Origin of the sequence: uncultured Leifsonia sp., from assembly GCF_945957465.1 — a bacterium.
Taxonomy (GTDB): Bacteria; Actinomycetota; Actinomycetes; order Actinomycetales; family Microbacteriaceae; genus Leifsonia.
Map to the genome: position 1 here is coordinate 172,219 of NZ_CAMFLC010000001.1, position 102,208 is coordinate 274,426.

96 protein-coding genes and 4 tRNA genes (1 of these 100 cut by a window edge) are annotated in these 102,208 nt (G+C 70.3%); 21 read left to right on the forward strand and 79 right to left on the reverse strand.

Translation table 11 applies throughout. From position 1 onward, the window contains the following. The 5 genes from Q0Q23_RS00760 to Q0Q23_RS00780 all read right to left on the reverse strand — a co-directional run. On the reverse strand, nucleotides 1-1,082 hold the 5' portion of the coding sequence (locus tag Q0Q23_RS00760; RefSeq protein WP_295117788.1) for an NADH-ubiquinone oxidoreductase-F iron-sulfur binding region domain-containing protein. The gene continues 130 nt to the left of window position 1, outside the view; 1,082 of the gene's 1,212 nt are visible here — the first part of the coding sequence; its start codon is at nucleotides 1,080-1,082; the stop codon falls past the left edge of the window. Continuing rightward, the gene (locus tag Q0Q23_RS00765) at nucleotides 1,079-1,213 is read right to left on the reverse strand and encodes a hypothetical protein (protein WP_295117790.1); all 135 of its coding nucleotides are present in this window, start codon (nucleotides 1,211-1,213) and stop codon (nucleotides 1,079-1,081) included. The genes Q0Q23_RS00760 and Q0Q23_RS00765 overlap by 4 nt, the downstream gene beginning before the upstream one ends. Continuing rightward, complete coding sequence (locus Q0Q23_RS00770; protein WP_295117792.1) at nucleotides 1,210-2,175, reverse strand: FAD:protein FMN transferase; 966 nt, start codon at nucleotides 2,173-2,175, stop codon at nucleotides 1,210-1,212. Before Q0Q23_RS00770 ends, Q0Q23_RS00765 begins: the two co-directional genes overlap by 4 nt. Next, nucleotides 2,153-2,458 (reverse strand): hypothetical protein, encoded by a 306-nt coding sequence (locus tag Q0Q23_RS00775; RefSeq protein WP_295117794.1) that lies wholly within the window; start codon nucleotides 2,456-2,458, stop codon nucleotides 2,153-2,155. The genes Q0Q23_RS00770 and Q0Q23_RS00775 overlap by 23 nt, the downstream gene beginning before the upstream one ends. Before the next feature lie 122 nt (nucleotides 2,459-2,580). Further along, nucleotides 2,581-3,081, reverse strand: coding sequence for an FBP domain-containing protein (locus Q0Q23_RS00780; protein ID WP_295117796.1), 501 nt, complete (start codon nucleotides 3,079-3,081; stop codon nucleotides 2,581-2,583). Nucleotides 3,082-3,152: 71 nt separating this feature from the next. Here Q0Q23_RS00780 and Q0Q23_RS00785 point away from each other — a divergent pair, with 71 nt between their 5' ends. Beyond that, nucleotides 3,153-3,494, forward strand: a complete 342-nt coding sequence (locus Q0Q23_RS00785; protein ID WP_295117799.1) for a co-chaperone YbbN — start codon at nucleotides 3,153-3,155, stop codon at nucleotides 3,492-3,494. Here the strand turns inward: Q0Q23_RS00785 and Q0Q23_RS00790 are convergent. After that, complete coding sequence (locus Q0Q23_RS00790; protein ID WP_295117801.1) at nucleotides 3,487-4,311, reverse strand: hydrolase; 825 nt, start codon at nucleotides 4,309-4,311, stop codon at nucleotides 3,487-3,489. The genes Q0Q23_RS00785 and Q0Q23_RS00790 overlap by 8 nt on opposite strands. A gap of 65 nt (nucleotides 4,312-4,376) precedes the next feature. On the opposite strand from Q0Q23_RS00790, the gene Q0Q23_RS00795 reads away from it, so the two are divergent. From Q0Q23_RS00795 to Q0Q23_RS00805, 3 genes are all read left to right on the forward strand, one after another. Further along, entirely contained in the window at nucleotides 4,377-5,177 is an 801-nt protein-coding gene (locus Q0Q23_RS00795) for an alpha/beta hydrolase (RefSeq protein WP_295117804.1), read from the forward strand. 55 nt (nucleotides 5,178-5,232) lie between these two features. After that, nucleotides 5,233-6,255, forward strand: a complete 1,023-nt coding sequence (locus Q0Q23_RS00800) for an LLM class flavin-dependent oxidoreductase (protein WP_295118081.1) — start codon at nucleotides 5,233-5,235, stop codon at nucleotides 6,253-6,255. Between the two features lie 144 nt (nucleotides 6,256-6,399). Then, the gene (locus Q0Q23_RS00805; protein WP_295117808.1) at nucleotides 6,400-7,353 is read left to right on the forward strand and encodes a hypothetical protein; all 954 of its coding nucleotides are present in this window, start codon (nucleotides 6,400-6,402) and stop codon (nucleotides 7,351-7,353) included. Nucleotides 7,354-7,360: 7 nt separating this feature from the next. Here Q0Q23_RS00805 and Q0Q23_RS00810 read toward each other — a convergent pair whose 3' ends face one another. Beyond that, nucleotides 7,361-7,825 carry a VOC family protein gene (locus Q0Q23_RS00810; RefSeq protein WP_295117811.1) on the reverse strand — a complete coding sequence of 155 codons (465 nt, stop codon included), beginning with the start codon at nucleotides 7,823-7,825 and terminating at the stop codon, nucleotides 7,361-7,363. Between the two features lie 121 nt (nucleotides 7,826-7,946). Here Q0Q23_RS00810 and Q0Q23_RS00815 point away from each other — a divergent pair, with 121 nt between their 5' ends. Both Q0Q23_RS00815 and Q0Q23_RS00820 read left to right on the forward strand, forming a co-directional pair. Next, entirely contained in the window at nucleotides 7,947-9,071 is a 1,125-nt protein-coding gene (locus Q0Q23_RS00815; RefSeq protein ID WP_295117814.1) for a hypothetical protein, read from the forward strand. Between the two features lie 81 nt (nucleotides 9,072-9,152). After that, nucleotides 9,153-9,932: an SGNH/GDSL hydrolase family protein gene (locus Q0Q23_RS00820; protein WP_295117818.1), complete on the forward strand. Its 780-nt coding sequence runs from the start codon at nucleotides 9,153-9,155 to the stop codon at nucleotides 9,930-9,932. A gap of 64 nt (nucleotides 9,933-9,996) precedes the next feature. On the opposite strand, the gene Q0Q23_RS00825 is transcribed toward Q0Q23_RS00820, so the two are convergent. Then, entirely contained in the window at nucleotides 9,997-12,441 is a 2,445-nt protein-coding gene (locus Q0Q23_RS00825) for a phosphoketolase (protein WP_295117821.1), read from the reverse strand. 72 nt (nucleotides 12,442-12,513) lie between these two features. On the opposite strand from Q0Q23_RS00825, the gene Q0Q23_RS00830 reads away from it, so the two are divergent. Then, entirely contained in the window at nucleotides 12,514-13,125 is a 612-nt protein-coding gene (locus Q0Q23_RS00830) for a GNAT family N-acetyltransferase (RefSeq protein ID WP_295117823.1), read from the forward strand. Nucleotides 13,126-13,135: 10 nt separating this feature from the next. Beyond that, entirely contained in the window at nucleotides 13,136-14,023 is an 888-nt protein-coding gene (locus tag Q0Q23_RS00835) for a DMT family transporter (protein WP_295117826.1), read from the forward strand. Between the two features lie 75 nt (nucleotides 14,024-14,098). Here Q0Q23_RS00835 and Q0Q23_RS00840 read toward each other — a convergent pair whose 3' ends face one another. From Q0Q23_RS00840 to Q0Q23_RS00920, 17 genes are all read right to left on the reverse strand, one after another. Beyond that, nucleotides 14,099-14,989 carry an ABC transporter permease gene (locus tag Q0Q23_RS00840; RefSeq protein WP_295117829.1) on the reverse strand — a complete coding sequence of 297 codons (891 nt, stop codon included), beginning with the start codon at nucleotides 14,987-14,989 and terminating at the stop codon, nucleotides 14,099-14,101. Further along, nucleotides 14,976-15,911 (reverse strand): ABC transporter ATP-binding protein, encoded by a 936-nt coding sequence (locus Q0Q23_RS00845; RefSeq protein ID WP_295117832.1) that lies wholly within the window; start codon nucleotides 15,909-15,911, stop codon nucleotides 14,976-14,978. The genes Q0Q23_RS00840 and Q0Q23_RS00845 overlap by 14 nt, the downstream gene beginning before the upstream one ends. After that, nucleotides 15,908-16,987: a DUF2092 domain-containing protein gene (locus Q0Q23_RS00850; RefSeq protein ID WP_295117835.1), complete on the reverse strand. Its 1,080-nt coding sequence runs from the start codon at nucleotides 16,985-16,987 to the stop codon at nucleotides 15,908-15,910. Before Q0Q23_RS00850 ends, Q0Q23_RS00845 begins: the two co-directional genes overlap by 4 nt. Before the next feature lie 157 nt (nucleotides 16,988-17,144). Further along, nucleotides 17,145-18,560, reverse strand: a complete 1,416-nt coding sequence (gene pyk, locus Q0Q23_RS00855; protein ID WP_295117838.1) for a pyruvate kinase — start codon at nucleotides 18,558-18,560, stop codon at nucleotides 17,145-17,147. A 61-nt stretch (nucleotides 18,561-18,621) separates the two neighbouring features. Then, entirely contained in the window at nucleotides 18,622-20,079 is a 1,458-nt protein-coding gene (locus tag Q0Q23_RS00860; protein WP_295117843.1) for a glutamate synthase subunit beta, read from the reverse strand. Beyond that, complete coding sequence (gene gltB / locus Q0Q23_RS00865; RefSeq protein ID WP_295117846.1) at nucleotides 20,072-24,667, reverse strand: glutamate synthase large subunit; 4,596 nt, start codon at nucleotides 24,665-24,667, stop codon at nucleotides 20,072-20,074. Before gltB ends, Q0Q23_RS00860 begins: the two co-directional genes overlap by 8 nt. A gap of 210 nt (nucleotides 24,668-24,877) precedes the next feature. Then, nucleotides 24,878-25,867 (reverse strand): prolipoprotein diacylglyceryl transferase, encoded by a 990-nt coding sequence (gene lgt / locus Q0Q23_RS00870; RefSeq protein ID WP_295117849.1) that lies wholly within the window; start codon nucleotides 25,865-25,867, stop codon nucleotides 24,878-24,880. 125 nt (nucleotides 25,868-25,992) lie between these two features. Continuing rightward, nucleotides 25,993-26,790 carry a tryptophan synthase subunit alpha gene (trpA, locus tag Q0Q23_RS00875; RefSeq protein WP_295117852.1) on the reverse strand — a complete coding sequence of 266 codons (798 nt, stop codon included), beginning with the start codon at nucleotides 26,788-26,790 and terminating at the stop codon, nucleotides 25,993-25,995. After that, on the reverse strand, nucleotides 26,787-27,998 hold the full coding sequence (gene trpB, locus Q0Q23_RS00880; RefSeq protein WP_295117855.1) for a tryptophan synthase subunit beta: 1,212 nt from the start codon (nucleotides 27,996-27,998) through the stop codon (nucleotides 26,787-26,789). The genes trpA and trpB overlap by 4 nt, the downstream gene beginning before the upstream one ends. Beyond that, entirely contained in the window at nucleotides 27,998-28,768 is a 771-nt protein-coding gene (gene trpC, locus Q0Q23_RS00885) for an indole-3-glycerol phosphate synthase TrpC (protein ID WP_295117858.1), read from the reverse strand. The genes trpB and trpC overlap by 1 nt, the downstream gene beginning before the upstream one ends. A 3-nt stretch (nucleotides 28,769-28,771) precedes the next feature. Continuing rightward, the gene (locus tag Q0Q23_RS00890; protein ID WP_295117860.1) at nucleotides 28,772-29,002 is read right to left on the reverse strand and encodes a DUF6704 family protein; all 231 of its coding nucleotides are present in this window, start codon (nucleotides 29,000-29,002) and stop codon (nucleotides 28,772-28,774) included. Between the two features lie 99 nt (nucleotides 29,003-29,101). Further along, nucleotides 29,102-29,830, reverse strand: a complete 729-nt coding sequence (locus Q0Q23_RS00895; protein ID WP_295117863.1) for a Trp biosynthesis-associated membrane protein — start codon at nucleotides 29,828-29,830, stop codon at nucleotides 29,102-29,104. Continuing rightward, entirely contained in the window at nucleotides 29,820-31,361 is a 1,542-nt protein-coding gene (locus tag Q0Q23_RS00900) for an anthranilate synthase component I (protein ID WP_295117866.1), read from the reverse strand. The genes Q0Q23_RS00895 and Q0Q23_RS00900 overlap by 11 nt, the downstream gene beginning before the upstream one ends. Continuing rightward, nucleotides 31,358-31,750, reverse strand: coding sequence for a phosphoribosyl-AMP cyclohydrolase (hisI, locus tag Q0Q23_RS00905; protein ID WP_295117868.1), 393 nt, complete (start codon nucleotides 31,748-31,750; stop codon nucleotides 31,358-31,360). Before hisI ends, Q0Q23_RS00900 begins: the two co-directional genes overlap by 4 nt. Beyond that, nucleotides 31,747-32,511 carry an imidazole glycerol phosphate synthase subunit HisF gene (gene hisF, locus Q0Q23_RS00910; protein WP_295117871.1) on the reverse strand — a complete coding sequence of 255 codons (765 nt, stop codon included), beginning with the start codon at nucleotides 32,509-32,511 and terminating at the stop codon, nucleotides 31,747-31,749. The genes hisI and hisF overlap by 4 nt, the downstream gene beginning before the upstream one ends. Then, nucleotides 32,511-33,350 carry an ATP phosphoribosyltransferase gene (gene hisG / locus Q0Q23_RS00915; RefSeq protein WP_295117874.1) on the reverse strand — a complete coding sequence of 280 codons (840 nt, stop codon included), beginning with the start codon at nucleotides 33,348-33,350 and terminating at the stop codon, nucleotides 32,511-32,513. The genes hisF and hisG overlap by 1 nt, the downstream gene beginning before the upstream one ends. A 60-nt stretch (nucleotides 33,351-33,410) precedes the next feature. Continuing rightward, nucleotides 33,411-33,674: a phosphoribosyl-ATP diphosphatase gene (locus Q0Q23_RS00920; RefSeq protein WP_295117876.1), complete on the reverse strand. Its 264-nt coding sequence runs from the start codon at nucleotides 33,672-33,674 to the stop codon at nucleotides 33,411-33,413. Nucleotides 33,675-33,802: 128 nt separating this feature from the next. On the opposite strand from Q0Q23_RS00920, the gene Q0Q23_RS00925 reads away from it, so the two are divergent. Further along, nucleotides 33,803-35,017, forward strand: a complete 1,215-nt coding sequence (locus Q0Q23_RS00925) for an aromatic acid/H+ symport family MFS transporter (protein WP_295117879.1) — start codon at nucleotides 33,803-33,805, stop codon at nucleotides 35,015-35,017. 45 nt (nucleotides 35,018-35,062) lie between these two features. Here the strand turns inward: Q0Q23_RS00925 and rpe are convergent, their stop codons facing one another. The 30 genes from rpe to Q0Q23_RS01075 all read right to left on the reverse strand — a co-directional run bounded on the left by rpe (nucleotide 35,063) and on the right by Q0Q23_RS01075 (nucleotide 67,221). Further along, nucleotides 35,063-35,722, reverse strand: a complete 660-nt coding sequence (gene rpe / locus Q0Q23_RS00930; protein ID WP_295117882.1) for a ribulose-phosphate 3-epimerase — start codon at nucleotides 35,720-35,722, stop codon at nucleotides 35,063-35,065. Nucleotides 35,723-35,780: 58 nt separating this feature from the next. Then, a complete protein-coding gene (locus Q0Q23_RS00935; protein WP_295117884.1) occupies nucleotides 35,781-37,160 on the reverse strand; it encodes an RsmB/NOP family class I SAM-dependent RNA methyltransferase in 1,380 nt (459 codons plus the stop codon). Beyond that, nucleotides 37,157-38,065: a methionyl-tRNA formyltransferase gene (gene fmt, locus Q0Q23_RS00940; protein ID WP_295117886.1), complete on the reverse strand. Its 909-nt coding sequence runs from the start codon at nucleotides 38,063-38,065 to the stop codon at nucleotides 37,157-37,159. The genes Q0Q23_RS00935 and fmt overlap by 4 nt, the downstream gene beginning before the upstream one ends. Nucleotides 38,066-38,145: 80 nt before the next feature. Further along, complete coding sequence (locus Q0Q23_RS00945) at nucleotides 38,146-40,179, reverse strand: primosomal protein N' (protein ID WP_295117889.1); 2,034 nt, start codon at nucleotides 40,177-40,179, stop codon at nucleotides 38,146-38,148. A 1-nt stretch (nucleotide 40,180) separates the two neighbouring features. Next, the gene (gene metK / locus Q0Q23_RS00950) at nucleotides 40,181-41,374 is read right to left on the reverse strand and encodes a methionine adenosyltransferase (RefSeq protein WP_295117892.1); all 1,194 of its coding nucleotides are present in this window, start codon (nucleotides 41,372-41,374) and stop codon (nucleotides 40,181-40,183) included. Between the two features lie 59 nt (nucleotides 41,375-41,433). Continuing rightward, on the reverse strand, nucleotides 41,434-42,717 hold the full coding sequence (locus tag Q0Q23_RS00955) for a phosphopantothenate--cysteine ligase family flavoprotein (RefSeq protein WP_295118084.1): 1,284 nt from the start codon (nucleotides 42,715-42,717) through the stop codon (nucleotides 41,434-41,436). A gap of 140 nt (nucleotides 42,718-42,857) precedes the next feature. Continuing rightward, entirely contained in the window at nucleotides 42,858-43,118 is a 261-nt protein-coding gene (gene rpoZ / locus Q0Q23_RS00960) for a DNA-directed RNA polymerase subunit omega (protein ID WP_295117895.1), read from the reverse strand. A 105-nt stretch (nucleotides 43,119-43,223) separates the two neighbouring features. Beyond that, complete coding sequence (gene gmk / locus Q0Q23_RS00965) at nucleotides 43,224-44,165, reverse strand: guanylate kinase (RefSeq protein ID WP_295117898.1); 942 nt, start codon at nucleotides 44,163-44,165, stop codon at nucleotides 43,224-43,226. Beyond that, complete coding sequence (pyrF, locus tag Q0Q23_RS00970) at nucleotides 44,158-45,036, reverse strand: orotidine-5'-phosphate decarboxylase (RefSeq protein ID WP_295117901.1); 879 nt, start codon at nucleotides 45,034-45,036, stop codon at nucleotides 44,158-44,160. Before pyrF ends, gmk begins: the two co-directional genes overlap by 8 nt. Further along, nucleotides 45,033-48,314, reverse strand: a complete 3,282-nt coding sequence (gene carB / locus Q0Q23_RS00975; RefSeq protein ID WP_295117904.1) for a carbamoyl-phosphate synthase large subunit — start codon at nucleotides 48,312-48,314, stop codon at nucleotides 45,033-45,035. The genes pyrF and carB overlap by 4 nt, the downstream gene beginning before the upstream one ends. Beyond that, the gene (gene carA / locus Q0Q23_RS00980) at nucleotides 48,314-49,483 is read right to left on the reverse strand and encodes a glutamine-hydrolyzing carbamoyl-phosphate synthase small subunit (RefSeq protein WP_295117907.1); all 1,170 of its coding nucleotides are present in this window, start codon (nucleotides 49,481-49,483) and stop codon (nucleotides 48,314-48,316) included. The genes carB and carA overlap by 1 nt, the downstream gene beginning before the upstream one ends. Nucleotide 49,484: 1 nt before the next feature. Continuing rightward, on the reverse strand, nucleotides 49,485-50,012 hold the full coding sequence (locus Q0Q23_RS00985; RefSeq protein ID WP_295117911.1) for a hypothetical protein: 528 nt from the start codon (nucleotides 50,010-50,012) through the stop codon (nucleotides 49,485-49,487). Further along, on the reverse strand, nucleotides 50,005-51,318 hold the full coding sequence (locus tag Q0Q23_RS00990) for a dihydroorotase (RefSeq protein WP_295118087.1): 1,314 nt from the start codon (nucleotides 51,316-51,318) through the stop codon (nucleotides 50,005-50,007). The genes Q0Q23_RS00985 and Q0Q23_RS00990 overlap by 8 nt, the downstream gene beginning before the upstream one ends. Before the next feature lie 29 nt (nucleotides 51,319-51,347). Further along, the gene (locus Q0Q23_RS00995; protein WP_295117914.1) at nucleotides 51,348-52,340 is read right to left on the reverse strand and encodes an aspartate carbamoyltransferase catalytic subunit; all 993 of its coding nucleotides are present in this window, start codon (nucleotides 52,338-52,340) and stop codon (nucleotides 51,348-51,350) included. Further along, on the reverse strand, nucleotides 52,337-52,888 hold the full coding sequence (gene pyrR, locus Q0Q23_RS01000) for a bifunctional pyr operon transcriptional regulator/uracil phosphoribosyltransferase PyrR (RefSeq protein ID WP_295117917.1): 552 nt from the start codon (nucleotides 52,886-52,888) through the stop codon (nucleotides 52,337-52,339). Before pyrR ends, Q0Q23_RS00995 begins: the two co-directional genes overlap by 4 nt. Before the next feature lie 77 nt (nucleotides 52,889-52,965). After that, nucleotides 52,966-53,682 (reverse strand): thioredoxin domain-containing protein, encoded by a 717-nt coding sequence (locus Q0Q23_RS01005; RefSeq protein WP_295117920.1) that lies wholly within the window; start codon nucleotides 53,680-53,682, stop codon nucleotides 52,966-52,968. Further along, a complete protein-coding gene (nusB, locus tag Q0Q23_RS01010; protein WP_208039424.1) occupies nucleotides 53,679-54,101 on the reverse strand; it encodes a transcription antitermination factor NusB in 423 nt (140 codons plus the stop codon). The genes Q0Q23_RS01005 and nusB overlap by 4 nt, the downstream gene beginning before the upstream one ends. Beyond that, complete coding sequence (gene efp / locus Q0Q23_RS01015) at nucleotides 54,101-54,664, reverse strand: elongation factor P (protein ID WP_055915862.1); 564 nt, start codon at nucleotides 54,662-54,664, stop codon at nucleotides 54,101-54,103. The genes nusB and efp overlap by 1 nt, the downstream gene beginning before the upstream one ends. A 99-nt stretch (nucleotides 54,665-54,763) precedes the next feature. Beyond that, nucleotides 54,764-55,201 carry a type II 3-dehydroquinate dehydratase gene (locus Q0Q23_RS01020; protein ID WP_295117927.1) on the reverse strand — a complete coding sequence of 146 codons (438 nt, stop codon included), beginning with the start codon at nucleotides 55,199-55,201 and terminating at the stop codon, nucleotides 54,764-54,766. Between the two features lie 97 nt (nucleotides 55,202-55,298). Continuing rightward, nucleotides 55,299-56,378: a 3-dehydroquinate synthase gene (gene aroB / locus Q0Q23_RS01025; RefSeq protein WP_295117930.1), complete on the reverse strand. Its 1,080-nt coding sequence runs from the start codon at nucleotides 56,376-56,378 to the stop codon at nucleotides 55,299-55,301. After that, entirely contained in the window at nucleotides 56,371-56,880 is a 510-nt protein-coding gene (locus tag Q0Q23_RS01030; protein WP_295117933.1) for a shikimate kinase, read from the reverse strand. Before Q0Q23_RS01030 ends, aroB begins: the two co-directional genes overlap by 8 nt. A 6-nt stretch (nucleotides 56,881-56,886) precedes the next feature. Continuing rightward, nucleotides 56,887-58,095 (reverse strand): chorismate synthase, encoded by a 1,209-nt coding sequence (gene aroC, locus Q0Q23_RS01035; RefSeq protein ID WP_295117936.1) that lies wholly within the window; start codon nucleotides 58,093-58,095, stop codon nucleotides 56,887-56,889. Nucleotides 58,096-58,198: 103 nt separating this feature from the next. Next, the gene (locus Q0Q23_RS01040; protein ID WP_295117940.1) at nucleotides 58,199-59,458 is read right to left on the reverse strand and encodes a shikimate dehydrogenase; all 1,260 of its coding nucleotides are present in this window, start codon (nucleotides 59,456-59,458) and stop codon (nucleotides 58,199-58,201) included. Next, nucleotides 59,451-61,028 (reverse strand): endolytic transglycosylase MltG, encoded by a 1,578-nt coding sequence (gene mltG, locus Q0Q23_RS01045; RefSeq protein WP_295117943.1) that lies wholly within the window; start codon nucleotides 61,026-61,028, stop codon nucleotides 59,451-59,453. The genes Q0Q23_RS01040 and mltG overlap by 8 nt, the downstream gene beginning before the upstream one ends. A gap of 49 nt (nucleotides 61,029-61,077) precedes the next feature. Then, nucleotides 61,078-61,545, reverse strand: coding sequence for a Holliday junction resolvase RuvX (gene ruvX / locus Q0Q23_RS01050; RefSeq protein WP_295117946.1), 468 nt, complete (start codon nucleotides 61,543-61,545; stop codon nucleotides 61,078-61,080). Between the two features lie 3 nt (nucleotides 61,546-61,548). Continuing rightward, on the reverse strand, nucleotides 61,549-64,206 hold the full coding sequence (gene alaS, locus Q0Q23_RS01055) for an alanine--tRNA ligase (RefSeq protein WP_295117949.1): 2,658 nt from the start codon (nucleotides 64,204-64,206) through the stop codon (nucleotides 61,549-61,551). Nucleotides 64,207-64,266: 60 nt separating this feature from the next. Then, nucleotides 64,267-64,458: a hypothetical protein gene (locus tag Q0Q23_RS01060; RefSeq protein WP_055915845.1), complete on the reverse strand. Its 192-nt coding sequence runs from the start codon at nucleotides 64,456-64,458 to the stop codon at nucleotides 64,267-64,269. 49 nt (nucleotides 64,459-64,507) lie between these two features. Beyond that, entirely contained in the window at nucleotides 64,508-64,885 is a 378-nt protein-coding gene (locus Q0Q23_RS01065; RefSeq protein ID WP_295117954.1) for a DUF948 domain-containing protein, read from the reverse strand. Nucleotides 64,886-65,059: 174 nt separating this feature from the next. Then, nucleotides 65,060-65,683: a 30S ribosomal protein S4 gene (gene rpsD, locus Q0Q23_RS01070; protein WP_295117957.1), complete on the reverse strand. Its 624-nt coding sequence runs from the start codon at nucleotides 65,681-65,683 to the stop codon at nucleotides 65,060-65,062. A 197-nt stretch (nucleotides 65,684-65,880) separates the two neighbouring features. Continuing rightward, complete coding sequence (locus Q0Q23_RS01075) at nucleotides 65,881-67,221, reverse strand: replication-associated recombination protein A (RefSeq protein WP_295117960.1); 1,341 nt, start codon at nucleotides 67,219-67,221, stop codon at nucleotides 65,881-65,883. Between the two features lie 144 nt (nucleotides 67,222-67,365). Between Q0Q23_RS01075 and Q0Q23_RS01080 the strand changes: the two genes are divergently transcribed. The 3 genes from Q0Q23_RS01080 to Q0Q23_RS01090 all read left to right on the forward strand — a co-directional run bounded on the left by Q0Q23_RS01080 (nucleotide 67,366) and on the right by Q0Q23_RS01090 (nucleotide 70,162). Next, nucleotides 67,366-68,136, forward strand: a complete 771-nt coding sequence (locus Q0Q23_RS01080) for a peptidylprolyl isomerase (protein ID WP_295117963.1) — start codon at nucleotides 67,366-67,368, stop codon at nucleotides 68,134-68,136. A gap of 55 nt (nucleotides 68,137-68,191) precedes the next feature. Beyond that, complete coding sequence (locus tag Q0Q23_RS01085; protein ID WP_295117966.1) at nucleotides 68,192-69,421, forward strand: DUF349 domain-containing protein; 1,230 nt, start codon at nucleotides 68,192-68,194, stop codon at nucleotides 69,419-69,421. A 144-nt stretch (nucleotides 69,422-69,565) separates the two neighbouring features. Next, entirely contained in the window at nucleotides 69,566-70,162 is a 597-nt protein-coding gene (locus Q0Q23_RS01090; RefSeq protein ID WP_295117969.1) for a type IV toxin-antitoxin system AbiEi family antitoxin, read from the forward strand. Between the two features lie 17 nt (nucleotides 70,163-70,179). Here Q0Q23_RS01090 and Q0Q23_RS01095 read toward each other — a convergent pair whose 3' ends face one another. The 12 genes from Q0Q23_RS01095 to pdxS form a co-directional block, all read right to left on the reverse strand. Further along, nucleotides 70,180-72,429, reverse strand: a complete 2,250-nt coding sequence (locus Q0Q23_RS01095; protein ID WP_295117972.1) for a bifunctional (p)ppGpp synthetase/guanosine-3',5'-bis(diphosphate) 3'-pyrophosphohydrolase — start codon at nucleotides 72,427-72,429, stop codon at nucleotides 70,180-70,182. Nucleotides 72,430-72,450: 21 nt separating this feature from the next. Next, nucleotides 72,451-72,792, reverse strand: coding sequence for a rhodanese-like domain-containing protein (locus Q0Q23_RS01100; protein WP_295117975.1), 342 nt, complete (start codon nucleotides 72,790-72,792; stop codon nucleotides 72,451-72,453). 9 nt (nucleotides 72,793-72,801) lie between these two features. Beyond that, on the reverse strand, nucleotides 72,802-73,818 hold the full coding sequence (gene secF, locus Q0Q23_RS01105; RefSeq protein ID WP_295117977.1) for a protein translocase subunit SecF: 1,017 nt from the start codon (nucleotides 73,816-73,818) through the stop codon (nucleotides 72,802-72,804). Next, nucleotides 73,818-75,557 carry a protein translocase subunit SecD gene (secD, locus tag Q0Q23_RS01110; RefSeq protein WP_295117982.1) on the reverse strand — a complete coding sequence of 580 codons (1,740 nt, stop codon included), beginning with the start codon at nucleotides 75,555-75,557 and terminating at the stop codon, nucleotides 73,818-73,820. The genes secF and secD overlap by 1 nt, the downstream gene beginning before the upstream one ends. A 65-nt stretch (nucleotides 75,558-75,622) precedes the next feature. After that, on the reverse strand, nucleotides 75,623-76,030 hold the full coding sequence (gene yajC, locus Q0Q23_RS01115; RefSeq protein WP_295117986.1) for a preprotein translocase subunit YajC: 408 nt from the start codon (nucleotides 76,028-76,030) through the stop codon (nucleotides 75,623-75,625). 56 nt (nucleotides 76,031-76,086) lie between these two features. Beyond that, on the reverse strand, nucleotides 76,087-77,124 hold the full coding sequence (gene ruvB, locus Q0Q23_RS01120; RefSeq protein ID WP_295117989.1) for a Holliday junction branch migration DNA helicase RuvB: 1,038 nt from the start codon (nucleotides 77,122-77,124) through the stop codon (nucleotides 76,087-76,089). Next, nucleotides 77,121-77,759: a Holliday junction branch migration protein RuvA gene (ruvA, locus tag Q0Q23_RS01125; RefSeq protein WP_295117992.1), complete on the reverse strand. Its 639-nt coding sequence runs from the start codon at nucleotides 77,757-77,759 to the stop codon at nucleotides 77,121-77,123. Before ruvA ends, ruvB begins: the two co-directional genes overlap by 4 nt. Then, on the reverse strand, nucleotides 77,756-78,340 hold the full coding sequence (gene ruvC, locus Q0Q23_RS01130; protein WP_295118090.1) for a crossover junction endodeoxyribonuclease RuvC: 585 nt from the start codon (nucleotides 78,338-78,340) through the stop codon (nucleotides 77,756-77,758). Before ruvC ends, ruvA begins: the two co-directional genes overlap by 4 nt. A 51-nt stretch (nucleotides 78,341-78,391) precedes the next feature. Beyond that, nucleotides 78,392-79,153: a YebC/PmpR family DNA-binding transcriptional regulator gene (locus tag Q0Q23_RS01135; protein ID WP_295117995.1), complete on the reverse strand. Its 762-nt coding sequence runs from the start codon at nucleotides 79,151-79,153 to the stop codon at nucleotides 78,392-78,394. Between the two features lie 125 nt (nucleotides 79,154-79,278). Beyond that, complete coding sequence (locus Q0Q23_RS01140) at nucleotides 79,279-80,940, reverse strand: FAD-dependent oxidoreductase (RefSeq protein WP_295117998.1); 1,662 nt, start codon at nucleotides 80,938-80,940, stop codon at nucleotides 79,279-79,281. A 41-nt stretch (nucleotides 80,941-80,981) separates the two neighbouring features. Then, nucleotides 80,982-81,608 (reverse strand): pyridoxal 5'-phosphate synthase glutaminase subunit PdxT, encoded by a 627-nt coding sequence (gene pdxT / locus Q0Q23_RS01145; RefSeq protein WP_295118001.1) that lies wholly within the window; start codon nucleotides 81,606-81,608, stop codon nucleotides 80,982-80,984. Then, a complete protein-coding gene (pdxS, locus tag Q0Q23_RS01150) occupies nucleotides 81,598-82,500 on the reverse strand; it encodes a pyridoxal 5'-phosphate synthase lyase subunit PdxS (protein WP_295118004.1) in 903 nt (300 codons plus the stop codon). Before pdxS ends, pdxT begins: the two co-directional genes overlap by 11 nt. 95 nt (nucleotides 82,501-82,595) lie before the next feature. Between pdxS and Q0Q23_RS01155 the strand changes: the two genes are divergently transcribed. Beyond that, the gene (locus Q0Q23_RS01155) at nucleotides 82,596-83,933 is read left to right on the forward strand and encodes an aminotransferase class I/II-fold pyridoxal phosphate-dependent enzyme (RefSeq protein WP_295118007.1); all 1,338 of its coding nucleotides are present in this window, start codon (nucleotides 82,596-82,598) and stop codon (nucleotides 83,931-83,933) included. A 12-nt stretch (nucleotides 83,934-83,945) separates the two neighbouring features. Then, nucleotides 83,946-84,797: a pyridoxal kinase PdxY gene (gene pdxY, locus Q0Q23_RS01160; protein ID WP_295118010.1), complete on the forward strand. Its 852-nt coding sequence runs from the start codon at nucleotides 83,946-83,948 to the stop codon at nucleotides 84,795-84,797. 14 nt (nucleotides 84,798-84,811) lie between these two features. Here the strand turns inward: pdxY and Q0Q23_RS01165 are convergent, their stop codons facing one another. The 5 genes from Q0Q23_RS01165 to Q0Q23_RS01185 form a co-directional block, all read right to left on the reverse strand. After that, nucleotides 84,812-85,393, reverse strand: coding sequence for an HIT domain-containing protein (locus tag Q0Q23_RS01165; RefSeq protein WP_295118013.1), 582 nt, complete (start codon nucleotides 85,391-85,393; stop codon nucleotides 84,812-84,814). Continuing rightward, complete coding sequence (thrS, locus tag Q0Q23_RS01170) at nucleotides 85,381-87,345, reverse strand: threonine--tRNA ligase (RefSeq protein ID WP_295118016.1); 1,965 nt, start codon at nucleotides 87,343-87,345, stop codon at nucleotides 85,381-85,383. Before thrS ends, Q0Q23_RS01165 begins: the two co-directional genes overlap by 13 nt. 366 nt (nucleotides 87,346-87,711) lie before the next feature. Beyond that, nucleotides 87,712-87,783: transfer RNA gene (locus Q0Q23_RS01175), tRNA-Val, on the reverse strand. A gap of 22 nt (nucleotides 87,784-87,805) precedes the next feature. Then, nucleotides 87,806-87,876, reverse strand: a tRNA-Cys gene (locus Q0Q23_RS01180). 69 nt (nucleotides 87,877-87,945) lie between these two features. Further along, nucleotides 87,946-88,018: transfer RNA gene (locus tag Q0Q23_RS01185), tRNA-Gly, on the reverse strand. A gap of 186 nt (nucleotides 88,019-88,204) precedes the next feature. On the opposite strand from Q0Q23_RS01185, the gene Q0Q23_RS01190 reads away from it, so the two are divergent. Then, nucleotides 88,205-88,280: transfer RNA gene (locus Q0Q23_RS01190), tRNA-Val, on the forward strand. 92 nt (nucleotides 88,281-88,372) lie between these two features. Continuing rightward, the gene (locus Q0Q23_RS01195) at nucleotides 88,373-89,548 is read left to right on the forward strand and encodes a MalY/PatB family protein (RefSeq protein ID WP_295118019.1); all 1,176 of its coding nucleotides are present in this window, start codon (nucleotides 88,373-88,375) and stop codon (nucleotides 89,546-89,548) included. 101 nt (nucleotides 89,549-89,649) lie between these two features. On the opposite strand, the gene Q0Q23_RS01200 is transcribed toward Q0Q23_RS01195, so the two are convergent. The 5 genes from Q0Q23_RS01200 to zapE form a co-directional block, all read right to left on the reverse strand. Then, complete coding sequence (locus Q0Q23_RS01200) at nucleotides 89,650-90,951, reverse strand: O-acetylhomoserine aminocarboxypropyltransferase/cysteine synthase family protein (protein WP_295118022.1); 1,302 nt, start codon at nucleotides 90,949-90,951, stop codon at nucleotides 89,650-89,652. 117 nt (nucleotides 90,952-91,068) lie between these two features. Then, the gene (locus tag Q0Q23_RS01205; RefSeq protein WP_295118025.1) at nucleotides 91,069-91,629 is read right to left on the reverse strand and encodes a type II toxin-antitoxin system PemK/MazF family toxin; all 561 of its coding nucleotides are present in this window, start codon (nucleotides 91,627-91,629) and stop codon (nucleotides 91,069-91,071) included. Continuing rightward, entirely contained in the window at nucleotides 91,568-92,809 is a 1,242-nt protein-coding gene (locus Q0Q23_RS01210) for an ammonium transporter (RefSeq protein WP_295118028.1), read from the reverse strand. Before Q0Q23_RS01210 ends, Q0Q23_RS01205 begins: the two co-directional genes overlap by 62 nt. A gap of 130 nt (nucleotides 92,810-92,939) precedes the next feature. Next, entirely contained in the window at nucleotides 92,940-94,214 is a 1,275-nt protein-coding gene (locus Q0Q23_RS01215; protein ID WP_295118031.1) for an ammonium transporter, read from the reverse strand. Nucleotides 94,215-94,419: 205 nt separating this feature from the next. Beyond that, nucleotides 94,420-95,475 (reverse strand): cell division protein ZapE, encoded by a 1,056-nt coding sequence (zapE, locus tag Q0Q23_RS01220; protein ID WP_295118034.1) that lies wholly within the window; start codon nucleotides 95,473-95,475, stop codon nucleotides 94,420-94,422. 137 nt (nucleotides 95,476-95,612) lie between these two features. Between zapE and Q0Q23_RS01225 the strand changes: the two genes are divergently transcribed. Both Q0Q23_RS01225 and Q0Q23_RS01230 read left to right on the forward strand, forming a co-directional pair. Then, complete coding sequence (locus Q0Q23_RS01225) at nucleotides 95,613-96,530, forward strand: sulfurtransferase (RefSeq protein WP_295118037.1); 918 nt, start codon at nucleotides 95,613-95,615, stop codon at nucleotides 96,528-96,530. A gap of 34 nt (nucleotides 96,531-96,564) precedes the next feature. Next, nucleotides 96,565-96,999 carry a SufE family protein gene (locus Q0Q23_RS01230; protein WP_295118040.1) on the forward strand — a complete coding sequence of 145 codons (435 nt, stop codon included), beginning with the start codon at nucleotides 96,565-96,567 and terminating at the stop codon, nucleotides 96,997-96,999. Here the strand turns inward: Q0Q23_RS01230 and Q0Q23_RS01235 are convergent. Then, nucleotides 96,996-98,057: a S66 peptidase family protein gene (locus Q0Q23_RS01235; RefSeq protein WP_295118042.1), complete on the reverse strand. Its 1,062-nt coding sequence runs from the start codon at nucleotides 98,055-98,057 to the stop codon at nucleotides 96,996-96,998. The genes Q0Q23_RS01230 and Q0Q23_RS01235 overlap by 4 nt on opposite strands. Then, nucleotides 98,054-99,271 carry a S9 family peptidase gene (locus Q0Q23_RS01240; RefSeq protein ID WP_295118046.1) on the reverse strand — a complete coding sequence of 406 codons (1,218 nt, stop codon included), beginning with the start codon at nucleotides 99,269-99,271 and terminating at the stop codon, nucleotides 98,054-98,056. The genes Q0Q23_RS01235 and Q0Q23_RS01240 overlap by 4 nt, the downstream gene beginning before the upstream one ends. A 101-nt stretch (nucleotides 99,272-99,372) precedes the next feature. Between Q0Q23_RS01240 and Q0Q23_RS01245 the strand changes: the two genes are divergently transcribed. The 3 genes from Q0Q23_RS01245 to Q0Q23_RS01255 all read left to right on the forward strand — a co-directional run. Further along, nucleotides 99,373-99,969, forward strand: a complete 597-nt coding sequence (locus tag Q0Q23_RS01245; protein ID WP_295118049.1) for a DUF3000 domain-containing protein — start codon at nucleotides 99,373-99,375, stop codon at nucleotides 99,967-99,969. Beyond that, the gene (locus Q0Q23_RS01250) at nucleotides 99,962-101,158 is read left to right on the forward strand and encodes an HRDC domain-containing protein (RefSeq protein WP_295118051.1); all 1,197 of its coding nucleotides are present in this window, start codon (nucleotides 99,962-99,964) and stop codon (nucleotides 101,156-101,158) included. Before Q0Q23_RS01245 ends, Q0Q23_RS01250 begins: the two co-directional genes overlap by 8 nt. A gap of 71 nt (nucleotides 101,159-101,229) precedes the next feature. Next, a partial coding sequence (locus Q0Q23_RS01255) for a thiolase family protein (protein ID WP_295118054.1) occupies nucleotides 101,230-102,208 on the forward strand: 979 nt, incomplete at its 3' end.

Here is a 102,208-nt window from a genome sequence, read left to right on the forward strand (position 1 = left end):
TCCGCCAGCCGAGCGGCTTCGGCGGCCGCCGCCGGGGCGAGCCGTCCTGCCGCGAGATCGGCGAAGCGGGAGGCCAGGGCGGGGAGCCCGAACCGACAGGGTCCGCACTGTCCCGCCGACGCCTCAGCGAGAGCGGCGACGATGTCGGCGGTGGCCGCGAGACCGCATCGCTGCGCACCGAGCACGTGGACGACCCCGGCGCCTGCGCGGTCGCCGGGCGCGGCGGTCGTCTCCGCCGCGGTGATCCACTGCCCGTGGTAGCCGCCCAGGAGCACAGCGGAGGCCAGCCGCGCTTCCCCGCCCGCCAGGGCGACCACCGCGGCGACGTCCAGGTCGGTCGCGACCTCGAAGACGCCCTCGGTTGCGACGTCGCCGGTGACGGTCACGAGGCGCGTGCCCGGTCGCGCCGGGTCGCCGACGCTGCGGAACCAGTCGCCGCCGTAGCGGTCGACGAGCGCGAGATGCGCGAGCGTCTCCACGTTGTGCACGAGCGTCGGGCGGCCGTCCACCCCCGACTCCGACAGCCGGCGCACGCGATCCACCGGCGCGGTGACGCCGTTCTGGATCGCGTTGACGACTGCGCTCGCCTCGCCCGCGATGAACCGGTCCTCGGCTGCGATCAGCTCGATGCCTCCGGCGTCGGAGCGCTCGGCGATCGCCGCAGAGACGGGCGCGACCGAGCGGCTGTCGAGGTAGAGGATGGTCCGCCGCGCGCCGAGCGCCGCGGAAGCGGTCAGGAGCCCGTCCAGCACCAGATGCGGCGCGTTGGCGAGGAGGACCGCGTCCTTCCAGCTCCACGGCTCGCCCTCCGAGCCGTTGCCGATGACGACGGGCGCACGACGTCCGGTCGTCGCCGCGAGCTTGAGGTAGGCGGGGAACGACGCACCGCCGCGTCCGGTCAGACCCGAACGCTCGAGCTCGCGCACCAGCTCGTCGACGCGCAGCCCGCGTCGCCCGCCGAAGGCCGCCAGGTGGGCGGCCGCCGACGCGGACCGCCCCGCCGCGAGCAATCGGGCGGACGACGCAGCCGACGCCGGAGCCGGCTGCCCCCCGCTCGCGTATTCGCCGACGATCACGGTCACGACGGCTCCCCGAGCCGCATGCGGGCGCTCGCGAGAAGTCCCGCGGACAGCCGCCGGAACGCCGCCGCCAGGACGATCAGCACACCTGCTCCCGCGAGCAGCGGCAGCCATACCGTCGCGTCGGCGGTCATTGCGGCACCCCCTCCGGATCCACCGGCCACCGGCCGGTCGTGACGATCGAGCCGTCGGTGCCGACCAGTCGGGCGTCCGCGCCCCGCTCACGCAGCCAGGAGGGTGAACGGCGCCCGCGCACGATCGCCGCGGTGCTCAACGTGTTCGCCCGCACGCAGTCGGAGGCGGCGACCGTCACCGTCCGCCAGACCTCCTCGGCCGGCAGTCCGAACCGCGGGTCGAGGATGTGGTGCCTCGCCCGACCATCGCTCCGCCAGCGCCGCTTCTGCGTGCTGGAGGTCGCGACACCCGCACCGTTCGGGACCGCGATCTGTTGTGCGGGGTCGCCGGGGAGATCCTGCACCAGGATCTCCCACAAGCGCCCGGAGCGACCGGCGGTCGCGAGGTCACCGCCGAGCTCGACCAGGACATCGGTTCCGGTCTCCCCGGCGATGCGCGCGGCGATCCTGTCGGCCGCGTGCGCCTTGGCCGTCGCACCGAGGTCGAGGCGGAGGTCGTCGGGAAGGCGGAGCACGCCTCCCGTCAGGGCCACGCGCGACCATCCCGGCCGACGCGTGGCCACGCTCGCCGTCACGCCGCCCGCCGTGCGGCCGTCGAGCGGGAGCGCCGCGAAGTCGCGGTCATAGCCGAGACGGTCGAGATCGCCGCCGAGAGTGGGATCGACGTCGCCGCCGGTGTCTGCCGCTGCGGCGAGCGCCACCGCCACGAACTCGGCGAGCAACGGACTCAGCTCGATCCCGTCGCCGCGGGTCGCCGCGTCGTTGACGCGGGAGAGCTCGCTGTCGGTGAAGCGGGAGCAGGCGGAGGTGATCGCCGCGAGTTCGGCGTCGGCGATCCGTCGGGCCTCCACGAGCGCGTCGGGCCGGTCTACGACGATGCGTGCCGTGACGCCCCACACGGCGAACTCGTCGCTCGCCTCCGCTCGGCGGGACGCGTGTTCACGAGCCGCTGGAGCGCCCACTGAAGCCACCTCCCTGGCTCTGCTGGATGCCGCTTCCGGCGCCGGTTCCGCTGTTGCTGTTGCTGCTCGTGCCGCCGTCGTCGGAGCCGGTCGAGCTGTTCGTGCTGCCGTCGTCGGATCCGCTCGAATTGGTCCCGGTTCCGCTCGAGGTCGCCCCCGCTGTCGTGGAGGTCGTCCCGGTGAACAGGAAGCCGGAGAGGATGCCGGTCACCGCGAGGCTCCCCACTCCGATCGCCGTGGTGATCCCGACCGCTGCGCGGCGTCCCGCCGATCGCGTGTCCATGTCGTGGCCCTCCGTCCGTTTCCTGCTGATTCCAGGGTGCGCGGGGATTCTTTCCGCATCCTTAATCCGGATGGGAAGCGGCTGACGGAAGGTTATGAATCGGCTATGACCGGCTGCGCGGATCAGATGCGAGCACCGACGACGGCCTGCGCGAAGCGGCGGACGCGCTCGCCGAGGCCGGCGATCTGGTCGTCGACGACGCGTTCGGCGTCGAAGCCGACGAACTGCGGCGGCGGCGTCCTGCGAACGTTCTCGGTGCACTCGAACGATCCGCAGACGAGGGCGCCGACCGTGTCGCCCTTGCGTCCTGCATCCCCCGCGCGGCGAGCCGACCAGAAATAGACATCGCGGAGAAGGTGCACGTCCTGGCACCAACCGCACATCGTGGGCAGGTGCGAGCGCATGGAGGCCTCGGACGCGCGCAGGACGATGCCGACGACAGCGTTGCCCGTCGGAATGACCACGTAACCGCGCTGCGGCAGCCGCGGATCGCGCCAGCCGAGGTATTCGCGCCGCGTCCAGTCGACTTCGTGCAGTCCGGGCGGCAGAGGAAGCTCCGCAGCGTCGGCGCGCGAGCAGTTCACGAACGACTCGCGGATCTCCTGAGGAGTCAGGCTCTCCATGTGCACCTCCTCGTCCCATGCTCGCACAGGTGCTTGACCTTGACCCCGGGGGCACGGCTTAGCCTCACGGCATGAGCACTCTCGCCAGCGTCACCGACGCCTCCTTCGCCTCCGACGTCCTCGATGCGGAGGGCACGACGCTCGTCGAGTTCTGGGCGCCCTGGTGCGGCCCGTGCCGAGCGGTCACGCCCGTCCTGGAGCGGATCGCCGCCGACCACCCCGACAGCATCCGCATCGTGCGGATCAACGCGGACGAGAACCCCCGGTCGTCCTCGGAGTATCGCGCCCTGTCGCTGCCGTTGATGAAGGTGTTCCGGGGCGGGGAGGTCGTGAAGACCATCGTGGGAGCCAAGCCGCTGCCCGCGATGGAGTTCGAGCTGGCCGGTTTCCTGGGTGACGCGCCGGTCAGGTGAGATGGTCGAAGGCGCCGCCGACCCATCCGATGTAGCGCTCGGCGGAACGCAGCACGGCCTCGCGGGCGTCGACGGGCACGACATTGCCCAGGTTGCCGTACATCCGGTCGAACGGCCGGTCGCACACCAGGTCGGCCACACGGCGCACCACCGCGGCCGACAACGGGATGTCGTTGGGGAAGCTGCGCTGAAAGGTCACCCACTTCTGCGACGGACCCGGGAAGACGGTGTCGCCGCTGAGGACGACGCCGCGATCCCAGTGCACGACCGCACTGCCGGGGAAGTGCCCGCCGATGGTGCGCAGCAGCACGCCGGGCAGCACCTCCTCCTCGCCGCTCCACACCTCGATGGCCGCATCCTCGCGCTGCACCCAGTGCCGGTCCGCCGCGTTGACCAGCACCGGCACGCCGCCGAGCATGCGCGACCAGGTCGTCTGCGCTCCGAACATGTGCGGGTGGCTGGTGGCGATCACCGCCGCCCCGCCGAGATCCTGCACGGCGGCTGCCGCCGCTTCGTCGACGTAGCCGGTGGGGTCCCAGAGCAGATTGCCGTCGGGGGTGCACAGCAGGAGGGCGCGCTGGCCGATGCCGACCTTGGGCTCGCTGCTCAGCCCGTACAGGTCCGGCTCCAGCGGCGTCACTGTCACGTGCTCGCCCTCCCGCTGCAACTGCTGCAGCGTGGTCCAGCGCTGACCGGTCGGCGGGACGTACTGTCGTTCGTCCTCGCAGATCGGGCAGGAGGGCGGTGGTGCCTCCCCCGCTGCGTTCACGATCGGTGTCGTCTCCACGGCGCACGTCGCGCACAACCAGTCGGCCATGAGGGTCACGCTACCCGCAGCGACGGTCTAGCGGCGCTGCGGCCTGGACCATTAGCGTGTGCGCCATGGCGAATCAACCCGTGCTCTTCATCCACGGTCTCTGGCTGCACGCCAGCAGCTGGCAGCCCTGGATCGACCTCTTCACGGCGGAGGGCTACGCCCCCGTCGCTCCCCTCTGGCCCGGCGAGAAGGACACCGTCGCCGAGACCCGCGAGCACCCCGACGACGTCGCGAACGTCGGCATCGACGAGGTGACCGTGCATTTCGCTCGGATCATCGAGGCGATGGACACGCCACCGGTCATCATCGGACACTCGTTCGGCGGCCTCGTCACCGAGAAGCTGATCGGGCAGGGCTACGGCAACGCCGGTGTCGCGATCGATCCGGCGCAGATCAAGGGCGTGCTGCCCCTGCCGTTCCGGCAGCTCAAGTCCTCGTTCCCCGTGCTCAGCAATCCGGCGAACATCCACAAGCCGATCGCGCTGACCGAGGAGCAGTTCCGATTCGGCTTCGCCAACCAGCTGACCGACGACGAAGCGAAGGAACTCTACGACCGCTGGACCGTCCCGTCGACCGTGCGTCCGATCTTCCAGGCCGCCGCGGCGAACTTCAGCGTGCACTCCCAGGCCGCCGTCGACACCAAGAACGAGGACCGCGGTCCGCTGCTGCTCATCGCGGGCGGCGAGGACAACACCGTCCCCGAGGTGACGGTGGATGCCAGCCTCAAGCAGTACCGCGACTCCAACGCCGTGACCGAGCTGATCACCTTCAAGGACCGCGGGCACTCGCTGGTGATCGACCACGGGTGGCGCGACGTCGCCACCGAGATCCTGGTGTGGCTCGGCCAGCAGGGACTCCAGGACTGATCGGCGCCGGAGGCGCCCGGCGCGGAATACCGGGCGCCTCCACCGCCTTGCCTCCATCGTGAAACGCATCGGCTTCCTCAGCTTCGGCCACTACCAGGCCGTCCCCGGCTCCGTCGTCCGCACGGCCGGCGACGCCCTCCTGCAGACGGTGGAGCTCGCCGTCGCCGCAGAGGAGGTGGGGGCCGACGGGGCGTTCGTGCGGGTGCACCACTTCGCACCCCAGCTGGCTTCGCCGTTCCCGCTGCTGGCGGCGATCGGCGCCCGAACCTCGCGCATCGAGATCGGCACCGGTGTCATCGATATGCGCTACGAGAACCCGCTCTCGATGGCCGAGGAGGCCGCGGCGGCCGACCTCATCAGCGGTGAGCGACTCCAACTCGGCGTGAGCCGGGGATCGCCGGAGACCGCACTGGCCGGCTACGAGTCGTTCGGGTACGTGCCGGGCGAAGGCGAGTCGGACGCCGATCTGGCCCGTCGGCACACCGCGATCTTCCGGGCCGCGATCTCCGGCGAGGCGATGGCGAACGCCGATCCGCGCATGACGGGGACCTCCGGCGGCTTGTCGATCGAGCCGCTGTCGCCGACGCTCCCCGAGCGGATCTGGTGGGGAGCCGGCACCCGGGCCACGGCCGAGTGGACGGCCGAACAGGGCATGAACCTGATGTCGTCGACCCTGCTCACCGAAGACACGGGTGTGCCGTTCGATCAGTTGCAGGCCGAGCAGATCCAGCGCTTCCGCGACACCTGGGCGCAGATGGGCTGGGAGCGCGAGCCCCGCGTCAGCGTGAGCCGCAGCATCATCCCCATCACCGACGAGGCGTCCTACCGCTACTTCGGCGCTCGCGCGCAGGTGGAGGGCCGCGACCAGGTCGGCCACCTCGACGGCGGTCTCGCGCGCTTCGGCCGTTCGTACATCGGCGAGCCGGGGAAGCTCGTCGCGGAGCTGGCCGCCGACGAAGCCGTCCGCATGGCGGACACCGTGCTGGTCACGGTGCCGAACCAGCTCGGAGTGGACTTCAACGCGCGGCTGTTGGAGGGCGTCGTCGCGGTCGGGCGGGAGTTGGGCTGGCGGGACTGACGCGGTTGCGTCGCCCGCCGGTCGTGTACCCCGAACGCGGCCCTGTCCCCCGTCGTTGGATATGAGAATATTGCATCGCGGCACACCCGAAGTCCGCGGCACAGGCCGAGACGGAATCGTCCGGTCCCATGGAAGGGGTGTGCTTTGCGAACTCGACGATCGAGTGCGGGGATTCTCGCGGCCGGAGCGGCGGTCCTGCTCGCTTCCGCCGGCCTCGGTGCCGCCGGCCTCGGTGCCGCCGCCGCGCCGACGGACGCCATGACACGTGCGGGCGCGTCCACCCCCTCGGCCATCACCGGGATGTGGGCCTGGGGCAATCCCATCGACCCGTCGGTGGATCCCCGCGGCGACGGCGAGCCGGCGTTCGAGCCGAAGGCGCTGGCCGCGTTCGCATCCGCGCACAGACTGCGCACCGTGTACCTGTCGGTGCCGTGGGCGGCCGATCAAGGCCCGTTCCCGTCCTGGCTGCGCTCCGCCGTCCGCGCCCTGCACGGCGCGGGCGTCACGACGGTGGCCGCCCTGGGAGGCGATCCCGCCTGGGCGCAGCAGCCCGACCTCGCCGCCACGTGGACCACGGCCGCGCTGAAGGCTGCCCCGTTCGACGCCATCCAGTTCGACGTCGAACCGTGGGTCGACGCCACCGACGATCAGCTGCCGGGGATCGTCGCGCAACTGGCGACCATGTATGACACGGCGGCGGTCGCGGCCGGTCGGGTGCCGGTGGGAGCGGACCTGCCCTGGTGGCTCGCCGCCAAGCCGGCCGGAGACGGATCCACGCTGTTCGACACGCTCCTCCCCCACCTGCGCTCGGTCGCGGTCGTTGCGTTCTCGGACCACGCCGCGAACGACGATGGCATCATCGCCCTCGCCCGGCCCGCGGCGACAGCCGCCGCGGCCGCGCGCCTCCCGTTCAGCATCGGCGTCGAGACCGACGACCCCGAGGTCGCGGGCGGCCCGGCCGCCACCTTCGGCGACGACACGCCGGCGGCACTGGAGGCGCAGACCGCCCTGGTGCGATCGGCGTTCGGCGGCACGCGCGGCTACTCGGGAGTGACGGTCGAGCATCTGCTCTCGTGGCAGGCGCTCCTGGCGCGCTGACCAGCGCTCAGCCGGCGGCGTCGGCGGCCGCGTAGAGCGCGGCGATGTCCAGCTTGCCCATCGTCATCATCGCGGCGTTCGCGCGCGCCGCACGGGCGCGATCCGGATCCTGCTGCAGTTCGAGCAGAGCGCGAGGAACGACCTGCCAGCTCAACCCCCAGCGGTCTGTGCACCACCCGCACGGCCCCGGCTCTCCGCCTCCCGAGATCAGGCCGTCCCAGAGCCGGTCGACCTCCTCCTGGTCCTCGCACAGCACCATGATGGAGGCCGCCTCGGTGAAGGAGTACAGCGGACCGCCGTCGAGGGCGAGGTACTCGACACCGCCGAGTTCGAACGTGACCAGCACGGTGCTTCCGTCGTCGCCCAGGCGGGCGACGCTGAGGATGCGGGAGCCGGGCACGAGCGAGACATAGTGGTTCGCCGCCGCCTCGGCCTGACCGTCGTACCAGAGGAATGTCCTGACCTTCTGCATGCGGGTCATGGTACGCCCGCCGACACGGCATGCAGCAGGCCCGCAGCCTCGTACAGTATTTTAGGTTCTGAGCCTGTCAAATCCGCAATTCTATTGCTCTCATCCGAATGGAGTCCCTCACGTGGTTTCCCCGAAACACGAAACCGACCCGCAACCGTCCGCTGGTGCCGGGAGCGTCAACCGCCGCACCATCGTCGGCGCCGCCGCGTGGGCCGCACCGGCCATCGCGCTCTCGGTCGCCTCACCCGCCGCGGCCGCCTCGCTCGGCACGATCACAGCATCCCCGCAGGCCATCGCAGCGGGTTCGACGAAGAGCTCCCAGCTCCAACTCAATCCGGCCGCCGACGACATCACCATCTCCCTCAGCGCGGAACCAGAGGGCATCGTCACCTTCCCCGCCGCAGTGACCACCTTCCCCGGCATCCGCGGGTCGGCATCGGTGCCCTTCTCGACGACCGCGACCGAAGCCCAGGTCGTGATGATCACGGCGGTCGCGCCGGGCTATACCCCCGTCACCTTCGCTCTCCCGATCGAAGCCGCCCCCGTGGTCGAGCCCGAGCCGACGCCGCCGGTCATCACCCTCGTGGACGCACCGGTATACGCGCTCTTCAACGGATCGGCACCCAACCGCTACCCCCTCGAGTTCGCCCTCAGCCCCGTGGCGAGCGGCGTCCCGATCACGCTGACACCGGTGCGAGGCACCAAGGGCGGCCTCGTCGGCATGGCCTCCCACGACCTCACCACCGACGCCTCAGGACACGCGAAGACCACGGTGGGCGCCATGTATGACGTCGACGACGCCGTGACCGTCCGCGCAACGGCCCCGGGCTACGAAACCCTCGAATTCGTCATCAACACCCTCGCGGCCGGATCCACCGAGCCGACGAATCCGGGCCAACCGGGGAGCGGTGGAACGAGCACGCACAAGGTCTACCGGGTATCCGTGACCGGACACGTCGCAGCACCGGCGTGGGATCAGTACGTCATCGGCGACAAGCCGATCGTCGTGACGCTGGGTATCACCCCGCGCGGCCCCGGCGTCCCGACGAAGGCCAACGTCGCCGGCTACCGGTGGGGTGGGGAGCCGAACGTGCTGCTTCTCTCGCCGGCGAACCTCGCCATCACGGAAGACACTCCCGGATCGTTCACGATCACGAAGCTGGCGGGCGCCCGATCCGGTCAGACCGCGACGTTCGTGTGGGGCAACTACACCACGGAGTTGAGCATCACCTTCACAGTGGCGTGAGGCGCGAACGCCATCCGTCCCTTCACGGGCGGATGGCGTTCCCTGCCACGTGGGCGCGTGACGTACGGGTAGCGTGTCACTGTGCTTCCCACGAGTTTCGTCGCGATCGGCGACAGCTTCACCGAGGGTGTCGGCGACGACCTCCCCGACGGCCGCCAGCGCGGCTGGGCCGACTTCGTCGCGCTCGGGCTCGCGCTGGCGGCCACCGGGCCGGTCCGCTACGCCAACCTGGCGATCCGCGGTCGCAAACTGATGCCGATCCTCACCGAGCAACTGGAGCCGGCCATCGCGCAGCAGCCGGACCTCATCAGCCTCAACGGCGGCGGCAACGACATCATGCGCCCGCGAGTGACGATCGACTCGGTCGCCCACCAGCTGGTCGGCGCCGCCGACCGGGTGGCCGCGTCGGGCAGCCGCATGCTGCTCCTCAGCGGCGCGAACCCGAGCAGGCACCTTCCGCTGGGCTCCCTGCTGCGCAAGCGCGGCGATGCGCTCGCGGTCGCCGTGCGCGACCTGCTGCCGCGTGAGGGCGTGCTCTTCGTGGACAACTGGGCCGACGAGCCGCTGGAGGACCTCCGGTACTGGTCGGCCGACCGCCTTCACCTGAACGCGCTCGGCCACGCCCGGGTCGCGAGCAACGTGCTCACGGCGCTCGACGTGCCCGTCCCCGCCGAGTGGGGCGTCGCCGAGGTGGCGGCCGCGCCGGCCGGCCGGCCGGCACGCCGTACCGCCGATTACTACCGGCGTTACGTCCTGCCCTGGATCGGCCGACGTCTGACGGGTCGCTCCTCAGGCGACGGCCGCACGGCGAAGATACCCGAACTCACGCCGGTCGATCCGGCCGCCTTCCGCCCGCTCTGATGGCCGCAGGAGACACGAACGCCCTCACCCGGCGTCCGAGGGGCACTGGGTGCCCCTCTCGAGCTCAATCGTTGTCGCCGCCCGTCGTGTCGATGCGGGTCGTGCGGGTGCCTCCGCCCCAGCGCCATTCGGCGACTTCGGGGATGTCCTCGCCGTGCTCGCGCGTGTACTGGCGAGCGCGCAACCGGGCGTCGACCAGCTCCTGGCGGAACTCAGCCTCCTTCGCGGCGAGCCCCGGCACCCGGTCGAGCACGTCGATCACCAGGTGGTAGCGATCGAGGTCGTTGAGCATGACCATGTCGAACGGCGTCGTGGTGGTGCCCTCCTCCTTGTAGCCGCGCACGTGCAGGTTGTCGTGCCCGGCCCTCCGGTAGGTCAGGCGGTGGATGAGCCACGGATAGCCGTGGTAGGCGAAGATCACCGGCTTGTCGACGGTGAACAGCGCGTCGTACTCGCGGTCGCTCAGCCCGTGCGGGTGCTCGCCCTCGCTCTGCAGTCGCATCAGATCGACGACATTCACCACGCGCACCGCGAGTCCCGGGAGCCTGCGGCGGAGGATGTCGGCGGCCGCGAGCACTTCCAGGGTCGGGATGTCTCCGGCGCAGCCGAGGACCACGTCCGGTTCCTCGCCCTCCCGTTCGGTGCCTGCCCAGTCGAAGATCCCGATGCCGCGTGTGCAGTGCGCGATGGCGTCGGCCATGTTCAGCCAGTTCGGCGCCGGTTGCTTACCCGCGACGACGACGTTCACGTAGTCGACGGAGCGCAGGCAGTGGTCGTAGGTCGACAGCAGGGTGTTGGCGTCGAACGGCAGGTAGACGCGCACCACGTCCGCCTTCTTGTTGACGACGTGATCGATGAAGCCCGGGTCCTGGTGGGACGCCCCGTTGTGGTCCTGGCGCCAGACGTGCGAACTGAGCAGATAGTTGAGGGAGGCCACCGGCCGCCGCCACTCGATGCGGCGTGACGTCTTGAGCCATTTCGCGTGCTGGTTGAACATCGAGTCGACGATGTGGATGAACGCCTCGTAGGAGGTGAGCACCCCGTGCCGGCCGGTCAGCAGATAGCCTTCGAGCCAGCCTTGGCACTGGTGTTCGCTGAGCACCTCCATCACCCGTCCGCTCGGCACCAGGTGATTGTCGGAATCGATCGGCCAGTACTCGGCGTTCCACTGCTTTCCGGTGACCTCGTAGACGTCCTGGAGACGGTTCGAGGCCGTCTCGTCGGGAGCGAACAGCCGGAAGTCGTCGGGATTCTCCGCCATGACATCCCGGAGCCAGCCGCCCAGAACGCGCGTCGCCTCCGCGACCGTCTCCCCCGGCGCCGGCACTTCGACGGCGTAATCACGGAAGTCGGGCAGGCGCAGATCGCGACGCAGCAGACCGCCGTTGGCGACCGGATTGGCGCTCATGCGGCGGGCGCCCTCGGGCGCGAGCGAGGCGACGAGCCGGACAGGCGCGCCCGATTCGTCGAAGAGCTCCTCCGGCCGGTAAGAGAGCAGCCAGTTCTCGAGCAGCCGTGTGTGCGCCTCGGTGTCGCGGGCGTCGGCCAGCGGCACCTGGTGCGAGCGCCAGTTGTTCTCGGCGGGATGGCCGTCGATCTCGGGCGGACACGTCCAGCCCTTGGGGGTGCGGAGGATGAGCATGGGCCAGGCCGGGCGGTCGACGAGGTCGCCGGCGGCCGCGGCTGCCTTGATCTCGGCGATGCGGTCGAGGATCTCGTCCAGCGTCGACGCCATGCGCTCGTGCACGTTGCGCGGGTCCTCGCCGTCGAAGCCTCCGGAGACGAGATACGGGGTGTAGCCGTAGCCGCGCATGAGGTCGAACAGCTCGCTCTCCGGGATACGCGCCAGGACGGTCGGGTTGGCGATCTTGTAACCGTTGAGATGCAGGATCGGCAGCACCGCACCGTCCGTCTTCGGGTTGAGGAACTTATTGGAGTGCCACGCGGTTGCGAGCGGACCGGTCTCCGCTTCGCCGTCGCCGACCACGGCAGCGACCAGCAGGCCCGGATGGTCGAAGGCGGCGCCGTAGGCGTGCGAGAGCGCATAGCCGAGCTCGCCGCCCTCGTGGATGCTGCCCGGCGTCTCGGGGGCCGCGTGCGACGGGATGCCACCGGGAAAGGAGAATTGCCGGAACAATCGGCGCAGGCCGTCCTCGCTGCGGTCGATCGTGCTGTAGATCTCGCTGTAGGTGCCGTCGAGGTAGGCGCCGGCCACCACACCGGGGCCGCCGTGGCCGGGCCCGGCCACGAACAGCGTGTCGAGGTCGCGCTGCCGGATGGCCCGGTTGAGGTGCGCGTAGACGAAGTTGAGGCCTGGGGTCGTCCCCCAATGCCCGAGGAGGCGCGGCTTGATGTCGTCCCGCGAGAGCGGGCGTCGCAGCAACGGGTTGTCGAGCAGGTAGATCTGGCCGACGGACAGATAGTTCGCCGCGCGCCACCAGGCGTCCAGTTGATCGAGTTCGGTGTCGGAGAGGGTGGCCGTGGACTGGTCGTTCGTGGTCTCGCTCACGCGGGCATCCTACGAGCGGGCCGCCCGGATTGATAGAGAGCAGATGTCGGGCGCGGGCGGTAGGTTCGACTCATGACGGACGCGGTGGTCACGCAATCGGTCGATGCGTCGACGTGGAACGAGTTGGAGACGGTCTTCGGCACCAAGGGCGACGCGTCGAGCTGCTGGTGCCAATGGTTCAAACTGAGCCGCGCCGACTGGGATGCGGCCACGCGCGACCAGACCAGGGCGCTGCTGCACGATCAGGTACAGACCGGCTCGCCCGGAGTGATCGCGCGCATCGGCGAGGAGCCTATCGGCTGGGCGGCTGTCGAGCCGTTCTCGGCGTACCCGGCGCTGGCCCGTTCGCCGATCACCCGACGTCGCGAGGGCGATCCCGACGTCTCGGAGGTGTGGGCGGTGACGTGCTTCGTGGTCCGGCTGGAGTACCGCCGACAGGGCGTCGCCCGGGCGCTGCTCGCCGGTGCGCTCGACCACGCCCGCGCGCGCGGCGCCAGGGTCATCGAGGGCTACCCGGTCGATCCCGAGGTGCGGCCCTCGCTCTCGGCGGCCGAGCGCTACCACGGCACCGTGTCGCTGTTCCGCGACGGCGGGTTCGAGGTGGTACGCCGCCCCAGTGCGACGCGCGCGGTGATGCGCCGCGAGCTGCGGAGCGGGACTGCCGTGGCCGTGCACAGGCCCTAAGCTCGATCGGGTGAGTTCGCAGCGCAATCGGGTCGTCGTCGGCGCCGGCACCCAGATCGCCACCGAGGTCAGCATCAACTTCGGCTCCTCGGTCGCCGGGCTGCTCATCCCGGTCGTCGGCTCGCTCGTGGTGGTCGCCGTGCGCCAGGTCGTGACCGCGGTATGCATCCTGCCGTTCTACCGACCGCGACGCGCAGAGCTCACGTGGCGTCGGCTGTGGCCCGCGCTGGCTCTCGGTGTCGTCCTCGCCGCGATGAATCTGAGCTTCTACGAGGCGGTGGGCCGACTCGGCCTCGGGATGGCCGCCACGATCGAGTTCCTCGGCCCCTTCGCCCTCGCGCTGGCGGGCTCGCGCCGGCTCCTGGACGCCGGCTGCGCGGTCGCAGCGGCCGCGGGGGTGCTCCTGCTCACGGCGACCGAGGGTGCGATCGACCCGGTCGGCGTCGTGCTCGCACTCACCGCCGCCGCGTCGTGGGCAGCGTACATCCTGCTGACCCGCAGGGTCGCGACCCGGCTGCCCGGTCTCGAAGGGCTGAGCGTGGCGAGCATCGTCGCCACCGCCCTCACGGTTCCGCTCGCGCTCGTCGTCGTCGACTATGCGCGCATCGACTGGAGGGTGGCCGGCCTCCTGCTCGCCGCCGGGATCCTGTCCTCCGCCGTCCCATACAGCCTGGACACGTTCATCCTGCGTCGGATCACCCCGCGGCTGTACGCGGTGATCACATCGTTCGGGCCCGTGATCGCGACCCTGTTCGGCGTCCTCGTGCTCGGCGAGCACTTCGAGCCGGTGCAGCTCGCCGGCATCGCCCTCGTCTGCGTCGCCGCGGGCGTCACCATCGCCACGCAACGCGAGCGCCCGCGCTCCCCGCTCGAGGCGACCGCCGAGACCATCCCCTAGCCGCGCCGCGACATTCGTCACGAATGTCGCGATTCGTGCCACGAAAGTCGACATTCGTGACGAATGTCGACCGCATCAGGAGAGGATGTCTTTGCTGAGGAAGCGCCCGATGGCCAGGGCACCGAAGACGGCGACATAGCCGGCCTGCAGCACCGCGTTCGAGACGAAGGAGTCCCACACCAGCGGGGCGCGGAGGAAGTCGGCGAAGCCCAGCCAGTAGTGGCTGAACAGCCACGGGTGCAGGGCATCGAGCTGCGGCAGCTGATCGAGCACCTGCGACACCACCGCCAGCACCGCGGTCGCGGCCATCGCCCCCACCGGCACGTCGGTCAGCGTCGACAGGAACAGACCGATCGCGCACATCCCGAGCAGCGACACGACGATGTAGAGCGCGATCAGCAGGAGCCTCAGCGCAGCATCGCCCACGCTCACGACGCTGCCCGAGAGCAGGGTCACCGGCCCGATCGGGAACAGGATCGCGCCGATGACGGCGCCGGCGACGGCGACCGTCAACGCGGCTGCGATGCAGAAGGCCGCACATCCGGCGTACTTGACGGCGAGCAGCCGAAGCCGACCGGCCGGCGCGATGACGAGGTAGCGCAGCGTGCCGTGGCTCGCCTCGCCCGCGATGGTGTCACCGGCGACCACCCCGATCGTGAGCGGAAGGAACAGCGGGACGCACACGACGAGCGCCGTGAACGCGACGAACAGGCCGTTGCCGGTGATCTGATCGAGGAACGCGGGGCCGCGACCGCGACCGGTCACGCGCACCGCGACGGCGATCAGGACCGGGACCGCGGCCAGGGCGGCGAGCATCGCCCACGTGCGCCAGCGCCGGAAGAGCACCGACAGCTCGGACCACAACAGCGACCATCCGGCAGAGGGCCGCTCCCGCCGGGCGGTCACCGAGTCCCGCGCTGTCGCCGCCGCCGGATGCTCCAGCGGCACCGCCTCACTGCTCGACATCGAAGCCCTCCCCCGTCAGCTCCACGAACCGTTCCTCGAGGCTGGACGCGCGCACTGAGAAGCCGCGCAGCCGCACCCCCGCGCCGACCAGAGCCGACGCGAGCTCCTCCGCGAGGGGCGCGTCGCCGCCGAGCCCGGCCTCCACGCCGTCGCCGACGGCCTCGGGAGCGAGACCCAGCCGGGCGAGGACTTCCGCGGCGATGCCCTGGTCCGGCGTCGTCACGGTGACCCGCGGGCCGGACGCACCGCGCAAGTCGTCGAGCGACCCCTGTGCGACCAGCCTGCCCGCCCGCATGATCGCCGCGTGCGAGCAGATCTGCTCGATCTCGGCGAGCAGGTGACTGGAGACGAAGACCGTCGTCCCCTCGTCCGCGAGCGACCGGACGAGGTTGCGCACCTCCCGGGTGCCCTGCGGGTCGAGGCCGTTCGTCGGCTCGTCGAGTACGAGGAGATCGCGATCGGTGAGGAGCGCGCCCGCGATGCCGAGCCGTTGCTTCATGCCGAGCGAGTAGGCACGCACGTGCTTGCCCGCCGCGTGCGACAGGCCGACGCGCTCGAGAGCGGCCTCCACGCGGGCCGCGCGGGTGGCGCCGGGGGCATAGCGGTCGGCGGTGTCGCGGCGCACCAGGTTGGCCGCCCCGGAGAGGTAGGGGGCGAACGACGGCCCCTCCACCAGCGCCCCCACCCGAGGCAGCACGGACGCGCCACGGTCGGGCATCGCTTCACCGAGCACCGAGATCGAACCGGCCGACGGGGATATCAACCCGAGCAGCATCCGGATCGTGGTCGTCTTGCCCGACCCGTTCGGTCCGAGGAATCCGAACACGGAACCCCGCGGCACGGAGAGGCTGAGGTCGTCGACCACGGCGCGCCCGCGGAACCGCTTCGTGAGTCCGCTGGTCGCGATCGCGGCCTCGCTCACCGTGCGGCGGACTGCAGCGCGGAGACCGGAACGGAGCCGGCGAGAACGCGCCCGTCGGCGGTGACGAGCACCGAGAGCAGCGTGGTCGAGAGAGCGCGCCCGCCGTCGACCGGCTGCGTCAGCTCACCGACGAGCGGGTCGGCGAGGGCCCGAGCGGGCACCGTGCCTGCCGGGAGGCTCACGATCGTCGCCCAGCCGGTGCCGGTCATCGTGGGCTTCGGGTGTGCGGTGCGGTCGGCGCGCTCACCCGGCTTGGGCGAGCGCTCGACCACGGTCGCCCCCTTCGGCGGCGTGAACGAGAAGACGCTCGCATCGGGCGCTCCCGGGCTGAACGACCTGAAACCGGCCTCGAAAGCAGGAGAGGACGCCCCGCGCGCCGTCACCTGGACGCGCAGCGGGAGTCCGGTCTGGCCGTCGACCGCGATGGCGACCGAGCCCACCAGGGTGGCGTCGGTCCGTGGCGTCAGCACCAGGTCGTACGCGTCGCGGCCGGCGACCTTCGTGTTCGCGCCGAGGGAGACCGCGGTGGTCGGGTCGACGGCGGCGAGGAAACGCTGAGCGAGCGCTTGCGGAGTGGTGGCGGTCGGGTCAGGAGCGGCCGCGTCAGGACCGGTCGTATCAGGGGCGGCGGTCGGCGTGCCGTCCCTGTGCGCGGGCACCGTGAGGTGCGTCACCGACTCGTCGGACGACTGATACAGCCAGACGTCGGAGCCATTGCGGATCGCGTCGCGCTCGGCGAGCTGGTCGAGCACCTGGACCCGCACCTTCGTCGGCCCGTCCACGTACACCTTGGCCATGTGGTCGCCCATCAACAACTCGAGCGTGCTCGCGACGGAGTCGCCGGCGCTGGAACCGCCGGTCGACTTCGGCAGGCTGGGCAGCCCCAGGTCAGAGCTCTGCTCGACCGTTCCCGAGAACGCCTTCGTATCGCTCGACGCGACGAGCCGGAGGACGTCCTCCGGCGACTTGACGGGGAGGTCGGCCGCCCCCGCTGCGAGCGGGACGGCGATCGCTCCCGCGGCGATCGCGACGGGGACGACGATGGCGGGCAGCCAGCGGACCAGACGGTGCTTCATAGTGCCGAGGATACGCTGGGGACACCCGCGCCGACCCTCCGGATTCCATGGGAGAACACGAAATCATCCCCTGGTATGACCTCGGCTGGGAGCCCTCCGTACGAACCCTCCTGGCACGCAGAAGGCCCCGCCGAAGCGGGGCCTCCCTCATCCGTCGCTACAGGACGTCGCCGACCCTGTGGACGCGGATGTCGTTCGTGGTTCCGGGGATCCCGGGAGGGGAGCCGGAGATGATGATCACCTTGTCGCCGTCGACGGCGCGACCGGTGGACTTGAGCGCCTCGTCGACCTGGGCGACCATCTGGTCGGTGTGCGTGACACGGCCGACCACGAAGGACTCCACGCCCCAGAACAGCGACATGCGGCGGCGCACCGACTCCTCCGGCGTGAAGGCCAGGATCGGGATCTTGTTGCGCAGGCGGGCCATGCGGCGGGCCGACTCGCCCGACTCGGTGAAGACGCAGAGGAACTTCGCCTCGACGAAGTCGGCGACCTCCGTCGCGGCCAGGGTGATCGCTCCCGACTGGGTGCGGGGGCGCGTGCCGAGCGGCTGGATGCGGTCGAGCCCGTGCTCCTCGGTGGAGGTCACAATACGGGCCATGGTCGCGACCGTGATCGCCGGGTACTCGCCGACGCTGGTCTCGCCGGAGAGCATCACGGCGTCGGCGCCGTCGAGAACGGCGTTGGCGACGTCGGAGGTCTCTGCACGGGTCGGGACCGGGCTGGAGATCATCGACTCGAGCATCTGGGTCGCGACGATGACCGGCTTGGCCGCGCGGCGGGCGAGCTCGACAGCGCGCTTCTGCACGATCGGCACGGCCTCCAGCGGCAGCTCGACGCCGAGGTCGCCTCGGGCGACCATGATGGCGTCGAACGCCTCGATGATCTCCTCCAGCGCCTCCACGGCCTGCGGCTTCTCGATCTTGGCCACGACGGGGACCTTGCGGCCCTCCTCGGCCATGATCTCGTGCACGCGCTCGATGTCGATCGCGTTGCGCACGAACGAGAGCGCGATGATGTCCGCCCCGAGCTTGAGGCCCCAGCGCAGGTCCGCCTCGTCCTTCTCGGACAGCGCGGGCACGTTGACGGCGACGCCCGGCAGGTTGATGCCCTTGTTGTTGGAGACCGGACCGGCGACGACGACCTCCGTCGTCACGACGTTGCCCTCGACCTCGACGACGCGCACGCGCACCTTGCCGTCGTCGATCAGCAGGTAGTCGCCCGGCCTTACGTCCTGCGGCAGGCCCTTGAACGTGGTCGAGGAGATCTCCTTGGTGCCGATGATGTCATCGGTGGTGATCTTGAAGATATCGCCCTCGGCGAGCTCGTAGGGGCCGGCTTCGAACTTGCCGAGACGGATCTTGGGGCCCTGGAGGTCGACCAGGACGGCGACCGGCTTGCCCGCGTCCTCGGCGGCCTTGCGCACGTTGGCGTAGACCCCCTCGTGCACGTCGTAGCTGCCGTGGCTCAGATTCATCCTCGCCACGTCCACACCCGCGTCGATGATCGCGCGGATGTTGTCGTAACTGGAGGTCGCCGGACCGAGGGTCGCGACGATTTTCGCCCTTCTCATGGGTTTTTCAATGCTCCGTGATTCTCGCGCCCCTGACGGCGCGTTCTCGTGATGGAGGGGATCAGACGAGGATGCCCCGGTCGGTGGGACGGACCGGCGACGGCAACTGCGTCTCCCCTTCAAGATACCGGTCGACGGCGGCTGCCGCTGCCCGGCCCTCTGCGATGGCCCAGACGATGAGCGACTGACCGCGGCCTGCGTCGCCCGCGACGAACACGCCGGCCTCGCTGGTCTGGTAGCCGCCGTCACGGGCCACATTACCCCGGTCGTCGAACGGGAGGCCGAGCTGACCGCTCAGGCCGTCCTGCTCCGGACCGGTGAATCCGAGTGCGAGCAGCACCAGGTCGGCCGGGATCTCGCGCTCGGTTCCGGCTTTCGGCACACGTCGGCCGTCGAGGTATTCGGTCTCGGCGACGCGCAGTGCCCGGACCTCGCCGAACTCGTTCGCGAGGAACTCGACGGTCGATGCGAGGTACTCGCGTGCACCGCCCTCTTCGTGCGCGCTCTGCACCTCGAACAGCGTCGGGGTCATCGGCCACGGCTGGTGCGGCGGGCGCTCCGACGGAGGCTGCTTGCCGATCGCGAGGTTGGTCACGCTCGCGGCGCCCTGGCGGTGCGCCGTGCCGATGCAGTCGGCGCCCGTGTCGCCGCCGCCGAGGACGACCACGTGCTTGCCGTCCGCGGTGATCTGATCGGCGATCTGGTCGCCGGCGCCCGCCTTGTTCTGCTGGACGAGGTACTCCATCGCGAAGTGCACACCCGCGAGGTCTCGACCCGGGATCGGGAGGTCGCGCGGCACCATCGCACCGGTCGCCACCACCACGGCGTCGTAGCGCGCGCGGAGGTCGTCCCACGCGATGTCGACGCCGATGTTGACGCCGGCGCGGAACCGCGTGCCCTCGGCCATCATCTGGTTCAGACGCGCCTCAAGGTGCTTCTTCTCCATCTTGAAGTCCGGGATGCCGTAGCGCAGCAGGCCGCCGATGCGGTCGTCACGCTCGTACACGGCGACCGTGTGACCGGCGCGGGTCAGCTGCTGGGCGGCGGCGAGGCCCGCAGGGCCGGAACCGACGACCGCGACGGTCTTGCCGGTGAGCCGCTCCGGGGGATGCGGCTGCACCCAGCCGTTCTGCCAGGCCTGGTCGATGATCGACACCTCGACCTGCTTGATCGTCACCGCAGGCTGGTTGATGCCGAGCACGCACGACGACTCGCACGGCGCCGGGCACAGCCGCCCGGTGAACTCGGGGAAGTTGTTGGTCGCGTGCAGGCGCTCGATGGCCTGGCGGCCCTCCCCGCGCCACATCAGGTCGTTCCACTCCGGGATCAGGTTGCCGAGGGGGCAGCCCTGGTGGCAGAACGGCACGCCGCAGTCCATGCACCGGCCGGCCTGGCGGCGCAGCTGGGCGGGGTCGCCCGCCTCGTAGACCTCTTTCCAGTCCATGAGCCGGACCGAGACCGGTCGGCGCTTGGGGAGCTCGCGCTCCGTCGTCTTCAAGAAACCCTTGGGATCAGCCACCGGTCACCTCCAGAATCCGGTTCCACACAATGTCGCCGTCGGGGTCGAGACCCTCGTCGACGGCCTCCTGCCGCATCTGCAGCACGGCCGCGTAGTCGCGCGGGAGCACCTTGACGAACTTCGCGACGGTGTCGTCGAAGTCCGCGAGCATCCGGTCGGCCAGGGCCGAGCCGGTCTCAGCTCGATGCTGCTCCAGCAGATCGCGAACGATCTCGATGTCGGCGCTGCCGAGCGGGAGGAGTTCCAGCTCCCCGCTGGCGAGCGCCTCGCGGTTGACGCGCTCGTCCTTCAGCTCGTACACGTACGCGGTTCCACCCGACATGCCGGCGCCCAGGTTGCGCCCGGTGCCGCCCAGGATGACCGCGAGGCCTCCCGTCATGTACTCGAGCGCGTGGTCGCCGACGCCCTCCACGACCGCCGTCGCGCCGGAGTTGCGGACCAGGAAGCGCTCGCCCACGATGCCGCGGATGAACATGCTGCCCTGCGTCGCGCCGTAGCCGATCACGTTCCCGGCGATGACGTTCCGCTCGGCGGGGAAGACGCTGCCCTGCGGCGGCCGCACGATGATCTGGCCGCCCGAGAGCCCCTTGCCGACGTAGTCGTTGGAGTCGCCCTCCAGGCGCAGTGTGATGCCGGCCGGGAGGAATGCACCGAGCGACTGGCCGGCGGAACCGGTGAGCGTGATGTCGATGGTGCCGGTGGGCAGGCCGTTCTCGCCGTGGCGCACGGTCACCTCGTGGCCGAGCATGGTGCCGACCGCCCGCTCGGTGTTCCGGATGGGCAGGGACAGCGAGAGCGTGGCACCGTTCGCCCCGGGGTGCTCCGCGGAGAGCACGTCGTGCGCCGCCTGGATGAGCTGGTTGTCGAAGTGCTCGTCCAGCTCGTGGTCCTGTGCGCGGCCGTTCTTGCGTGGCGCGCTCTCCGGGAACTCCGGACCGCGCAGGATCGGGGTCAGGTCCATGCCCGACGCCTTCCAGTGCTCGATGGCACGGTCGGCGTCGAGCAGCTCGGCGTGGCCGATCGCCTCGTCGAGACTGCGGAAGCCGAGTTCGGCGAGGTACTCGCGCACCTCCTGGGCGATGAACTCGAAGAAGTTCACGACGAACTCCGGCTTGCCCGAGAACCGGGAGCGCAGCTCCGGGTTCTGCGTGGCGACGCCCACCGGGCAGGTGTCGAGGTGGCACACGCGCATCATGATGCAGCCGGAGACGACGAGCGGGGCGGTCGCGAAGCCGAACTCCTCCGCGCCGAGCAGGGCACCGACGATCACGTCGCGGCCGGTCTTCAGCTGGCCGTCGACCTGCACGACGACGCGCTCGCGCATGCCGTTGAGCATGAGTGTCTGCTGCGTCTCGGCGAGGCCGAGCTCCCACGGCGTGCCCGCGTGCTTGAGCGAGTTGACCGGGGAGGCGCCGGTTCCGCCGTCGTGGCCGGAGACCAGGATGACGTCGGCGAGGGCCTTGGCCGTTCCGGCCGCGACCGCGCCGATGCCCGATTCGCTCACGAGCTTGACGTGCACCCGCGCCTGCGGGTTGGCACGCTTCAGGTCGAAGATCAACTGCTTGAGATCCTCGATCGAGTAGATGTCGTGGTGCGGCGGCGGCGAGATGAGACCGACGCCGGCGGTCGCGTGCCGGGTGCGGGCGACCCACGGGTAGACCTTCGTGGGCGGCAGCTGACCGCCCTCGCCGGGCTTCGCGCCCTGGGCGAGCTTGATCTGGATATCGTCGGCGTGCGTCAGATACATGGACGTGACACCGAACCGGCCGGAGGCGACCTGCTTGATCGCGCTGCGGCGCTCCGGGTCGAGCAGACGGTCGAGGTCCTCGCCGCCCTCCCCGGTGTTGGACTTGGCGCCCAGCCGGTTCATCGCGATCGCAAGCGTCTCGTGCGCCTCCTTGGAGATCGAGCCGTAGCTCATCGCGCCGGTGGAGAACCGCTTGACGATCGACTCGACCGGCTCGACCTCGTCGATCGGCACGGCGGGACGCGTGCCGGTCTTGAGCGCGAACATGCCGCGCAGCGTCATGAGCGACTCGGCCTGGTCGTCCACCAGCTTGGTGTACTCGCGGAAGATGTCGTAGCGGCGTGTGCGCGTGGAGTGCTGCAGCCGGAAGACGGTCTCCGGGTTGAACAGGTGCGGGGCGCCGTCGCGACGCCACTGGTACTCGCCGCCTGTCGCAAGACGCTCGTGGGCGACGATGGCGCCCTCCGCCGGATACGCGCTGCTGTGCCGAGCGAGGTTCTCGGCCGCGATCACCTCGATGCCGATGCCGCCGAGCTTGCTCGTCGTGCCGGTGAAGTACTCGTCGACGAACTCCTGGCTGAGGCCGACGGCCTCGAACGCCTGGGCGCCGGCGTACGACGACACCGTCGAGATGCCCATCTTGGACATGATCTTGAGGACGCCCTTGCCGAGAGCCTTGATCACGTTCTTGACGGCCTTCTCGGGCGAGACGGAGGTGATCATCCCGCTGCGAACCAACTCCTCGCAGGTCTCCATCGCAAGGTAGGGGTTGATCGCCGACGCGCCGTAACCGATGAGCAGCGCGACGTGGTGCACTTCACGCACGTCGCCTGCCTCCACGATCAGGCCCACCTTCATGCGGTTCTCCGCGCGGATCAGGTGATGGTGCACGGCGGCCAGCATGAGGAGCGACGGGATCGGCGCCAGGTCTTTGGTGGAGTCGCGGTCGCTCAGGACGATGAACTGCGCTCCGGCCTCGATGGCCTCGTCGACCTCGTCGCACATCTCCGCCAGCCGGCGCTTCAGCGCGTCGGGACCGGCCTCGAAGCGGTACAGACCGCGCACGGTCGTCGTGAGCCTGCTGCCGGGCCGCGGGTCGATGTGCTGGATCTTCGCGAGCTCGTCGTTGTCGATGACCGGGAAGTCCAGGACGACCTGGCGGGCGTGCTCCGGTCCGGCCGTGAGCAGGTTGCGCTCGGGGCCGAGGCCGAGCTTCATGGTCGTGACGACCTCTTCGCGGATGGAGTCCAACGGCGGGTTGGTGACCTGCGCGAACTGCTGCGTGAAGTAGTCGAACAGCAGCCGCGGGCGCTCCGAGAGCACGGCGACGGGCGTGTCCGAGCCCATCGCGCCGAGCGGCTCCGCGCCGTTCGTGGCCATCGGCTTAAGGAGGATGCGGACCTCCTCCTCCGTGTAGCCGAAGGTGCGCTGGCGGCGCGTGATGGAGGCCGGGGTGTGCACGATGTGCTCGCGCTCCGGCAGGTCTTTGAGGTTGATGCGGCCCTCGTCGAGCCACTCGCCGTACGGCGCACCGGCGGCGAGCTCCGATTTGATCTCGTCGTCTTCGATGAGTCGCCCGGCGACGGTGTCGACCAGGAACATGCGGCCGGGACGCAGCCGGCCCTTGCGGACGACCCTGCTGGGCTCGATGTCGAGCACACCGATCTCCGAGGCGAGCACCACGAGGCCGTCGTTGGTCACGACGTACCGGCCGGGGCGCAGACCGTTGCGGTCCAGGGTCGCGCCCACGAGGGAGCCGTCGGTGAAGACGATGGCGGCGGGCCCGTCCCACGGCTCCATGAGCATCGAGTGGTACTCGTAGAAGTCGCGGCGGACCGGGTCGATCTCGGTCTGGTTCTCCCACGCCTCCGGGACCATCATCATCACCGCGTGCGGCAGCGAGCGGCCGGTGAGCGAGATGAGCTCCACGACCTCGTCGAACGACGCGGAGTCGGACGCCCCGGGCGTCACGATCGGGAGGACGGGAGCCAGGTCGCCGAGGAGCTCGCTCTCGAGCTGCGACTGACGCGCGCGCATCCAGTTGCGGTTGCCCTGCACCGTGTTGATCTCGCCGTTGTGGGCGATCATCCGGAACGGCTGCGCGAGCGGCCAGGACGGGAAGGTGTTGGTCGAGTAGCGCGAGTGCACCAGGGCCAGCTTGGAGGCGAACCGCTGGTCGGAGAGGTCGGGGTAGAACGGCTCCAGTTGGAGGGTCGTCACCATCCCCTTGTAGACCATCGTGCGGCTCGACAGCGACGAGAAGTAGAGGTCGAGCTCGCGCTCCGCGCGCTTGCGCAGGAAGAACGTGAGGCGGTCGAGAGCGATCCCGCCGAGCGGCTCCCCGCGCTCGTCGAGGCGCGTGCTCGACACGAACAGCTGCTCGATGACCGGCATCGCCGCGCGCGCCAGGTTGCCGAGCTCGTCCGGGCGCACCGGCACCGGGCGCCAGCCCAGAACGGTCAGGTCGTGCTCCCCCGCGATCTGCGCGATGGCGGACTTGATCCGCTCGCGCTCGTCGGCGTCCGCCGGGAGGAACGCGTTGCCGACGGCGAAGCGACCCGCGCCCGGCAGGTCGAAGCCGGAGACGGCGCGCAGGAAGGCGTCGGGGACCTGGGTGATGATGCCGGCGCCGTCGCCCGTTCCGGCGTCGGAGCCGACCGCGCCGCGGTGCTCCAGGTGTCGCAGCGCTTCGAGCGCCGCGTCGATGATGTCGTGCCCGGCGGTTCCGCGCAGCGTCGCGACCATGGCGAGGCCACAGGCGTCCTTCTCGGACGCGGGGTCGTAGAGACCCTGCTTGCCGGGAACCATGCTGAACCGGGTATGGGGAGGCGTGAGCGCCATATGTCGACCGTCCTCACAGTGTCGTGGATGTGGGGATTGGAGTGCGGGGACGCCTTCGGCCCGTTGCTGGGAGGATTCCGCCGCTGTTGCGCCGGGCTTGTGTGCGGCCCGGGACGTCCGTGCGGTCAGATGATGGTTACGGGATCGCCTCGACGGGTGTGTGCCTTGACGGGTGTGTGAGAATGCCGCGTTGTCATGAGCCGACGGAGGTCATCCGTTCGACGGGCTTGTGGCCTTGGCTCCTGCGGACGCGGTGGGCTCCCCGTCGCCATCGACGAAGTCCTCGTCATCCGAGTCCGTGTCGTCAGAGTCTACCTCAGCATCCGGGCGAACCCATTCACGACCCGGAGCGTAGACGCTGGGCTCCAGCCCGGGGTGGCGCCGGGACTGCACGATGAAGAGCACGATGCCCACCACGACGGCCGCGAAGGCGGCCCACACGTTGCTCTGGATGCCGAGGAACGAGAACTCGCTCGGGTCGATGCGGATCGACTCCAGGTACGACCGGCCCAGGCCGTACCAGACGAGGTAGACGGCAAGCGACTTGCCCCACTGCAGACGGAACTTCCGCTCGAGGAACAGGATGACGACGACGCCGATGACGTTCCAGATGATCTCGTAGAGGAACAGCGGCTGGAACAGCGTGTTGTCGGGCAGTCCGACCGGGATCGCCTTGTTGCCCGCGTCGATCTGCAGGCCCCAGGGCAGGTTGGTCGGCAGTCCGAACAGCTCCTGGTTGAAGTAGTTGCCCAGTCGGCCGATCGCCTGAGCGAGCAGCAGCGCGGGAGCCAGGGCGTCTGCGACGCTCCAGAACCGCAGGCCGCTGATGCGGCAGGCGATCCAGATGCCGACGGCGCCGCCGATCAGCGAGCCGAAGATGGCGTTGCCGCCCTCCCAGATCGCGAACACGTTCCAGAGGTTCGCGCCCGGGTAGAAGTAGTCGGTCGGATGGGTGAACACGTGGTAGAGCCGCGCACCGATGATGCCGAGGACGACGGCCCAGAGCAGGATGTCGAGGATCACCCCCGGCTCCGCACCGCGCTTGGTGAGGCGGCGGGAGGTCCAGAGGGCCGCGACCACGATGCCGATCAGGATCATGATGGCGTAGGTCTGGATGCGCCAGTGCAGGCCGAAGATGTCGATCGGGATCTGCTGCCACTCGGGCCCCGGGCTCGGGATGCTGGCAACCCAGCTGCTCATCGTCGCGACCACGCGATGACTACCTTTCGTGTCCTTTGGAGTCCGGCGCCGAGCGGCGCACGGCCTCCAGTCTAGATGCAGGTCTGCGATGCCACCGACCCGCGGGAAGCGGCGAAGCGCCGGCGTCAGGCAGAGGCGCCTTGCCGGGCCGTACCCGCCGCGAGCTCGGCCGCGACGCGGCCGGCCCGGGCGACCCCGCCGTCGGCGAGGGCCTTGACGAGCGCGGATCCGACGATCGCTCCGTCGGCGTATTCGAGCACCTCCGCGACCTGGGCCGCGCTGGAGATCCCGAGCCCGACGCACGTGCTCGTCGCACCCGCGTCGCGCAGCCGTGCGACCAGCGTGCGCGCAGCGGTGTCCACGTCGCTGCGGGCGCCGGTGATGCCCATCGTGGAGACCGCGTAGACGAAGCCGCGGCTGTTCGCGATGGTCGAGCGGAGGCGCTCATCCGTCGAGGACGGCGCGGCGAGGAACACCCGGTCGAGGCCGGTGCGATCGGAGGCCGCGAGCCAGTCCGCGCCCTCGTCGGGGATGAGGTCGGGGGTGATGAGCCCGGCGCCGCCCGCCGCGAGCAGATCGTCGGCGAAGCGGTCGACTCCGTACTGCAGTACGGGGTTCCAGTAGGTCATGACCAGAACCGGGATGTCGACGCGCTCGGTGATCTCGCGCACCGCGGTGAAGCCGTCGCGCAGGCGGAATCCGTTCGAGAGCGCCTGTTGCGTCGCAGCCTGGATGACCGCGCCGTCCATCACCGGATCGGAGTAGGGCAGGCCCAGCTCGATGACGTCGACCCCGTTCTCGGCGAGGGCGACGGCGGCGTCGATGCTGGTCTGCAGGTCGGGGAAGCCCGCCGGCAGATAGCCGATGAGCGCGCCGCCCGCCTCGGCGTTCCGACGCGCGATGGTGTCTGCCACGCGGCTCACGACTGCACGGCTCCTTCGTCGATCAGGCCGAAGTAGCGTCCGGCGGTCTCCATGTCTTTGTCGCCGCGGCCGCTGAGGTTCACGAGCACGATGCCCTCGGGGCCGATCTCCTTGCCGAGCTCGAGCGCGCCGGCCAGGGCGTGCGCCGACTCGATGGCCGGGATGATCCCCTCGGTGCGGCTGAGCAGGCGCAACGCCTCCATGGCGTCGGCGTCGGACACCGGACGATACTCGGCACGGCCGATCTTCGCCAGCCAGGCGTGCTCCGGGCCGACTCCCGGATAGTCGAGGCCGGCCGAGATCGAGTGCGACTCGATCGTCTGCCCGTCCTCGTCCTGGAGCAGCATGCTGCGCGCACCGTGCAGGACGCCCGGTCGCCCCTTGGTGATGGTCGCGGCGTGTCGGGGAGTCTCCGCCCCCTCGCCACCGGCCTCGAAGCCGACCAGGCGCACGTCTTCGTCGTCGAGGAAGGCGTGGAAGATCCCCATGGCGTTGGAGCCGCCGCCGACGCACGCCGCGACGGCGTCGGGAAGCCGGCCCGTGAGTGCGAGGACCTGCTCGCGGGCCTCCTCGCCGATGATCTTCTGGAGGTCGCGCACCATCTCGGGGAACGGGTGCGGACCTGCGACCGTGCCGAAGATGTAGTTGGTGTCCTCGACGTTGGTGACCCAGTCGCGCATCGCGTCGTTGATCGCGTCCTTGAGGGTGCGCGATCCGGTCTTCACGGCCACGACCTCGGCGCCGAGCAGCCGCATGCGTGCGACGTTCAGCGCTTGGCGCTCGGTGTCGACCTCGCCCATGTAGATCGTGCACTCGAGGCCGAAGAGCGCGGCGGCGGTCGCCGTCGCGACGCCGTGCTGGCCCGCACCGGTCTCGGCGATGACGCGGGTCTTGCCGATGCGCTTGGTGAGGATGGCCTGGCCGAGCACGTTGTTGATCTTGTGCGAGCCGGTGTGGTTCAGGTCCTCGCGCTTGAGGATGACCCGGGCGCCCCCGGCATGCCGTGCGAAGCGCGGCACCTCGGTGATGATGCTCGGGCGTCCGGTGTAGCTGCGGTGCAACTCGTCGAGCTCCGCGCGGAACGCGGGGTCGGCTTTGGCCTCCTCCCACGCCACGGTGAGCTCGTCGAGGGCGGCGACGAGCGACTCGGGCACGAAACGCCCGCCGAACTCGCCGAAGTAGGGTCCGTGTTCAGAACGAAGGGACATCAGTCTCCCAGGAACTCGCCGAGCGTGGCGATCGGGTCGCTCGTGACGAGCGCCTCGCCGACGAGCACGACATCCGCGCCCGCCGCTCGGTAATGCGCGACATCGTCGGCCGACTTCACAGCCGACTCCGCCACGCGGATGACGCCGGACGGGTAACGGTCGGCCAGGCGGCCGAACAGGTCCCGGTCCAGCTCGAACGTCGAGAGGTTGCGCGCGTTCACGCCCACCAGCGTCGCACCGGTGTCGAACGCGCGACTCAGCTCGTCCTCGGTGTGCGCCTCGACCAGGGCGGTCATGCCCAGCTCCGAGATGAGGCCGTGCAGCTCCACCAGGCGGTCCTGGTCGAGCGCGGCGACGATCAGCAGCACCAGGTCGGCGCCCGCTGCGCGAGCCTCGAACACCTGGTACGGGTCGGCGACGAACTCCTTGCGGAGCACGGGCAGCGACACGGCGGCGCGCACGGCCTCCAGGTCGGCGAGCGAACCCTTGAAGCGGCGTTCCTCGGTGAGGACGCTGATCGCGCTCGCCCCGCCCCTCTCGTAGAGCGCTGCGAGTGCGGCGGGATCGGGGATCGTCGCGAGATCGCCGCGCGACGGGCTCGCGCGCTTGACTTCGGCGATGATCCTCACCCGCTCGGCCGGCGCAAGAGCCGCCACCGCGTCGATGGCCGGCTCGCGGGCTGCCGCAGCGGCTTCGACCACCGCGAGCGGACGCTCGGCGCGTCTCCGGTCCGCATCCTCGAGCGCGCCGGCGACGAGGTCGGCGAGCACGGGTTAGTGGCCCTTCGGCTGGTACTTGGAGCCGCCCACTCCGTAGCCCGCGCGCTTCATGATCCAGCCGACGATCAGACCGATCACGGCGAGACCAGCCGACAGCCAGACGATGATCGGAGCGTCGAAGAAGAAGGCGACGGCTCCGATCGCGAAGGCGATCAGCATGATGATCACGGCCGTCCACGCCGCGGGCGAATGACCGTGGCCTGGGTCGACTGACTCGGTGCTCATGGGACTCCTGCACGTCGGGTGCGCCGCTCCGGCCCGCTCGGCCTCGACCGGTCGGGCAGGGATGGCGCACGATTTGTGGATCGCGACCAGTCTAGTGGCTCAGCGCGTGGGATCGTCGCCGCGGCTCAGCTCGTCCCAGCTGTCGATCGCGGTGTCGCGGTCGAGCGCGGTGGGTTCGTCAGGCGCGTCGCCGTCGGCCGTCGCGCGGGCCTCCGCGTCGTCACCGGCGGCGCCTGGCGCCGGCTCCTCGAGGCGGTCGTCGGACGCCAGCTCCGCGATCGCATCCTCGGCCGATCGGCCGTCCTCCCCGGCGAATCGCGCCTGGTAGCGCCGGGACGGGCCGGGCCACGCGCGCACGAAGACGATAGCGGCGATGGCCGCGATCACGACGAGCACCCCGCCGACGACGGCCGGCCAGGGCCAGAACTCCGTGGCCGTGCTGTCGACGAGCCTGCGCAGCGAGGCCTCCCCCGCGACGCCCGTCGCCGAGGTGATCGAGCCGCTCGCCGCCCGCAGCGGATCGGCCACCACGGCAAGAGCCGAGTAGACGATCGAGACACCCAGAAGAACGCCCAGGATCGACAGGACCACGCGGAAGGCCGGTCCCGCTATCGCGAGCGCCGCTGTCAACGCCAGCCCGGCCAGCGAGAGCGCCGTGAGAGCGGGTGCGGCGGCCGAACCGGCCACCGTGACCGTCTCGGCGTGGTTCGCGACGTCTTTGACATGGATCTCGAACCAGGTCTGCGTCGCCGAGAGCAGTCCGAGCCCGCTGCCGACGACGAGGGCGAGGAGCGTCAGATACTTGACACGGCGGTTCTCAGTCCGCACCCTGCACCCGTCTCATCCCGTTCGCGACCGCGACCGCGCGAAGCGGCGCCGCCGCCTTGTTCCGCGACTCCTGGAACTCCAGAAGCGGCACGGAGTCGGCTACGAGGCCGCCCCCCGCCTGGACCCGCGCGACTCCGCCCATGATGGTCGCCGTGCGGATCGCGATGGCCAGATCCGCGTCGCCCGCGAAGTCGAAGTACCCGATCACTCCCCCGTAGACGCCGCGCTGAGCCGGTTCGAGCTCGTCGATGATCCGCAGCGCCATCGGCTTCGGAGCGCCGGAGAGCGTGCCGGCGGGGAACGTCGCGCGGAAGACATCGATCGCACCCGCATCCGGGAGCAGGTCGCCCTCCACCGACGAGACGATGTGCATGATGTGGCTGAACCGTTCGACCCGCATGAACTCGGTCACCTCGACGCTGCCCGCCGAACAGACCTTGAGCAGGTCGTTGCGTGCGAGGTCGACGAGCATGAGGTGCTCGGCGCGCTCCTTGTCGTCGGCCAGCAGCGAAGCCTCCAGATCCAGATCCTCTTCCGGCGTCGCACCGCGCGGGCGCGAACCGGCGATGGGATGCGTGAACGCCCGACCCTCCTGCACCTTCACCAGCGCCTCGGGCGAGGAGCCCACGATCTGGTACGGCTCGCCGTCCGGGCGTTCCAGGGACAGCAGGTACATGTAAGGGCTCGGGTTCAGCGAACGCAGCACCCGGTAGACGTCGAGGGCGGAGGCGGTGCATTCGAGCTCGAAGCGCTGCGAGATGACCACCTGGAAGATGTCGCCGTCGACGATCCGCTCCTTGGCGGTCTCGACCGACGCCAGGAAGTCCTCCTCCCGGGTGCGCGAAACAGGCCGCCCGGTCGCGGCGAGGTCGACGTCGGCCAGCCAGGCCTCCGACGGCTGCGCCAGTTCGGTCTGCATGCGGTCGAGTCGCTCCTGCGCGTCCTCCCACAGCGAGTCGGCGTCGTGCTCACCGTCGGCGAGTGCGTTGGCGATGAGCTTGACCGTGCCGGACCGGTGGTCGATCACGACCAGGTCGGCGACGAACGCCATGGCCTGGCCGGGCACGTCGTAATCGGCCGGCGGCCGCTGCGGCAGCCGCTCCAGCTGGCGCACGGCCTCCCAGCCGATGAAGCCCACCAGACCGCCGGTCAACGGCGGCAGACCCGGGATGCGCGGGGTGCTCCACCGCTCGTGCAGGGCCGCGAGGGCGTCGAGCGGCCGGCCGGCCGCCTCCGCACCGAGCGCGCGCCGCGCCGAGAGCCCGTAGTCGAGCCAGCGCACGTCGTCGCCGTCCTGGGTCAGCATCCCGAACGAGGCCGCGCCGACGAACGAGAACCGCGACCAGATGCCGCCCTGCTCCGCGGACTCCAGCAGGAACGTGCCCGGCCGCCCCGCCGCGAGCTTGCGATAGATTCCGACGGGCGTCTCCCCGTCGGCGAAGAGCTCCCGGACGACCGGGACCACCCGGTGCTCGGCGGCCAGGGCGCCGAACTCCTCCCGCCCTGTCGTGCCGCCCGCTGTCGCGATCACAGGTCGGACCCCATCTCGGCCGCGAGGCGCGCGCCCTCGGAATCGGCCACCACGGGCTCCAGCACGTCCGCGTCGAAGCACGTGCGCGTGCCGGTGTGACAGGCCGCCCCGATCTGCTCGACCGTCACCAGCAGCGTGTCGCCGTCGCAGTCCAGCGCGGCACCCTTGACGTACTGCACGTGGCCGGAGGTGTCTCCCTTGCGCCAGTACTCCCGCCGCGAGCGCGACCAGAACGTGACTCGGCCCTCGGTGAGCGTGCGGCGCACGGCCTCGGCGTCCATCCAGCCCATCATGAGAACCTCGCGCGAGTCCCACTGCTGGATGACGGCGGGGACCAGCCCGGCGTCACTGAACCGGATCCGGCCGATCACCTCGTCGGCGGCGGTCATGAGCGCACCTCCAGACCTGCTTCGCGCAGCTCGTTCTTCACATCATCGATGGTCATCTCACCCGAGTGGAACACGCTCGCCGCCAGCACCGCGTCGGCGCCCGCGTCGATCGCGGGCACGAAGTCGGTGACGGAGCCCGCGCCGCCCGAGGCGATGACCGGCACTCGGCTGATCGCGCGCATCTCACGGATGAGCTCCAGGTCGAAGCCTTCTTTGGTGCCGTCGGCGTCGATCGAGTTCACCAGGAGCTCCCCCGCTCCCAGCTCGATCGCGCGCTGCGCCCACTCGAGCGCGTCGATACCGGTCTCGGTCCGGCCGCCGTGCGTGGTGACCACGAAGCCGGACGGGGTGCCGGCGGAACGCTTGACGTCGAGGGACAGCACGAGGACCTGCGCGCCGAACCGTCCGGCGATCTCCGCCACCAGCTCGGGTCGGGCGATCGCGGCCGAGTTGACGCCCACCTTGTCCGCGCCGCTGCCCAGCAGCTTCGCGACGTCTTCCGGACTGCGCACCCCGCCGCCGACGGTCAACGGGATGAAGACCTGCTCCGCCGTCGCGCGCACCACGTCGTAGGTCGTCGACCGGTCGTCGACCGTCGCCGTCACATCGAGGAACGTCAGTTCGTCCGCGCCCTGCTCGAAGTACCGGCGGGCCAGCTCGACCGGGTCGCCCTGATCGCGGAGGTTCTGGAAGTTGACTCCCTTGACGACGCGTCCGGCGGCCACGTCGAGACACGGGATGACCCGGACCGCGACGCTCATCAGATCCGCGCCGCGTGGATCGGGGTGACCAGGATCGCGCGCGCCCCCAGCTCGTAGAGGTCGTCCATCACCTGGTTGGTGCTGTCACTCTTGATCATCACCCGGACCGCCACCCAGTCGGGTTCGCCCAGAGGCGACACGGTGGGCGACTCGACGCCCGGGGTCAGCGCGACGGCCCGCTCGAGCAGCGCGACGGGGAGGTTGTAGTCGACCAGCACGTACTGCCGGGCCACCATGACGCCCTGCAGGCGGCGCAGGAGCGTGTCGACACCGGTCGCCGGGGACGGCGACGACACCAGCACGGCCTCCGACTCGAGGATCACCGGTCCGAAGATCTCCAGACCCTGCTTGCGCAGCGTGGAGCCCGTCTCGACGACGTCGGCCACCGCATCCGCCACACCCAGTCGCACCGCGGACTCCACGGCGCCGTCGAGCTTGATCAGCGCCGCGTCCACGCCGTTGTCGGCGAGGAACTGCCCCACCAGCCCCGGGTAGCTCGTTGCGACGCGTTTGCCTTCGAGGTCGGCGAGGTCGGTGCACGCCCCGGCCGGCCCCGCGAATCGGAACGTCGAGGCGGCGAAGTCGAGCGCGGCGATCTCGGCGGCGGGCGAACCGGAGTCGATCAGCAGGTCGCGGCCGGTGATCCCCACGTCGAGCGCGCCGGAGCCGACATAGGTCGCGATGTCGCGGGGGCGGAGGTAGAAGAACTCCACGCCGTTGCGCGGGTCGGCGACGATGAGCTCCTTGGGGTCGCGGCGACCGTGGTAGCCGGCCTCATGGAGCATCTGCGCCGCAGTCTCGGAAAGGGAGCCCTTGTTGGGGACGGCGATCTTCAGCATGCGTTGTGGCTTTCGTGACGTGACGGACGGAGGCACTGATCTGCGGACCGGTGACGGTCGTCAGAGATGTCGGTACACGTCGGCCGGAGTGAGGCCCTTGGCGATGAGCAGCACCTGCAGGTGGTACAGCAGCTGCGAGATCTCCTCGGCGGCGGCTTCGTCGGATTCGTATTCCGCGGCCATCCAGACTTCGGCGGCCTCCTCCACGATCTTCTTTCCGATGGCGTGCACGCCCGCGTCCAGCTCGCGAACCGTCCCGGAGCCTTCCGGGCGGGTCTCGGCCTTCTCGCTGAGCTCGGCGAAGAGGTCGTCGAAGGTTTTCACCGTTACAGCGTACTAGTCGCCGAGCAGCGCCTGCTGACGCGCCTCCGACGGCCCGGCGGCCAGCGCGCGCCGATGTGCTAATGTCGGCAGGTCTCATCTGACATATTCCATTCGACAAGGAGGTCCCAATGGAACCGATTCGCCGCCGATTCTGGCCGCTGGTGCTCTGCTGGGTGATCGTCGCCCTCGACGGCTTCGACCTGGTGGTGCTCGGCACGGTCATCCCCACGCTTCTCAGCACCCGCGAGCTGGGCTTCGACGCCCCTGCTGCGACCGCCGTCGCGACCGTCGGCCTGGTGGGCGTCGGAGTCGGCGCCCTCACCGTGGGGCCGCTGGCCGACCGCTACGGCCGACGGCTGTGCCTGCTGCTCTGCGTGACCGTCTTCTCCGTGCTCACGCTCGCCATCGTCATCGCGCCGAACCTCTTCGTGTTCGGGCTCCTGCGCGTGCTGGCGGGGCTGGCGCTGGGCGCCTGCCTGCCCGTCACCATCGCGTACGTCACCGATCTGATGCCGCGCGAGCGCGCGGGCAGAGCGACCACGCTGACGATGACCGGCTATCATGCCGGCGCGGTGCTGACCGCGCTTCTCGCGCTCGCGGTGATCCCCGACTGGCGCCTGCTGTTCGCGATCGGCGGCGTAGCCGGGCTGGTCACCGTCCCGCTCATCCGGCTCGCGCTGCCGGAGGAACGGCGCGGCCGTCAGGGCGAGGAGCGACCGACCGTGCGCCGGCTGGTGGAGCGCCGCTACCTGACCATCAGCATCGGCGTGTGGGCGGCCTCCTTCATGGGTCTGCTGCTGGTCTACGGACTCAACACGTGGCTCCCCCAGCTGATGCGCGACGCCGGCTACGGCTCCACCGACTCGCTCGGCCTGCTGCTGGTCCTGAACGCGGGTGCGGTCACCGGCCTGGTCCTCGCGGGGGTCGTCGCCGACCGCTCCGGGACCAAGCGGGTGGCGATGGCCTGGTTCGCGCTGTCCGCTGTGCTGCTCGCGTTCCTCAGCATCCGGCTGGAGGACGTCGCGATGCTCTACGTCGCGGTCTTCGTCACCGGCGTCTTCGTGTTCTCCGCGCAGGTGCTCGTGTATGCCTTCGTCACGCAGCTGTACCCGCCGGAGATCCGGAGTACGGCGCTCGGCTTCGCCGCGGGCATCGGGCGGCTCGGCGCGATCGTCGGGCCCGCGATCACCGGGACACTCGTCTCGCTCGGCTTCGCCTACCCCGGCGGGTTCTACGTCTTCGCCGCGACCGCGCTGCTCGCGGTCGGTGCGCTCGCGATCATCCCCTCCCGGACACGGGCGAAGGCCGAGACCGCGGACGATCCCGTCATCGCGGCGCGGTGAGTCCGGCCGACGAGATCAGCCGAGGAGGTCAGGGGCGGACACCCACTAGTGCCCGTGGCCGGCCGCCGCGGCCCGCAGGGCGGCGATCCGCTCGGCCGGCTCGCCCCGGAAGACGCTGGAGCCCGCGACGAAGGTGTCGGCGCCGTTCTCTGCCGCGGTGACGATCGTCTCCTCCGTGATGCCGCCGTCGACCTGCAGCCAGACATCGAGCCCGCGCGCCGCGACGGCGTCGCGCAGCGATCGCAGCTTCGGCATCGTCTCGACCATGAACGACTGACCGCCGAAACCCGGTTCGACCGTCATGACCAGGACCTGATCGAACTCGGGGAGCAACTCGAGATAGCCTTCGGCGGACGTGCCGGGCTTGAGCGCGATCCCGGCTCGCGCTCCGATCGCCCGCAACCGCCGCGCGAGCGCGACGGGGTCGGCCGCCGCCTCCGCATGGAACGTCACCGAGTGCGCCCCGAGCTCGGCGTACCCCGGCGCCCACCGGTCCGGATCATCGATCATGAGATGCACGTCGAGCGGGATCGGACTGACGTCCTGGATGCGGCCCACCATCTGCGGGCCGAAGGTCAGATTGGGGACGAAGTGGTTGTCCATGACATCGACGTGCACGAGGTCGGCCGCGGCGATGCTCCGGATGTCCCGCTCCAGGTTCACGAAGTCGGCCGCCAGGATGCTCGGGTTGATACGCGTCGCCATGTCCCCAGCCTATTGGGCGGCCCGGCACCGGGGCGGCCGGATGGTCGGTGCGGCTGCGCTAGTGGGCGTCCGCCTTCACGAGCACGGCGATGAACATCGCGTCGGTGAGGTGACGGTGCGGCCAGAGCTGCACCAGCTGCGGATCGCCCGCCAGATCGAGCCGCTCGCTCGCGACCGACTGCACGATGTCGGCGCTCTCGCCGGAACTCAGCACTCCTCGATGCCGATCGAGGGCATCCGCGACGACGGAGCGCGTCTCGGCCACGTGCGGCGAGCAGGTCACATAGACGAGCAGGCCTCCCGGCTTCAGCGCCGCCACGGCCGAATCGACCAGGCGCGCCTGGAGCGCGGTCAGCTCCGCGACGTCCCGTGGGGTCTTGCGCCAGCGCGCCTCCGGTCGGCGCCGCAGAGCGCCGAGGCCGGTGCAGGGCGCGTCGAGCAGGATGCGGTCGAACGCCTCCGGCTCGCTGCGGCCGACCTCGGTTCCGTCGCGCTCCCACACTGTCACGTCCAGCGGGACGGCGGCGAGGGCCCGGCGCACGAGCTCGGCCCGGGCCGGCACCACCTCGTTGGCGACGAGCGAGGCTCCCCCTGCCAGCGCCTCCGCCGCGAGCAAGGCGGCCTTGCCGCCCGGGCCCGCGCACAGATCGAGCCAGCGTTCGCCCTGCTCCACCGGTCGGGCGCGCGTCAGCGCGAGCGCTGCGAGCTGGGACCCCTCGTCCTGAACGCGAAGCCGGCCTTCCGCGGCGGTCACGAGACCCTGCGGGTCACCGCCGCCCGCGGTGAAGCCGACCGGCGAGAAGCGGTCCGGTCGCGCCTCGCTCGGCGGCTCGGTGAGACCCGGCAATGCCACCATGTTGACGCGGGGCGCGGTGTTGTCGGCCTCCAGCAGGGCCTCCAGTTCGTCACCGCGTCCCTCGGCCTCGAGGGACCGGTGGAAGGCCCGGACGATCCACGCCGGGTGGGAGGTGAGGGCGGCGAACCGCTCGTCCTCGTTCTTCGCGTCGGCCAGCACGCGCTCGCGCCACTCCTCAGGCGTCGAGCGGCCGATCTCGCGCAGCACGCCGTTGACGAAGCCGGTGCCCGAGCGGCTGCCGACCTGCCGTGCGAGCGCGACGGCCTCGTTGACCGCGGCGTGCGACGGCACGCGCGTCGATAGAAGCTGGTGGGCTCCGAGCCGCAGCACGTCGAGCAGCGGAGGATCGATCCGGTCGACGGGGCGCCCCGCCGCACGAACGATCACCCGGTCGTAATACCCCTGCATCCGCAGGGTGCCGTAGGTCAGCTCCGTGGCGAGGGCCGCATCGGCCGGGGACAGGCCGGCGCGCGCGATGCGACCGGGAAGCAGGAGGTTGGCGTAGGCGTCGGACTCCCGGACCGCCGAGATCACGTCGTACGCGACGCGCCGGGACGGCTGGACCCTGGTGCGGTCGTTCACGAGAGCACCGCCGATCCCCCGGCGCCGCGCCACCAGTCGGCGGCGGCCATCGCCCGCTTGCCCGCCGGCTGCACGGTGATGAGCTCGAGCGGCGTGGTTCCCGTGCCCACCTCGATCCGTCCGTGGGTCTCCGCGACCACCCCGGGCGGAAGGGACAGGCCGTCGGCCGGACGGGCGGCGTGCACCTTGAAGCGCTCGCCGTCGAGCAGCACCCAGGCGCCCGGCTCGGGCGTCACGCCGCGCAGCCGGGCGAAGACCTCATCGACCGGCAGAGTCAGGTCCAGGTGCGCATCGTCGATCGTGAGCTTGGGCGCGAGCACCGGATCCCCGGTCTGCGGCACCGCGACGGCTGTGCCGTCCGCGATGTCCGACACGGTCTCGGCGAGCAGCTCCGCCCCGTCCCGGGCGAGCGATTCGAGGAGCGCGCCGGCGGTCGCATCGGCTGGGATCGGCCGGCGGAGCTGTGCGAAGACATCACCGGCGTCGAGCGCGGCGACCAGCTGGAACACGGCGGCGCCGGTCTCGGTGTCGCCGGCCATCACCGCGCGCTGGACGGGCGCGGCGCCGCGCCAGCGCGGCAGCAGGGAGAAATGCAGGTTCACCCAGCCCAGCCGGGGCGTGGACAGCAGCGGCTCGCGGACCAGTCCGCCGTACGCGACGATCACACCCAGATCGGGCTCGAGATCGGCGACTTGACGGGTGACTTCGTCTCCCAGCCGGTTGGCTTTGATGACCGCGAGGCCGAGACCGGCCGCCGCCTCGGCGACGGGCGACGGAGTCAGCACCCGTTTGCGCCCGAGCGGCGCGTCCTCCCGGGTGATGACGGCCGCGAGCTCGAATCGCTCGGCGAGGGCGGTGAGTGAGGGGACGGCGACGGCGGGCGTGCCGGCGAAGACGAGTCGCATAGCAAGGTTCTTTCGGTCTGGTCAGCGTCCGAGTCTACCCGCGCGGAGGATCGCCCGCGCGTGACGAGGAGCGACCGCGATCAGAGGATCTCCGGGTCGTCGAAGCGGACCCGGAGAGCCGGCGCCGGCCGGTAGCCCGCGCGCCCGGCTGGTGCCCGGCGTCGCTGGGTCGCGTTGCGCACGACCGCCGCGCGCACGGCCGCCGCGACCTCGGCACCGCGGGAGTACTCGAACCGGAGGATCGCACGCACCGCCTTCTCGTCCACTTCAGCCGGGCCGAGCACGTCGATCAGGATGCCGGGGTCGACGGCCTCCAGCACCGCGCGCACAGCGGACTCGGCACCGGTGACGGACGCGAGTCGCACAGCGGGCGGGAAGCGCAGCTGACGCCGGTCGGCCAGTTCTTCGCGGGCGAAATCGACCAGCCGGTCGGTGGCGAAATCACGCGCGAGGTCTCCGGACACACCGACGAGCAGCGTCGGCGCTCCGGGGGCCGCCAGCACCGCAGCGCTGGTCCACCAGCGCAGGCAGTCCTCGGCGACGTGCAGCGTCTCCCGTGCGAGCATCCGCTCGCCGTCGAGTAGGAGGACTGCCTGGTACCCGCCCTCCGCGATGGGCTCGGCGCCACGGGTGGCGACGACCAGCGCGGGCGACGCAGCGACCCGCAGCACCGGATGGTCGCCGTCCGCCAGGATCACCCGGGTGCCGGGGAACGCGCGGCCCAGTTCCTCCGCCGTACGGCCGGAGCCCGGCGTGACCGTCCGCAGCTTCGTGTGCTCGCAGCGCGTGCAGCGCCACCCGGTGGCCAGGGCCCCGCACCACCCGCACGACGCCGTCGCACCCGCACGGCGCTGGCCGAGCGGACCCGTGCACTTCGCGCACCGGGCGGCCTGGCCGCAGTGGGCGCACGCCAGCACCGGCCGATAGCCCGGCCGGGCGACCTGCACGAGCACCGGACCGCGCGGTCTGCCGTTCTCGCCGCTGAGTGCCTCCTGCGCCGCACGCCAGGCGGACGACGGGATGCGCGCCGCCCGCGCCGCCGGTTCGGACGCGCTCTGGTTGGCCGTCAGCACGACCTTCGGCGAATACGCCCGCTCGGGTCCGACGTCATGCAGCCAGCCGAGCTCCACCAGACGCTGAGCCTCCACGCTCCGTACCAGGCCGCTCAGGACGAGCGCACAGCCCTCCAGTTCCTGACGGACCAGCGCGGCGTCCCGGGCGTGGACGTACGGGCTCAGCGGCTCCGCGAGCAGGGGATCGCTGTCCTCCCAGACCACGATGAGGCCCAGGCGGCGTGCGGGGGCATAGACGACTGAACGGTTCCCGATGACGATCCGCGCGCCCGAGAGCGCCGCCAGGAAGCCCTTGTAGCGATCCGGATTCGACTGGGAGGCGTCGGCGCGGACGACCGCCTCAGCCGGGGCGATCGCCCCGAGGGCCGCCGCCAGTTGGTCGAGATCGCGGTGATCGGGGACGGCGACGATCGCGGTGCTTCCCTGCCTCCAGGTCGCCATGGCGAGTGCCGCGAGGGTCACCGCCCACTCGCCCACCCAGGTTCCGTCGGGGAGTCGGCTGAGGCGCGGGATGGGGCGCAGTGCGAGCCGCTCCCCCGCCGCGATCGCGGCCTCCAGCACACCGCTCCGATAGCCGCGCACCGGGAAGGCCGGCACCGCGGACGCTGCGCCTGCCGCGTGCCCCGCATGCTCCGGAGGAACGGATGCGGCGTCGCCGGACGGCTGCTGCGAGGCGAGCCAGGCCTTCTCGACGCGCACCATGCGTGCGGGCACCGCGAGGCGCAGGATGTCGCTGGCCGTGCCCGCACTGCGGTCGGCGAGGCGACGGGCGAGCCTCCAGACCGGGTCGGTCAGCACGGGAACGGGCGACACGACCGCCTCGATCGGGCTCAGGCTGCCGGAGAAGGCCGCATCCGGCTCGGCGAGCTCCACGACGAACCCGTCGGCCACCCTGCCCGCCGAACGGAGCGGGACGCGCACACGGACTCCCGGTGCCACCTGCCCTGACAGCTCTTCCGGCACGCGGTAGTCGAACAGGTGGTCGAGCTGCGGCAGCGGCGAGTCGAGGACGACGCGGGCGACCGGCGCGGCCGCCTCCACGTCAGAGCCCTGCGGCGGAACGCAGGTCGTCGACGCGGTCCAGCCGCTCCCAGGTGAAGTCGGGGAGATCGCGGCCGAAGTGGCCGTAGGTCGCCGTCTGCGCGTAGATCGGCCGGAGCAGGTCGAGGTCGCGCACGATCGCGGCGGGGCGGAGGTCGAAGACCTCGCGAATCGCGCGGATGATGCGCTCGTCGGGAACCGTGCCGGTGCCGAACGACTCCACGTACAGGCCGACGGGGGCCGCCTTGCCGATCGCGTACGCCACCTGCACCTCGAGACGGTCGGCGAGACCCGCGGCGACCGCGTTCTTGGCGACCCAGCGCATGGCGTAGGCCGCCGAGCGGTCGACCTTCGACGGGTCTTTGCCCGAGAAGGCGCCTCCGCCGTGCCGGCTCGCGCCGCCGTACGTGTCGACGATGATCTTGCGGCCGGTGAGCCCGGCGTCGCCCTTGGGACCGCCGATCTCGAAGCGGCCGGTCGGGTTGATGAGCGTGCGGATGTGCGCGGTCTCGAGGCCGGCTGCGTGCATCACCGGGGCGATGACCTCTTCGACCACCTCGGCCTGGAGCTGCTCGCTGGACACGCGCGGCGCGTGCTGGGTGGACAGGACGACGGTCTCGACCGAGCGCGGCGTGTAGCCCTCGTAGCCGATCGTCACCTGGGTCTTGCCGTCGGGGCGGAGGTAGTCGAGCGTGCCGTCTTTGCGGACGGCGGCGAGTCGCTCGGCCAGCCGGTGCGCCAACCAGATCGGCAGCGGCATGTATTGCGGGGTCTCCGTCGTCGCGAAGCCGAACATGATGCCCTGGTCGCCGGCGCCCTGGCGATCGAGATGGTCGACGCTCTGCTCGGCACGCGTCTCGAGAGCGTTGTCGACGCCCTGCGCGATGTCGGGAGACTGGGCGCCGATCGAGACCGAGACACCGCACTGGGTGCCGTCGAAACTCACGTCCGACGAGTCGTAGCCGATCTCGACGATCTTCTCGCGAACCAGGGCCGGGATCTCCACGTAGCCGTTGGTCGTCACCTCGCCCGCGACGTGCACCAGCCCGGTCGTGACCAGGGTCTCCACGGCCACCCGGCTGCTCGGGTCGACGGCGATCAGTGCGTCGAGGATGCTGTCGGAGATCTGGTCGCAGATCTTGTCCGGGTGACCCTCGGTGACCGACTCGGACGTGAAAAGGCGCAGATCTGCCATTGTTCTCCTTGATCGCGGGGACGAGGGCGGTGCCCGGGATGCCGTGTCCTCGACGTCGACTAGACGACGACGTCGAGAATACGGTCGGCCACCGACAGCTTGCTCCCCGAGGCCTCCATCACTATATCGCCGCCCTTGCGCAGCACCACGACCTCGTTGCTCTCCGTTGCGAACCCCTGCTCCCAGCCCACCTGGTTGAGCACGAGGAAGTCGCTGCCCTTGGCCGCGAGCTTGGTGCGGCCGAGCTCGATCAGCGTCGAGGGGTCGGGCTCGGTCTCCGCCGCGAACCCCACGACGACCTGGCCCTCCGGGCGGTTGGCCGAGAGGCCGGCGAGGATGTCGGGGTTGGCGACCAGCTCGATGCTCAGGGTCTCGCCCGCCTCGGACTTCTTGATCTTGGCGTCGCGCGTCACAGCGGGCCGGTAGTCGGCGACCGCCGCCGTCATCACCACGATGTCGGCCGATCTCGCCGCTTCGGTCACGGCCTCCTGCAGCTCGAGCGCGGTCTGCACCTCGACCAGTTCGACGCCCTCGGGAGGGTCGACTTCGAGGTGCGCGGCGATCAGCATCACGTCGGCGCCGCGGGCCTGCGCAGCGGCGGCCACGGCGACGCCCTGGCGTCCGCTCGAACGGTTGCCGAGGAATCGGACCGGGTCCAGCGGCTCGCGTGTGCCACCCGCCGTGACGACGATGCGCTTGCCCGCCAGATCGACACCCCCGCGCGGAAGGCGGGAGGCGTCGTTCGCACGCCGCCGCTCGGAGAGCACGACGACGTCGGCGACCGGCTCGGGCACCGCGGCGACCGCGAGCCGCGGCGAGATCCCCGCCGCGCGCAGCGCCGCCCGCACGATCACGTCGGGCTCTTCCATTCGGCCGGGCCCGGAGTCGGCGCCCGTGAGCTGACCGGAGGCCGGCCCGACCACCGTGACGCCGCGGCTGCGCAGGGTGGCGACGTTGGCCACCGTGGCCGGATTGCGCCACATCTCGGTGTGCATCGCCGGCGCGACGACCAGCGGCGCCGTCGATGCGAGCACGGTGTTGCCGAGCAGATCGTCGGCGAGGCCGGCGGCCAGCTTGGCCAGCGTGTTGGCCGTGGCGGGCGCGATGACGATGAGGTCGGCCGATTGGCCGATGGCCACGTGCCGCACCTCGGCGACGCCCTCGTAGAGGTCGGTCGCCACGGGGTTGCGGCTGATCGCCTCGAGCGTCGGGCGCCCGACGAACCGCAGGGCGGCCTCCGTCGCGACGACGTGGACCGAGTGGCCCTCGAGCACCAGGGCGCGGATCACGCCGACGGCCTTATACGCGGCGATGCCGCCGGTCACTCCGACGACGATGGTCAATCGTGGGCTCACGGCGGCATCTCCTATCGGCCGGATGTCCGGCTGCGATCGTGCGGCTGCTCTGGGCGCGCTGGCCTTCGGCGCTGTCTCCGAAGCGCCGGGTCAGCGGCTCTCGGCCTGCGGGAACTCGGTCGTCCGGGTCACTCCGCGGCGATCGGCTTGATGACGAGCTTGTCCTCGTTGATCTCGTGCAGCGCGACCGAGAGCGGCTTGTCGTCGACCGACGAGTCGACCAGCGGGCCGACGTTGTCGAACAGGCTGCCCTCGTGGAGGTCGGCGTAGTAGTCGTTGATCTGACGCGCGCGCTTGGACGCGAAGATGACGAGCGCGTACTTGGACTCGACACGAGCCAGGAGGTCGTCGATGGGCGGGTCGATGATGCCGTTGTTGGTGGTTGCCATGCGGAAACCCTCTCTTTCGTGCGTCCACTCCTCGGCACGAGGCGCGGAAGACTGGTGGGTGAGCGCCTGGTGCGGCGCGACACGGTTCGGTCTGAGACTGGCGGTCTACGGGCGCGACGGCGCCGCGCGGACATTCATCAAGTCTACGACCTCGCGAGCGGCATCGGCGACCGTGTGGTTGACCACCCGGTAGTCGAACTCGTCCTGAGCGGCCAGCTCGACCTTGGCGGTCTCCAGCCGGCGCTGCTGCTCCGTCGCGTCCTCGGTGCCGCGGCCGATGAGCCGCCGCACCAGCTCCTCCCACGTCGGCGGAAGCAGGAAGATCAGCCGCGCTTCCGGCATCGACTCGCGCACCTGCCTGGCCCCCTGGAGGTCGATCTCCAGCAGCACGCTCCTGCCCTGTTCCAGCGCGTCCTCGATCGGGGCACGCGGCGTGCCGTAGCGGTAGGCGTTGTGCACGGTCGCGTGCTCCAGCAGCTCGCCCTCGGCGATCATGCGATCGAACTCGGCGTCGTCGACGAAGTAGTAGTTGACGCCGTCGACCTCGCCGGGGCGCGGCGCGCGCGTGGTGGCCGACACCGAGAGGAGGACGTCCGGGTAGTTCTCGCGGATGTACGTCGAGACCGTGCCCTTGCCGACGGCGGTCGGACCGGCGAGGACGACCAGCTGGTTGCGCCGCCGGCCGGCGCGGTTCTCCCGCTCGATCAGGAACTCCCGCAGCTTGAGACGCTGATGGCGGCCGAGACCGCCGAGACGCTTGGCCGGCGAGATCGCCAGCCTCTGCAACGCCTCCTGCATCTTGGTCGTCCCGATCGCCGGCACGCTGAGCAGGAACTCCGTGACGCGCAGCCGCCCCTCGACCCCGTCGGGGGCCGCGGTCGCGCGGTCGAGGATCACGAGCGGGGACACCTCGCGGGCGGCGATCGCGTTCTTCACGGCCGCGCGCGCCCGACGCGCCGCCACCGCCGCGGCCGAGGCGGCCGCCCGGTCGACCTCCGGAGGCGCCGGGCGGCGGGACGCCGTGTGCTCGGCAGCCGATTCAGCCATGGCCGGCGAGCACCTCCTCGGCGCGGCGCTCGATCGCGCCCGCCAGACCGTCGGGGCCCGCACCCAGGAGGCCGCGGGATTCGCTGACGATCACACCGGGCGCGAACGACCCGAACAGCCGGGCCATGTCTTCGACTCGTGCGCCCTGGTGGCCGAAGCCGGGGGCGAGCACCGGGAAGGCCGGCTGGACGGAGACGGCCGTGTCGATGCCGTAGTCGCCCAGCGCGACCGTGGCGCCGAGCACCAGGCCGACGGTGCCGAAGGGATGCGGAGGCTGCTCCTGATTGAACGCGTGCACGTCTTCGATGATCGCACGGGCGACGCTCGCGCCGGCGTGCGCGCCCGAGTGGACCAGGGCCTGCTGCAGCTCCGCCGCCTCAGGGTTGGAGGTCGCGGCCAACACGAACAGCCCCTTGCCGGTGCGCTCGGCCAGGCTCATCGGCTCGGCGAGCGACCCGACTCCCTGGAAGGCGGCGACGGTGAGGGCGTCGGCCTCCAGCGGCGACCCGGGCGTCAGCCACGCCTCGCCGTAGGCCGCGACGCTCGTGCCGATGTCTCCGCGTTTCGCGTCGGCGATCACCAGCAGCCCCGCTGCACGGGCCTCGCGGATGACCTCTTCGAGCACCGCGTAGCCCGCGGACCCGAAGCGCTCGAAGAACGCGACCTGCGGCTTGACGATGCCGGCGCGGCCTGCGGCCGCCTCGACGACGCGCAGACCGAATTCGCGCAGTCCGGCGGCCGAGGCCGGAAGGCCCCACTCGCCCAGGAGATGCCGGTGCGGATCGATCCCCACGCACAGTCGGCCGCGCTCGGCGAACACGCCGGAAAGGCGGTCGCCGAACGACGGCGCTGCGGTCGTGCGGTCGGTCACGCGCGCGCGGCCCTCTGCACGGCGTACTCCTGCAAAGACGTCACCTCGAAGCCCTCGCGCACCGCGTCGAGCGACGCCACGGCCGCGCTCAGCTCGGCGATCGTGGTGAAGAGCGGCTTGTCGCCCGCCACCGCCGCCGCTCGGATCTCGTAGCCGTCGGCGCGCGCCGAGCGACCGCTCGGCGTGTTGATCACGACGTCCACCTCGTTGCGCGTGATGAGCCCCACGACCGAGTCCTCCTCGGGCGCCTCGCTGAACTTGCGGACGACGCGCGCGGCGATCCCGTTGCGGTTGAGCACCTCGGCGGTGCCCTCGGTGGCGACGATGTCGTAGCCGAGCTGCTTGAGCCGCAGCACCGGCAGCACGATCGCGCGCTTGTCGCGATCGGAGACCGACACGAACACGGTGCCCGCCAGCGGCATGCCGCCGTACGCCGCGGCCTGGCTCTTCGCGAACGCGGTCGGGAAGTCGCGGTCGATGCCCATGACCTCACCGGTGGAGCGCATCTCCGGGCCGAGCACCGAGTCGACGATCTTGCCTTCGCGCGTGCGGAAGCGTTTGAACGGGAGCACCGCCTCCTTGACGGCGACCGGCGAGTCCATCGGGATCACCGAACCGTCGGTCTCGGGCAGGAGTCCTTCGGCGATCAGGCCCGTGATCGTGTCGCCGACCATGATCCGCGAGGCCGCCTTGGCGAGCGGGATGCCGAGCGCCTTCGAGACGAAGGGCACCGTCCGCGAGGCGCGCGGGTTGGCCTCCAGCACGTAGAGAACGCCCGCGCCGATCGCGAACTGCACGTTGAGCAGGCCGCGAACGCCGATGCCTTCGGCGATCTTCTGCGTCGCCTCGCGCACGCGGTCGATCTCGCGACGGCCGAGAGTGATCGGAGGCAACGTGCAGCTGGAGTCGCCGGAATGGATACCGGCCTCCTCGATGTGCTCCATGACGCCGCCGATGTAGAGCCTCTCGCCGTCGAAGAGGGCATCGACGTCGATCTCGATCGCGTCGTCGAGGAAGCGGTCGACCAGCAGCGGGTGCGCCGGGCCCACGATCCCCTGACCGGCGACGCGGTCGAAGTAGTCCGCGAGCGAGGCCGTGTCGTAGACGATCTCCATGCCGCGGCCGCCGAGCACGAAGCTCGGCCGCACCAGCACCGGGTAGCCGATCTGCTCCGCCGCGTGCGCGGCGCTCGGGAAGTCGATCGCCGTGCCGTTGCGCGGCGCCAGCAGCCCGGCGTTCTCCAGGATCTCGGCGAACAGACCGCGCTCCTCCGCGAGGTCGATCGCCTCCGGCGTCGTGCCCAGGATGGGGACGCCCGCGGCCTCGAGGCCCTTCGCCAGGCCGAGCGCCGTCTGGCCGCCCAGCTGGACGACGACACCGACCAGCTCACCGGACTGCGACTCCGCGTGGATGACCTCCAGCACATCCTCGAGCGTCAGCGGCTCGAAGTACAGGCGGTCGGAGGTGTCATAGTCGGTCGACACGGTCTCCGGGTTGCAGTTGATCATGATGGTCTCGAACCCGGCGTCGTGCAGGGCGAAGGAGGCGTGCACGCACGAGTAGTCGAACTCCACGCCCTGGCCGATGCGGTTCGGGCCGGAGCCGAGGATGACGACCTTGCGGGCGTCGCTCGGCGCGACCTCGGTCTCCTCGTCGTAGCTCGAGTAGTGGTACGGCGTCAGCGCGGGGAACTCGCCTGCGCAGGTGTCGACCGTCTTGTACACCGGGCGCACACCGAGAATGTGCCGCACTTCGCGGACATCGGCCTCGCCGAAGCCGCGCAGCTCGCCGATCTGGGCGTCGGAGAAACCGTGGTCCTTGGCGTACCGCAGCGTGTCGGTGTCGAGCGTCTCGGCGGCCCTGATCTGCTCGGCCACTTCGTTGATGAGGACGATCTGGTCGATGAACCACGGGTCGATCTTGGTGGCCTCGAAGACCTGCTCCGGCGTCGCGCCCGAGCGCAGGGCCTGCTGCACGTCGACGATCCGGCCGTCGGTGGGCGTGGCGATCGACTCCAGCAGCTCCTCCACCGAGCGCGGCTCGGGACCCCAATGGAACGACGATCCCCGCTTCTCCAGCGAGCGGAGCGCTTTCTGCAACGCGCTCGTGAAGCTGCGGCCGATCGCCATGGCCTCGCCGACCGACTTCATGGTCGTGGTCAGCGTCGGGTCGGCGGCCGGGAACTTCTCGAACGCGAATCGCGGAACCTTGACGACGACGTAGTCCAGCGTCGGCTCGAAGCTCGCCGGCGTGACCTGGGTGATGTCGTTGGGGATCTCGTCGAGGCGGTAGCCGATCGCGAGCTTGGCCGCGATCTTGGCGATCGGGAAACCGGTCGCCTTGGAGGCCAGCGCCGACGAGCGGGAGACGCGCGGGTTCATCTCGATGACGATGATGCGGCCGTTCTCGGGGTTGACCGCGAACTGGATGTTGCAGCCGCCGGTGTCGACGCCCACCGCGCGGATGATGTCGATGCCGATGTCGCGCAGCTTCTGGTATTCGCGGTCGGTGAGGGTGAGCGCCGGCGCGACCGTGATCGAGTCGCCGGTGTGCACGCCGACCGGGTCGACGTTCTCGATCGAGCAGACGACCACCGTGTTGTCGGAGGCGTCGCGCATCAACTCGAGCTCGTACTCCTTCCAGCCCAGGATGGACTCCTCGAGGAGCACCTCGCTGGTCGGGCTCTGGTGGATGCCGTCGCCGGCGATGCGGCGCAGGTCCTCCGGGGTGTGGGCGAAGCCCGACCCGAGACCGCCCATGGTGAAGGAGGGGCGCACGACCAGCGGGTAGCCGAGGTCCTCCGCGTACTCCAGCGCCTCCTCCACGGTGTGCGCGATGTGGGAGCGTGCCACCTCGGCGCCGGCCTCGACGACCAGGTCTTTGAAGATCTGGCGGTCCTCGCCCTTGCGGATGGCCTCGAACTTGGCGCCGATCAGCTCGACGCCGTACTTCTCGAGGATGCCGTGCTCATGCAGCTGCATGGCGGCGTTCAGCGCGGTCTGACCTCCCAGGGTGGGCAGGATGGCGTCCGGCTTCTCCTTGGCGATGATGGTCTCGATGACCTCCCACGTGATCGGCTCGACGTAGGTCGCGTCGGCGAAATCGGGGTCGGTCATGATCGTGGCCGGGTTCGAGTTGACCAGGATGACGCGCACGCCCTCCTGCTTGAGCACCCGGCACGCCTGGGTGCCGGAGTAGTCGAACTCGCAGGCCTGGCCGATGACGATCGGTCCGGATCCGATGACCAGGACGGAGTGGATGTCGTCGCGTTTGGGCATCAGTCGTTGCCTTCCTGGGTCGTGTCGTCGTGCGATGCGGCCTCGCGGGCGTGGATCATCTCGAGGAACCGGTCGAAGAGGTAGTTGGCGTCGTGCGGGCCGGCGGCGGCCTCCGGGTGGTACTGCACGCTGAAGGCGTTGATGTCGAGGCAGTTCAGCCCCTCGACGACCTGGTCGTTGAGGCTGAAGTGGCTGACCTCCACCGCGCCGAAGCCGGCCGGCGAGTCGAAGGTCCCGTCGATTGGCGCCTTCACGGCGAAGCCGTGGTTCTGCGCCGTGATCTCGACCCGGCCCGTGCGCTTGTCGAGCACCGGCTGGTTGATGCCGCGGTGGCCGAACGGCAGCTTGTAGGTGGTGAGCCCGAGCGCGCGGCCGAGCAGCTGGTTGCCGAAGCAGATGCCGAAGTACGGCAGCCCGGCACGCAGTGTCTCCTGGAGGAGGGCGACGTGCTTGTCGGAGGCCTGCGGGTCTCCGGGGCCGTTCGAGAAGAACAGCGCCGACGGATTCAGGCTGAGCACGTGCTCGGCCGTGACCTGCTGCGGGAGGACGTGCACGTCGAGGCCGCGGGCCGCGAGGTTCTCGAGGGTCGACTTCTTGACGCCGAGATCGAGCACGGCGACCGAGCCGATGCGCTCGCCGACCGCCGGCATCGTGTAGGGCTCGACCGTGGAGACCTCCGCCGAGAGGTTCCGGCCGGACATTTTCGCGCCCGAGAGGACGAGCTCCAGCTGCTCCGAGTCGCTCAGCCCGAAGTCGTCGCCGGAGAAGATCCCGGCACGCATCGCGCCCGCCGACCGGATGTGCCGGGTGACCGCCCGGGTGTCGATGCCGCTGATGCCCACGACGCCCTGCTCGACGAGGTCGTCGTCGAGGCTGCGCTGGGCGCGGAAGCTGGAGACCACGCGGCTGGGCTCGCGGACGACGAAGCCGTCCACCCAGATGCGACGCGACTCCATGTCCTCGTCGTTGGTGCCGGTGTTGCCGATGTGGGGCGCCGTCATCAAGACGATCTGCCCCGCGTACGACGGGTCGGTCAGGGTCTCCTGATAGCCGGTCATGCCGGTCGCGAAGACCGCCTCGCCGAGTGTGCGGCCACGGGCGCCGTACGCCCTGCCCACATAGCGCTTCCCGTCTTCGAGGACGAGGACGGCGGGTTCTGCTGCGGCCACGTCACACCTCCCTTTCGGTGCTGTCGCCCGGCGTGCTGGCCGCCGGGATGATGTCGTCGACAGCCGCGGTCAACCGACCGCGGCCGGCCGGGTCCACGACCCGGAAGTAGCTGTCGGCGGCCACGCCGCCGCTGGTGGTCCAGCAGAGGCGGACCAGGCCGTCGCGCTCCACGACCCGGTCGATCGCGACCGTGGAGGCACCGACGCCGGTGAGCGAGGCGGCGGGGATGAACACGGGGTCTTCCCCGGTCACCCGCAGTTGCACGCCGTCGGACGAGACGTCGACCGTGCCGCGCCCCCGGTAGGCGAGCCCCGGCAGCGCCAGACGCTCGAGCGGCTCGCCCGCCTTGGTCGTCGCGACGTAGAGCACCTCGGAGGACGCGGTCGCGGCCGAGAGGCTCTGCGGCGCCGGATAGCCGCCACCTGCCGGTGCGTCGCGTCGCACCCGGCGGCGCCAGCCGACGATCGCGAGCGCGAGCACCACGATGACGACGAGCAGGATACCGATCGTGGGCAGGAGCTTATCCACGGGCCACCCCCAGCTCCTCGACGACGACGCCGTCGAGGACCGTCGCGTACCCGCGGTGGAACGTGGCGTGGACGCGTCCGGGGAGCGTCATCGACAGGTACGGGGAGTTCACGCCCTTGCCGGCGAGGTCGCCGGTGGAGAACGCACGCGACGCGGCCGGGTCGTACAGGAAGAGCTCTGCGGGGGCTCCCGCCTCGAGCGGGAGGCCGTGGCCGCGCAGGCGGCCGATGCGCGCCGGAGCCGACGAGAGCACGCGCGCGATGTCGGTCCACCCGAGCAGGCCGGTGTCGACGACGGAGGCCTGGACGACCGAGAGGGCGGACTCCAGCCCCACCATGCCGAACGCGGCCGCATCCCACTCGCAGTCCTTCGACTCCACCGGGTGCGGAGCGTGGTCGGTCGCGACGATGTCGATGGTTCCGTCGGCGAGACCGGCGCGCAGCGCTTCGACATCCTCCGCGCGGCGCAGCGGCGGATTCACCTTGTACCGGGCGTCGTAGCCCGACGCCAGCTCCTCCGTCAGCAGGAGGTGGTGCGGGGTGACCTCGGCCGTGACGTCGACGCCGCGGGCCTTTGCCCAGCGGATGACGTCCACCGAGCCGGCGGTGGAGACGTGGCAGACGTGCAGGCGCGAGCCGACGTGCTCGGCGAGGAGCACATCGCGGGCGATGATCGACTCTTCCGCGACCGCCGGCCACCCGGCGAGACCGAGCTCTCCGGACAGCGCGCCCTCGTTCATCTGCGCGCCCTCGGTGAGCCGCGGCTCCTGGGCGTGCTGGGCGATGACGCCGCCGAACGCCTTGACGTACTCCAGCGCGCGGCGCATCAGCAGCGGGTCGGAGACGCACTTGCCGTCGTCCGAGAACACGCGCACTCCGGCTCGCGAGTCGGCCATGGCGCCCAACTCGGCGAGCCGCTCCCCCGCCAGGCCGACGGTCACCGCACCGATCGGCTGCACGGTGGCGTACCCGGCGGCCTCGCCGAGGCTGAGCACCTGCTCCACCACCCCGGCGGTATCGGCGACCGGGGAGGTGTTCGCCATCGGGAAGACCGCGGTGAAGCCTCCCGCCGCCGCGGCGCGTGTGCCCGTCAGGACGGTCTCGCTCTGCTCGTAGCCGGGCTCGCGCAGATGCGTGTGCAGGTCGACCAGACCCGGCAGCGCGATCAGACCGTCGGCATCGATCACCGTGGCGCCGACGGAAGCCGCATCGGAGCCGGTCGCGGCGATCCGGCCGTCGGCGAGCAGGAGGTCGGTGCGCGTGCCATCGGCCAGGGAGGCGCCCCGGATCAGATATCTCTCGGTCATCACCCTGTCGCTCTCGTCCACACCGTCGCTCATCGCACACCGCCGTTCGCCGGTGGCTCCTCATTCGTCTTCTGGCCGTCGCGGTCGCCACCGGACAGCAGCAGGTACAGCGCCGCCATTCGCACGGACACACCGTTGGCGACCTGCTCCCGCACCGTCGACCGCGGCGAGTCGGCGGCGGCCGCCGAGATCTCCAGCCCGCGGTTCATCGGTCCGGGATGCATGACAATGCTATCCGGCCGCAGCCGGCCGAGCCGCTCCTCGTCGAGCCCCCAGCGCCGGGCGTACTCGCGCTCCGTCGGGAAGTACGCGGCGTGCATGCGCTCGCCCTGGATGCGGAGCATCATCACGACATCCGGCTCGGCGTCGAGCGCGCGGTCGAGGTCGTAGCCGATCGTCGCCGGCCAGCTCGACACGTCCACCGGAAGCAGCGTGGGCGGAGCGACGAGGCTCACGTGCGCACCGAGGGTCCGCAGCAGCCACACGTTGGAGCGTGCCACCCGCGAGTGCAGGATGTCGCCGACGATCGTCACCGTCACGCCGTCGAGGTCCTTGCCCCGCGACGCGCCGCCGTGCAGCCGGCGCCGCATGGTGAAGGCGTCGAGCAGCGCCTGCGTCGGATGCTCGTGCATCCCGTCACCCGCGTTCAGCACGCCGGCGTCGATCCAGCCGCTGGTCGCGAGCGTCTGCGGCGCCCCGGACGCGCTGTGCCGCACCACGACCGCGTCCGCGCCCATCGCCGCGAGCGTCTGGGCGGTGTCTTTCAGGCTCTCGCCCTTCGACACGCTCGAGCCTTTGGCGGAGAAGTTGATCACGTCCGCCGAGAGCCGCTTGGCGGCGGCCTCGAACGAGATGCGCGTGCGGGTGGAATCCTCGAAGAAGAGGTTCACGACCGTCTTGCCACGCAGCGTCGGCAGCTTCTTGACCTCCCGGTCCTGCACGTCCGCCATGTCCTCTGCCACGTCGAGCAGTGCGATGGCGTCGTCGCGAGACAGGGTCTTGGTGCTGAGCAGGTGCCTCACGCGCCGGCCTCCTCGATCGTCACCGATTCCTCCCCGTCGATCTCGTCCAGCCGCACGTAGATGCGCTCCGCCGCCGCCGACGGCAGGTTCTTGCCGACGAAGTCGGCGCGGATGGGGAGCTCGCGGTGTCCCCGGTCCACCAGCACCGCGAGGCGGACGGCCCGCGGCCTCCCCAGGTCGCTGAGCGCGTCGAGCGCCGCCCGGATCGTGCGGCCCGAGAACAGCACGTCGTCCACGAGCACGACCGTCCGGCCGTCGATCGGGCCCGGCAACGAGGTCGGCTGCGGGGCTCGCGTGGGATGCCGCGACAGGTCGTCGCGGTACATCGTCACATCGAGCGAGCCGACGATCTCGTCGGGAGAAGCGACCGACTGCGGCTCGATGCGCTGGATGTTCTCGGCGATCCGCCGGGCGAGCACGACGCCGCGCGTCGGGATCCCGAGGACCACCAGATCGTTCGTACCCCGGTTGGACTCCAGGATCTCGTGGGAGATCCGAGTCAACGCCCGGGCGATGTCAGCCTGCTGCAGCACAGTGCGCGCTGTCACGCCGACCTCCTTCCCCGCCTCACAGGACGGCTGTTAAAGGATGCCAATTGAGTCGAGCCTAGCAGGAGCTGCGCCGCTCAGCGCCCGAGGAAGCTCGCGAACTCCTTCTCGTCGCTGATCGACCCGGTGTACTGCTTGCCGTTCAGCAGCACGGTCGGCGTGCCCTGGATGGTGTCGAGCACCTTCTTGCCGTCGACCGTGATCGGACCCGACTGCGAGTGCGCGGTGTTCGCCTGTGCCCACGCCTGATACGGCCCGCTGCGGTCGATGCAACCTGAGATGTCGGAGATGCCGAGGTCGTCGGCACGCTTGGCCAGCTCTTTGTCGGTCAGCCCGTTGGAGTTCTCTTCGGGCTGGTTCGTGAAGAGCGCCTGATAGTAGTCGAGAACACGGTTGGGGTCGTGCACGCCGACGCACACCAGCGCCGCGGCCGCGCGCGTGGAGTAGCCGGTGCCGTTCGACGCGCGGTCGAGGAAGGTCAGCGGGTGCAGGCGCAGTGTGATCGCGCCGTCCCGGACGGCGTTCGACAGCGTCTCGCCGTTCGTCTTCTCGAAGGCGCCGCACACCGGGCACATCGCATCGAACCAGATGTCCACCTTCTTCGAGCCGGTGCCGGCCGCGACGACGCCGCCGTCGAAATCGACGGCGCCGTCTGTGCCCGTCGGCGGTTTCGCCGTCGCGACGGGCACGTTCGAGTTGCCGCCGAGGAGCGAGCAGGACGCGACGCCCGCTGTCACTGCGACCGCGAGCGAGGCGGCCGCGACGATCCGCGCGAACCTGCTCCGCGTCCTCATGCGCGCTGCGGGCGGTTCTGCGCGATCTTGGCGAGCAGTCCGTTCACGAAGCCGGCCGAGTCGTCCGTCGAGAGCACGGTCGCCGCCTCCACGGCCTCCGAGATCGCGACACCGTCGGGAACCTCGTCGTTGAACAGCAACTCCCAGACGCCGATGCGCAGGATCGCGCGATCGACAGCCGGCATCCGGGCAAGGGTCCAGCCCTGCGCGTACGTCTCGATCTGCTCGTCGATCTCGTCCTGGTGGTCGATCACGCCGTCGACGATCTCCCGCGCGTACAGCCACGACGCCTCGCGCGTAGGCTCGTTCGCGGCACGCTCCGCCTCGGCGGCCAGCGCCTGCGGCAGCGTCAACTGCCGCAGGTCGGCGCTGAACAGCACGTCGAGCGCGCGCTTGCGCGCCTTGGTCCTCGCGCTCACTAGTCGTTGACGCGGCCGAGGTAGTCGCCGCTGCGGGTGTCGACCTTGACCTTGGTGCCGGTCTCGAGGAACAGCGGGACCTGGATCTGGTAGCCGGTCTCGACGGTCGCCGGCTTGGTGCCGCCGGTCGAGCGGTCGCCCTGGAGGCCCGGCTCAGTGTAGGTGATCTCGAGAACGACCGACGCCGGCAGCTCGACGTAGAGCGGCGAGCCCTCGTGCAGCGCGACCGTGACGTTCTGGTTCTCGAGCATGAAGTTGGCGGCGTCGCCGACGACCGGGCCGGGAATGGTGATCTGGTCGTAGTCGCTGGTGTCCATGAACACGAAGTCCGCGCCGTCCTGGTACAGGTACTGGTAGTCACGGCGGTCGACGTTGGTGATCTCGATCTTCGCACCGGCGTTGTAGGTGCGGTCGACCGTCTTGCCGGTGGTGACGTTCTTCAGCTTCGTGCGGACGAACGCTCCACCCTTGCCCGGCTTGACATGCTGGAACTCGATGACGCTCCAGAGCTGTCCGTCGATGTTGAGGACGATGCCGTTCTTGATGTCAGCGGTCGATGCCATGCGCGAGTTCCATTCGGTTTGCGGAAGATTCGGGTGGATGCGGCGCTCGGCACCGTCCACGGAGGGCTCGGCGTGCGGAGCCCCACAAGATTCTAGACGTCAGCGCGCGTTTCGGCGAATGAAGGCCAGTGCCAGCCGGTACGACTCGAACCCGAACCCGGCGATCACGCCCGTCGACACCGCGCTGATGACGCTCGTGTGCCGGAACTCCTCCCGGGCGTGCGGGTTCGACAGGTGCACCTCGACGACCGTGCCTCCGGCCTTCGTCACCAGGGAGACCGCGTCGCGCAGCGCATACGAGTAGTGCGTCCAGGCACCGGCGTTGAGGATGACCGGCGTGCCCGCGTCGGCCGCCTCGTACAGCCAGCCGAGCAACTCGCCCTCGGTGTCGGTCTGGCGGAGGTCGACGTCCAGTTCCGGAGCGTCCGCCTGCAGCACCGTCCGCAGGTCGTCGAGGCTGCCGGCACCGTAGACGTCGGGCTCGCGCGTACCGAGCCGGCCGAGATTGGGTCCATTGAGGACGAGGACGGATGCCATGCCGTTCACCCTACCGATGCGTGGCGATCGGCGTGCGGACGGACGCGCGCAACGGCCACGCCGGGCCCGGCCTCCCACCGCTCGTGCACCGCGGCCATCAGGAGCCGATCTCCTGATACGCCGCGAAGAGCAGGCTCTGGTCGGGGCCCGCGAGGATCGTCGGCCGGGCGAGATCGTCGAGGACGATGAACCGCAACAGGCTCCCCCGCGCCTTCTTGTCGCGCTGCATGGTCGCCAGCAGCGTCTGCCACCGGCCCGCCGGATACGTCGTCGGAAGCGTGAGCGACTCCAGGATCCGGCGATGCCGCTCCACGACCTCATCGCTCAGCCGCCCGCTCAGCCGCGCGAGCTCGGCGGCGAACACCATGCCGACCGACACCGCTGCACCGTGCCGCCACTGGTAGCGCTCCGCGTGCTCGATCGCGTGGCCGAGGGTGTGCCCGTAGTTGAGGATCTCGCGCAGGCCCTGCTCCGTGAAGTCCTCCCCGACCACGCGGGCCTTGATGCCGACCGAGAGCTCGATGAGCCGGCGGAACTCCGGCGACTCGGGGTCGGTCGCGACGTCGACGTCACGCTCGATGATGTCCAGGATCTCCGGCTCGGCGATGAAGCCGTACTTGACGACCTCGGCGAAGCCGGCGAGCAGCTCGTTGCGCCCGAGGGAGGTCAGCGTGTCCAGGTCGCAGACCACTGCGGCCGGCGCGTAGAAGGCGCCGACGAGGTTCTTGCCCTCCGCGGTGTTGATGCCGGTCTTGCCGCCGACAGCGGCATCCACCATGCCCAGCAGCGTGGTCGGCACCTGGACGAGCCGCACGCCGCGCAGCCAGGTGGCCGCAACGAACCCGGCCAGATCGGTCACCGCGCCGCCACCGAAGCCGATCACCGCGTCCGAGCGCGTGAAATCCGCCTGGCCCATGATTCCCCAGAGGAAGGAGGCGACCTCGACGCGCTTCGCTGCCTCGGCGTCCGGCACCTCGGCGAGCAGAACCTCGTACCGGCCGATCAGCGACTCGCGGAGTTCGGCCGCTGCGGCGCCCAGCGTCGGAGGATGCACGACGAGCACCTTGCTCACACCCGGACCGAGGTGCTGGGCGAGCCCGAACCGCAGGCCTCTGCCGATGACGACCGGGTACTGCTCGGCTCCGGCGACGAGGATCTCGGTGGGCTGGTCAGTCATGGGGCTCCTTCTTCGAGGCAGGGTCTTCGATCCAGCGTGCGATCTCATCCACGATGGCGTCGATCGGCCGGGAGGACGTGTCCGCCGTGTAGTCCGCCAGCGACTCGTACAGCGGCCGCCTCGCCTCCACGAGCCGCTTCCACGACTCGACGTCCGTCACGAGAGGCCGCCTGCCGCTCGTGATCCGCGAGGCGATCACCGCGGGCTGCACGGTCAGCAGTACGACGCGCGTCGCCGCCAGGTCATGCCGGGTATCGGGGTCGAGCACGGCCCCGCCACCCAGTGAGACGACGCCGGGTCGCGCCACCGCCTCGGCGACGGCGGCGCGCTCCAGCCTGCGGAAATACGGTTCGCCGTGCTGCGCGAAGATCTCCGCGATCGCGCCGTGCTCCGCTGTCACGACCGCGTCGGTGTCGACGAACGGGAGGTCGAGTCGCCTGGCAAGGCGCTTGCCCAGCCGCGACTTGCCGGCGGCCGGAGGACCGATGAGAACGATCGTCACGGTCGCTCAGGCGTAGGGCGCGCTGACGCGCTCCGTCGACAGGTTGTCGGGGATCGCGTCGAGGTAGCCGCGCAGATTGCGGGCCGTCTCGGCCACCGAGTCTCCCCCGAACTTCTCCAGCACTGCGTTGGCGAGCACCAACGCGACCATCGCCTCGGCGACGACACCCGCGGCCGGCACCGCGCAGACGTCGGAACGCTGGTGGTGGGCCGGTGCCGCCTCGCTCGTCGAGACGTCGATCGTGCGGAGCGCGTGCGGAACCGTCGCGATCGGCTTCATGCCGGCGCGGACCCGCAGCACGCCTCCGGTGCTCATTCCACCCTCGGTGCCGCCTGCGCGGTCGCTCGTGCGCACGATGGTGCCGTCTTCGGCGACCAGTTCGTCGTGCGCCTGCGAGCCGCGACGCGTGGTCGTGAGGAAGCCGTCGCCGACCTCCACCCCCTTGATGGCCTGGATGCCCATGAGCGCCGCCGCGAGCTGGCCGTCGAGCCGGCGGTCCCAGTGCACGTGGGAGCCGAGCCCCGGCGGAAGGCCGTAGGCCAGCACCTCCACGACGCCGCCGAGGGTGTCCCCGTCCTTGTGGGCGTCGTCCACCTCCGCCACCATCCGCTCGGAGGTCGCGGGGTGGAAGCAGCGCAACGGGTCGGCGTCGAGCGTCGCGACGTCGGCCGGGGTGGGCAGCGGGGCGTCCTCCGGAACCCGCACGGGGCCGATCGAGAGCGTGTGACTGACCAGGGTGATGCCGAGCTCGGCGAGGAACGACCGGGCCACCGCGCCGAGCGCGACCCGGGCGGCGGTCTCGCGCGCGCTCGCGCGCTCCAGCACGGGACGCGCTTCGTCGAAGCCGTACTTCTGCATTCCGACGAGGTCGGCATGCCCGGGACGCGGGCGGGTCAGAGCGGCGCCGCGACCGGTCGCGAGCTTCTCGGGCGCGACCGGCTCCGCGCTCATCACGTCGACCCACTTGGGCCACTCGGTGTTGCCGATCCGCAGCGCGATGGGGCTGCCGAGGCTCAGCCCGTGGCGGACGCCGCCCGAGAAGTCCAGAGCGTCCTGCTCGAACTTCATCCGCGCCCCACGCCCATAACCGAGCTTGCGGCGGGCGAGGTCGGCGCGGACCGCGTCCAGCGAGACGGGAACTCCGGCGGGGAGGCCCTCCAGGACGGCGATGAGTTCGGGGCCGTGGGATTCCCCGGCCGTGAGCCAACGAAGCATGCTTCGATTCTGGCACAGCGGCGAAGGCGCGCTTCGCGCCGTTACGCCCGGGCTCCACCGATCATCCGGGTCAGGTGGACGAGCCCGCGGTCGGGCCGAGCCGTCACTCCGGCTCTGCGGCCTCCGAGCCGTCGCCGACCGGAGCGCCCTGCGCGTCGATCCCGACCGCGGCGAGCATCGCCTCCAGGACCACGGCCTCGTCGGGCAACGGCTGCAGCGGGTCGCCGGAGACGAAGATCCGCACCTGCAACAGCGCCTGGTGCGTCAGCATCGCGAGCCCGGAGACGACTCTCCCGCCGACCAGCTGCCAGGACCGGCCCAACGGGCTCGGCCACGGGTCGTAGGCGACGTCGAGCAGCACAGCCCTGCGTCGGGTCGAGTCGGTGTAGACCGCCGCCGTGACCGCGCCGCCCGGAAGCGTGCTGATGAGGAGCTCGGGCACGTCGAGCGAGCGGTCGGCCTGGGCGAACGAGCGGATCCGGACCATCAGGCCGAGTTCGTGGGCCAGCGGCTCCAGCCAGAGGCTCTTCTGGAGGTCTCGCACGTGCACGTCGACCCGCTCCGCCCCGAGTTCCGCTGCGGCGACCAGCGCAGACGCGGCCGTCGCTCCTCCACCGAGTACGTGGACGTAACGCGCACTCTCCAGCCCCGCTGCGCCGAGAGCACGGACGATGCCGGCCACATCGGTGTTGAATCCGCTGATCGCGTCGCCGTCGAGCAGCACCGTGTTGACGACGCCGGTCTGCTCGGCGACGCGGTCCACCGACGACAGCAGAGGGACGACCGTCTGCTTGAGCGGCATCGTGAGCGAGAGGCCGCGCCACTCCGGGCCCAGACCGTCGATGAAGTCGGCCAACCGGTCCTCGGCCACGTCGACCGGCTCATACGACCACGGCAGACCGAGCGCGTCGTAGGCGGCGCGATGCAGTACCGGAGACTGGGAATGGCCGATCGGCGAGCCCAGGACGGCCAGGCGGCGCGCAGGACGGGTCGGGACGGGCGCTTCGATGCCTGGCGGTTCGTCGGCGTTCGGCGCGTCGGCCTCGGAGTCGTCGGCATCGGACTCGTCGGCATCGGACTCATCGTCGAGCGGCTCTTCGCTGTCCGCCGCCTCCTCGGCCGCCGCGATCGCAGCCTCCTCCGCCTCGGCTTCGCGCTCGGCGTCGACGAGTGCGGCGATCTGCGCCTCGGCGGAGGCTTCGGACACGCCGTCCTCGACCGAGACGTCGTCGGCCAGGGTCTCCTCGACCGCGGCTTCTCCGTGCTCTTCGATCACGGCTTCGCCGGCGGTCCGCTTCTGCGCGGGCTTGCGGCTCGCCGCGGTGCTCTTCGCGGACGACCTGGTCTTCGGATCGTCACTCATAGCCGGGGTTGTCCTTCATCCACTGCTGCCACTTCTCGACCGCCGCCTCGTGCTCCGCCTCCGTCGTGGAGAAGATCGTCTCGCCGGTCTTGAGGTTCCAGGTGACGAAGAACATCCACGGTCCGTCCGCCGGGTGCACGACCGCGTTGATCGCCAGATCGCCCGGGTTCGAGATCGGTCCCACCGGCAGCCCCGGATGCACGTAGGTGTTGTACGGGTTCGATGCATCCGCGCGCTCGGCGTCAGTGGTCTCCACCCGGTGCGTGTTGCCGGTGCCGTAGGCGACCGTCGCGTCCGACTGCAGATCCCAGCCCTGGGCGAGCCGGTTGAGGAACACGCGCGCGACCTTCGGGTAGTCGTCCTTCAGCCCGGCTTCGCGTTGCACGATCGACGCGAGCAGCACCGTGTTCCACCGGTCGGCCGGAGCCACGCCGGCCTCATCGAGCGACTGGAACGACCGATCGACCATGGTCTTGACCACATCGTGCGCCGATGCTCCGGGCGGGAACGTGTAGGTCGCCGGAAAGAGGAAGCCCTCCAGCGAGGTCGCCTGCGACGGCAGGCCGTACTCCGCCGGGTTGGCCGCCGCCTGCTGGAGCTCGGCCAACGGGATCTTCGTCGCGTCCGACACGGTCTGCAGAGCGTCCTTCTCCGCCGTCCCCTCCGGGATGACGGCGGTGTTCTGCATGCGGTTGGCGGGATCCTGCAGGGCGGTGAGGGCCGCCTGAGCACTCATCCCCTTGGCCAGTTTGAACACCCCGGGCTGGAACTCGACCTCGGGATGCTGGCGGAGCAGCAGTGAATAGAACGCGTCGTAGCTTTTGGTGACGCCGGCCTTCTGCAGGTTGGTCGCGATCGAGGATCCGGTGTCGCCCGACTTGATCGTGAACGCCACCTGACCGGTGCCGGAGCCGGTGTAGTCGTTATCGACCGGGGACAGGGCCGTGATGAGCTTGGCGACCTGCGGCTGGAACGCCGCATAGGCGCCCCCGGCCAGACCGCCGAGGACAGCCACGATGACGACGGTGACGACGAGCGGCTTCACCCAGCGCCGCTTGCGCTTGGGCGGTTTGTCGTCCGACAGGTACTTCTGCTGCCGCCACGCGAGCGGGTGCTCGCGCTCGCTGCCTCCGACCTCACCGCGGTCATCGGACAGTGGCGAGAAGATCGCGTGCGCAGGGTCCTCGAACCGCCCGTGCTCCGTGCCGGATGCGCCGTGCGCCGCCTCGTGCCGGGAGGCCGCGCCGACGACCTCGCGGGCCGTCGGTGCGTCCCGGTCGCCGTCGACGGGGATCGGACCGGTCACAACAGCGTCGAAGTCGAGCCCGGCGAGCGTCTGCCGGTGGGCGGAGGTCTCGGCGGGCGGCGGGGTCCACGGCCCCGGGGTGTGCGGGTGGCGCTCGTCGGCCGGCTGAGGTGCAGGTCCCGAGGCCTCCGGAGCTCCCGTGGGCTGCTTGGCCTCCTGAGCTCCCAGTGCCTCCTGAGCTCCCAGTGCCTCCTGAGCTCCCAGCGCCTCCTGAGCCGCCCTGGCCTCTCGGGCCTCTCGGCGTGTCAGAGGCTGCCGGTTCACGGCGGGGAAGGCAGGGGGTTCCGGCTTCTCCTGCGGGTTCTGCGACAAACTAGGGTCCAATGCTCGGTTCGACGGGACGGCCCGGCGGACGGCCAGAAGCGCGCTCCGCGTCGAGGGCGTGCTGCAAAATTATCGTGGCGGCCACCTGATCCACCACCGGACGCGCGCTTTTGGAGTTCTTGCCCGACGCTCGCAGGGCCGAGTGGGCCGAAACGGTCGAGAGCCGCTCGTCCACGAGACGAACGGGAGTCTCGACCTCGGCTTCGAGCGCTTCCGCGAACGAGACGGCGTCCGCCGTCGAAGCAGTGTGCGCACCCGAGAGCGCCAGAGGTAACCCGACGATAATCTCGAAAACTCCGAGTTCGGTCACAATGTCCGCGATCCTGCGGCGATCCGCAGCGTCTTCGGAGCGTGAGACCGTCTCCAGCGGCGTCGCCAGCATCCCGTGCGGGTCCGACCGGCTCACACCGATCCGGACCTTGCCGACGTCGATGCCGAGGCGGACTCCGCTGCGCACGCGTCAGCCGATCGCCGAGACCACGGCGGACAGCGCGGCGGGGATCGCCTCGGAATCCGTGCCACCACCCTGTGCGAGGTCGGCCTTGCCGCCGCCTCCTCCGCCGAGCACCCCGGCGGCGGTCTTGGCCAGAGCGCCGGCATTCACCCCGGCATCGCGCGCGGCCTGGTTGGTGGCCACGATGACGACGGGCTTGCCCGCGGCACGGGCGGCCAGCGCGACCGTCGCCGGCTCCGAGCCCAGACGCTCGCGCACCGTCGTCACCAGCAGGCGCAGGTCGTCCGCCGAATTGAGCGTCCCCGCGTCCTCCGCGACCACCGCGACGGCGCCGCGCCGCGTGGCCGACTCCAGCAGGGCCGGAACCTTGTCGAGCACCGCGCGCGCTTCGAACGCTTGGATGCGCTTCTCAGCGGCCTTGAGGCTCGCCATCAGGTCGGCGATCTTCTCGGGGAGCTGCTCGCGCGGGGTCTTCAACGCGCCGGACAGCTGGGAGACGATCGTCCGCTCGACCGCGAGGTCTTGGAACGCCTCCAAGCCGACCAGCGACTCGACCCGCCGGTTGGTCGAGCCGACCGACGACTCGCTGATCAGGTTGATCATCCCGATCTCGGCGCTGGTGGACACGTGGGTGCCCGCGCAGAGTTCGCGGGACCAGGGACCGCCGATGTCGACGACGCGGACGACGTCGCCGTACTTCTCGCCGAAGAGCGCCATCGCCCCGAGCGCTTTCGCCTCGGCGAGCGGGAGCTCCCGGGTCGTGACCTGCAGGTTGTCCCGGATCGCGTTGTTCGAGATCTCCTCGATCTCGCTGCGCGTCTCCGCGGACAGCGCCTGGTTCCACGAGAAGTCGAGGCGCAGGTAGCCGGCCTTGTTGAACGAGCCCGACTGGTGGGCGTTCGGGCCGAGCACCTGCCGCAGGGCGGCATGGATGATGTGCGTGCCCGAGTGCGCCTGCGTCGCCCCGCGCCGGTACTGCGCGTCGACCAGGCTGGTCGCGGGCGCGCCGACGCCGACCTCGCCGCTGCGCACGAGGACCTTGTGGCTGATGAGACCCTTGACCGGCTTCTGCACGTCGAGCACGTCGAGCTCGTAGCCCGGGCCGACGATCGTGCCGGCGTCGGCGCTCTGGCCGCCGGACTCCGCGTAAAGCGAGGTCGCGCCCAGGATGACCTCGGCGACCTGCCCCTCGCGCGCTGCGTTCACCGACTGACCGTCGACGATCAGTCCGAGCACGCTCGACTCGGTCTCGAGGTCGGTGTAGCCGGTGAAGACGGTCTCGCCCTGCGCACGGAACGCGCTGTACACCGAGAGGTCGGCCAGCGCGGTCTTCTTCGCCTTGGCGTCGGCCTTCGCGCGAGCGCGCTGATCGGCCATCAACGTGTCGAACGCCGTGCGGTCGACGCTGAGCCCCGCCTCCTCGGCCATCTCCAGGGTCAGGTCGATCGGGAAGCCGTACGTGTCGTGCAGCAGGAAGGCCGTGTCGCCCGCGAGCCGGGTGCTCCCCGCCTTGCGGGTGTTCGCCACCGCCGTGTCGAGGATGCTGGTGCCGGCAGCGAGCGTGCGGAGGAAGGTCTCCTCCTCCGCGTACGCGAGCTGGGAGGTGCGGGCGAACTCGGCCTCGACCTCCGGGTACGCCGCCTTCATCGCGTCGCGCGAGGCGGGGAACAGCTCGGGGAAGGTCGCCGTCTCGACGCCGAGGAGACGCATCGCGCGCACGGTGCGGCGCAGCAGCCGGCGCAGGACGTAGCCACGGCCCTCGTTCGACGGCGTCACGCCGTCGGTCATCAGCATGAGCGCACTGCGCACGTGGTCGGCGACGACGCGCAGCCGCACGTCATCCTCGTGCGCCTCGTTGCCGTAGGGCTTGCCCGCGAGCTCCGCGGCTCGATCGAGCACCGGGCGCACCTGGTCGATCTCGTACATGTTGTCGACGCCCTGCTTGATGAACGCGACGCGCTCGAGTCCGAGGCCCGTGTCGATGTTCTTCTTGGGAAGGTCGCCGAGGATGTCGAAGTCCTTCTTGCCGGTCCCCTCGCCGCGCAGATACTGCATGAAGACGAGGTTCCAGATCTCGACGTACCGGTCGTCGTCTGTCGCGGGGCCGCCGTCGACGCCGTAGGCCGGGCCGCGGTCGAAGAAGATCTCGGAACAGGGCCCCGCCGGGCCCGGTTGGCCGGTCGACCAGTAGTTGGTGTCTTTGCCGAGGCCCTGGATGCGCTCGGCCGGCAGCCCAGCCACGCGGCTCCAGATCTCGCGCGCCTCGTCGTCCTCCTCGTAGACCGTGACCCAGAGGTCCGCGGGATCGAAGCCGAGGCCGCCCTCGTGCTCGGACGAGGTCAGCAGCTCCCAGGCGAAGGTGATCGCCTGCTCCTTGAAGTAGTCGCCGAAGGAGAAGTTGCCGCACATCTGGAAGAAGGTGCCGTGCCGCGGGGTCTTGCCGACCTCCTCGATGTCGAGGGTGCGGATGCACTTCTGCACGCTCGTGGCGCGCGGGAAGGGAGCCGGGACGACCCCGGTGAGGTAGGGAACGAAGGGCACCATCCCGGCCACCGTGAACAGCAGCGACGGGTCGTCGCTGACGAGCGAGGCGGAGGGGACGACGGTGTGACCGCGCGTGGCGAAGAAGTCGAGCCAGCGGCGGTGGATTTCAGCAGTCTGCATGGGTTCCGGTCATTCGAGGCGGTGCGGTCGTTCGAGGGAGGCGGGAGGAGAGGGCGGGGATCAGTCGCCGTCGATGGCCGAGCGGATCTCGGCCTCGCGCTGGCGATAACCGTCCGAGACGGCCTCCCCGAAGTCGCGCGCCTTCTTGTCGAGCGTGCCGAAGAACTCGCGACCCTTGGGGGTCTCGTTGACCTTGTGGGCGACGACGAAGCCGACGGCGACGCCGATCAGGAGCCACAGGAAACTCTTCATTGCAGGATCTTCCCTCCGTGGATGCGTGCGTGGGCGCACTCGCGCAAGTCTAGTCCGCCTTGCGGCGGGAACGGCCGGTCGCTCCGGGCACCCGGAAGGCCGCGCGCACGGCGGCACTGAACCCGGCCAGCTTGATCAGCGGCCCGCCCACGGTCGCGGCGAAGAGCGCCACGAGCGCCGACACATTGCCGGTGACATCGGCCACGTTCTTCGTGATGACGTCGACCCGCGCGAGCTGCTTGTTGGTCTCCTGGAGAGTGGTGGCCGTCTCGTCGAGGATCGGCGTGATGCCGTCGCTGGCCTCCTTGATGGCATCCCGCGTGGAGTCGAGGACGCGCCCCAGCTTGAGCAACGGGACCGCGATGAACGCGACCAGGACGGCGAAGACCCCCGCCGCGATCAGACCAGCGATGTCGCCTCCAGACATGTCGGCTCCCTCCATTCCGAGACGGGCATACATGCCAGCGTATCGGGAACCGCGCGGACGGGAACCCCGCATCCGGACGATGCGGCGCGAAGCGCGCTCGAGCGACTGAAGCAGAACGGGGCCGTGGCCGAAGCCACGACCCCGTTCCGGGACTCTGTCTCGAGTTCGGCTGCCTCAGCGGGCGGCGTAGTACTCGACGACCAGCTGGACCTCGCACGTGACGGGGACCTCGACGCGCTTCGGGCGACGCACGAGGCGGGCCTGCAGCTTGTCGATCTCGACGTCGAGGTAGGCCGGGACCTTGGGCAGGACGTCGACGTGTCCGCCGGCGGCCGCGACCTGGAAGGGCTCGGTGCCCTCGGAGCGGGCCTTGACGTGGATGAGCTGACCCGGCTTCACGCGGAACGACGGGCGGTCCACGATCTTGCCGTCGACCAGGATGTGGCGGTGCACCACGAACTGGCGGGCCTGCGAGATGGTGCGGGCGAAGCCGGCGCGGAGCACGAGGGCGTCGAGACGCATCTCGAGGAGCTCCACCAGGTTCTCACCGGTCAGGCCCTGGGTGCGACGCGCCTCTTCGAACGCGATGCGGATCTGCTTCTCGCGGATGCCGTACTGGGCGCGAAGACGCTGCTTCTCGCGCAGACGCACGGCGTAGTCGGAGTCGGCCTTGCGCTTGGTGCGGCCGTGCTCACCCGGGGCGTACGGGCGCTTCTCCATGTAGCGGGCCGCCTTCGGGGTCAGGGCGATGCCCAGGGCGCGCGACTCGCGGGTCTTGCTGCGGGAACGTGAAGACACGGTTTCCTTTCGGTTTTCTCTCTACGAAATGTTGGTCGCAGAGCGCACAGGGGCGCACTGCGCAGGGTTTTTCACCTGCAAGAGAGAGGGATTCACGCCAGGGACGCCCGGCTACAGGGCTGGTCCCGTCGAAGACGTGTGTCGGGCAGCCGCACCCTGAACACGCTTCTAGGCCCGTCGATTCTAGCAGATCGCGGTCAGCGCCCGCGCACGATGCGGCGCAGCTTCGCCAGCCGTGCCGCGACGTCGCGCTCGTTACCGTGTTCGGTCGGCGTGTAATAGGTGGTCTCGCGCAATTCGTCGGGCAGATACTGCTGCTCGAGAACGCCGAGCGCGTCGTCGTGGGGGTATTTGTAGCCCTTGCCGTGACCGAGCCGCTTGGCACCCGGGTAGTGCGCATCGCGCAGGTGCTTGGGGACGCGGCCGATCTTGCCGGCGCGCACGTCGGCGATGGCGGCGTCCAACGCCATGTAGGCGGCGTTCGACTTGGGGGCGGTTGCGAGATGGACGACCGCTTGCGCGAGCGGGATGCGACCCTCCGGCATGCCGATGTACTGCACGGCGTCGGCGGCGGCGATCGCGACGACGAGCGCCTGCGGATCGGCCATCCCGATGTCTTCCGAAGCCGAGACGATGATTCTGCGGGCGATGAATCGCGGGTCCTCCCCCGCCTCGATCATCCGCGCGAGATAGTGCAGAGCGGCGTCGACGTCGGACCCTCGGACGGACTTGATGAACGCGCTGATGACGTCGTAGTGCTCGTCGCCGTTGCGGTCGTAGCGCAGCAGCGCGCGGTCGACCGCCTGGGCCACGAGCTCCGCCGTGATGACGGGCTTCTTCTTGGAGGTCGCGGGCGTCGCCGACGCGGCGGAGACCGACGCGGCCTCCAGAGCGGTGAGAGCGCGGCGGGCGTCGCCGGACGCGAGCCGGATGAGCGCGGCGCGCGCCTCGTCGTCGAGGGTGTACTTGCCGGCCAGGCCGCGGTCGTCGGCGACGGCCCGGTCGATCACGACGCCCAGGTCGTCGTCGCTCAGCGTCTCGAGCGTCAGCAGGAGCGAACGCGAGAGCAGCGGAGAGATCACCGAGAAGGACGGGTTCTCGGTGGTCGCGGCGACGAGGATGACCCAGCCGTTCTCCACTCCGGGGAGCAAGGCGTCTTGCTGCGCCTTGGTGAACCGGTGGATCTCGTCGAGGAACAGCACGGTCGAGACGCCGTAGAGGTCGCGCGTGGAGAGCGCCTCCTCCATCACCAGGCGAACGTCCTTCACCCCGGCGGTGACAGCGGAGAGCTCGACGAACCGGCGCCCCGAGGAGTGGGCGATGGCCTGCGCGAGGGTCGTCTTGCCCGTTCCGGGAGGGCCCCACAGGATGACGGAGACAGAGCCGGACTGGCCCTCCTTGTCGGTCGCCAGGGCGACGAGGGGCGAACCGGGGCGGAGCAGGTGGCGCTGACCGGCGACCTCGTCGAGCGACTTCGGCCGCATGCGCACGGCGAGAGGCGTCGCTCCCGTCCGGAGCCCAGGTTGCACGTCGACCACCCGACAAGATTAGTCGCAGCCGCTGACATGGGGCCGGTCGGGCGGGTTTGGGAGCTCATAGCCGCGACGGATAAGGTTCGTGCAGCATCCCATCGGCTCGATGGCAGACCATCCCCCGCTCGACGGCGCCCCCGGAGGACAGACGTGGCACCCAGCAAGCAGAACGACCGCGACGCACGCCAGGCCCGCGAACGCCTGCGCGCCTACCAGGCGCGCCAGACCGTTCACGAAGAGAAGGTGAAGCGCCGCAAGCGCGACAACTGGATCGGCGGGATCGCGGTGATCGTGATCGTCGCGCTGGCGATCGGGACGCAGTTGCTCTTCTTCTCGAAGCCGGCGGCGACCAGCGCGTCCGCCTCGCCGTCCCCCTCCGCCTCGACGGCGGCGGGAGTCCCGTCGAAGTCGATCGCCGAGGGACGCACGTGGACGGGCGATCTCACGATCAACGGGATCAAGCTCGGCGTCTCGCTGGACGGCGCCGCGGCACCACAGGCCGTCTCGTCGACGATCTCGCTCGTGCGGAAGAAGTTCTACGACGGCCTCACCTGCCACCGGCTCACCAACGGCGGCTTCTACGTGCTGCAGTGCGGCGACCCCAAGGGCGACGGCTCCGGCGGCCCCGGCTACTCGTACGGCCCGATCGAGAACGCGCCGAAGGACGACAAGTACCCGGCCGGCACCATCGCCATGGCGCGTCAGGGCGGCAACGCCGACAGCCAGGGCAGCCAGTTCTTCATCGTCTACAAAGACACCACCATCCCGTCCGACGCGGCAGGCGGGTACACGGTCATCGGCACGATCACCAGCGGTCTGGACACTCTCGTGACGGATGTCGCCGACAAGGGCGTACAGGGCGGCGGCACCGACGGCAAGCCCGCCGTGACGACGAAGATCGACAGCTTCACGCTGCAGTGATCCTGCGTGTGCAATAGGCTGATTCCCAACGTGGCACGCAAGCAAGGTGAGGCTCTTGGCTACTTCTGAACAGCACCCCTGGGGTCGCGTCGACGAGACCGGCACCGTGTACGTCCGCGAGGGCGACGGCGAGCGTGCCGTCGGCGAGTACCCGGACGGCACGCCGGAGGAGGCGATCGCGTACTTCGAACGCAAGTACACCGACCTCGCCGGCCAGGTCGGCCTGCTGGAGCAGCGCGCCCGCCGCGGCGCCCCCGCCGCCGACGTCGCGAAGTCGGTCGCCAGCCTGCGCGCGTCGGTCGAGGGTGCCAATGCGGTCGGCGACCTCCCCTCGCTCCTCGCCCGCCTGGATGCACTCGGCGGCACCGTCGAAGAGCTCACCGAGCAGCAGAGCGCCGAGGCCAAGGCCGCGCTGGAGCGGGCCATCGCCGAGAGGAGCGCGATCGTCGAGCAAGCCGAAGCGCTCGCGGCGCAGGATCCCGCGCGCACGCAGTGGAAGCAGACCACCGCCGAGCTCGACGCCCTCTTCGCCAGCTGGCAGGCGCACCAGCACGACGGTCCGCGGCTCCCCAAGAACGAAGCCAACGAACTGTGGAAGCGCTTCCGCGCGGCGCGGTCGACCATCGAGCACAATCGCAAGGCCTTCTTCGCCGAGCTCGACAACCAGCACCGCGACGTGCGCTCCCGGAAGAACGCGCTCATCGAGCAGGCCGAGCGCCTCATCCCGCTCGGGGCCGACGGTGTTCCGGAGTACCGGAGGCTCCTCGACCAGTGGAAGCTCGCCGGCCGCGCGGGCAAGAAGAACGACGACGCCCTCTGGGCACGCTTCAAAGCCGCGGGTGACGCGATCTATTCCGCGAAGGCCGAGGTGGACGCCCGCGACAACGAGGAGTACCAGGCCAACCTCGAGCTCAAGCTCGCACTGCTCGACGAGGCGGAGCCCCTCCTGAACGAGAAGGATCGAGAGACCGCTCGCGCCAAGCTGCTCTCCATCCAAGAGCGCTGGGACGCCATCGGCCGTGTGCCGCGCGACCAGGTGAGACCGATCGAAGACCGGCTGCGCAAGGTCGAGTCGGCCGTGCGCCGCCTCGACGAGGAGCACTGGGAGCGCAACGATCCCGAGAAGAAGGCGCGCTCCGAGGGGCTGGCGAGCCAGCTCAACGCTGCGATCGCGAAGCTGGAGCAGGAGCTCGAGGAGGCCAAGGCCAGCGGCGACTCCGCCAAGGTCAAGGAGGCCCAGGAAGCGCTGGACGCCCGCAAGGTCTGGCTCGACGCTCTGGGCTGATCCGCTGTTCGGGTCGTACGGTCGCGATTCGCGACCGGCCGGGCGTTCACCTGTCGGTCCTCCACAGGACGACTCGCGGACGACGTCTCCACGGCTTCACGGAATCGCCCCGGTCGCGCGCTGTCCGGGCATCAGGCTGAGGGCATGACCACTGCATGCCCGCTCCTGTTCGACCGCACCGTCCTCCCGCTCGCCGAGCTGTTCTCGCTCGTGCTCGACGGCCAGCTCTACCGGGTCGGCGAGGCCTTCGCGGCGATCGACACGCCTGACACGCCGGCGTTGCGCGCTCAGGCGTTCGGCGCGCTTCGCCCCGGCCGGCTGGTCGCCGACCGGGGCACGGCCGCTTGGATCCACGGCACTCGCTCCACGCCTCCCCTGCAACCGCAAGTCTGCATCGACCGCAGGAGCCGAGGTCGGGTGCCCACCGGCTTCGACGCGCACCAGCACGCGCTCGGCCCGGCAGACACGCTCGACCTCGACGGGGTGTGGGTGACGACCCCGTTGCGCACCGCGATGGACCTCGTACTCACGCTCCCGGTCTTCGGCGCCGCGGAGGCACTCGAAGCGAGGCACCTGCTGGCGATCGCACGGGCCTCGCCCGAGGACCTGGCGGGCCGCCTGGCGAGCTCGCGTCGGCGCGGCGCCGCACGGGCGGTCATGCGCCTGGCCGGCATCGAGCGCGCGGAGCTACCAGGATCGGCCGAGTTCGCGGATCCGGCCGAGTTCGCGGAGCCCGCGTGAACCTCCTGAGGACGCGATCAGCCGCCGCTGACGCGATACACGTCGTAGACGCCGTCGATGCGCCGCACGGCATTGAGCACGCGGTCGAGATGCGTGGTGTCGCCCATCTCGAACACGAACCTGCTCAGAGCGAGTCGATCGCTCGAGGTGGTGACCGTTGCCGACAGGATGTTCACGTGATGCTCGGAGAGCACCCGCGTGACATCGGAGAGCAGCCCGGAGCGGTCGAGCGCCTCGACCTGGATCTGCACCAGGAACACGCTCTTCGAACTCGGCGCCCACTCCACATCGATCATGCGGTCGGGCTCCTGCAGCAGGGACTGCACGTTGTGACAGTTGGCCTGGTGCACCGAGACGCCCTGTCCGCGGGTCACGAAGCCGACGATCGGGTCGCCCGGAACAGGGGTGCAGCACTTCGCGAGCTTCACCAGGATGTCCGGAGCACCGCGCACGAGCACACCCGAGTCGCTGTTGCGCAACTGCCTCGCACGCCCCTTGACGGGGATCTCCAACTCGCCGTCGGACTCGACCTCGCTCTGCAGCGAAGCCACGATCTTCTCGATCACCGACTGCGTCGAGATGTGGCCTTCGCCGACGGAGGCGTAGAGCGATGAGACGTCGGGATGCTTCAGCGACGACGCGACCTCGACCAGCGCGTCCTGCGTCATCAGCTTCTGCAGAGGGAGGTTCTGCTTGCGCATCGCGCGCGCGATCGCGTCCTTGCCCTGCTCGATCGCCTCGTCTCGGCGCTCTTTGGTGAACCACTGGCGGATCTTGTTGCGCGCTCGGGGGCTTTTGACGAAGTTCAGCCAGTCCTGACTCGGACCGGAGTCGGGGTTCTTGGAGGTGAAGATCTCCACGACGTCACCCGTGGAGAGCGCGCTCTCCAGCGGCACCAGGCGACCGTTCACCTTGGCGCCCATGGTGCGGTGCCCCACCTCCGTGTGCACGGCATACGCGAAGTCCACCGGGGTCGCGCCCGCGGGGAGGCCGATGACGCGCCCCTTCGGGGTGAAGACGTAGACCTCCTTCGCACCGATCTCGAATCGGAGCGAATCGAGGAACTCCGAGGGGTCGGCCGTCTCGGCCTGCCAGTCGGAGATATGCGCGAGCCAAGCCAGGTCGGTGTCGACCTTGGCGGGGCCACCGGTGCTCTTGCCGGTGGTCTGCTCCTTGTACTTCCAGTGCGCTGCCACACCGAACTCCGCACGCTGGTGCATCTCCTCCGTGCGGATCTGGATCTCGACCGGGCGGCCCTGGGGCCCGATCACCGTGGTGTGCAGCGACTGATAGAGATTGAACTTCGGAGTCGCGATGTAGTCCTTGAACCGGCCCGGCATCGGCGTCCACCTGGCGTGGATCGAGCCGAGCACCGCGTAGCAGTCGCGCACCGTGTTCACGAGGACGCGGATGCCCACCAGGTCGTAGATGTCGTCGAACTCCCGCCCGCGCACGACCATCTTCTGGTAGATCGAGTAGTACTGCTTCGGTCGGCCCACGACCTTGCCGCGGATCTTCGCCGTCTTGAGGTCGTCGTTGATCGCGTCGATGACCTGCTGCACGAGACGCTCGCGCTCCGGGGTGCGCTGCTTCACCAGGCTCTCGATCTCGGCGTAGAGCTTGGGATAGAGCACGGCGAACGAGAGGTCCTCGAGCTCCCATTTGATCGTCTGGATACCGAGGCGGTGCGCCAGCGGGGCGTAGATCTCGAGGGTCTCGGTCGCCTTGCGGGTGGCGTTCGCGGCGGGCACGAAGCCCCAGGTGCGAGCGTTGTGCAGACGATCGGCGAGCTTGATGATGAGCACACGGATGTCCTTGGACATCGCCACGATCATCTTGCGGACGGTCTCGGCCTGCGCGCTGTCGCCGTACTTGACCTTGTCGAGCTTGGTGACACCGTCGACCAGCATCGCGATCTCGTCGCCGAACTGATCCCGCAGCTCGTCCAACGTGTAGCTGGTGTCTTCGACCGTGTCGTGAAGCAGCGCGGCCGCGATCGTCTTCGCGCCGATGCCGAGGTCGGCGATGATCTGGGCGACGGCGACGGGGTGCGTGATGTACGGCTCGCCCGACCGGCGCTTCTGGCCGTCGTGCGCCCGCTCGGCGACCGCGTAGGCGCGTTCGATGAGCGACAGGTCGGCCTTCGGATGGTGCATACGGACCGTGCGGATCAGGGTGTCGACCGCTCCGGCGGGCTGCGCGCGAGAGAAGATGCGGGGAACGAGGCGGCGCAGCGAAGCGGACTGCGGTGTCGAAGTGTCAACCATGCGCTCGCCTCCTCTCGTCCATTATGGCCGCTGATCCGGCCCGGACAGCGGCCCCCCGGACGCCTGCCAGGCGAGCATGCCGCCGGCGACGTTCGCCGCCGGGTAGTTCGCCTCCACGAGCGCGTCCGTCACCATGCGGGAGCGGGCCCCGCTGTGACAGATCACCAGGATCTGCGCGTCCTCCGGCAACTCGTGCTGGCGGTGGCCCAGTTCGGAGAGGGGGATGTGATGGGCAGTCGGCGCGTGACCGGCCTCCCACTCGTCCACCTCCCGAACGTCGAGCAACCACGCTGCTCCGGAGTCGATGAGCTCACGCGCGCGCGCGGCGCTCACCTCATCGTCCGACAGGTAGAAACCGCTCACGCGCCCCCGCTATTCCGCCGCTACCGGCTCGACCGCAGAGACGGTCGCCTTCGGACGTACCGAGAGCACCTTCTGGTCGTGCTTCTTGATCGCGGCTTCGCCCTCGCGGAACTGCGAGTACATCGGGGCCGCGAGGAAGATCGTCGAATACGTACCCACGATGATGCCGATGAGGAGCGCGAGCGAGATGTCGCGGAGTGTCGCCGCACCGAACGCATACGCGCCGATGAAGAGGATGGACGCGACCGGCAGCACCGCCACCACCGCGGTGTTGATCGATCGCACCAGCGTCTGGTTGACGGCGAGGTTCACCGCCTCCGGGAACGTCCGCCTGGTGAGATCCAGCTCCTCGCGGGTGTTCTCTCGCACCTTGTCGAAGACCACGACGGTGTCGTAGAGCGAGTAGCCGAGGATCGTCAGGAAACCGATCATCGTCGCGGGCGACACCTCGAAGCCGACGAGCGCATAGATTCCCGCCGTGATGATGAGGTCGTGGAACAGCGAGATGATCGCCGAAGCCGACATCTTCCACGTGCGGAAGTACAGTGCCATGGCGATGAAGGCCAGCAGGAGGAAGACGATCAGGCCCTGGATGGTCTGCTGGGTGACGTCCGCGCCCCACGAGGGACCGATGAAGGTCGAGGAGACCTCGGACGACGGGACCCCGTACGCCTTCGCCAGAGCGTCCCCGACCGCCTTGGTCTGGGTCTCGGACAACTGATCGGTCTGCACCTGGATCGCGTTGGTGCCGACGACGCTCACATGCGACACGGCGTTCGGCACCACGCCCTGCACGGCGCCTTGCGCCTTGGAGGTGTCGGTGCTCTGCACCTGGCTGATGAGGAACTGGGATCCACCGCGGAACTCGATCGAGAAGTTGAACCCGCCCTTGACGACCGGGATCAGGATCGAGATGACGACCATCACGATCGCGATGGAGTACCAGATCTTGCGCTTGCCGACGAAGTCGAACGAGCGGGCGCCGGTGTAGAGGTCGTTTCCGAACCGGGTGAGGCGGCTGGCCATCAGTTGTCCTTCCCCTCGGACGAGCGATCCGACGAGGTCGATGCGGAAGCGGAAGCGAGCTCGGCCGCCTTGCGCTCGGCGATCGTCTGGCGGCGGGCGGCCTCCCCGCTGCTGCGAGCCGCCTTGCCCGCGCCGACGGTCGCCGGGGTCGGTGTGCGGAAGCGCGCGGCACCGCGATACACGGCGCCCAGGGCGTCTGGATCGAGGCCCGACAGCGGGTGTCCGCTGCTGAAGAACCGGGTCTTCGCGAGCAGCTGCAGCGTCGGGTGCGTGAACAGCAGCACCACGATCACGTCGATGATCGTCGTGAGGCCGAGCGTGAACGCGAAGCCGCGGACGTTCGCCGCCGCGAGGATGTACAGGACGACCGCGGCGAGGAGGTTGGTCGCCTTGGACGCGTAGATCGTGCGTCGCGCGCGGCCCCAGCCGGCCTCGACTGCGGATTCGAGGCTCCGCCCATCCCGGAGCTCATCTCGTATTCGCTCGAAGTACACGATGAACGAGTCGGCCGTGAAGCCGATCGCCACGATCAGACCCGCGACGCCGGCCAGCGAGAGACGGTAGTCGTAGTGCCACGACAGCAGCGAGATCGTGAGCCAGGTGAGCGAACCGGCGACCACGAGCGAGAAGATCGTGACCAGGCCGAGAAGACGGTACTGGAAGAACGTGTAGATCGCGACCAGGATCAGACCGATCAGACCGGCGATCAGTCCGCTGATGAGCTGCGAGGTGCCCAGCGTGGCCGAGATGTCGTCCTGGCTCTGCACCTTGAAGCTGAACGGCAGCGCGCCGAACTTCAGCTGATCGGCGAGGGCCTTGGCACTGGCTTCCGTGAAGTTGCCCGAGATCTGCGGCTTGCCGTCGGTGATGACGGCGTTCGTCGTGGGCGCCGAGATGACCCGGCCATCGAGAACGATGGCGAACTGGTTCTGCGCGCCGGTCAGGCCGTTGAGCCGCGTGGTGACCTCGGCGAACTGCTTGGTGCCGGTGCTGTCGAAGACGATGTTGACCGCCCACTGACCGTTCGACACGCCCTGCGAGCTCTGCATGATGCCGGCGCTCGCGTCGGAGATGTTCTGGCCCTTGACCTCCACCGGGCCGAGCAGGTACTTGACCGTGTTGCCGTCGTCACACGTGATGAGCGGCTTGTCGGTCGGCGCGGCGCTGAGGTCTTTGTTCTTGTTGGCCGCGCAGTCGTACGCGTTGAACTGCGCCTGAAGCTCGGGCGTGACCCAGGCGAGGTCGCTGCCGTTCGTCGGCTTGGTGGACGGAGTCGACTGGAGGCCGGGGGCCGGGCTCGGAGCGGGGGTCGACTTGCCGTCGGCGCCCACGACCTCGTTGGTCGGGCCGCTCGTCGCGAGGACGGGGCGGAAATCGAGGCGCGCACTCGCCTTGACCCGGTCGAGCGTCTGCTGGTCGGGCTTGCCCGGCAGCGAGACCACGATGTTTCGCGAGCCCTCGGTGGAGATCTGCGCCTCGGAGACGCCCGAGGCGTCGATGCGCTGGCGGATGATCGACACCGCCTGGTCGAGCTGCTGCTGCTGCACGGTCTGGCCGTTCTCGACCTGCGGCGCGAGGATGATCTGCGTGCCGCCCTCCAAGTCGAGCGCGAGCTTGGGCAGCCACGTCGCGTTGCTGAAGAGGACGCCGGCCGCGAGGGTCCCGAGAAGGACCACCACGATGACGCCGAGCCACGTCAGCGAACGCCAGGCTTTTTTGACCGGGGTCGACTTTGCCACCTAGGAACTCAGCTTTCTACGAGCGAACCGCGCACCCTCTCGGCGCGCGGAGCACAGGGATGCTATCAGTCGTCGCTCTTGGCGCCGGGCTTCTTCGGCGCGTCGTCGATCCGCTCGCCGAACTCCGGCTCCGACGGCTCGACGGCGATCGCGTGATCCTCGTTGAGCTCCGGACCGGCGGCCTCGACGTCGGCGGTCTCGGCGGTCTTCGGCTCGACGACGCGGGCGAGCACCTGACGGTGCACCTTCACGACGTGGCCGGGGCTGGTCTCGATGAGCGCGGTGTTGTCGTCCTCGTCGACGGACAGCAGGGTGCCGTAGAGCCCGAAGTTGGTCATGACCTCGGCGCCTGGCACCATCTTCGAGCGCGTCTCCGCCTGCTCCTTCTGCCGCTTGCGGCTGTTGCGGAACATGAAGAACACGAGGGCCGCCAAGATGACGACCATCACAATGGTCAACGGGTCAATGGGCATGAAGTCTGCCGAACCTTCCGGTTAAGTCAAGGGGGTAGGCGAATGGCCAGCTTGAATTATAGGTCATCCATCAGGGACGGTTGCTGTGAGTGGCCCTGCTGCGGGCTGGGCATCCCGAAGTGCCGCCAGGCCGCGGGGGTCGCGACACGTCCGCGCGGGGTGCGCGAGAGCAGCCCGATGCGCACGAGGAAGGGCTCGACGACCGACTCGATGGTCTCCGCCTCTTCGCCCACCGACACCGCGAGGGTGTTCAGCCCCACCGGTCCACCGTCGAATCGCTCCAGGATCGCGTGCAGCACTGCGCGGTCGAGGCGGTCGAGGCCGAGAGCGTCGACGTCGTAGAGGTCGAGCGCGGAGCGCACCGCCTCGCGGTCGGCGCGGCGGCCGTGGACGAGCGCGTAGTCGCGCACGCGGCGCAGCAGCCGGTTGGCGATGCGCGGGGTCCCCCGGCAGCGCCCGGCGATCTCGGCGAGGGCCTCCCGGTCGATCTCGAACTCCAGCATGGTGGCCGCCCGCGAGAGCACCTGCGTCAGTTCGCTTTCGTCGTAGAACTCGAGGTGGGCGGTGAATCCGAATCGGTCGCGCAGCGGGTTCGGCAGCAGCCCGGAACGCGTCGTGGCTCCGACGAGGGTGAACGGCGCGAGCTCGAGCGGGATGGAGGTGGCGCCTGCGCCCTTGCCGACCATGATGTCGATCCGGAAGTCCTCCATGGCCAGGTAGAGCATCTCCTCGGCGGAGCGCGCCATGCGGTGGATCTCGTCGATGAAGAGCACCTCCCCCGGCGTCAGTGAGGACAGCAGCGCGGCGAGGTCGCCCGCGTGCTGGATCGCCGGCCCGCTGGAGAGCCGCAGGGGCCGCTCGCTCTCGTGAGCCACGATCATCGCAAGGGTCGTCTTGCCGAGCCCCGGAGGCCCGGCGAGAAGGATGTGGTCCGCTGTGCGATCCTGCATCTTGGCTGCCGTGAGCAGCAGCTGAAGCTGCCCGCGCACCTTCGCCTGGCCCACGAACTCCGACAGTGTGCGGGGACGCAGGGCGCCCTCGAACGCGAGCTCGGACTCGGACTCGAGCTCGGGGGCGGTGAGGTCGTCGCTCATCGTGCGGCGCCCCTCGCCGGACCCGCCGCTGCCGGGCCGAGCCGAGCGAGCGTGAGACGCAGGAGCGTCTGCACGGAATCACGCGCGCTTTCGTCCGTCTCGGCGACGACGTCGGCGACCGCCTCCGCCGCGACCTTCTCGGGCCAGCCGAGGCCCACCAGCGCCACGAGCACGCTGTCGGGAACCGCCGACGGCGCTCCCCCGGTCGGGACGGCACGCGCCGGCGCGCGGCGCGCGGCGGCCAGCTTGCCCGTGAGCGACACGACGATCAGCTTGGCGGTCTTGGGTCCGATGCCCGACACCTTGCGGAACGGGGCGTCGTCGTCCGCGGCGACCGCGTCGGCGACCTGCTCCGGGCTGAGCACGGACAGGACGCCGATCGCCGATTTCGGGCCGACTCCCGAAACGCCGTTGAGCAGTTCGAAGACCTGCAATTGCTCGAGGTCGGAGAAGCCGAAGAGTTGGAGAGCGTCTTCGCGCACGATCAGCGTCGTGTGGACGAACGCCTCCTCGCCGACGCGCAAGGACAGCACGTGGTCGGGGGTGAGCTGCACGGCGAAGCCGACGCCGCCCACCTCGATCACAGCGGTACCGCCGATCGCAGAGAGGACGGTGCCGCGGAGGGAGGAGATCACCTGGCAAGCCTACGGGGCGCCGCCGACGCCCGGGCGGAGCGCTCGGCGGCGCGCCATGCCGCCTGGGCGGGAGTCTGCGCCTCCCCGGTCGCCGCGGCGCCCGTCTCGGTTGAGCCGCGCCACGCGTGGCAGATCGCGATCGCGAGCGCGTCGGCCGCGTCGGCCGGCTTGGGGGCCTCGGCAAGCCCGAGGATGCGGGCGACCATCGCCTGCACCTGCCGCTTGTCGGCCGAGCCGTAGCCGGTGATCGCGGCTTTCACCTCGCTCGGCGTGTGCAGGGCGACGGGGAGGCCGCGACGGGCGGCGGAGTGCAGGGCGACACCGCTCACCTGGGCGACCCCCATGACGGTTCGGAGGTTGTGCTGGGCGAAGACCCGCTCGATGGCGACGACTTCGGGACGATGCTCGTCGAGGAGGGCGTCGAGGCCGGTGCCCACGGCGAGCAGCCGTTTCTCCAGCGGCATGTCCGCCGGAGTCCGGATGACCGTGACCTCCACCAGCGTCGCGCGGCGGTCGGGTCGCACGTCGACCACACCGACGCCGCAGCGCGTCAGACCCGGGTCGATGCCGAGCACCCGGATCGTCATCGCGGCGCCCCTTCTGTCGTGTTCGGACGGTCCGTCCCGCCGGGACTACTCGTCGTCTTCGAGCTGGGCCTGCACCTCGGGTGTGAGGTCGAGGTTGGTGTAGACGTTCTGCACGTCGTCGGAGTCCTCCAGCGCGTCGATGAGCCGGAACACCTTGCGTGCCACCTCGACGTCGGCCTCGACGTTCACCGTGGCCACGAACTCGGCGTCGGCCGAGTCGTAGTCGATGCCCGCCTCCTGCAGAGCCGTGCGCGCTGCGACGAGGTCGGTGGCCTCCGTCAGCACCTCGAAGCTCTCGCCGCGGTCGGTGACCTCCTCTGCACCGGCGTCGAGGACCGCCGAGAGCACGGCGTCCTCATCGACACCGTCGGCGTGCGGGACGACGATGACGCCCTTGCGGTGGAAGTTGTAGGCCACGCTCCCCGGGTCGGCCATGGTGCCGCCGTTGCGCGTCATCGCGGTGCGCACCTCGGCGGCGGCGCGGTTCTTGTTCTCGGTGAGGCACTCGATCAGTAGCGCGACGCCGCCCGGGCCGTAGCCCTCGTACATGATCGTGGTGTAGTCGATCGACTCGCCGGTCAGACCCGCACCGCGCTTGATGGCCCGATCGATGTTGTCGTTCGGGACGGAGGTCTTCTTCGCCTTCTGGACCGCGTCGACCAGGGTCGGGTTTCCCGAGAGGTCGGCGCCGCCGGTCTTGGCCGCCACCTCGATGTTCTTGATGAGCTTCGCGAACGACTTGGCGCGGCGGGCGTCGATGACCGCCTTCTTGTGCTTGGTCGTTGCCCACTTGGAATGCCCGGACACTGGTGCTCCCTCGAGTTGCGGTTGAACCTGTCCATAATAATGCCTCGGCTGCGACGGGCCCGAAGGCGACGGCGACGGAGCGTCGAGGCACCGGCTCCGGACGAGGCCGTGGCGCCCGAGGCGGACTACCGCATCGCGAGCGCCCGGTGCACCGACGCGACAGCGCTGGCACCCTCGCCTACCGCGGCGGCGATCCGTTTCATCGAGCCGTGCCTGACGTCTCCCGCCGCGAACACGCCGGAGATGCTCGTCTCGAACGGCAGCGGCCCGCGTCCGGCTCTCCGGGCAGGCGGGAGGTCGACGTCGGTGAGCAGGAACCCGCTGACGTCGACCGCCGCGCCGCTCAGCCACGATGCCCGCGGCTCGGCGCCGACGAAGCAGAACAGGGCTGCGGCGGCGAGCTGCTCGTGCTCCCCCGTCGCCGACGAGGTCAGCGTCACGGCCTCCAGTTGGTCGCCGCCGAGCAGACCGGTCACGTCCGACGACGGGTGCACCGTGATCCGCTCGTGCGAGAGCACCCGGTCGACCAGGTACGTCGACATCTTGGCGGCGATGTCCGGTCCGCGCACCACGAGCGCGACCTCGCTCCCCAGACTCGCGAGATACAGCGCGGCCTGCCCGGCCGAGTTCGCGCCGCCGACCACCACAGCCGGGCGTCCGGCGACGGTGCGCGCCTCGAGCTCCGTCGTGGCGAAGAAGATGCTCCCGCCCTCGAAGTCCGCCCAGCGGTCGAGCGGGAGGCGCCGGTACCGGGCACCGGTCGCGACCACGATCGCCCTGGCGCGGATGCTCTCGCCCTCCACCAGCGTCAGCTCATGGTCGCCCTCGGCCGCTGCGCGCGCCGCGACCTCGGCCGGAGCCGAGAGCCTGACTCCGAACTTGAGCGCCTGGACGAGGCCGAGCTCGGTGATCTCTCCACCGGAGACGCCGGACGGGAAGCCCAGGTAGTTCTCGATGCGGGAGTTCGCCGCCGCCTGGCCGCCCGGCGCGAGCGCGTCGACGACCAGCGTCGAGAGACCCTCCGACGCACCGTAGATCCCGGCCGCGAGACCGGCGGGCCCCGCGCCGACGACGACCAGGTCGAACTCGTCGCCATCCCGGTAGCGATAGGCGAGGCCCACCGCCTCGGCGAGCGCGAGCGGGGTCGCCTGCGCGATCACCGTGTCGCGGGCGACGACCAGCGGGAGGTCGAGATCCGCCTGGCCCGACGCCTCCAGCGCGTCGCGCCCCTGCTCGGTGCCGACGTCGTACCAACGGTGCGGCAGCTCCATCCGTCCGGCGTATCGCCGCAGCGCCAGCGCGGCGGCTGAACCTTCGGTGCCGAAGATCTGGGTGGTGCGGCCCGCGGCGGCCATCAGCAGCCGCCGCCGCGCCCGGAAGGCACCGAGCAGCGTCTCCGACAGCGCGCCGTCGTTCGACATCAGCTGTTTGAACACCGCGTTCGGGATGCGGCGAACGGTGCTGGGCTCCACGATCCGCGCGGTCAGCAGCGAGGCCTGCCCGGTGAGCATGCTCAGTTCGCCGAGGAACTCCCCCGCCTGCCATTCGGCGACGACGCGGGCCGGCGAGTCCGCCGTCGCCTCGCGCACGATGTCCACACGCCCCGACTCCATCACGAAGAAGTCGAGCTCGTCGTCGCCGGCGCGGAACAGGGTGTCGCCGACCGCGAACTCCTCGGACGCACCGAGCGCCAGCAGTCGCGCCAGCGCGTCGTGCTCGAGGACCGGGTTGGCGGCAGTGCCGACCGGGACCCGGAACGGCGGCCGCTCAGCGGGTGGCGTCGACACGCCGTGATCATAGAGGGCTGCGGGCGCGTCGCGCCAGAGCGTCAGCCCCGTGCTCGCACCTTCGCCAGGAAGTATGCGTGGAAGCGCGTGTCCCCGGTGATCTCGGGATGGAACGAGGTGCCGAGGAGTCCGCCCTGCTCGACCGCCACCACGCGGCCGTCCGGCACGCGCGCCAGCACGGACGCGCGCTCCCCCACGCTGTCGACGATCGGCGCGCGGATGAACACCGCGTGCACCGGCTCCTGACCCAGCTGCGGGATGTCGAGGTCGGTCTCGAAGGAATCGACCTGGGACCCGAAGGCGTTGCGGCGTACGGCGACGTCCAGGCCGCCGAGGCTCTGCTGGCCGGCGATCCCGTCGACGATCGTGTCGGCGAGCATGATCAGGCCGGCGCACGTGCCGTACACCGGGAGGCCTCCCGCGATCGCCGCCTTCAGGGGCTCGGCGAGGCCGAACGCCCGGGACAGCTTGTCCATGACGCTCGACTCGCCGCCGGGGATGACCAGGCCTGCGACCTGCTCGAGCTCCTCCGGACGGCGCACCGGCACCGCGTCGGCGCCCAGCCCGCGCAGGACCGCGATGTGTTCGCGGAAGTCGCCCTGCAAGGCGAGGACGCCGACGCGGAGGCCGGAGGCTCCGCCCGGCTCCGTGAGGGGATTACCAGCCACGCTCGGCGAGACGGTGCGGGGCGGCCAGGTCGGACACGTTGATGCCGACCATCGCCTCACCGAGACCGCGGGAAACCTCCGCGATGACCTTCGGGTCGTCGTAGAACGTGGTCGCCTTGACGATCGCGGCCGCGCGCTGCTCGGGATTGCCCGACTTGAAGATGCCGGACCCGACGAACACGCCGTCCGCGCCCAACTGCATCATCATCGCAGCGTCGGCGGGTGTGGCCACGCCGCCGGCGGTGAACAGCACAACGGGGAGCTTGCCGGTCTCGGCGATCTCGGCGACGAGCTCGTAGGGGGCCTGGAGGTCCTTCGCGGCGACGTACAGCTCGTCACGGCTCATCGACGTGAGGGCATTGATCTCCGACGTGATCTTGCGGATGTGCTTGGTGGCCTCCGACACGTCGCCGGTGCCGGCCTCGCCCTTGGAGCGGATCATCGCGGCGCCCTCGTTGATGCGGCGCAGCGCCTCGCCCAGGTTGGTGGCACCGCAGACGAACGGCACGGTGAACTTCCACTTGTCGATGTGGTTGACGTAGTCGGCGGGCGAGAGCACCTCGGACTCGTCGATGTAGTCGACGTCGAGCGCCTCCAGGACCTGCGCCTCGACGAAGTGGCCGATGCGGGCCTTCGCCATGACCGGGATGGACACCTCGGCGATGATCGCCTCGATGAGGTCAGGGTCGCTCATCCGGGCGACGCCGCCCTGGGCGCGGATGTCGGCGGGGACCCGCTCGAGCGCCATGACGGCGACGGCGCCGGCGTCCTCGGCGATGCGCGCCTGCTCGGGGGTGACGACGTCCATGATGACGCCGCCCTTCAGCATTTCGGCCAGGCCGCGCTTGACCCGGCTCGATCCGGTCGCGGTCGCCTGTTCTGTGTCTGTCATCGTCGCCCTCTCTGCGGTACAAACTCTGTTTTGGCCTATGCCGAACGATAGCATCCCCCTCGCGGCTCACTAGACTCGGAAAGCCAGGGGGTGGAATGGACGAACAGGTCATCACGGGAACGACGGCGGCGGAGATCGCCGCGAGCGTGCGTGCGCTCCACGAACGCGGGACGCTCCGCCGTGGCGACGCGCTGCCGCCGGTGCGCGAGCTGGCCGCCCGGCTGCGGGTCAACCGCAACACCGCCGTCGCGGCCTACCGGCTGCTCGCCCAGGCCGGGGTGGTGGTCGCCCGCGGCCGCGCAGGCACGGTCATCGCGGGCGTGGAGGCGGTCGCCCAGGAGGGCTTCGCCGCCGACAGCGTGCTCCGCGACATCGGGACGGGCAATCCCGACCCCCGTCGGATCCCCGACCTGTCCACCGCGCTCGCCCGTGCGGTCGGCCGGCCGGTGCTCTACGGCGAGCCGGTCATCGACCCCGCCCTGGAGGCCAGAGCCCTCTCCTGGGTGCGGGAAGACCTTCCGCTGCACGACATGCGGATCACGGTCACCAACGGCGCGGTCGACGCCGTCGAGCGACTGCTCGCGCAGGCGCTGCTGCGCGACGACGCGGTCGCGCTCGAGGACCCGTGCTTCCTGGCCAGCATCCACACCGTCCGGCACGGCGGCTACCGAGCCGTTCCCGTCCCGGTCGACGCCGAGGGGATGACGGTCGACGGGCTGGCCGCGGCGCTCGACGCCGGTGTGCGGGCGATCATCTGCACGCCGCGCGCTCAGAACCCGACGGGCGCGACCCTCTCCCCCGCCCGCGCGGCCGAGCTGCGCGCACTGCTCGCCGATCACCCCTACGTTCTCGTGATCGAGGACGACCACTTCTCCATGCTGTCGCAGCGGTCGTACGAGACCCTCATCGGTCCGGGCCACCAGCGGTTCGCGCTGGTGCGCTCGGTGTCGAAGTTCCTCGGTCCGGACATGTGCCTCGCGGTCGCGGCGACGGATCCGGAGACCGCCGAGCGGCTCGCTTTCCGGCTCAGCCCCGGCACGACCTGGGTCAGCCACATCCTGCAGCGACTCGTGCTCGCCCAGCTGAACGACGGGAGCGTGCTCGCCGAGGTCGCGGAGGCCGGCCACCACTACGCCGAGCGCAACGCCGACTTCGCCGCACGCCTGACCGAGCGCGGGCTGCCGACGGAGGCCGCCGACGGGCTCAACCTGTGGGTCGACCTCCCCGTCGAGGCACGCTCCGTCGCCGAGAGGCTGATGCGGCGCGGCTGGCTAGCCCGCACCGGCGACGAATTCGGGCTGGACGACCGGCGGCCGCCGTCGCACCACCTGCGGTTGACCGTGCACGACCTCACGCCGGACGAGAGCGAGCGGCTGCTCGACGATCTGGTCGACGTCGCGGTGCCCCGGGCGGATCGTCGACCGGCGGGATGAGAGGATCGGGGGATGAAGATCCTCTCGATCCAGTCCGCTGTCGCCTACGGTCACGTCGGCAACTCCGCCGCCGTCTTCCCTCTGCAGCGCATCGGCGTCGAGGTGCTCCCGGTGTACACCGTCACCTTCTCGAACCACACCGGGTACGGCGCCTGGCGCGGGCCGCTCATCTCTCCCGATGACGTCCGCGACGTGATCACCGGCATCGAGGAGCGCGGTGTCCTCCCCCACATCGACGCCGTCCTCTCCGGCTACCAGGGCAGCGAAGGCATCGGCCATGTGATCGTCGACGCGGTCGCCCGCGTCAAGGCGGCGAACCCGGACGCCGTGTACGCCTGCGATCCGGTCATGGGCAACGCGAAGTCCGGCTGCTTCGTGGCACCGGCCATCCCCGAACTCCTGCGTGATCGGGTCGTGCCGGTCGCCGACATCATCACGCCGAACCAGTTCGAGCTCGGCTACCTGACGGGCACCGAGCCCGGCGACCTGGAGTCCACCCTCGCCTCGGTCGATGCGGCCCGCGCGATGGGCCCGCGCACCGTCCTCGTGACGAGCGTCGAGCGCCCGGACCAGCCGGAGGACACGATCGAGATGCTCGCCGTGGACGACGCCGGCGCGTGGATCGTCCAGACGCCGCGGCTGCCGATGAAGGCGAACGGCTCCGGCGATGTGACGGCTGCGCTGTTCACCGCCCACTATGTCGCCTCCCGCGACGCGGCGAGCGCGCTGCGCAAGACGGTGTCGAGTGTGTACGACCTCCTCGACCGCACGCTGCAGTCGGGCGAGCGGGAGCTGCAGCTGGTCGAGTCGCAGGAGTTCTACGCGCACCCGCGCGAGCAGTTCGCCGTCACGCAGGTGCGCTGACCACTCGAGAGGTCTTACACACCGCTCTTCGGCCAGGCATCGGCCAGGGCGGTACGAACGTCACCGAGCAGCTGCGGGAGCGCCTTCGTGCGCGCGATGATCGGGAGGAAGTTCGCGTCCTGAGCCCAGCGCGGCACGATGTGCTGGTGAAGGTGTGCGGCGATTCCCGCGCCGGCGACGGCGCCCTGGTTCATCCCGATGTTGAAGCCGTCGCTCTTCGACACCTCGCGGATGACCCGCATCGCCGTCTGCGTCATGCTGCCGATCTCGGCGACCTCGTCGGCCGTCGCGTCGTCGTACAGCGCGACGTGGCGGTACGGGCACACCAGTAGGTGCCCGCTGTTGTACGGGAACAGGTTGAGCAGGGCGTAGGCGTGCTCGCCGCGCGCCACGATGAGGGCGTCCTCATCGCTCAACGCCGGCGCGACGCAGAACGGGCACCCGTCGTGGCCGGGGTCGCCCTGCTGGATGTAGACCATGCGGTGCGGCGTCCACAACCGCTGGAACTCGTCGGGCACACCCACGAGATACGAGGGATCGTCGACGCGGACGGGACCGTCGATCCCGTCCGCGTCGCCGTGGATCAGTCGAGCCATGCCGTGTCGACCAGCTCGTGGCTCCCGATGCTCGCGACGATCCGCTCGATCGCCTCGTCGACGGTCACGCCGTTGCGCTGCGTGCCGTCGCGGAAACGGAAGCTGACCGTGCGGGCCGACGCATCCTCTTCACCGACGATGAGCTGGAACGGCACCTTCGCCTTCGTGTGGGTGCGGATCTTCTTCTGCATGCGGTCGTCGGAGTGGTCGACCTCCGCACGCACCCCGCGCGCCCTCAACCGCGAGATCACGTCGTCCAGGAACGGCCCGTAGGCATCGGCCACCGGGATGCCCACGACCTGGACAGGAGACAGCCAGACCGGGAACGCACCCGCGTAGTGCTCCAGCAGGATCGCGAAGAAGCGCTCGATCGAGCCGAGCAGCGCGCGATGGATCATCGCCGGCTGCTTGCGGGTGCCGTCGGCCGCGTTGTACTCGAGTTCGAAGAGCTCCGGCTGGTTGAAGTCCAGCTGAACGGTCGACAGCTGCCAGGTGCGACCGATCGCGTCGCGGGCCTGCACCGAGATCTTCGGGCCGTAGAAAGCCGCTCCGCCCGGGTCGTCCACGAGCTCGAGGCCGGACTCGATGGCGACCTCGCGGAGGGTCTCCGTCGCGGTCTCCCAGCTCTCGTCACTGCCGACGTACTTCTCCGGGTCCTTGGTGGAGAGCTCGAGGTAGAAGTCGGTCAGGCCGTAGCCGCGGAGCGTCTCGAGCACGAACTCGAGCTGACGCGCGACCTCGTCCTTGATCTGGTCTTCCGTCACGTAGATGTGCGCGTCGTCCTGCGTGAGCCCGCGGACGCGGGTCAACCCGGACAGCGTGCCCGACTTCTCGTATCGGTAAACCGTGCCGAACTCCGACAGGCGCAGCGGGAGCTCGCGGTAGCTGCGGCCGCGCGCGCGGTAGATCAGGTTGTGCATGGGGCAGTTCATCGGCTTGAGGTAGTAGTCCTGCCCCTGCCGGGTGATGTTGCCGTCGGCGTCCCGCTCCTCGTCGAGGTGCATCGGGGGGAACATGCCCTCCTTGTACCAGTTGAGGTGCTGACTGGTCTCGAACAGGTGCGCCTTGGTGATGTGCGGCGTGTTCACGAGCTCGTAGCCGTTCGCGATCAGCCGATCGCGCATGTAGTCCTCGATCTCCTTGCGGATGATCCCGCCCTTGGGGTGGAACACCGCGAGTCCGGAGCCGATCTCGTCGGGGAAGGAGAACAGGTCGAGCTCCGCCCCGAGCTTGCGGTGGTCGCGCTTGGCGGCCTCCTCCATCCGGGTCTGGTAGGCGCGCAGCTCGTCTTTGGTCGGCCAGGCGGTGCCGTAGATGCGCTGCAGCTGCGGGTTCTTCTCGGAGCCGCGCCAGTAGGCCGCCGCGACACGGGTGAGCGCCCAGCCGTTGCCGATCATGCGGGTGTTCGGGAGGTGCGGGCCGCGGCAGAGGTCCTTCCAGACCGTCTCGCCAGTCTTGGGGTCGACGTTGTCGTAGATGGTCAGCTCGCCCGAGCCGACCTCCACGGACTCGTCGCCGCCTTCCGCCGCTCCGCCCTTCAGCCCGATCAGCTCGAGCTTGTACGGCTCCGCGGCGAGTTCGGCGCGCGCCTCGTCGTCGGTGACGACGCGACGCACGAAGCGCTGGCCGGCACGGACGATGCGCGACATCTCCTTGTCGAGCGCCTTGAGGTCCTCGGGAGTGAACGGCTCCGCGACGTCGAAGTCGTAGTAGAAGCCGTCGGTGATGGGCGGCCCGATGCCGAGCTTCGCCTCCGGGTTCACCGACTGCACGGCCTGCGCCAGAACGTGCGCGGTCGAGTGCCGCAGGATGTTCAGCCCGTCAGGCGAGTCGATCGTCACCGGCTCGACGGCGTCGGTGGTCGTGACGGTCGTCGCGAGGTCCTTCAGCTCACCGTTGACGCGCATCGCGACAACGGAACGGTCGGTGAAGAGCTCGAAGCCGTCGGCCACCTGTCCACTCCTAGAGTCGTATTCCAATGGGATGGGTCAACTCTAGTCGGCCGCCGGCGCTCGTCTGTCGCCGGTCATCGGACGTGCAGCAGCCGGAGCCGCGCCTCCACGCTGTCGAACGGGTCGCGAGGCAGGCGAGGGCACGAGACGTGCAGCGGCGCCGACGCTCGCACGGTGGCCGGACACATCGGCGGCGACACCCGGACACGGCCCGATGAGGTCCCCGACGGGTGGGAGACCACCGGGGGCGCCGAGTGGGGGGCTGACCGGTCGATGCCCTTGGGACACTTGAGACGCTCGCTGAGGACGTAGACACGGAGCGCGCTGCAACGACAAAACCCCCGGTTTTCCGGGGGTTTCTCTCGGTGGGCGATACTGGGATCGAACCAGTGACCTCTTCCGTGTCAGGGAAGCGCGCTACCGCTGCGCCAATCGCCCGAGCCTGAACGAATCAGGATCGAGGTGGATACGGGATTCGAACCCGTGTATACGGCTTTGCAGGCCGCTGCCTCGCCTCTCGGCCAATCCACCGAAGCCACAACACGGAAGAACCGTACCGTATTCGAGAGGCCCGGAATCCGAGGAAACCGGGCCGACTCGAGCGGATGACGAGACTCGAACTCGCGACCCTCACCTTGGCAAGGTGATGCGCTACCAACTGCGCTACATCCGCATTTCGCGCCCCGGTCTCCCGCGGCACTTGAATGACTTTAGCCGATCCCCGCTCCGATGACAAAACCAGGCGCGCCGTCCGGGTGTGTCGCGACGCGCAACGCCCGATAGGCCGCCCGATGTGCAATCGGGGGTCGCGGTCGGCTAGTATCGAGACTCGCAGCCGGAAGCGTCCGGCGGCAGCGACGGGCGATTGGCGCAGTTGGTAGCGCGCTTCCTTCACACGGAAGAGGTCATCAGTTCGAGTCTGGTATCGCCCACCACCTGAAGAAGGGCCTCCGATGATCGGAGGCCCTTCTTACGTTCCGTGACACCCGCGCTCGCGTCGGAGGCCGCCGTGCGGCAGCCTGTCCCAATGAGCTTCACGCCGGCACGCCCCCTGGAGCAGCTCTTCGCGTCCAGGTCGAGCATCAAATGGCGCCGGTACCCGGCCGACGTCCTGCCGGTGTTCGTAGCCGAGATGGACTTCGATGTGGAGCAGGCGATCCTTGATCGGGTGGCCGACACGCTGCGCAACTCCGACACGGGCTACCTCGACTCCGCCGGCCCGCTCGCGCCCGCGTTCGCCGATTTCGCCTGGAGCTCGTGGTCGTGGGGCGTCGACCCGGAATGGGTGCACCTGGCGACCGACGTCACGGTGGGCGTCGTGGAGACCCTGCGACTGGTGCTGCCGGAGTCGGGCGGCCGCGTCGTCCTGACGCCTCCGGTGTACCCGCCCTTCTTCGAGATGATCGAGGAGGCCGACGCGGTCGCCGTGACGGTGCCGCTGCGCGAGGACGCCGGCTGGGCGCTCGACCTCGACGCGCTGGAGGCCGCGTTCGCCTCCGGGGTGGACGCGATGCTGCTGTGCAATCCGCAGAACCCCACGGGACGATGTCACAGCCGCCGCACCCTGGAGGCGCTCGCGCGTCTCGCCGCCCGGTACGGCGTGTTCGTCGTCAGCGACGAAGTCCATGCCCCGCTCGCGCACCCGGGCACCCGCTTCATCCCGTTCGCACCCGTCGCCCGCGCCGCGGGCGCCCGCTCCGCCACCGTGACGTCCGCCAGCAAGGCGTGGAACCTCGCGGGCCTGAAGTGCGCAGTCATCGTCGCTGCCGAGCCTGCGACAGCCCGACTGCTCCACCGGCTGCCGGACGAGCTCGCGGCCCGCACGAGCATCCTCGGCCTGCACGCCAACGTCGCGGCGCTATCGTGTCTGCGCTGGCGTGACGGCCTGCTCGACCAGATCGTCGAGAACGTGCGGCTGCTGGAAACGGAGCTCGCCGTGCACGCGCCGGACGTCCAGCTCGTACACCCCGAAGCCGGCTATCTGGCCTGGCTCGACTTCCGTTCCACGGGCCTCGGCGACGACCCGGCCCGCACGCTCATCGACGTCGGCCGGGTGGCCCTCAACTCCGGGCTCGCGTTCGGCGAGCAAGGCAGGGGCTTCGCCCGCATCAACCTCGCCTGCGACCCGTCCACGGTCGTGGAGGCCGTGCAGCGCATCGCGCGCACCCTCGCCGCGGTCCACTCCCCCGCCCTCGCCGGCTGACGCCCGACTCGCCCTCGCCGGCTGACGCTGAACGGGGGTCGCAACACGCCGCGCCCGCCGGCGCGGAGCGGCGTGTTGCGACCCCACGTCGCGGGGCCGAGTCAGGCGTCGATCGCGTTCAGGGCCCGGTCGAGGTCATCGAGGAGGTCGCGGGGACTCTCCAGACCGACGGAGAGCCGGACCAGGCCGGGAGTGATCCCGGCCTCCAGCCGCTCGGCCTCGCTGAGTTTGGCGTGGATCGTGCTGCCGAGGTGGATCGCCAGCGTGCGGACGTCTCCGATGTGCGTCATCGGGGTGATCAGCTCCAGCGCGTCGAGGAAGCGGCGCGCGGCCGCCCTGCCGCCGGCGAGGTCGATCGAGACGATCGAGCCCGCGCCGCGCGGGAGATAGCGAAGGGCGAGTTCGCGATACGGATCGCCCTCGAGACCGGGATAGTGCACCCGGGCGACCTCGGGCCGCTCCTGCAGCCACTCCGCGACGGCCTGGGCGTTCTGCACGTGCCGGTCCATCCGCACCGACAGCGTCTCGATGCCGTGCAGCAGCAGGAACGTGCTGAGCGGCGGCACCGTCGGTCCGTACTCGAGCACGATCACCGCACGCAGATAGGCCAGGAGCGCAGCGCGGCCGTAGCGCTCGACGAACGACGCCACCCCGGGGCGCGGTGGCTCCGTCAGCTGCGGGAACCGGTCGGCGTGGGCCGACCAGTCGAAACGTCCCGCGTCGACCACCGCACCGCCGATCACCGAGCCGTGACCGGACAACCACTTGGAGGTCGAATGGATCACGATGTCCGCGCCGTCCTCGATCGGTCGCCACAGGTAGGGGGTGGGCACCGTGTTGTCGACCACGAGCGGAACGCCCCCGGCGTGCGCGACGGCGGCCAGGCGCGCGATGTCGACCACCTGGTTCAGCGGGTTCGGCAGAGTCTCCGTGTACACGGCCTTGGTGTTCGGGCGGAAACGCGCCGACCATTCCTCCTCGGAGGCGTCGTCGTCGACGTACTCGATGTCGATGCCCTGGCGCTTGAGGATGCCGCGGAACATCTCCTGGGTGCCCTCGTAGAGGGAGCGCGTGGCCAGCACGTGGTCGCCGGACGCGGCGAGCGCGTTGATCGCGGCGGCGATGGCGGCCTGGCCGCTCGAGACGACGACACCGTCGACTCCGCCCTCCAGGTCGGCGATGCGGCGGCCGGCCACCGCGTTGGTGGGGTTGTCGTTGCGCGAGTAGGCGCGGTAGGGGCTGCGGCCTGCGAACCGGTCCTCGCCGTCCTCGAAGTCGTCGAAGACGTACCCGGCGGTCTGATAGATGGGCGTGACGCGGGCGCGGGTCTGGGCGTCCACGATCGCTCCCGCATGGATCTGGCGGGTCTCGAAGTCCTGGGAGCGCGAACAGTCGTCAGGCATGCGGCCACTGTAGCGACGGGCAGGCTTCGGCGTGGCGGCGACCTTCACTGTTCGTCACGGAGCGTCGACCGAGGGCGGCGCCGCGCTGCGCCGCCCGGCTCGCGGACGGGGCCGGACTCAGCGCCAGCCGTACCGTTCCCGCAGAGCGGCGCGCACGGTGGCGTACCGGCGCACGTCCAGAGCGGCCCCCTCCCGCCGCATGCCGGTCGTGTGCACACGGAAGACCCGGTCGATCCGGGCGAAGCTCGGGCGGCCCTGGCCGTCCCACGGGCCCGAGCCGATCGCGACGTACTCCGGCCGCCCCGGGTGCGCCTGGCTGGTCAGGGCCACGGCGATCACGGAGTCTCCCGGCTCCGCGGCCACCACCAGTACCGGCCGGTCCTTCCCGCGCCCGTCGGCCTCCTCGAACGGGACCCACGTCCAGACGACCTCGCCGGGGTCGGGGTCGCCGTCGATCCGGGGGCTGTAGGAGGTGCGGAGGCCCGGAAGCCGGCTCGGATCGACCTCGCTCGTGGCGTCGACGCCGGTCCGGCCGGGTTCCGCACCGCTGAAGCCCCGCACTGCTCCGGACTGCGCCGGTCCCGACCGCGTGGGGGCGGCCGTCAGGCCACGGTGGTCAGCGCTCGTGGACGGCGCCGGGCGGAACAGTCTCGCGATCGCGTTCAGCAGTCGGCTCATTCCGAGCACGATAGCCGACGCGCGTGAGCCCCATCGTGTACCGGAGCGCGAGCGCGATGCAGAGCGCGATGAGGAACGATCCGATCAGCACGGAGAACCCCGCGATGCCCTGGGCGGTGAACAGGTCGAAGTTCCCGCTGTCCACCATCCCGCCGCCGTTGGAGAAGAGTCCGATGTACAGCAGGCCCACCATGCTCGCCACGGTGACGATCACGATCAGTGTCATCGAGGCGCCGAACCGGGCCCGTGCGGCGACGTCGACCATGGTCGCGCAGGCGAGGGCGGCGATGACGCCCAGCAGCAGCGACCAGCCGAGGGTCAGGACGCCCGACGCCGGAGTGATCGCCACGAGCCCGGAGAAGGCGCCGCACAACGCACTCGTCGTCGTGGGCCGCCTCAGCAGCACGCGGTCGACGACCATCCAGGCGAGGCACCCTCCGGCCGAGGCGAGAAAGGAGTTGACTGCGATGAGCCCCGTGTACGCGTCGACGGCGCCCTCGGATCCGGTGGTGAGGCCGAGCCAGCCGACCCAGACGAGTGTTCCGCCGATCGCGACGGCACCGAAGCTCCGCTCGCCCGGCCGGCGGTGCTCGCCGCGACCGCAGGCGAGGATCACCCCGGCTGCCGCGGCTCCGGCCGCGACCCCGATGGGGAGCGCCCCGCCGAAGTCGATGACACCCATCACGCCGGTCGCCCAGCCGTCGTCGAGTGCGAACACCGCGTACGCGACGGGATAGAGCACCAGCACCGACCAGAGCACGGTGAACACCAGCCACGCGCGCAGCGTGATCCGGGAGGCGACGGCGACCCCGACGATCGCCACCGACACCGAACAGGCGGCCAGGAGCGCGCCGGCGTGCGCCAGCGCGTAGAGCGAGCCGCCGCGGCCGCCCGCTGCACCGTGGGCGCCCGTCGCGCCGAAGCCGGTCGCGAGGTCCAGCGATGGCGTCCCCACGATGTGCGCGATCCACGGGGACCCGGCGAGTATCCCGTAGCCCCCGAGCACCCCGAGCAGGACGGTCGTCGCCGTCCCCGTCAGTGCGAACAGCAGGGCGCGGGAGGCCGCCGATCGCCCGTTCAGGCCGCCGACGAAGAACGCGAGCCCCGGAGGGATCAGCAGCGTGAGCGCTCCGCAGACGAACAGCAGCAGCGCGTCCACCTGCTCGCTCGTCGCGACCATCCCGCTCCTTCGCCAGTCTCGTGCAGGCAATACCCTAGCGGCCCGGCACGAGCACCGATGGTGCCGCGGGCGGATACGGCGGACGGGGTGCCGCCCGAAGGCGACACCCCGTCGACGTGCTGTTGAGCGGTCAGACCGTCTCGAGCGAGTAGCCCTCCTCGCCGTGCACCACGGTGTCGACACCGGCCAGCTCGTCCTCGTTCTTGATCCGGAAGCCCATGGTCTTCTGGATGACCCAGCCGATGGCGTAGGCCAGGACGAACGAGTAGATCAGGACGCTGAAGGCGCCGAGCGCCTGCACCCCGAGCTGCGACCAGCTGCCGCCGTACCAGAGGCTCGAGAACGGCTTGGAGGCGTCGCCGTCCACGTGGGTGAACCCGAAGAAGCCGATCCAGAGCGTTCCGACGACACCGCCGATGAGGTGGATGCCCACCACGTCCAGCGAGTCGTCGAAGCCGAGCTTGAACTTCAGGTCGATGGCGACGGCGCAGATGGCGCCGGCGACCAGGCCGAGCAGGATCGCGAAGCCCGGGGTCAGGATGTTACAGGCCGGGGTGATCGCGACCAGACCGGCGACCGCACCGGATGCGGCGCCGATGGAGGTGGGCTTGCCGTCCTTGATCTTCTCGACGATCAGCCAGCCGATGGTCGCGGCGGCCGGAGCGGCCAGCGTGTTGATCCAGGCGATGGCCGCGACACCGTCCACCGCGGCCTCGGAGCCCGCGTTGAAGCCGAACCAGCCGAACCACAGCAGCGCCGCGCCGAGAAGGGTCAGCGGCACGTTGTGCGGCTTGCTCATGCCCTTCGAGAAGCCGACGCGCTTGCCGAGCACCAGGGCGAGGGCGAGGCCCGCGGCACCGGCGTTGATGTGCACCGCGGTGCCGCCGGCGAAGTCGTTCACGTGCAGGACGGAGGCGATCCAGCCGTCCTGGAGGTTGAACACCCAGTACGCGACCGGGAAGTAGACGACCGTCACCCAGATGCCCGCGAAGACCATCCACGCGCCGAACTTCGCCCGGTCGGCGATGGCGCCGGAGATCAGGGCGACGGTGATGATCGCGAAGGTGGCCTGGAAGCCCGCGAACGCGAGGCCGCCGAGGTCGGGGGTGATCCCGTCCTTGCCCATCAGGCTGGCGAGGAACAGGTCGGGCGTGCCGAGGACGTGCGGGATGAGCGGCTTGCCGAACGACAGGCCGTAACCGTAGACGACCCAGAGCACTCCGACGATGGCCATCGCGCCGAAGCTCATCATCATCATGGACACCACGCTCTTGGCGCGGACCATGCCGCCGTAGAAGAACGCGACGCCGGGCGTCATCAGAAGAACGAGTGCTGCGGCCACGAGCAGCCACAAGGAGTTGACGGTTCCTGTGGATGCGTAGTCCGCTGCTGTGTGCAACACCATGCCGGATCTCTACCTCTCTGTGCGACGCCCTGGGGGTGGGTTCGAGCTCATCGGAGCCGAGCCGGGCGCTTCGGGGTGGAGCCAGTCTGTTCTCGCGAGGTTTCGGGTGCGGGATGCGGGTGTTTCGTCGGTGTTACGCGATCCCGAGTTGTGTAAACAGTCTGTTTCGTCGCTCCCCCAATCCGCCGAGGAGAGGAGGGCGCGTTCAGTCGTCGTGCGGCGGCAGCTCGCCCGCGGTCAGGGCGATCATGCGCGACACGGAGCGGAGGTACTTCTTTCGGTACCCGCCGCCGAGCATCTCGTCGTCGAAGACTTCGCTGAGCGGGGTGCCGGTCTGCACGATCGGGATCTCGGCGTCGTACACGCGGTCGATGAACGCGACCAGGCGCAGCGCCGCCATCTGGTCGTGCAGCACGTGCACATCGGCGAGACCGATGACGTCGACGCCGTCCAGCATCTTGATGTAGCGCGACGGGTGCACCGTCGCCAAGTGTGCGATGAGCGTGTCGAAGGTGTCGCTGGTGACCGTCTCGCCGCGGCCGGCGAGCGCCGTCAGCGCCCGCTCGTACTCTGCCGCGTCGACAGTGACGGCGGAACCGGACGTGTCGCGGCGGCGGTAGTCGAGGCCGTCGATGCGCAGAGTCTGGAAGTTCGACGACAGCGACTGGATCTCGCGCAGGAAGTCGCTCGCGGCGAACCGCCCCTCGCCGAGGGCGTTCGGCGGGGTGTTGCTCGTCGCGGCGATCCGGGTTCCGGAGGCGACCAGCTCGCCCAGCATGCGCGTCATCATCATCGTGTCGCCCGGGTCGTCGAGCTCGAACTCGTCGATGCAGATGAGAGTGGAGCCGCGCAGCAGCTGCACCGCGCCCGCGTAGCCGAGTGCGCCGACCAGCGCGGTGTACTCGATGAAGGTGCCGAAGTACTTGGGCCCGGGCGCCTCGTGCCAGAGCGCCGCGAGGAGGTGGGTCTTGCCGACGCCGAAGCCGCCGTCGAGATAGACGCCCGGCTTCATGGCCTCCACCTTCTTGCGGCTGCGGCTGAACAGGCCGGCCGGGCGCTGCGGCTCCCACGACTTGGCGAACAGCTTCAGCGTGGCGACGGCCTCCGACTGCGAGGGGTAGTCGTGGTCGGGGCGGTAGGAGTCGAAGGTGGCGTGCTCGAACTGCGACGGCGGCACCAGGCTCGCGGCGATCTCAGCGCCGGTGATCTGCGGCGAGCGGTCGGCGAGGCGGGGCAGGGCTCCGGTCGTCTCGAGGGTCATGGCGGGGTGCACCTTCGGTCGTCGTTTGTGTGTCGAAGTGTTGACGGGACGCCCTCCTGGTGCGGCGCGCCGCGTAGCCTGGAGGTCGCGCCCCGCGAACTCGCAGGGTTCCAGCCTAAGCCGTAAGGATCAGCAGCATGGCCATCGCCACCGACCCGTCGTCCGACTTCGCCGGCTACGCCCACCCCGAACGGCTGGTCAGCACCGGCTGGCTCGCGGAGCACCTCGGCGAGCCGGGGTTGGTCGTGGTGGAGTCCGACGAGGACATCCTCCTCTACAACACCGGCCACATCCCGGGAGCGGTCAAGATCGACTGGCACACCGACCTCAACGACCCGGTCGTCCGCGACTACGTGAGCCCGGAGCGCTTCGCCGAGCTCCTCGGGTCGAAGGGGATCGCCCGTGACACCACCGTGGTGATCTACGGCGACAAGAACAACTGGTGGGCCGCTTACGCGCTCTGGGTGTTCAGCCTCTTCGGCCACGAGGATGTCCGGCTGCTCGACGGCGGCCGTGACAAGTGGATCGCCGAGGGCCGGGAGATCACCCGCGACGTCCCGTCGCCGGCGCCGGTCGAGTACCCGGTGGTCGAGCGCGACGACCACACCATCCGCGCCTTCAAGGAGGACGTGCTCGCGCACCTGGAGCGCGTGCGTTCGGGCGGTGCGGCGCTGATCGACGTCCGGTCGCCCGAAGAGTACAGCGGCGAGCGCACCGAGATCCCGGGCTACCCGACCGAGGGTGCGCTGCGCGCGGGCCACATCCCCTCGGCGGCGTCGGTGCCGTGGGCGCGCGCCGCCGCGCCCGATGCCACGTTCAAGCGCCGCGCCGACCTGGAGGCCGTGTACCTGGGCGACGCGGGGCTGAAGCCCGGCGACGACGTCGTGGCGTACTGCCGCATCGGCGAGCGCTCCAGCCACACCTGGTTCGTGCTCACCCACCTGTTGGGCTTCGAGAACGTGCGCAACTACGACGGATCGTGGACCGAGTGGGGCTCGGCCGTGCGCGTTCCGATCGTGACGGGCACCGAGCCCGGCGAGGTGCCGGCGCGCTGATCTCCCCGGCCTCCGGCGACGGTAGCCTGGAGAGATGACCGCCCTCACCGGCACGCTCGCCGAGATCCGCGACGACTTCCAGGCGCTGGAGCAGAACGACCGCCTCCAGCTGCTGCTGGAGTTCTCCGACGAGCTGCCCGACCTCCCGGAGCGCTACCGCGACCACCCCGACCTCCTGGAACGGGTCGAGGAGTGCCAGGCGCCGGTGTTCATCTTCGTGGAGGTGGACGACGCGAACATCGTGCACCTCTACGCCACCGCGCCCAAGGAGGCGCCGACCACGCGCGGCTTCGCGTCGATCCTGGTGCAGGGCCTCGCGGGCCTCACGGCCGACGAGGTGCTGGCGGTTCCCGACGACTTCCCCGACACACTCGGCCTGACGCAGGCGGTCTCGCCCCTGCGCATCCGGGGGATGTCGGCGCTGCTCGGGCGCACCAAGCGGCAGGTGCGCGCGAAAGCGGCGGCCTAGGCCCTGCTGTAGTCGGCGAACACCCGTCTGCGCACGCCGTCGAGGGTGACGCTGCCGCCGTAGGGCACGATCCACTGCGGCGAGGTGTGACCGAACGGCACGCCGACGCACACGACCGCGTCGGGGTTGTACTCGGCGACCGTGTCGATCACGGCGTCGCGTTGGGCTGTGCGGAACGCCTCCCGCTCGCGTGCGCCCGGCGTGTGCTCGAGAGTGCTCGCCGGCGGGCGCGCGGCCAGCACGCCGGCGAGCGGCGCGAGGAGGCCGCGCTCCCCCAGCGCCCGGAGGGTGTAGCGCACCCAGTGGGCGGGCGGCGTGAGTTCGCTGGTCTCGAGCAGGAGCACGGCGCCCTCGAGGGCGGCCGGGGCGAACGGGAAGCGGTCTGCGAGCAGGATCCAGTCGACGACCTCCAGACAACCGCCCCAGGTCGGGCCGCTGACCGTGCGCTCGGGACCGGCCCAGCCGAAGCCGTCCGTGGGCTCGCGCTCTCCCGTCTCCGTGAGCGCACGCGGGTCGCCCCAGTCGACGCCGACGTCCTCGGACTCCCCCGGGTCGGTCAGTTCGATCCTCCCGCCACCCAGCAGGGCGGCACGCAACGATCGCGCATGGATGTCGTGCACCTGCGGCCCGGGCCCCAGCTGCACCTGAGTGCTGCCGCCGTAGAACCCGCCGACGCCCGTGCTCCACAACCAGTTGAGGAGGTTGGTGTTGTCGCTGTAGCCGAGGAACGGTTTCGGATCCGCCAGCACGGCACCGCGGTCGAGATGCGGGATCACCCGGAGCTGGTCATCGCCTCCGATCGTCGCGACGACCGCGCGGATGTCCGGATCGGCGAAGGCGGCGTTCAGGTCTCGTGCGCGCTCCTGGGGCGAAGCCCCCAGCTGACGCGTGGTCGGATACTCCACGGGGATCAGCCCGGTGAGTTCGTGGATCCTGCGCAGCGCCTGCTCGTGCACCGTCGGCCAGCGCCCCGGTGCGGCGAACGAGGGCGACACCACGGCGACTCGATCGCCGGCGTGCGCCACGGGAGGGAGGACGGGCCGGTGCGGGCAGCTCACGCGCGCGGGCCTTCAGCCTCCAGGCCCTGCGCCGCCAACCACTCCCGGATCGCCCCCGTCCACTTCGCCTCGTCGAAGTTCCAGAGCTTCGTGTGCAGTGCGACCGTGAACGGCACGAAGGTGACGATGTCGCTGCGCGCGGCGGCGAGCGCACGCGAACCGGTGTCCGGCACGAACCCGTCGTCTTCGCTGTGGAGGACGAGCATCGGGAGGCTGAGGTCGGCCGCTCGCGCGACGAAGTCCATGCTGCGCAGGTCGATCGGCGCTCCGAGCCCGGTGATGGGTCCGCTCCAGGTGGCCTCGATCAGCCGGATCGCGCCGCGCGCGATCGGGTCGGGCAGGCGCAGCAGGTTGGCCTGGTATTCGAGCGTGTCGATCCAATCGATGACGGGCGACTCCAGCACGAGCCCCGTCACGAGCTCGAGGTTCTCCGAACGGGTCACGGTCTGCAGCACGACGGCCCCGCCCATGGACCAGCCCATCAGCACGATCGACCGGGCGCCCTGCGAGGCGGCATAGCGGATCGCGGCGTCGATGTCCCGCCACTCCGTGCCGCCCAGCCCGTAGCGCCGGTCCGCGCTCTCCGGCGCGTCGCCGTCGTTGCGGTAGGAGGCGAGCAGGCAGGTGTATCCGGCGTCGTGGAAGGTGCGCACCGCACGCAAACCCTCCTGGCGGGTGGCTCCCCAGCCGTGCACCTGGATGACCCAGCGGTCGGAGCCGGCCTCGGCGGCAGCAGGGAACACCCACGCCGGCGCCGATCCCAGGTCGGTGTCGATCTCGACGCTCGTCACCGGCAGGCCCAGCTCCTCCGGATCCAGGTAGTAGTAGCCGCTGATGCGCGCCCGGCCGGGACCCAGGTCGCCGAACTCCACGCGTTCCAGCTCCCGCACGACCTCGCCGTCGCGGCGTTCCAGCAGACCGCCGAGCTTGGCGTGACCCGACTCGGAGCCGAACCAGAGGCCGAAGCGACCGGGCATCGCGGCGTCGGGCGTGTCCCGCAGGGTGATCGCGCCGCCCGCGCGGTCGACGACGCGCACGAGCTCGCGCTGCGGCCGCCTGCGGACGGGTGTGATCACCGTGCGCGCCACCCGGGCCATCGCGTACGCGGCACCGGCCGCGGTCACCAGCACGAGCCCTCCCGCGAGCGCGGCGGTCAGTCCGACCGCCCTCCCGAACGCGCTGTGTCCGCCCGGTCCGTTGCTGGTCGCCGCCATGGGGCACAGCGTAGCCGGGGGCGCGCGCCCACGTCTTCAGGACATCCCCAGGCGGCGTGCCTTACCGATGCGAGCCCGCAAAGGCTTCTAGTGTTCGTAAGGTGTCGACACCAACCTCGACCCCGCACCTCCCAGGAGAATATGCGGCGGCACTGCAGTCCATCCGCAGCGCTCACGCACGCCCGGAGCTCGTGGTCACGGAGATCCCCGCGCCGGCCCAGCTCGCGCCGTTCTCGGTCGCGCTGGCCGCCGACGTGCGGCCGGCGCGGCACGGCGACGACTCGGATCTCGGCACCGGCCGCTTCATCCTGCTCTACGACCCCGACGAGCCCGAAGCGTGGGGCGGACCGTTCCGGGTGGTCTGCTTCGCGCAGGCGCCGCTCGAGACCGACATCGGGCTCGACCCGTTCCTCGCGGACGTCGCATGGTCGTGGCTCGTCGACGCCCTCGACGCCCGGCACGCCCGCTACACCGCCGCGAGCGGCACAGCGACCAAGATCATCTCCACCGGCTTCGGCGAGCTCGCCAGCCAGGGCGACGGCGCCCAGATCGAGCTCAGGGCCTCGTGGAGCCCGCTGGAGACCGACCTGGCCGCGCACGTCGAAGGCTGGGGCGAGCTCCTCTGCATGCTGGCCGGCCTCCCACCGACCGGGGAGGGCGTGAGCCTGTTGACGACGAGACGGTCACCGCGTGGCTGAGCACACGGTCATCGACACCCGCGACGGTTACCGCGCAGCCGTCGATCTGATCGTCGCGGGCGACGGACCGATCGCCGTCGACGCCGAGCGCGCGAGCGGCTTCCGCTACTCGCAGCGCGCCTACCTCATCCAGATGTTCCGGCGCGGCTCGGGGACGTTCCTGTTCGACCCGCCCGCGATCGGCCGCTTCGACGAGCTGAACGAGGCGATCGCCGGCGACGAGTGGGTGCTGCACGCCGCCACTCAAGACCTCACCTGCCTGCGTGAGGTCGGCCTGGACCCCGTGAGCATCTTCGACACCGAGCTCGCCGCCCGCCTGCTCGGGATGCCGCGCGTCGGGCTCGGCACGGTCGTCGAGGAGCTGCTCGGCATCCACCTCGCCAAGGAGCACAGTGCGGCGGACTGGTCGACGCGCCCGCTGCCGGAGCCCTGGCTCGATTACGCGGCGCTCGACGTCGAGCTCCTGCCCGACCTGCGCGACGCCATCGCCGCACTCCTGGTCGAGGCCGGCAAGACGGAGATCGCGCGGCAGGAGTTCGCCGACGAGCTCACCCGCGCGCTGAGCGTGCAGCGCAGCGAGCCGTGGCGCCGGCTGTCCGGAATCCACTCCATCCGCGGCATCCGCAACCTCGCGGTCGCGCGCGAGCTCTGGACGAGCCGAGACGCGCTGGCCCGCCAGCTCGACGTCGCACCGGGACGACTCGTCCCGGACGCTTCGCTGACCGCCGCCGCCAAGGCGATGCCGGACAGCAAGCGCGCGCTGGCCGCGATGCGCGAGTTCACCGGGCGCGCGAGCCGCACGGAACTGGACCGCTGGTGGGCGGCCATCGAGGCCGGGCGCACCACCGACGACCTCCCGGTGCTGCGCGGCACGGGCGAGAGCCTGCCGCCGCCGCGCGCCTGGGCGGACCGCAACCCGGAGGCCGATGCGCGGCTGAAGGGTGCCCGTGCGGCGCTGACGACGCTGGCGGAGCAGCTCTCGATACCGCTGGAGAACCTGCTGACCCCCGATACGCTCCGCCGTGTCGCGTGGTCTCCGCCCGCCGAGGTCACCCCGTCCTCGATCGCCGAGGCACTCGCCGAACACGGCGCACGTCGCTGGCAGATTGAGGCAACCTCACAGTCGATCGCCCAAGCGTTTGTGGAAAGCCGCCAAACGCCCGACGACTCGTCCGAAGCCGCTTCGTAGGAAGAATCAAACGATTCCCGCCCCGGCTGCGGGCCTCCTTAGGATCGATGTCGACCTGATTGGGAGGCACTGTGGCCGATAGAACGGAAGTCGTGTTCGTCGACGGAGTCCGTACTCCGTTTGGACGTGCGGGCGAAAAAGGGCAGTACTGGAACACACGCGCGGACGACCTGGTCGTCAAGGCCATGATCGGCCTGCTCGAGCGCAATCCGAACGTGCCGAAGGAGCGCATCGACGACGTCGCCATCGCCGCGACGACACAGCAGGGCGACCAGGGACTCACCCTGGGCCGCACCGCGGCGCTGCTCGCCGGGCTGCCGAAGTCGGTGCCCGGTTTCGCGATCGACCGGATGTGCGCCGGTGCGATGACCAGCGTCACCACGCTCGGTTCCGGCATCGCGTTCGGCGCCTACGACCTGGTGATCGCCGGCGGCGTCGAGCACATGGGACGCCACCCGATGGGATTCGGCGCCGACCCGAACCCGCGCTTCCTGTCGGAGCGCATGGTCGCGGAGGACGCTCTCAATATGGGCATGACCGCCGAGCGCATCCACGACCGGTTCCCCGCGCTCACCAAGGAGCGCTCCGACCGCTTCGCGCTGGGCAGCCAGCAGAAGACCGCCGCGGCCTATGCCGCGGGCAAGCTCCAGCCCGACCTGGTCTCGGTCGCCATCCGCTCCGAGCAGGGCTGGGGCCTCGCGACCGAGGACGAGGGCATGCGGCCGGAGACGACGATGGAGGGCCTCGCCACCCTCAGGACGCCGTTCCGCCCGCACGGACGCGTGACGGCGGGCAACTCGTCGCCGCTCACCGACGGTGCCACCGCCAGCCTCCTGGCCTCCGCCGACGCCGTGAAGGAGTTCGGCCTCACGCCCAAGATGCGGATGGTCAGTTTCGCCTTCGCCGGCGTCGAGCCGGAGATCATGGGCCTCGGCCCGGTGCCCTCCACCGAGAAGGCGCTGCGCAAGGCCGGGCTCACGATCGACGACATCGGACTGTTCGAGCTGAACGAGGCGTTCGCCATCCAGGTGCTGTCGTTCCTCGACCACT

Excerpts from the sequence above, each read along its gene's own strand:
- Q0Q23_RS00765 (WP_295117790.1), bottom strand. The coding sequence starts at position 1,213 with ATGACCGCCGACGCGACGGTATGGCTGCCGCTGCTCGCGGGAGCAGGT.
- Q0Q23_RS00775 (WP_295117794.1), bottom strand. The coding sequence starts at position 2,458 with ATGGACACGCGATCGGCGGGACGCCGCGCAGCGGTCGGGATCACCACG.
- Q0Q23_RS00780 (WP_295117796.1), bottom strand. The coding sequence starts at position 3,081 with ATGGAGAGCCTGACTCCTCAGGAGATCCGCGAGTCGTTCGTGAACTGC.
- Q0Q23_RS00785 (WP_295117799.1), top strand. The coding sequence starts at position 3,153 with ATGAGCACTCTCGCCAGCGTCACCGACGCCTCCTTCGCCTCCGACGTC.
- Q0Q23_RS00790 (WP_295117801.1), bottom strand. The coding sequence starts at position 4,311 with ATGGCCGACTGGTTGTGCGCGACGTGCGCCGTGGAGACGACACCGATC.
- Q0Q23_RS00795 (WP_295117804.1), top strand. The coding sequence starts at position 4,377 with ATGGCGAATCAACCCGTGCTCTTCATCCACGGTCTCTGGCTGCACGCC.
- Q0Q23_RS00810 (WP_295117811.1), bottom strand. The coding sequence starts at position 7,825 with ATGCAGAAGGTCAGGACATTCCTCTGGTACGACGGTCAGGCCGAGGCG.
- Q0Q23_RS00830 (WP_295117823.1), top strand. The coding sequence starts at position 12,514 with ATGACGGACGCGGTGGTCACGCAATCGGTCGATGCGTCGACGTGGAAC.
- Q0Q23_RS00840 (WP_295117829.1), bottom strand. The coding sequence starts at position 14,989 with ATGTCGAGCAGTGAGGCGGTGCCGCTGGAGCATCCGGCGGCGGCGACA.
- Q0Q23_RS00850 (WP_295117835.1), bottom strand. The coding sequence starts at position 16,987 with ATGAAGCACCGTCTGGTCCGCTGGCTGCCCGCCATCGTCGTCCCCGTC.
- pyk (WP_295117838.1), bottom strand. The coding sequence starts at position 18,560 with ATGAGAAGGGCGAAAATCGTCGCGACCCTCGGTCCGGCGACCTCCAGT.
- gltB (WP_295117846.1), bottom strand. The coding sequence starts at position 24,667 with ATGGCGCTCACGCCTCCCCATACCCGGTTCAGCATGGTTCCCGGCAAG.
- lgt (WP_295117849.1), bottom strand. The coding sequence starts at position 25,867 with ATGAGCAGCTGGGTTGCCAGCATCCCGAGCCCGGGGCCCGAGTGGCAG.
- trpB (WP_295117855.1), bottom strand. The coding sequence starts at position 27,998 with ATGTCCCTTCGTTCTGAACACGGACCCTACTTCGGCGAGTTCGGCGGG.
- Q0Q23_RS00890 (WP_295117860.1), bottom strand. The coding sequence starts at position 29,002 with ATGAGCACCGAGTCAGTCGACCCAGGCCACGGTCATTCGCCCGCGGCG.
- hisI (WP_295117868.1), bottom strand. The coding sequence starts at position 31,750 with ATGACCGCCGCCGACGAGGTGATCGGCCGGATCCGGTTCAGTGACGCC.
- hisF (WP_295117871.1), bottom strand. The coding sequence starts at position 32,511 with ATGAGCGTCGCGGTCCGGGTCATCCCGTGTCTCGACGTGGCCGCCGGA.
- hisG (WP_295117874.1), bottom strand. The coding sequence starts at position 33,350 with ATGCTGAAGATCGCCGTCCCCAACAAGGGCTCCCTTTCCGAGACTGCG.
- Q0Q23_RS00925 (WP_295117879.1), top strand. The coding sequence starts at position 33,803 with ATGGAACCGATTCGCCGCCGATTCTGGCCGCTGGTGCTCTGCTGGGTG.
- rpe (WP_295117882.1), bottom strand. The coding sequence starts at position 35,722 with ATGGCGACGCGTATCAACCCGAGCATCCTGGCGGCCGACTTCGTGAAC.
- fmt (WP_295117886.1), bottom strand. The coding sequence starts at position 38,065 with ATGCGACTCGTCTTCGCCGGCACGCCCGCCGTCGCCGTCCCCTCACTC.
- metK (WP_295117892.1), bottom strand. The coding sequence starts at position 41,374 with ATGGCAGATCTGCGCCTTTTCACGTCCGAGTCGGTCACCGAGGGTCAC.
- rpoZ (WP_295117895.1), bottom strand. The coding sequence starts at position 43,118 with ATGGCAACCACCAACAACGGCATCATCGACCCGCCCATCGACGACCTC.
- gmk (WP_295117898.1), bottom strand. The coding sequence starts at position 44,165 with ATGGCTGAATCGGCTGCCGAGCACACGGCGTCCCGCCGCCCGGCGCCT.
- carB (WP_295117904.1), bottom strand. The coding sequence starts at position 48,314 with ATGCCCAAACGCGACGACATCCACTCCGTCCTGGTCATCGGATCCGGA.
- Q0Q23_RS00990 (WP_295118087.1), bottom strand. The coding sequence starts at position 51,318 with ATGACCGAGAGATATCTGATCCGGGGCGCCTCCCTGGCCGATGGCACG.
- Q0Q23_RS01005 (WP_295117920.1), bottom strand. The coding sequence starts at position 53,682 with ATGAGGACGCGGAGCAGGTTCGCGCGGATCGTCGCGGCCGCCTCGCTC.
- efp (WP_055915862.1), bottom strand. The coding sequence starts at position 54,664 with ATGGCATCGACCGCTGACATCAAGAACGGCATCGTCCTCAACATCGAC.
- Q0Q23_RS01020 (WP_295117927.1), bottom strand. The coding sequence starts at position 55,201 with ATGGCATCCGTCCTCGTCCTCAATGGACCCAATCTCGGCCGGCTCGGT.
- aroB (WP_295117930.1), bottom strand. The coding sequence starts at position 56,378 with ATGACTGACCAGCCCACCGAGATCCTCGTCGCCGGAGCCGAGCAGTAC.
- aroC (WP_295117936.1), bottom strand. The coding sequence starts at position 58,095 with ATGCTTCGTTGGCTCACGGCCGGGGAATCCCACGGCCCCGAACTCATC.
- Q0Q23_RS01040 (WP_295117940.1), bottom strand. The coding sequence starts at position 59,458 with ATGAGTGACGATCCGAAGACCAGGTCGTCCGCGAAGAGCACCGCGGCG.
- alaS (WP_295117949.1), bottom strand. The coding sequence starts at position 64,206 with ATGCAGACTGCTGAAATCCACCGCCGCTGGCTCGACTTCTTCGCCACG.
- Q0Q23_RS01060 (WP_055915845.1), bottom strand. The coding sequence starts at position 64,458 with ATGAAGAGTTTCCTGTGGCTCCTGATCGGCGTCGCCGTCGGCTTCGTC.
- Q0Q23_RS01065 (WP_295117954.1), bottom strand. The coding sequence starts at position 64,885 with ATGTCTGGAGGCGACATCGCTGGTCTGATCGCGGCGGGGGTCTTCGCC.
- Q0Q23_RS01090 (WP_295117969.1), top strand. The coding sequence starts at position 69,566 with ATGACCACTGCATGCCCGCTCCTGTTCGACCGCACCGTCCTCCCGCTC.
- Q0Q23_RS01095 (WP_295117972.1), bottom strand. The coding sequence starts at position 72,429 with ATGGTTGACACTTCGACACCGCAGTCCGCTTCGCTGCGCCGCCTCGTT.
- secF (WP_295117977.1), bottom strand. The coding sequence starts at position 73,818 with ATGGCCAGCCGCCTCACCCGGTTCGGAAACGACCTCTACACCGGCGCC.
- yajC (WP_295117986.1), bottom strand. The coding sequence starts at position 76,030 with ATGCCCATTGACCCGTTGACCATTGTGATGGTCGTCATCTTGGCGGCC.
- ruvB (WP_295117989.1), bottom strand. The coding sequence starts at position 77,124 with ATGAGCGACGACCTCACCGCCCCCGAGCTCGAGTCCGAGTCCGAGCTC.
- pdxS (WP_295118004.1), bottom strand. The coding sequence starts at position 82,500 with ATGACAGACACAGAACAGGCGACCGCGACCGGATCGAGCCGGGTCAAG.
- Q0Q23_RS01155 (WP_295118007.1), top strand. The coding sequence starts at position 82,596 with ATGGACGAACAGGTCATCACGGGAACGACGGCGGCGGAGATCGCCGCG.
- pdxY (WP_295118010.1), top strand. The coding sequence starts at position 83,946 with ATGAAGATCCTCTCGATCCAGTCCGCTGTCGCCTACGGTCACGTCGGC.
- Q0Q23_RS01165 (WP_295118013.1), bottom strand. The coding sequence starts at position 85,393 with ATGGCTCGACTGATCCACGGCGACGCGGACGGGATCGACGGTCCCGTC.
- Q0Q23_RS01195 (WP_295118019.1), top strand. The coding sequence starts at position 88,373 with ATGAGCTTCACGCCGGCACGCCCCCTGGAGCAGCTCTTCGCGTCCAGG.
- Q0Q23_RS01200 (WP_295118022.1), bottom strand. The coding sequence starts at position 90,951 with ATGCCTGACGACTGTTCGCGCTCCCAGGACTTCGAGACCCGCCAGATC.
- Q0Q23_RS01205 (WP_295118025.1), bottom strand. The coding sequence starts at position 91,629 with ATGAGCCGACTGCTGAACGCGATCGCGAGACTGTTCCGCCCGGCGCCG.
- Q0Q23_RS01210 (WP_295118028.1), bottom strand. The coding sequence starts at position 92,809 with ATGGTCGCGACGAGCGAGCAGGTGGACGCGCTGCTGCTGTTCGTCTGC.
- Q0Q23_RS01215 (WP_295118031.1), bottom strand. The coding sequence starts at position 94,214 with ATGGTGTTGCACACAGCAGCGGACTACGCATCCACAGGAACCGTCAAC.
- zapE (WP_295118034.1), bottom strand. The coding sequence starts at position 95,475 with ATGACCCTCGAGACGACCGGAGCCCTGCCCCGCCTCGCCGACCGCTCG.
- Q0Q23_RS01225 (WP_295118037.1), top strand. The coding sequence starts at position 95,613 with ATGGCCATCGCCACCGACCCGTCGTCCGACTTCGCCGGCTACGCCCAC.
- Q0Q23_RS01230 (WP_295118040.1), top strand. The coding sequence starts at position 96,565 with ATGACCGCCCTCACCGGCACGCTCGCCGAGATCCGCGACGACTTCCAG.
- Q0Q23_RS01240 (WP_295118046.1), bottom strand. The coding sequence starts at position 99,271 with ATGGCGGCGACCAGCAACGGACCGGGCGGACACAGCGCGTTCGGGAGG.